The organism is Zwartia panacis, from assembly GCF_030410395.1.
GTDB lineage: Bacteria > Pseudomonadota > Gammaproteobacteria > Burkholderiales > Burkholderiaceae_B > Zwartia > Zwartia panacis.
Genome location: NZ_JAUHHF010000008.1, coordinates 1 through 111,627, shown reverse-complemented (window position 1 = coordinate 111,627; position 111,627 = coordinate 1). Strand labels below are relative to the sequence as shown.

Genomic DNA, 111,627 nt, shown 5'->3' with positions numbered 1-111,627 from the left:
GTGTTTGCAACTGCATCATGGCCTGTTCAACGATTGCAGGATGATGCCAGCGCAACCAGCTGCGCCAGATTGAAACCGCTTCCCGCCGAGCCAAGCAGCCAATCAACACATTGTCCAGGGCGCTTAGGCGCCCAACCAGATGCAGAGATTGCATAACTTGGCCTGTACGCGCTCGCAGTGCCCGCCATTGTCTCGCACGAAGGCAGTGCTTGTTGTTAAAGAAGTAGCCAAGCACGCAACCGCTGCCCTGCGTGGGCTGAACGAATCCTGTCAGTAGTTTTAGCAAGGTGCTTTTGCCTGCACCATTTGCTCCGACAATGACCACACGTTGTCCGCGTTGGATCGCCAAGTGCTCGATGTCAAGGGTCAGTTTGCCAGCCTGCTCAACTTTTACCCCTGTCAACTCGATGTCATTCGGAGTTGTCATCATAGTTCTGGTCCTTACAGCAAATGTTGACGAATTCGTCGTGACGCGGCATCGAATGCAGTCACAAGCACGACAACTACCAAGAGAATCGTTGCAAGTCGATCCCATTGAAACAGACTCGTCGCTTCGGATATCAAAAGCCCCAAGCCACCCGCGCCAATCAGTCCCAAAATGGTGGAGTCTCGGATGTTGAACTCCCAAATATATAGGTGGCTGCTGATAAACTGCGGCAGCACTGCCGGCAAAACCGCGTTGAAGAATACTTGCGAGGGTGTGGCGCCTGTTGCTCTCACTGAGTCTACGGCACCCATGTCGAGCGTCTCGATACTCTCAGCGTAAAACTTGCCATAAGTGCCCATGCTATGCAGCGCTATGGCGAGGATGCCAGCAGTAGGGCCCAACCCTACAATTCCCACAAGTATCAAGCCAAAGATTAAAGTGTGTACAGCACGGCTTGTGTCTAAAATGGCTCGAGCCAATAAAGCCAGCGGCTTTGGCGCGTTGAGATTTTTTGCAGCGACCAGCCCAAGCGGCAACCCTAGCAGTGCTGCCAGCATAGTGCCTAGCGTAGCGATCTGAAATGTAGTCCATGCACCTCGAGCCAAACCGGCCAGGAATTCAATCTCTCGCGCTTGTGCATTATCGGTTCGAAGTACCCGGCCATCGACGGCACGGTATTGCAAGTCCGTTGGCCCAAACCAAACATCCAAAAAACTCGGGTAAGAAAACTCGCCAAAGGTTTTGATGAGGTTGTCCCAAGGCTGACGTCCCATCGAAAGGTCACCTGACTGTGCCAAGGTGTATAGACAAACTGCACTAATGGCCAAGTAGGCAAGCACCATTAAACCTAGACGCCCACGATTGTCAGGCGTTTGGCTGGTTAAACTCAGCGGTGTTGATTCGATCGCTGGAGTGTGTTTCATAGCGTGAGTCAGTAAAGGTTTGAGCAGATGAAGGTCAGCCGCTCTGTTATGGATTCGGTTTAAGGGCACCGCTAACGAGACCGGCTTCGCGAATTGGCTCGTATCGTTGACGTTGTGAATCGATAAAGCCGGTGTAGTCAGGTGGCAACAGCCGTGGGTTGTCTGGTAGCTGCGACCCGATGTCAGCCAGCGCTGCTCGCAGTTGCATCACGAATGCGCTGTCTTCGTAGAGCTTTGCACTAACTGCAAACGCGTCATTGGGTAGAGGTGGCGATTGCCAAATGACCTTGCTGTCTTTAGCTGTGATTAGTCCTTGTGCAATCATGGCGTTGCGATTGCGATCATAGTCGGCACCTGCTGTAATCCGGCCGCTTGTGACTTGCATTTCGATAGCCTGGTGCTTGGTGTGCAGCACCCGCGCAAAATGTTTCTGTGGATCGACATTGTTTTGTAGAAAAAATGTCAGGGGAATCAGGTAGCCTGAGGTTGAACCTTTGTCCCCGAATGCAAACGTGGCTTGCCTTCCTGCTGGCCCAAGCAGGTCGTCAATGGTTTGAATGCCAGAGTCTGGGTGCGTGATGATGAGCCCATGGTATTCGGGCTTGCCCCGGTAGAGAATAGTTGAAACAACTTGGGCTCCCGCATATTGGTCGGCCAGTACATAGCCCCAAGGGCCCATGAGTGCCATGTCTGTCTCGCCATTGGCCAGGCTTTTGGCCAAGCCTTCCCAACTATCGACGGTTCGCAGCCTAACAGGTCGACCTAAGCGCTCGGCCAGATAATCGGCCAATGGACGGTATGTGGCATCGTTTGTCTGGCGATCGGGCTGGTACATGCCAACCCCAAATTCAAGGGATACCTGATTGATTGCTTCATTGGCTGCGGCACTGCTGTGTGACCAGCTTAATGCCATCACGCTTACGACTCCCATCGCTACGATGGTTGCCGTATGTTTGAGCGTTTTGACTGTTAGTCTCGTGATCATGAATTTTTCCAAGTTGCTTTGCGCTTCAGCACACAAATCTGTGAATAAAGCGTCGGTCAATACGGTCTTTCCATCCCATCGCCCACTGTGCTTGCCAGCCCAACGGGCCCCAGGACGCGATTGCCTTACCGTTGGCCGTATTGAGCAAGGCCAGTGCTGGCCCTGTATGCTTGAATACAGACAGTGGTTGATTGCTAGCGGCTGACCTTAGATTGGCCGCAAGGGTCGTGCCCATGCGTACGGCGTAGACTCCGGCCTTGGGAATAGGGTGGGGCAAAGAGGCGCAATCACCCACAGCAAAAACATTTTTGTGGGAAATGGACTGTAGGCATGCATTGACCGTAATGAACCCCGTTTGATCAACCTTCAGGTTGCCTCGGGTGGCACGATCGATTTGCCAAGCGTGTGGCTCAGCGCCAGTTGCCCAGATGATGAGGTCACTGCTTTGGGCAATTGTTTCACACCAAGCAGTGCCTAACTGTAGTGTGACATCAGCTTGCTTCAAAACGTCGAAGGCCAGGCGTCGGGCTCGCGAGCTAAAGCCTGGCAGGATGCTCATGCCTCGACTAACGAGTTGGGCGTGCACAGGTGTATCTGGTCGCATCTGTTGCAAACGGTGCTTGATGCACAACAGGCTTTCTACGCTGGCAGCGCCACCGCCAACCGATGTTAATCGTAGTGGGGTCGTAGCTCTGGACTCTTGCCACTGCTTAAGCCACCGTTCGTATCGTTGTTTCAGACTCGACAATGGACGCATTGCCAGCATCGGCGTTTGGCTTGGCGGTGGTCGCAGTGTCGAGCCGACATTGATTGATAGCCAGTCATAGGACAGCATTTGCCCATCAGATAGCGCTAACTGCTGGCTATCGGGGTTCAAGCTAACAAGCTCGGCCCGTAAAAGCTTGGCGCCAGCCCGTTCGCATAGACCGATGAAGTCGACCAGTGTCTGTTCAAAGGAATATTGCCCCGCGAGCCAGCCGGGAACCATGCCAGAGTAGGGTGCTTGAGATTCTGGTGAGACGAGCGTCAGCTCCACACCAGACAGAGGCTGTTTATGCAAGGCGTCTAGCACAAGAGCATGGGCATGGCCTGCGCCGATGAGAACTAACCGTTTCATTTGGTAAACGTCTCCGGCAATAAGGCGAGGTCAGCTGGCTCGTCGATGTCAGCCATGTGAGCGTATTCGTGCCAGGTTTTTCCTAATCGCTTTAGCTGTCTGCGCGTCTCATCCATCAAACGCTTTGTGCTCCAGGGCATGTTTTCAAACAAGCTGGGTATGCATTGATTTAAGCCAATCAGGGTGTAACCTCCATCGCGTGCTGGCACAAGCACCGCATCGTGTGCCTCGAGGTCTCGTGCTGCTTGCTCAAGGTGGTTGGCCGTCAGGCTAGGAGCATCTGTGCCAATCATGATGGCCAAATCGACATTCTCGAACACGCGGCCAAATGCACGTTGCATGCGCGCGCCCAAGTCGCCTTCGCCTTGGGACGTCACATAAAACCCGATTCCATGGCCGCTGACTGTTTTGTTAGTTATTTTGATTTTCGGGTGTTTTGTAAAAACGGGGTCATTAACATCAGGCGTGACGCAAAGCTCGTGGTGACTAAATCCCTTGGCTTGGCTGGCGACTTCAATGGTGTGTTCAAGCAGTTGCTCGGCCAGCCTTGCTGCGCCATCGGCACCAAGAGCGGGAATCAGGCGCGTTTTTGCCAAACCAGGCTGAGGTGATTTGGCCATGATGATGAGTCCAATGCGACGGCTAGCAGTCATCATCGATACGCCTTGGCGAGTTGCTCAGCGCTTGTCCCGCGCCAGTAGTGCCAGCGCAGTTGCCACATCAATATGATGGTCTTGAATGCGCCGTTCTTATCCCAGCGGCGTCCTGAGGTGATCACTGGCCCCTGCAGGCAGGTGGGGCCTGCAAGCTTTCGAAGCGATTTGGACAGTTCAATGTCTTCCATGAGCGGCTGATCAGAAAATCCACCAATGGACTCAAACACATCGTGCCGAACAAATATGGCTTGGTCGCCTGTGGCAATGCCGGTTACGCGTGAGCGCCAATTCATCGTGCACGCTACCATACCAAGCATGAACGACTGGCCTGTGATCTGCACATTAAACCGACCCCAGACAACATGTTTGGCCATCGCTGAACTCAGTTCTTTAGCGGCTTGACTCGAGAGCTCGGTGTCTGCGTGCAAAAATAGTAAATAGTCACCGTTCGCGATAGCCGCACCAGTGTTCATCTGCCTTGCGCGACCGCGCTGATCTTGTGGCATTTGAATCACGCGGTCAGCTAGTGGTGCAGCCAAAGTAACCGTCTCATCTGTGCTGGCGCCGTCAACCACCACCAGCTCTTTGGCTAGGTCAAGCGCGCCCGCCGACCGCAGGGTGCGTTCGATCGTCTCTGCTTCGTTAAGCGTGGGTATGATGATCGATAGCGTGTTAGCCATGGCAGGTTTTCTGGGTGTTTGCTAGGTGTTGTTCTTAAGCTGACTTCTCGGCCAGAGGTGGTGAGGTCTCACCACCGCGGTTATACCGATGAAACTTCTCCAGTAGCGCCAGTATCTTTTGTGGGGCATGAGCCCGTTTCCATTGGCCAGCGGCGTATTTGTTGGCCTCAGCGAGCGTCGGGTAAGTGTGTACCGTGCCTAGGATTTTGTTTAAACCCAAGCCATGGCGCATGGCCAACACATACTCGGCAAGTAGATCGCCGGCATGCTCGCCAACAATTGTTACGCCCAAAATCTTGTCTTTGCCTGGCACCGTCAAGACTTTGACAAACCCTTTGGTGCTGCCGTCGGCAATCGCACGGTCAAGCTCTTCAAGATCGAAGCGTGTGACTTCATAGGCGATTCCCTGATCTTTGGCCTCAGCCTCGGACAGCCCGACGCGGGCAACCTCGGGGTCGGTAAATGTGGTCCATGGAATCACCGAGTAGTCAGCTTTAAAGGTCTTGAACTGACCAAAGAGCGCATTGACTGCCGCATACCAAGCCTGATGAGCTGCGGTGTGGGTCAGCTGGAATGGACCAGCCACATCACCGACTGCAAAAATGTTGGGATAAAGGGTTTGCAAGTAGGCGTTGGTTTGAACGGTCTTGCGCGCGGTCAGCGGTATCCCGAGTTCTTCCAGACCATAGCCCGTCACGCGAGGGCTGCGGCCAACGGCCACCAGAATCTCGTCAAAGGCAATGCTGCGTTCGGTCGCATCGTCGCCTTTGCCTTCTTTGACAATCAGCGTCTTTTGGCCATCTTGAATCTCAATGCGCAGGGCCTCGTGACCCACCAGCACATGAACGCCATCGTCAGTCAAAGACGCTTGTACGAGTGCGCTGGCATCAGGGTCCTCGCGACTCATCAAGCGTGGTGCCATTTCCACTTGCGTTACTGTGCTGCCAACTCTGGCAAAGCTCTGCGCCAGTTCGCACCCAATCGGCCCACCACCAAGCACCACCAAGCGTGGTGGCAATTCGTTCAGGTTCCAGACCGTATCGCTTGTGAGGTAGCCTGCTTGTTCAAGACCAGCAATGGGCGGCACAAACGGTCGTGCGCCTGCGGCAATCACGATATTGCGCGTTGAAAGTGTTTGTGTGCTGCCATCAGCTAGCGTAATTTGAACATGCCAGGGCGAGGTGATCACTGCGTGCCCTTGCAGGACTTCGACACCCAAGCCGGTATATCGTTCGACCGAGTCGTGGGGTTCAACACCGGCAATCACCTGGTGCACGCGTTGCATGACTTTGGCGAAGTTGGCTTTGCCCGAGACAGCTTCGAAACCGAATTGATCGGCCTCTTTGAGCTGCTTGGCCAGTTTGGCTGACCGAATCAGCGCTTTGCTTGGAACACAGCCATAATTTAGGCAGTCACCGCCCATTTTGTGGCCTTCAATGAGCGTGACTTTGGCTTTGACCGCAGCTGCGATGTAGGCTGTGACAAGGCCACCGGCGCCGGCACCAATTACCACAAGGTTGCGGTCAAACCGTTTGGGCTTGGGCCAGTTGGCATAGAGTTTTTTACGCTTTAAAAAGCCGACCACGAATTTGGCGATCAGTGGAAAAACGCCAAACAGAACCAGGCTTGCTAACATGCCCGGCGAGACTACATCACCAAGCGACTGAATCAATGCCAACTGAGTGCCCGCCAGCACGAAGACAGCAGTGCCTGGTAGCATCCCGACTTGGCTGGTGAGGTAGTACCGAGCAGCCGTCATGGGCGTTAATCCCATCACCAGGTTGACCAGCCAGAAGGGAAACACGGGCACGAGCCTGAGTGTTAACAGATAAAACACGCCATCACGCTTGACACCCTCGTTAATCGGCGCCAGTGTTCGAGTAAATCTGGCTTGCATTGTGTCGTGCAATAGATAACGTGCCACCAGGAAAGCCAATAACGCGCCGATGCTTGAGGCAAATGACACCACGAGCAATCCTAGCCAAAAGCCAAATAGGGCGCCAGCGGCTAGTGTTAGTATTGCCGCGCCTGGAATTGAGACGGCAGCCGCCAGCACATACCCCACAAAAAATACGCCTAAGGTCAGGCCAGGCTGACTGGCATAAAGACCAAGCAATTGGTCACGACTACTCTTGAGCGTCTCGAGCGTTAAAAGGTTGCCAACGTCAAACGCTTGGTATGCCCAGACCACCGCAATGGCAGCAACTATAACTAGAAGCCAACGCTGCCAGGATGTTTTTTTAAGCATGAGTTGCTCCATTTGCATGAAACTCGATCACGGATTCAGTCGCCACAGGCTTGGCTTGCTCGTCTAGAGCACCGCCGCAGCTGCTGCCTTGGCCAGCCGTGCAGCCGTAGCAGTGATCGCCAACTCGGATTGAGTTGTTGAAGTGCTCACGGGCCAGTAGATCGCGTAAATGAGGGCGTGCGCTCAATTCACTCGCTGCTGGTAGTTGCAACATCTGATTGAAGTCACAGTCATATAGGTATCCCTGATAGTCCACACTGACAAGCGTGCGACACATGACCGTATCAAGGTTGTCTGGCCGATAAGCGTCTTTGAGCAGTTGCATGTAGTCTTCGAATAAGCCTTGGCCTAACAACACAGCACCAAACCGCTGGATTGGCATGTTGGTGATCGTAAAAAGCCTGGTGAACTCGATGTCAAAGTGGGCCCTGAGCTCGCGTTTGTAGTCAGCTTCTAGTGCTACTTGCGGCGGTGGCAGGCTGGCGCCAAGCGGGTTGTAGACTAGGTTTAGCTCAAGCCCGGTGCCCTTGATGCCATAACCCAAGCGGTTAAGTGCTTGCAGGCCAGCGATGCTGCGGTCAAACACGCCTTGGCCACGTTGCTTGTCGACATTGGCAGGTGAGTAGCAGGGCATGGATGCTGTGATCTGCACTTGATTGTCAGCCAGAAACTCGGCCAGTCCTTCATATCCAGGCTCAGAGAGGAGGGTGAGATTGCAACGGTCCATGACCGTTGTCCCAAGCGCACGGGCTGCAGCAACCAGTGATTTAAAGTGCGGGTTCATTTCGGGCGCCCCACCGGTTAGGTCGAGCAACTGCACCTGATGTTTTTTAACAGCCTGCAGCACAAGCTCGATGGTTTCACCATCCATGAGCTCGGTTCGTTTCGGCCCGGCATTCACATGGCAATGCTGGCAGGACTGATTGCACAGATACCCCAGATTAACTTGGAGCGTCTGCAGGCTCTGACGGGATAGTGCTGGAAAATCTGTTTTAAGCAGCAACGGCAGGGTGGATTTCATGGGCTTCCTTTGCGGATGTCTGTATCACTATTCGTCGGATTTGCTTAGATGGTTACAAGCGCTGAGTCGGGTCCTGAGTCGAGTCCTGGATCCGGTCCTTTGCATTTCAAAAAACCGGAACGCTTCGTCTTGCCCGTTTATTGGCATTGTGCCGAGCTCGCAGCAAACGCGACATCAGAGAATTCGGTAACGACAGCCTCACCTGTATTGTCGGTGTCGGCTGCTAATGCGATCTGTACGGGTGTGGCCGCTGAGGTAAATAGTCGTTGAATGTCTTGCGCCACATCGCGGCTTTGTTGGACCCATTGACCTGCCTTGGCATTGCCCGACTGCGTGACCACCATGGTGACTCGATCGGTGTAGGCATTGGGCATCTCGGTGCCCAAGGGCTGTCGGTTATCCCAAACGTAGTTAATGGCACCGTCAGGGATTTGGTCTCCCCAGATGGAACGCGCCAAGCCAAGCTGCAGGCGCAGACCAAGGCTTTGCTCGGCCTTAGGAATAGCCACGCTTAAGTAAAGTCTTGCCGAGTAGTCATCGCCAAATCGTTCGGTCATGTTGGCTTTATCCAGTGTTCGGTTAACACGCCAGCGCCAGCACAGTACCGGTGTTTGAGTGAGATCAACCGCAACGGCCGTGGCCATCATTGACATGCTCGCATTGGATTCGATGCGCAGCAGCTGCTTACCACCCGCGGATTGAAATTCAAAGGTATTGGGGCGAATGTCTTTGCCCAGCGTTACTTCTTGCCAGTGATTGGGTGACAAAGGTATAGGTTGGATCACGCTGCCTTGTGCCAAAGCAGCGTGATTGGCGATTGGCAGGCTGCTGACCAAGGCAAGGCACACCACCAAGTGTCTCTGTCGTAAGCTTCCCATTTAAACAATTCCCATGTTAGGTTTCATCTTGTCCTATTCGAGCGCAAGCGGAAATGGGTTACAGTGCAGGACTGTAAAAATTTCTGAAACCGCTGTAACCAATCATCATCAAACGACGAATAGCACCATGCAACCCTCTGACTGGGCCGAAAAATTCGAGCGCCAGCTAAAGCCAGTGTGGCGGTCGGCCTTGGCCGGTGATCACGCGGCTTACGAGCAGGCACTCCAGATGATGTCGCGCAGATTGCGCGGGTTTTTTGCCCGTCGCCTGCAGGCCATGCCCTCAGAGGTAGAAGACTTGGTGCAGGAGACCTTGATGGCGATTCACTTAAAGCGAGCCAGCTATGACGAGCAGTACGCCGTGACATCATGGGTGCTGGCGATTGGGAAATACAAACTGGTCGACTTCTGGCGCAGACACGAGCGCACCGACGCTTTGCATGATGATATCGACGAGGCTGGATCAGATGACTTGATCACCGCTCAAGCGTCCGAGGGTACAAGCCATGACCTCGCCGCTTTATTGCAGCGGTTGCCCGACGCTCAGCGCACTGCCATTGAGCTCACCAAGCTCGATGGGTTGACAGTCGCTGAGGCTGCCCAAAGGACAGGCGCATCAGTCTCTGCGGTAAAAGTTGCCGTCCATCGAGGGATGAAACGCCTGTCTGAATTTATTAAGAGTTCGCCTGGATTATGAAAACCTCTACGCTAATTCATCTACTTGCGACACAAGCCGAAACGGTTGATAGACGGGCCGTGACGAAGTCATTGACGTGGCCGGCAGCCGTTGGGCTTGCCGCCAGCGCTGTTTTGAGCGTCACGATCATTGGTTTATTGCCTGGTGAGACCTTTTTGCTTCCGGTTATTTGGGCAAAGTTTGTTTATGGGGCTGCTTTAGTGGTTGCCTTTGCTGCGTTGCTCGCCCGCCTTTACCGACCGGGCGCCGACACGTCTTCTTTGATTAAGTGGCCTTTGTTGGTGATGCTATTGATGTTTGGTGCCGGCGCAGCCTATTTGGCGTTCACACCACGGACCTTATGGGCTGACGCCATCTTTGGGCAAACTTGGTTGTGGTGTCCATGGTTTGTGCTCGCGCTCTCGGTGCCAGCGCTCGTGGCGTTGTTGTTCGCTGCCAGAGCAGGGGCGCCTACGCGTCTGAGAGCCACTGGTTTTACAGCAGGCGTGTTGGCAGGCTCGATTGGTGCTCTTGGCTATTCGCTGGCCTGCCCAGAGATGTCCCTGGCCTTTGTGGCAGCTTGGTACACAGCCGGTATTTTGTTGTCAAGCTTGTTGGGCGCTGTGCTTGGTCCCAGGCTATTGCGCTGGTGAGTGCTTCAATCCGCTTGGTTTGTCTTGTCCTCGGACGCCACGCCTTGCTCGATATGTTGTCGATTTTTAATGTGCCAAGCCAGAACGTCGATGCGGTCTTGCCCAAAAAATGTCTCGCTGCCGTACACCATGGTCGGCACACCCCAATGTCCGGCCTGTGCCAAAGTGTCTGCGTTCGCCTGTAACTGTTGTTCGTAATACTGGGGATTGCCCGCCACTTTAGCCTGCAGGCTATCCCAGTCTAGATTGCACCGTTGGCACGCGTCTCGTAGATGATTGCCTTTATGCCATTGGTCTACTGAGCCATTCCACAGAAGCTGGGATACCTCCCAGCAAAATGCAAATCCACGTCCAACTTCCGTTGCAGCGATACCGAGGTGGCCAAGCCAGCGAGCCAAGGGTTGATTGCTATCAACCTCCAAGGTCTGCGGGTTCTGTACGATTGGATCAGGCACTGGTCGCCGAAAAGGCATGCCCAAATAGGCCGCCATGCGCTGCGTGTCGTGCATGAAATAGGGGCGGGCAAGCGGATTCATGGTTTTGAAGTAGTTTGTGTTGCGCAGGATGTTGGGGTGCACCACCCGCATCTGGATGGGTACGCCAGTAGATTCGCTCAGAGCCTTTAGTCTAGGCAGGGCTAGGTACGAGTAGGGGCTGCGAAATGACCAGAAAAGCGCTATTGGATTGTCTGAACTATTTGTTGTTGTGGGCGTCATTGTGATGGAATCCGAGTTTGTATGCGAAGGAACTGCTCTTAGATTTTGAACTCAACAGAAAGTCAAATTGGCAGTGATCCTACGACATAGCGCTTTGGCCCATGCGCTGCTCGCTGTTGGGTTGTTTCGCATTGGCTGCACTATCGTTTTCGAGCATCCACTGCCGAGGACCTAGACCAATTCGCTGTGTGAATAACCGGGTTAATACCGCACTTGATGAGTAGCCTGCTTCACGGGCCGCTGATTTGATGGGCACTCCGCGAGAGATGAGCGATTTAACCACTGTCAGCCGCCAGTCGGTCAGGTAGTCTAAAGGGGTCTTGCCCATCAACTCACGAAACCGCCTCGCAAAATTGGCTCGAGACATAGCTGCCGCTTCGGCCATGCGTTCGATGGTCCATGGCAAGCCAGGATCACGATGCATCGAGGTAATGGCACGCAAGATTTTTTCATCACCTAATGCCTTTAACGGACCGACAGGCACCGCGTTTGTTTTGATTAAGTGACGAAACAAAATCAAAAGGAAATATTGCAGCAGTTGACTGGCAGCCACTGATTTTCCACATCGATCAGAAAACGCCTCGCCCATGAGCAAGTCGTGCACCACGGTGATCTCCGGCACGTCTGCAACAGCCACGACAAGCACTTCCGGATTGAGTACTGTCAGTGGATTTTGGTAGCGTTGGCCAAACTCAAATTGAGCGCAGACGATTTCGCACTCATCTGTGGCTTCCAACCGATGAGGGGTTGGGCCAGGCACAAAGATAACACTTGGTTGGGTAACTGAGAGTGACTTTTGGTCACGACTGTAGACATTGATCGAACCTGACTTTAACCAATGGATGTGTCCCACCGGGTCATCAGCGCCGATATCAAGAACACCACAGAGACTGTCAGCGAATTGAATTTTCGCGCTCGGTGCAAACCGTTCAAATATTGGCGTTAAGCGATCCAAGCGGCTGTCGTTGCTCATAAGAAACCCAAGTTTTTGATACGAATAGCAAAAACATTAATACCTTATGTTATTGATCGTATCATAACCTATCAACTCGACTGACTTTATGTTTGGAGCTTAAAAATGCTAATTCCTCGCCAGTCGGTGCCCAGTCTGGAGTTACCGACGCTTGATCACGGTGCTTTTAGCCTAGCCACTGACAATCCCGAACACTTTTCATTGGTGGTGTTCTTCAGGGGCTTGCATTGCCCGTTGTGTGTGAAATACCTCAAAGAGCTCGGTGCATTGTTGCCAGAGCTCCAAAAGCGAGGGGTCAATGTGATTGCAGTCTCCACCGATGACGAGGCGAGAGCCAGACAAATGGCAGACAAAGTCGCTGTGCCGGCATTGCGTTTCGGCTATGCCTTGCCACTGGTAACCGCGCGTGCTTGGGGTCTTTATATCTCTACCGGCAAGGGCCCGACCTCTGCTGGTATCGATGAGCCCGCTTTGTTTGCTGAACCTGGCGTGTTTCTGGTGCGGCCTGATCGCACGCTGTATTACGGCGCAGTTCAGACCATGCCGTTTGCCCGCCCATCGTTTACGGACTTGATGATGGCTATCGATTTTGCGATTGGCAAAAACTATCCGGCGCGAGGCGAATATACCGGGGCTGTGTGAGTGAAAGAGTGGCCATTGGAGGCACGATCTTCAATGGCCATGAGAATAATGCGTGACAGGTGTAACCAAGTGCGTGTCTCAATCGAATGAGAAGGTGCGTCATCAGAAACACCCGAATCGCCAAAGGAGAACCTATGAAGAACCTAGCCAAATTATCGGCGCTTGCATTGACCTCGGCAATCGCGATGTCACCCGCCCTTGCCCAGTGTGGATCAAAATGTGCCTCACGCTGTCAAGGGCGCTGTGCTGCTAGCGCAACGAAGTGCGGTGCCAAGTGTGGGGCAAAGTGTGGGGCAAAGTGTGGGGCAAAGTGTGGGGCAAAGGCAGACGCTAGTCTGATTAAGCGTCCAGCCGGTTATCAGCCTAACTACAGTGCTTCTAATGCAGCGCAGGTTGCCGCCGGTGAGACCCTTTTCAGAAGCACCAAGCTCTCATCTAACGGCTTGTCATGCGCGACGTGCCACACAGGTGGTGCTAGTTTTACGCCAGGATTCGCCAAGCCGTACCCACACGTGATGCAGATGGCGTCGATGAATTACGGTGTGGGCGACATACATGCAGATGAAGCCGTGCAGGTTTGCATGGTGGGCCCAATGGCTACCAAGCCGTTAGCGTGGGATTCAGCTGATCTTCAAAACCTGTCAGCCTATGTTTTGTCAGAGCAGGCCAAGTTTGCCAAGAAATAGAACCAAAGCGGGTAGTCGCTCATCCGTGGCAACTGCACGTTCGCTGGCAATCGAGTTCGTCGAGCTCGAGCGCGAGCGACGTGCCAGCGGGCGTAGTCTGGTAGAGCATCTTTGTGGATCGCAGCCAGCGGTAGATGAGACTTTGCACTACCCGGATAACGATTGTCAGGACACCGGTACTGGTGCACAGTACTTCTTGCATCGGCATGACAGCGATGGTGTGGGTGTCACCACCCATCTGCATGTATTCAAACGGTGGAGCACACCAGAAATTAAGAATGCTGGACTCGACAATACGATTACGCACTTGGTGGCATTTGAGATCGACGCGACTGGTGCAGCTTCTCATTGTTTCAGTGTTAACCAGTGGGTCGTGGGTGATTACTGGTTAGGCGCGGCACCGACCGTGGCGCTGTTTGAGGGTTGGCAGTTCGATTTGCAAAGTAACCGGGTTCAGGGTACGTGGGCTTTCTGGCACCGATGGGTTGCGGGATTGGTGGCGTATTACCTGCATGGCCCAGTTATCAAGTCCTTGCAAGCGCGTGATGAGGCTTTGGATGGCTTGATTGAGCAATACCCTGATCGCAATGTGTTGCAGGATCGTTCATTCGAAGTGTTTGGTCGGCTGGCGTTACCCGTGCCCAAACTCGTTGTCTAGGCAGTCACCAAAATAAAGGTTAATCGTCAAGCATGAAAAGAATCAATCTAGCCTTACAAGGTGGTGGTGCTCATGGTGCGTTTACCTGGGGCGTTTTGGACTATTTGCTAGGGGACGGTAGGCTGGAAATTGCAGCCATTTCAGGAACCTCTGCCGGTGCGATGAATGCGGTTGCGCTTGCAGACGGCTTCACGGCGGGGGGTCCCGATGGAGCGCGTCAAAAGCTTGAGAGTTTTTGGCGAGCGATCAGTGAGTCAGCAAAATACTCGCCACTGCGCCGCACGCCAATTGATGTCATGATGGGTCAGTGGAGCCTTGATCAGTCTCCGGGCTATGTTTGGCTAGATCTGATGACTAGAGTTTTGTCACCACACGAACTCAATCCGTTGGATATCAATCCACTGCGTGATTTGGTCCAGGAAACGATTGATTTCGATTGTGTGCGGCACTGTGACTCAATTCAGTTGTTCATCTCGGCAACGAATGTCGAGACAGGACGCGTCAAAGTTTTTGATAGCAAGAAACTCACCGCTGACATGGTGATGGCCTCGGCATGCTTGCCCTATCTTTACAAAGCAGTTGTCATCGATGGCGTGCCCTACTGGGATGGCGGATTCATGGGAAACCCGGCGCTGTTTCCCTTTCATACCCATAGCGATGCCAGTGACACACTAATTGTGCAAATCAATCCAGTCGAGCGCAAAGGGGTTCCTAAAACCTCGCAAGAAATTCAAAATCGCATGAACGAAATTACGTTTAATGCATCGCTGCTCAAAGAGCTGCGTTCAATTGACTTTGTGTCGCGACTGATTGAGCAGGGCAGGCTCGATCCTGATACATATAGGCACCCACGAATTCACATTATTCACAATCAAGAAGCCTTGCTGCCTCTGGGTGCATCATCAAAGTTAAATGCAGAGTGGGAATTCTTAACCCATCTTCGCGACCTTGGCCGAGACACGGCACGTGCCTGGCTCGCAAGGCACTACCGGCACATCGGATCAAAGAGCACGGTTGATATCCGCGCTATGTTTCAGGGCATTGGTCCTGAGCATCAGGGTTGATTGTTAAGCGAAAGACCATTGCGATGCCTACATGCTCGATTCATTAGAGGAGTTTAGCTAGATGTACGATTTGATTGTTATAGGTGGTGGTTCGGGTGGTGTTCGTGCGGCCAGGATTGCGTCACAGTACGGTGCCAAGGTGGCGCTTATCGAGTCTTATCGGATGGGTGGCACTTGTGTCATTCGGGGTTGTGTCCCTAAAAAACTGATGGTTTATGCCAGTCGGTTCCCCATTGAATTTGAGGAAGCCGTTGGATTTGGTTGGCGAGTGAGCGGGGCTAGCTTTGATTGGTCTGACCTTAAAAGTCGTCGTGACCAAGAGGTGTCGCGCCTTGAGGCAATCTACCGCCAAAACCTCGAGACTGCGGGTGTGGACATTTATGAAGGCAGTGCACGACTGATTAGCGCAACCGAAGTTGCGGTTGGCCAAGGCCAGACTATTTCGGGCAACACCATCCTGATTGCCACGGGCGCCACACCGGTCACTGACACCCAGATCAAGGGCCACGAGCTGTGCATCGATTCCAATGATTTCTTTCTGCTGGAGAAACAACCCAAGCGAGTGCTGGTGCAGGGTGCTGGTTATATCGCCTTGGAATTGGCGTGTGTATTGCAAAACCTAGGCTCAGCAGTGCACGTGGCCTACAGGGGTAATAAGTTATTGCGCGGGTTCGATACTGATTTGCAGAACCATCTCGAGCAGGAGCTCGCGCAATCTGGACTTGTGCTGCACCCGAGCACCAAAATTTCGGAGGTTCGATCTAGTCCACAGGGGCTTATGGTTAGCTTTGATGATGGCAATGTCATGGAAGTGGACGCCGTGCTTAAAGCCATCGGACGCAAGCCTCGCGTCGATGGGCTTGGGCTAGAGGTGGTTGGCATCGACCTCGATTCAGCAGGTGCAATCCCGGTTGACGAGCATTCGCGCACCCGCGTCCCCAATATCTATGCCGTGGGTGATGTCACCAATCGTGTCAATCTCACGCCAATGGCAATACGGGAAGGCCATGCGTTTGCAGATACCGTATTTGGTGGCCGAACAGTTACTGTTGACCACTCGCTGGTACCAACCGCCGTCTTTACCACCCCTGAGATGGGCACAGTTGGGCTGACAGAGGATCAGGCGCTTGCTAGGTTTCCGGAGCTTGATGTCTACACGGCGCATTTCCGGCCAATGAAAGCGACACTGTCTGGCCATCACGCCAAAATGTTTATGAAACTTCTAGTAGATCGAAAAACCGACCTAGTCGTCGGATTTCATGCCATTGGTCCTGACACCGGCGAGATGGCGCAGTTAATCGGTGTTGCGCTACAAGCAAAGGCTACCAAATCAATGCTCGATGCCACGCTAGCAGTGCACCCAACCGCTGCCGAGGAGCTCGTCACCATGAGAAAACCGTCCCGACAATACGGCTTAGAGCCAACGTCATAGTGTAATGCCTCATGTGGTCCTATAGCCGGCTGGAGTCAAACCAGTGCACTCACATTTGATGAGTTTTGTTCTGCAGTGCCTTACCAAATTCTGACGTAACTAAACCGCTTAAAAAAACCGAATAGTAATTAAGCGTTGATCGAGTTCCAGAGCGATAGCTTCGCGATTGCTTGATCAGACGGCCGTAGATCGTTATGCCAGGGCAATTGATTAGGAACGATGTATGCAACTAGCAAAACAACTCTTTCGGTCGATCACAGGGGTCAGATCACCTGATCCAAGGTCAAGTGTTCTAGTCGCGTACGCCAAACAAATGTTAGCGAGCTTGCTGACCATGGCATGGTTTGTGCAAGCCCGTGACCCTTACGCCGGAGGCCACCTGTGGCGTGTCTCGAGATATGCGTATTTGCTTGCCCGACAAGCGGGCTTTGATGCGGCATTCGCAGCGAAGGGGGGATTGGGTGCTCTTTTGCATGATGTCGGAAAAATTGGTGTGCCAGATGATGTTTTGCGTAAACCGAGTCGACTCACTGAGGCTGAGTTCAGCGTCATAAAAACCCATCCCGATTTGGGCGGCGCATGATTTCCGGACATCCTCTGTCTGGCCTCATTCAAGATGCTGTGTATTCACACCACGAGCGTCCTGACGGGCATGGCTACCCGCTGGGGTTGAAGGGCGATGAAATCCCACTAATGGCACGCATTGTTGGTATTTGCGACGCCTTTGACGCCATGACCAGTCATCGGCCCTACCGCCCTGGTATGCCCAAAGACGACGCGCTTGCGATCCTGCAGTCAGCGCGTGGCTCTCAATTTGACGATTTATTGGTGGGGCATTTTTTGGTGCTTGGGCAAAAGGGTGAGCTAGAACATGTGATGGGTCACAGTGATGATGGCATACCACTGCAGACCTGCCCAATGTGCGGTCCAACCCTGGTGGTTCAGCGAGAGTATCGCGTCAACAAAGTCATCTTTTGTAGAAGCTGTAGCGGGCAATTCACGCTGTTGCCCTCTGGTGGGGGCCTGAAGGCTGAGCCTACCGGTTTAACGGGAACTGCGACGGATTTGCTGCCAACTTTAGATGACGAATTGATTCGACGAACAGTTGCGCAGGCGGCTGAAGTTCTTTCGGCTCACGATTTATTAAATGAATTCAGTCTCGATGAGAGTGAAAGCGAATCTGGCCAGTGAGACAGTCAGTGAGACTACCGAGCGCACCCCTAATTGGCAGATGCTTGGTGGCTGATCAAGTGGCTGGTCACATGGCTTACCACTAAGCGCAACATTGGCATGCTTAGATAGTTTATCTGGGGTTAGTTAATTGGATAGGTGATGTTTTTTCAGATATGGGTAGGAATGGGCGCGCCGATAGGCAAATCTAATAAGGAACTTAATAATGACTAATATTCGTGGTGTGGTGTTCGACGCCTACGGTACTCTATTTGATGTTTATTCGATCGGCCAAAAGGCTGAACAAATCTTTCCCGGCTTTGGCGGGGCGATATCGATATTGTGGCGTGATAAGCAGATTGAATACTCGCGGCTCGTGTCATTGTCTGATCCATCAGCAAAGGGCAGTCGCTTTTACGAGTCGTTTTGGTCCCTGACTCGCTATGCCTTGGAATACAGCCTGATTCGACTGGACTTGCAGCACACTCAGGCCCAAGTTGACGAGCTAATGGACAGTTACTCCAGGTTGGATGCCTATCCTGAAAGCGCAGGTGTTCTGCGTCAGGTTAAGGCCATTGGTTTGTCGACAGCAATCCTTTCCAATGGCTCACCTGAAATGCTGTCCTGCGCAGCGAAAACCTCAGGACTTCAGGCCAGTCTCGATCACATCATTTCAGTTGACAGTGTCAGACAATTTAAAACGAGTCCGGTTTGTTATGAGTTGGCGCCGAGCCTATTGCAGTTGCCCGTCTCATCACTGCTATTCGTTTCCTCTAACGCTTGGGATGTGTTAGGTGCCACCTGGTTTGGGTTTCGGACGTGCTGGGTAAACCGGCAACAGCTGCCGCCCGAGAGACTGGGTTCACCGCCGAGCCATACGGTAAAAGATCTCACTGGCGTCCTTGAAATTCTTCGTGCTTCAGTGGACTGAGGGTCGAGCGATCGATGAGTGAGTGATTGGAGAAAAGTGTAGGCAAGCCAGTGTTATCCGTCGATTCAAACGCCAACCAGCAGCAGCGAGCGCCAGAGTGAGAGGGTGTTGGCACCCACCACTAAAAGTGCAATACCCCGAGTTTGTATGCCATCAGCGTTAGACATTGAAGGTTACCGATCAGCAAGTGAGAGTTGATTTTGAGCCTGTCCAAAGCAAGTTTTTTGGTTTGTTCGAGCCACTTGTACGGTCATAAAAAAAACGCCGGGTGATTCGCTATAAAGAAATTACGAGAATATCGTTTTGGTTTGCATGGGGTTTTATTATGCTGATTAAACGGTTAGGTGTGCCGTTCCGGACTGCCATTGTGTAGCCGGCCTCGTGAAGATGGAATATGTCGAAAATTTATGTGATTCATGAGAACTCTGCCTGGGTGGAGCCATTGCAAGTAGCCTTTGGGGAGCTGGATCTGCCTTTCGAGGAGTGGTTTCTGGACGAAGGCAAGCTCGATCTGTCCGTGCCTCCGCCCGAGGGAGTTTTCTACAACCGGATGAGTGCCTCATCGCACACTCGCGATCACCGCTACGCGCCCGAATACACGGCAGCAGTGCTGTCCTGGCTCGAGGCTCACGGCCGTCGTGTTGTGAACAACAGTCGCGCCCTGCAGCTAGAAATTAGCAAGGTCGCACAGTATGTTGCCTTGCAGAATTACGGGGTCAAGACTCCCATCACCATTGCTGCAGTCGGCAAGCAACACATCATCGAAGCCGCCCGCCAGATGACGGGCTCATTCATCACCAAACATAATCGCGCAGGCAAAGGGCTGGGTGTTCAACTTTTCCACAATATCGATGCCCTGCAGGACTATGTGAACAGTGAGCAGTTCGAACCTTCCGTCGACGGCATCACGCTGATCCAGCAATACATTCGCGCACCACAGCCTAACATTACGCGCGTCGAATTCGTGGGCGGCAAGTTCCTTTATGCTGTGCGTGTTGATACTTCGCTCGGGTTTGAGCTTTGTCCAGCGGATGTTTGCCAGATCGGTGATGCTTTTTGTCCAGTGGGCGAAACGGCACCTGAAACGCCAGCCCCGCGCTTTCAGATCATCGAGGGTTTTAATCATCCTGTCATAGAACGTTATCAGCGCTTCATCGCCGAAAACGGAATAGAGATTGCCGGAATTGAGTTCATTGCTGACGAGACTGGGGAGATCTACACCTACGATGTCAACACCAACACCAATTACAACAGCGATGCTGAAGCCGAAGCTGGGCTGTACGGTATGCGTTCGATTGCCCGATACCTTGGGCAGCAGTTATCCGATCTGAATACTGGTCGGACAAGTGCTAACCGGTATGCAGCCATAACCTGACCGCAGGTCGTCTTTTGGGTTCTTACTTTTCTTTTAATTTTTTGCTCGAGCGATTGAACGTTTTGTCCTGTTTCAACAGCAGTGGCGCTAGCGACGGCACGTCTCATGGCGGCAATGCTTAGCTTCCTATGAGCTGAAACGGTTTTTTCTAATTTCATGAGTGCGACTGTATCGAATATTTTCGTCTACCAACGGTGTCAACAGGGTGCAACAGTGACAATTTTTAAAAGTAGATTGGATACCATCCGGTTGCTCTGCAACCAACCTCAGCATTGCTTGGGCCAGCGTTGGGGTCTAGTCGTCATTTAGAGTCAATTCTCGTTGCCCATCCGACCGTAAAGCACTAGGGTCATAACCGTCTGCGAGTTTGATGGGACGTACTGAGCATACGCCAGCGAGTCGCAGACGATCACAATATTTAAAAAGAGTCGACGCATCTTCTGTCAGAATCAACGGAATGGACTCGTGAGCGGCCTGACCTAGCAGTTTCACGTCATCTCGCACCACAACTCTGCTATCACCTTTATCACGCGACCCAAGCGCATTCCATAGCCTCGCTGACTCGGTTGAATGAGCGAGATTGAATGGGATGCAGTGGAAATTCCTCAGCGGTAGGTCAGTAATCGGCTGCTTGATAGAGAACTCCGCAGCAGCGATCACAGAGAAATACATCGGGATCTGCTCTTCGAGCATTAGCCGGTAAAACTTGGCGGCCGTGTCGTGGTGCGGGCGGTTCAGATCGATTAATGTGATTAGATAGCTGGTATCGAGCAGAACTGACACCGTCATGCTCGCCCTCCACGCAAGTCCTCTAACCATTGTGTTGCATTCGGGGTGTCTGCCCATGCCACTGTGCCGCGTTTAACCATTTCTTGAAACTCAGCCTCGTCATAGCTTGGTTGGTTTGTTTCAAATGCCAGTAATGTCGGATTGCGCAGGGCGCCCGTAAAAAGGTTCTCCTGAGCTGTGATGTGAAGCAGTGTGGGTCTGTACAGCAGGTTTTGCTTTTCTTGCTTGAGTAGTGTTTGGCTAGCCGCGACTTTCAAGACCGTACCGTCATCCAATTCTAAATGGACATTAGGTTTGGTTTTGCCACCCCAATCGAGCACCCTGCCATGGATGTACTTTTCGACAGTTACCCAGACCTCTTCATCTCTACGGAAATTTGTTTCTGAATCAATCGACACTCCGGTATTTGCAGCCCTCGGGACGGCAATCCGATACTTGCGATGTGGGTTCTGATGCGATGCTGCTTGCCAGCGTTCGATCACTGCAGCACGCTTGGGGTCAATTTGATTAAGACTGCCAGACGACTTCAGGCGGTCAAGATCGGCCCAGAGTGTGGCTGTTGCCAACAAACCAGAAGCCACTAGAGCTAGTGAGCCTTCCTCAATAGCGACGATTACTTCACTGGCATCGATGTCTCTAACTGAGCCACGCAGAAATTCGGTAACATCTTTTTGGAAGTCACCCAACAGACTCAAAGGCACGTGCTTAGGCCCGACCTCTCCATCGTTCAGACGGTCGCTGATTGCAAAGCGCAGCTCGTTCAATGTCTCCATGACTTGAATTGTAGGTTGAATATGTTTCGGTGTCAGCCATCCCAGTCTTCTGGTGTCCGACTGGCTCGCGTGAACGTAAGTTCGAGTTACAACAGCGCGCTCTGAATTCGGACGTGGCTAGTAAGGGAGGTGCTTGAGCTCGTCAATGACACGCTGAGGCTAATGTAGATCGAACTGCAGCGCGTTCAATTCATCAACAGAGTGTAATTACTGCTTGCTCCCATTTGACGGGAAACGCCAAAAATATTTTTTAAAATCAATAGATTACAAACCGTGGTGCCCGGGGCCGGAATCGAACCGGCACGCCTTGCGGCGGGGGATTTTGAGTCCCCTGCGTCTACCAATTTCACCACCCGGGCAACGCATTGAGCCTATAAGTATAGCCGAGCTTTTGAATTTCTGCCCGCGGCAAAAACCCGAATCCTTATTTGAACGTCCACTTGCCCCACATGAATAAAACATTACCATTGCCCTGGCCGCCAGGGATGTATGCGGCCTGTGCCGATAAGTTTTTGTAGCCGATCGAGGCAATGGGCAGCACGCCCGGGAATGGAATGCCCCCAAAGTAATCCTTGCGAGACATTAAGAATCCCGTCAAGCCCACGCCAGCCTTCACTTCGCTGCTACCGATATTCCATGTCGGAATCCAGCCATAACCCACCATAAAGGACGGGTCTCCATGGGAATCGCGAAAGCCCATCGCATACATCCCTTCCCAATTGCCGCTTTTGTTGTAGCGTCCTTTACCAAGTCCGAAGCCTGCAGGATATTCGACGTACTCGGCCCTCTGGGACGGCGTGTAGGCAAAGGGGAGGTGATAGCTCCAAAAAGGAACATAAGCCTCGATATCACCATCGCGCCAGGTGTCTTTGGCATGCGTCCAGGCGCTCGTGTACCAAGGCACGGAGGGTTCGCTGGTCGCTTGAGCGGACGAAATCGTTAAAGCACTTGCAAGGATCACTGCAGTGCGCAGAAGTGAAAAGTCGGACATGGAAGTGGGCAATAAGGTTGTGACCAGAGCATGCCCGGGCAAACCATCTAGTGCCAGAGCGCGACCTGAAGTAGCATCGACGCTACAACAAAAAACCTTCAATCAGGTTATAGGAGACTAATAATGAGAAATTATATCTTGCGCAACCTTCGTCGCAGCCTGTTGGGATTATCCGCAGTAGGTTTATTGGCGTTGGCGATTCAGCCTGTAGCGGCACAAAGTGCGGCAGATAAATATCCCGACAAGCCCATCAAGATTATCGTGCCCTATCCGCCTGGCGGATCCACGGACACCCTGGGTCGGGCGATTGCCCAGAAATTACAGGAAAAATGGGGGCAGCCTGTCCTGGTGGAAAACAAGCCTGGGGCTAGTACTTTGATTGGTTCGACACTCGTCGCGAAGTCTCCGCCCGATGGCTATACGCTCTTGGTGGGGGTGAGTAGCCACACGACGAACCCTGCGATGCAGGCTAGCATGCCCTTTGACACGTTAAAGGATTTCACCGCGGTAAGCTTGCTGGCACAAGCGCCTGTGCTTGCAGTCGCCAATCCCAATTACCCTGCGAGCAATATCAAAGAGTTGATTGCTCTGGGCAAGGCTAACAAGATCAAGCTTGATTATGGTTCAGCAGGCGCGGGTTCGATGACACATTTGACGGCTGAGTTGATCAAAAAACAGACAGGTCTCGATATGACTCACATCTTGTACAAGGGTGGAACGCCCGCCATGTTGGATGTGATGTCGGGTCATCTTGCGATGACGTTTGCAACCCTGGGTCAGGTGCAGCCTCAATTGAAAGCCGGCAAGCTCAAGGCCTTGGGCATTTCCTCTGACAAGCGTTACGCTTCGATGCCTGATATTCCAACTTTCAAAGAACAGGGTTTGGATGTCGTGACAACGGAATGGTTTGGTTTGTTGGCGCCTGCCGGAACGCCGCCTGCTGTCATCGCGAAACTCAATGCTGAGGTCAAGCAAATCATGGCAAATCCTGAACTGGGTGACCGACTCGCATCAATCGAACTGGTCAGTTCGACATCTGAGTTTTTGAATGACTTTATCAAAGCTGAACTGACACGCTGGAGTCCAGTCATTCAAGAGCTCAAAATTAAGATGAATTAATCCCGATGCTGGATATTGATGCGACATAAAAAAAGAGACGCGATGAGCGTCTCTTTCTGCGCCGATGAGATGATCAGCTAGTCGACCTTGGCGCCAGAGACCTTGACAATTTCGCGCCACTGTTCGATGTCCTTGGCGAGCCTTGCTTTGAACTGCGCGGGCGTATCAAAGTACAGCTCTACGCCCAAATCAGACAAGCGTTTTTGCACAGCGGGCTTTTGCATGATGCGCGACACGGTTGCGTAAAGCTTGTCAGTGATGTCCTGTGGTGTACCTGCGATGGAAAACAGACCAATCCAGAGATCACCCGAGAAGCCAGGGATTTTCTCGTTGATGGCGGGGACGTCAGGCAGTGCAGGTGAACGCTTGTCCGTACTCACGCCGATCGCGCGCAATTTACCCTGACGGATGTTGTTCAGCGCTGAGGGGAGACTGGCAAACGCGATGGGTACCTGACCGCCCAGCACATCAATCATGGCGGGGGCGACACCCTTGTAGGGGATGTGCTCCATTTTCAGGCCAGCTTTCTGGTCAAGCATGGCGCCCAGGAGGTGGTTGAGCGTACCGTTGCCAGCCGATGCGTATTGGTATTTGCCAGGATTGGCTTTGATCAGCGCGATGAACTCATCCAGTGTCTTGGCCGGAAAGCTTGGATGCACAACGAGTACGTTCGGCACAGCGCCCACCACGGTGATCGGACTGAAATCCTTGATGGGATCGAAGCCCACGTTTTTGTAGAGAGAGGGGTTGATCGCTTGTGCGCTGTTGACAGTCATCAACAGGGTATACCCATCAGGAGCCGCGGACTTGGTCTGTGCCGTACCGATGTTACCGCCCGCGCCAGGTCTGTTGGTGACGACCACGGACTGCTTGAGCTCTTCGGCCAGTTCGTTGGCGATCAGACGACCCACGATATCATTGGTGCCCCCAGGTGCCTGAGGGATCACCATCGTAATGGGTTGCGATGGATATTTGTCGGCATGTTGAGCCTGTGCAGAAAAGTGGGCGGCGCTCAGCAGCGTTGCACTCAGCAAGCTCAGTATGCCAGCGCGGCGCAGGCGTGATTGGACGGTCATGGACGATCTCCGAAAAGAGGGGGCTTTTGCTTTTTGTGCACCAATTCTAGACCAAGTCCGTGTTCTATACTCAATCTCCGGTTGCGACTGGCAGCTTATTGACGACGCCAGTGTTTCTCCTTGGATCGAACAGCATGTTTCAGCAGACACTCAACGAATTACTGAAGTCTTATTTCGGTGTGACCATTCCCGAATGGGCGACTCCGATGCTCTCGATGGTCAACGTCGTGATTATTCTGTGCTTGGCCTGGCTCTTTCGCAGTCTGGTGATGCGTTCAATCAGGATGCTGCAAAGCAGATTGAGTCATGCGAGTCATGATGACGAGGAGAAAAAGCGTGTCCAGACTCTGGGCCGCGTATTTAGATACATCACTTCTGTCACGATCACTGTGCTGGCTATCATGCTGGCACTTTCGGAGATGGGCGTGTCCATCGCTCCGCTTCTTGCCACGGCGGGTGTGGCCGGTATCGCCATTGGTTTCGGCGCGCAAAGCGTGGTCAAAGACTACTTCACCGGCATCGTGATGCTGCTGGAAAATCAGATCCGTCAGGGCGATATTGTCGAGGTGGCTGGCAAGGCCGGTTTCGTCGAGGAAGTCACCCTTCGGTATGTGCGTTTGCGCGATTATCAGGGTTCTGTTCATTTCGTTCCGAATGGTGTCATTACGACAGTGACCAATCTGAGTCGCAACTTTGCTTTTGCAGTGATTGATGTGGGTGTGTCCTATCGGACTGACATCGATCAGGTCTTCGACATCATGAGAGACGTCTCTGCCGCGCTGCGTCATGATCCGGATTTTGGCGACAAAATTCTGGATGACATCGAAATAGCAGGTGTCGAGCAATGGGCGGAGTCAGCCGTGATGATTAAAGCGCGTATTAAAGTGGTTGCTTTGTGGCATGGACCGATTCGCCGTGAGTTTTTGCGCCATCTGAAAATCGCCTTTGATACGAATAACATCGAGATCCCTTACCCCCAGCGTGTGGTCCATACAAAAGAGAACTGAAATCATGTTGAGTCTAGATGCGAAACTCGCGCAGCACGCAGCGAGTGTGCGTGCTGAACAGCTGTCGCCAGAGGCGATTGAGAACGCTAAAATTTTCCTGCTTGACTCAATCGGTGTGGGTATTGCCGGGGGAAGCACACCTGAAATCACCCCATTGCTCGCCGCGGTCAGTCAATGGGGCACAGGTCACGAAATCACGCTGTGGGGTCGAAAAACTCGACTCTCCGCCACCCAGGCGGTGCTGGTCAATGCCTATCAAGTCCACTGCCAGGAGTTTGATTGCCTGCACGAGGGCGCGGTCCTTCACGCCATGGCAACTTTGTTGCCAGTGTTGCTCGCCGAGGCGCAGCTGCGCGGACCTGTTTCTGGTTGTGCCTTGTTGGCAGCCATTGCCGCGGGTGTTGATGTGTCTTGCACGATCGGTATGGCGTCCAAGCTTGGTTTACGATTTTTTCGTCCAGCGGCCTCTGGTGGTTTTGGGGCCGTGGCGGGTTTGGCGAATCTGCGGGGTTTTGACGCAGAAACGACTCTGGCAGCGTTCGGTCACCAACTCGCTCAAGTCAGTGGCACGATGCAGGCCCACACCGAAGGCAGTGTGGTCTTGCCCTTGCAGATTGGTGTCAATGCACGCGCAGCATTTCAGTCCTGCGACTTGGCGCAAGCTGGATTTCCCAGCTTGCAGACCCCCTTAACCGGGCGGTTTGGCTATTTGCCGATGTTCGAGACCGAGTGGGATCTCGAGTCCGCAATGCAGGGGCTTGGCGAGCGTTGGCGTTTGACTGAACTCAGTCATAAGCCATATCCCAGCGGTCGCGCCACGCACGGCGGGATTGAGGGCTTGAGCATTTTGCGTCAACGGTCGGGTTTTGTCGCAACGGATGTGGCCGAAATCATTGTGCGAGGGCCGTCTTTGCTGAATCATCTGGTGAACCGCCCCGGCCTCGAAACCCCCACACCTAATTACGCGCGCCTATGCATGCCTTTTGTTCTGGCCAAGGTGTTGCAACATGGCGAACTGGATCCTATGCACTTTCGCGGGCAAGCACTGAGCGATCCCGCCACGTACGCACTCTCGCTCAAGGTTCGGATGGAAAAGGATGACAATCCTAATCCAAACGCGTTGGTTCCTCAGCAGGTAACGGTCAAGCTCACCGATGGAACGGTCTTGCAACATTCTATCGACGCGATGCTGGCAAGTCCGAGGCGCCCCTTGAGCCGAGAGGCGCAGCTGCGCAAGTTCAATCGCTGCTGGGCGCTCTCTGCCGAGCCGATGGGATCGCCTGAGCCGCTGATTGATCTGATCGACGACCTTGAAAACTGTTCGGATGTCGGACAACTGATTACACGGTTGGCAGCTACGAACTGATTTCGCCGGCAAAATCACCGGACAAGGGATTCCCGGACTCTTGAAATCGGCGTTTTACCCCCCAAATGTCTTCCATCAGCTTGACTGAGGCGTCCCATCGCCCTTAAGTCAAGCCATTGTCAAGCCATTCTGTGGATAACTTACGGTGAGCACTATGAATCAGACTACTGCGTCGCCAGACGCTTCTCAAACACTGGGATTTCAGGCAGAGGTCAAGCAACTGCTGCATCTGATGATCCATTCGCTTTACAGCAACAAGGAAATCTTCTTGCGCGAGCTGGTCTCCAACGCCTCCGACGCGTGCGACAAGTTACGTTTTGAAGCAATCGACCATCCCGAGCTGTTTGAGGGGGATGGTGAGCTGCATGTCCGTGTGGATTACGACAAAACGGCACGCACGATCACGATTTCCGATAATGGTGTCGGACTCTCCAAAGAAGAAGCGATCGCCAACCTCGGGACAATTGCCCGTTCTGGCACCCGTGAGTTCTTCTCAAAACTGACTGGCGACAAACAAAAGGATGCGCAGCTGATCGGCCAGTTTGGCGTCGGCTTCTATTCCTCCTTTATCGTTGCAGACAAGGTCACGGTTCGCAGCCGTCGCGCGGGTCTGCCTTCCGATCAGGCTGTGGTCTGGGAGTCCGATGGCCAGGGCGAGTTTTCAATTGGAACGACTGAAAAAGCGGGCCGTGGCACGGATGTCGTCTTGCATCTTCGCGCCGACGAAGACGAGTTCCTCAGTGGCTGGAAATTACGCGAAGTCTTGCGTCGCTACTCGGACCATATTTCCTTGCCTGTTCAGATGCGCAAAGAAGAGTGGGATCAGGAAAAGTCTGAGCAAGTGAAAAAAGATGAGTGGGAGTCTGTGAATCAGGCGAACGCCCTCTGGACTCGTAGCAAGTCCGACGTGACCGATGAGCAGTACCGCGAGTTTTACAAGCACGTTTCACACGACTACGATGATCCGCTGGCCTGGACCCACAACCGCGTGGAAGGACGCAGCGAATACACGCAGCTCCTATATATCCCTAAGCATGCGCCTTTTGATATGTGGGATCGCGATGCGCGTCGTGGCGTCAAGCTTTATGTCAAGCGCGTATTCATCATGGACGATGCGGAGCAGATGCTGCCGTCCTATTTACGTTTTGTGCGCGGCGTGATTGACTCTGCTGATTTGCCGCTGAATGTTTCGCGTGAATTGTTGCAGGAAAGTCGTGACGTCAAGGCGATCCGTGAAGGTTCAACAAAACGCATCTTGAGTCTGCTCGAGGATCTAGCCGAAAACAAAAAAGAGGATTACGCGACTTTCTGGGCGGAGTTTGGTCAGGTCCTTAAAGAGGGCACTGGCGAGGATGCGGCCAACCTCGAACGTATCGCCAAGCTGTTGCGTTTTGCGTCGACCAAAGAAGACTCCGACGCGCAGACCGTGACCCTCGAGGATTACGTTGCCCGTATGAAAGAAGGGCAGGACAAAATTTATTATGTGACAGCCGACAGTTACACCGCGGGTCGCAACAGCCCCCACCTTGAAATCTTCCGTAAAAAAGGTATCGAAGTACTGGTGATGTGGGATCGCGTCGACGAGTGGATGTTGTCTCACCTGCGTGAGTTTGATGGCAAAAAGCTCGTCTCCGTTGCAAAGGGCGGGCTGGATCTGGAGGCCTTGGCCGACGAAGAGGAAAAGAAGCACCAGATCGAAGTGGCGGAGCAGTTCAAGCCGCTGGTTGAGCGTTTGCAAGAGTCACTCAAAGATCGTGTCAAAGAAGTGCGTGTGACCTTGCGTCTCGTGGATTCGCCCTCATGCGTGGTGGTCGGACAAAATGACTTGAGTCCACATTTGCAGCGCATGCTCAAAGCTGCCGGACAACAGGCGCCGAATATTCTGCCTGTGCTGGAAATCAATCCAGAGCACGCTTTGGTCAAACGTGTGCAGTCTGCTTCGGACGAGTTTTTCAACGACTGGGCGAGTTTGCTGTTCGAGCAAGCCTTACTCGCGGACGGTTCTACCCTGCCTGATCCGACCGCTTTTGTGAAGCGTGTCAACCAGCTCTTGCTGGGTTAAGCCGTCGACGTTGCGTGTGCGTCTGAGTCTGGTCGCGGTGCGGGAAGCGCCGCGACGGACCAGCCGGCAAGTGCGGCATAGCGCGCCCAGTCAAAAGCGGGGCCCGGGTCTGTTTTGCGCCCGGGAGCGATGTCGCAGTGCCCTCTTACTGCGGTGAGTGGGTAGCGTGCGCGCAAACAGCGCGTGAGATCCGTGAGCGCCTGATATTGTTGTGCCGTATAGGCAAGCGTGTCAGTGCCCTCGAGCTCAATCCCCAACGAAAAGTCATTGCACTGTTCGCGTCCTTCATGGAGCGACACGCCTGCGTGCCAGGCTCGCGCATTGCCGGCAACAAATTGCGTGATATGACCCGTGCGATCAATAAAAAAATGCGCCGATACAGTCAGGCCCTTCAGATTTTCTTCAAACCAGGGATCCGCACTTAGTTCAAGTTGATTGAGAAAAAGATCTGCCACAAAGGGTGTCCCGAATTGGCCCGGTGGCAAACTAATGTTGTGAATCACAAGCAGTGATATGTCGATGTTTTTAGGTCGCTCGTTAAAATTCGGGGACGGACGCAGGGAGATATTGTCAGCCGGTTCGAGCCAGCCCTGAGTGTCAAGCTTCATGACGAACCTTTAGCGTGACTGGCGCGGTCCAAGTTGGGCATGGGCTTCACCGCACCAAGTCTCTCCTTGGCTGAGCAAAGCTTCCGAGCGAGGCAGATATACATTGCAGTGGGCACAACGTACCATGGCCTCAGAACCTGGCAGAGGGTTCTTTTGAAACGCTTGTGCATCCTGTTCGCCGCGGAATCGTTTCTTTGCCGCTTGATGCGACAGGTAGCGGCTGACCAGCAGCACGCCAAAGAAAACAGCAATCCAGAAAAGCGTTTTTCCCATCTCAAGACCTTTGAAGGATGACTTCCATGACGAAGCGTGAGCCTGTGTAAGCCAGCACCACAAAGGCAAAACCCACCAAGGTGTAGCGCAGTGCGGTTCGTCCACGCCAGCCGCGTAGATGTCGGCCAACAATCAATATGCCAAAGGTGAGCCAGGACAACAGAGTAAAAATAGATTTGTGATCAAGCGGCAACCATTTGCCGCTCAAAGACAGGGAAATCAAGGCGCCTGAGACCAGCGTCAGGGTCAGTGCGGCAAAGGCGAACCAGATCAGACGAAAAAGGACTTGCTCTTGCGCAAGCAGGGGAGGCTGGGCATCCAGCAGTCGCCCGACCGCGCGTCTAAACGCCCCGGAGTGAGCGCCTTCTTCGCGCGGAAAGTGCAATCTGCGATCCAGGCCCGACATCAGCATGGCCTGGAGCGCGGCAATCGTGACCAACGCATAGGCGGATAAAGCGATCAGTAAATGAATGCGCAAGCCTGTGTCGTTCGCATGGGCAATTAATTGGGACTGTGGAAACAAGGCCGCCAAGAGGCAGACCGTCGTACCGACTGGTAAAAGTAAAAGTTGAAGACCATCAATTCGGATGACCAGACTTTCGAGCCAGAATACCAGCATTCCGATCCACACCGCCGCTGAAAGCGCGGCTGACCAACCTAATCGGAGGTTTCCGTCGAGCAAGACGGTTTCCCTGAGGGCAATACCGTGCAAAATGATGGCTAAAAGTAGTCCGAGCCGTGCAACATTCCCCGCCTTGACGATCGGTGGATCCGATGACAGGGAGCGACAAAGCCCAAGACCGAGGCCGGCATAAGCCAACGCAGCGAGTGAGTGAAATACAATACTGTCAGACATATGTCTAGTGTAAAGCGAAACCGTCACCATGCTTGAAAATCTCACCCAACGTCTTTCCCGTGTCGTCAAGACCATGCGGGGCGAAGCTCGACTGACTGAAACCAATACGCAGGACATGCTGCGCGAAGTGCGTCTTGCCCTACTGGAGGCGGACGTCTCTCTGCCTGTCGTTCGCGATTTCGTCGCGCGCGTCAAGGAAAAAGCTCTTGGCGAAGAGGTGGTTGGCAGCCTTTCCCCTGGTCAGGCGCTCGTGGGCGTGGTGCATCGGGAGTTGACGGCCCTGATGGGTGGTGACTTGGGGGCGGAGGCCAGCGAGTTGTCGCTCGCGATGCAGCCACCCGCGATTATTTTGATGGCTGGTTTGCAGGGGGCGGGTAAAACCACCACGACGGGCAAGCTCGCGCGCTGGTTGTCTGAGGGCAATCATGTTCAAAACGGGCGAAAGACAGGCAAAAAGAAGGTCGCTGTCGTCAGTGCCGACGTGTATCGTCCGGCCGCAATCGAGCAGCTTAAGACCGTCGCCGAGCAAGTGGGTGTCGAGTGGATTCCTTCCGATGTGACGCAAAAGCCCGAAGACATCGCACGCAATGCGGTGGACTATGCGCGCCGTCACCATTTTGATGTGCTGATCGTCGATACGGCTGGACGCCTGGGGATCGACGAAGCCATGATGCGCGAAATTCGCGCGTTACATGATTTTCTCAAGCCCATCGAGACGTTGTTCGTCGTCGATGCCATGCAGGGTCAGGACGCGGTCAATACCGCGCGGGCGTTTGGCGAGGCCTTGCCTTTGACAGGTGTGGTGTTAACCAAGCTCGACGGTGACGCCCGCGGCGGCGCCGCATTGTCCGTACGTCATGTCACGGGTAAGCCCCTCAAGTTTGTCGGTGTCTCCGAAAAACTAGATGGTCTTGAGCCTTTCCACCCAGAGCGGATGGCCCAGCGTGTTTTGGGCATGGGCGATATTGTCTCGCTGGTTGAACAAGCTCAGAAAAACATCGATGTCGCCGAGGCGCAAAAACTTGCCGCCAAGATGAAGTCCGGCGATAAGTTCGATCTCAACGACTTTCGCGACCAGCTCGCGCAGGTCAAAAAGATGGGTGATATGGGCGCTTTGCTTGAAAAGCTTCCTGCCCAATTTTCGCAAGCTGCCGGCCAGCTACAGGGCGGTCAGGCAGAAAAACAATTGCGACGCACTGAAGGTATTTTGAACTCGATGACTCCGCTTGAGCGCGCCAAACCCGAGTTGCTCAAAGCTTCGCGCAAGCGCCGTATCGCGGCGGGTGCCGGCGTGCCTGTTCAGGAAGTCAATCGCATGCTCAACCAGTTCGAGCAGATGCAGGGCATGATGAAGCAAATGAAAAAAGGCGGCATGGCCAAGATGATGCGTGCCATGGGCGGCATGAAAAATCTTGGCAAATTAGGTGGTTTCGGACGTTAGTGCCTGATCGCGGCAATTGTGTTTAGGCCGTTTTTTTGAAAATCAGGTCCCATACACCGTGACCGAGTCGCAAGCCCCTATTTTCAAACTTTGTGAGCGGACGGTAATCCGGCCGCGGAGAGAAACCCTCGCAAGTGTTTGAAAGTGTTTTTTCACCCGAAAGCACTTCGAGCATCTGGTGCGCATAGTGCTCCCAGTCAGTGGCGCAGTGAATGTAGGCGCCTGGCGCCATTCTGCTGGCCAGTAACTCGATCAATGGTGGCTGAATCAAGCGACGTTTGTGATGACGTTTTTTGGGCCATGGATCCGGAAAATAGATGTGAACACCCGCGAGCGTGTTGGGGGCGATCATGTCACGCAACACCTCGACCGCATCGTGCTGAATCAGGCGAACGTTCGTGAGTCCCGAGGCTTCGATGCGTTTGAGCATGGCACCCACACCCGCGTTGAATACTTCAACACCCAGAAAATGATCCTGCGGTCTGGCAAGTGCAATTTGTTCAGTTGTCTCGCCCATCCCAAATCCAATTTCCAGAATCGTTGGAGCAGGTCCGCCAAACGCCTCGGTCAAATCCAGCAGGTTGGGCCGGTATGGGATCGACCATTTGCTCAAGAAGGCGTCGAGCGCTTCTTGCTGACCCTTGGTCATGTGGCTGCGTCTGTTGACGAAACTACGAATGTGCGAAGGATGCATCATCAACCTCCTCCAACGGCCACGACAATTTCCAGACGATCACCCGCTTCGAGCTGAACGTTTGGATAAGTGCTTTTGGGTACGATTTCGCCATTGCGCTCGACCGCGATACGCTTGCCCGTGTAACCGAGCTGGTCAATGAGCGCCGAGACGGACAGGGCGCCCGGCAGGGTTTTAGGTTGGCCATTGAGAACGATATTCATGCCGATATTGTAGTAGGTATAATTTCCTTGCGTTGTGCATGCGCGGGTGTAGTTCAATGGTAGAACGGCGGCTTCCCAAGCCTCAAGCGTGGGTTCGATTCCCATCACCCGCTCCAGCGCCCAGTTCGTTGAGTTTTGCACCCCCAGTTCCGCCATCCCTCTATCAGACAATGACCCAAATTATCAATATTGCCGCCTACAAGTTCGTGTCCCTCGACAATCTCGAAGAGCGCCGACTTGAACTGCTTGAGCGCACACAGACTTACGCGCTCAAAGGCACGATATTGCTGACGCCTGAGGGGATCAATATGTTTTTGGCGGGCACACAGGAAAACATCGATCATTTCCTCACGTGGTTGCGTCAAGATCCCGCCTTTGCGAACCTTGAGGCCAAGTACAGCGTCTCCCCCGATGTACCTTTCAAAAAAATGCTTGTCAAAATCAAGCGTGAAATCATTCGCATGAATCATCCGACGATTCGTCCCGAAGCGGGGCGCGCGCCTGCCGTCGATGCGCAGACCGCCGCGCGCTGGATTACAGAGGGTTGCGATGATGAGGGGCGCCCCGTTGTTTTACTGGATACACGCAATGATTTTGAGGTCGAGGCTGGCACCTTTGATGGTGCGATTAATTGGCACCTAACCAAGTTCACCGAGTTTCCCCAGGCAGTTCTTGAGCATAAAGACGAATTGGCTGGGAAAACGGTCATCAGCTTCTGCACGGGTGGAATTCGCTGTGAAAAAGCGGCGATTTACATGCGCGAGGTGGGCATTGACAATGTCTACCAGCTCGAGGGCGGCATTCTCAAGTACTTCGAGGAAACAGGTGGTATCGGCTACAGCGGAAACTGTTTCGTGTTTGATGAGCGCCGGACACTTGATCCAGCGCTCAAACCCCAGCCGCTGGCCTAGCGGATCCGCATACCGGGTTGCGCGCCTGAGTCGGGATCCAAAACATAAATACCGGGCTGCGCTTTCTGGTCGAAATGGCTTGCCGAAAGCACCATTCCCTCTGAAACGCCAAATTTCATCTTCCTAGGCGCTAGGTTGGCGACTACAACCGTCAGGCGGCCCTTGAGCTGTTCGGGCTCGTATGCCGACTGAATGCCAGAAAAAATATTGCGATGACGACCCTCGCCCAAATCCAGGGTGAGTTGCAGCAATTTGGTAGAGCCTTCGACGCGCGCGCAATCCACGATACGTGCGACGCGCATGTCGACTTTCATGAAGTCATCGATCGTAATGGTGGACGCGATCGGCTCGCCGCCCGGGATGAGTTCGCCGGCGGCATCGGCCGTTTCCGAGCTTGAGGCAGCGCCTGCGACGGCATGAGAGGATGCCGGTGCGCTTGCTTTGGCAGCTTTTGGTTTGTCCTTGCCTGAAGGCTCTGCGGGCAGGTCAAACAAGGCATCCAGCATAGCCGGTTCGACACGCTGCATCAGATGTTTGAATGGGCTGATATGGGTGGGTAACTCTGCGGCATCTGCCCATACGAACGTGCGCGACAAACCGAACAGCTCTTGCGCCACACGCTGCGCCAGCACGGGCAAAATCGCTGTGAGCATGACTGTCAGCGCCTTAAAGCCTGCGAGTGCTGTTGAACAGATGTGCTGGAGTGCGGCGCGTTTTGCGGGATCGGCATCAGTCAGACCTTTGGCGATCAGCCAGGGCTGGGCGGCGTCAAACGCTTGGTTGATCTGATCCGCATGGGCCATGATTTCACGAATTGCACGACCGTATTCGCGCGACTCGAGATCATTGCGGATGGTTTCGGCGGCTTGCAACCAATGGGCGGATAATTGACCGGTATCCCCAGGGTAAGCCAGCTGACCCTCAAAGTACTTGCTGATGAAATTGGCGGCGCGGCTGGCGATGTTGATGTATTTACCCACCAGATCGCTGTTGACGCGCGCGACAAAATCATCGGGATTAAAGTCAATATCTTCGACACGTGCGTTGAGCTTGGCTGCGATGTAATAGCGCATCCACTCGGCATTCATGCCCAATTGCAAGTAGCGCAGGGGTGAAATGCCTGTGCCCCGGCTCTTGGACATTTTTTCGCCGCTGACTGTGATGAAGCCATGGACATTGAGTTGATCAGGTGTTTTGCGTCCCGCAAACTTCAGCATGGCGGGCCAGAACAGCGCATGAAAATACACGATGTCTTTGCCGATAAAGTGGACTTGCTCAGTCGCGTTGCCCGGTGTGAGCAGGGCGTCGAAATCAATGCCAAGCTTGGAACAGTATGCTTTGAGCGAAGCGAGGTAGCCCACCGGCGCATCGAGCCATACGTAGAAATATTTGCCGGGGGCGTCCGGAATTTCGATACCGAAATAAGGGGCGTCGCGTGATATGTCCCAGTCGCCCAGATTCACTTGATCGTCACCCTCGCCATGCCCGAGCCATTCGCGGGTTTTGGCGAGCACTTCGGACTGCAGGCGTTTGTGCCCTTGGGCATTGGTGCCTGTTGTCCAGTCTTGCAGGAATTGCACACAGCGTGGATCAGACAGTTTGAAAAAGAAGTGCTCCGAGGTTTTGAGGATCGGACGCGCTTGTGTCAGGGTGGAATAAGGATCAATTAAATCAGTGGGGGCGTAGACGGCGCCGCAGGCTTCACAGGAGTCGCCATACTGGTCCTTGGCGTGGCATTTTGGGCATTCGCCTTTGATGTAACGGTCTGGCAAAAACATGCCTTTGACCGGATCAAAAAATTGTTCGATTTCGCGGGTTTCGATGAGTCCGGCTTCGCGCAGCTTGCGATAAATGCCTTGGGATAATTCAACGTTTTCAGGCGAGTCGGTAGAGTGCCAGTGATCGAACTCGATATGAAAGCCTTGAAGATACTGTGGGCGTTCGGCTGCGATGCGCGCGACGAGCTGCTGGGGTGTGATGCCCTCGGCCTCGGCTTTGAGCATGATGGGCGCGCCGTGGGTATCGTCGGCACCGACGAAATGTACGGTATGTCCCGCCATACGCATTGAGCGCACCCAGATATCCGCCTGGATGTATTCCATGATGTGCCCGATATGGAACGAGCCATTGGCATAGGGCAGTGCTGTTGTGACGAAAATTGTGCGGGACATGAGATGAATCAAGAGGCTGAGGTGGACATTAAGATCGAGTGGATCATTTTAAAGCAGTGCGCAGAAATCGATTGAGAGTCTGCAAGCTTGCGCGGCTTAACGAATATCTCGTGACTCGACGTCCGTGACGTCTTTCGAGCTTAAAGAACCCTGAGTTGGCATGGACTTGCGACCTGACCGTCGTGCCATCCAGTATTCTTTGGCTTCGAACGGTTTGCCACGTAGTCGGGAGATGACGAGCAGGAACGCGATCGCGATGATGGTGGAAAATGTCAGAATGAGCGCCATCACCAGTCCGATGAAGCCCACCACGATGACCACGGCAAAGCGGATAATGCGGCGAAGGAATTCAATCATAATGGCACCGTGGTTCGAAAAAAACAAAGATAGCAAAGGAATTTCAATGAGTGTAGCGCTAGTAGACGTCCGGACAGTACTTGAGCAGGTGCTCGATCCCGTGACAGGTGTGTCACTGAGTCGCGCCGTCAAGGACTCGCAGATCCAGATTGCCGACGGTCGCGTGAGCATTCAGGTGATTCTGGGTTATCCGGCTGCGAGCCGGCTCGAGTCTCTGCGTGGGTCGTTGATCCGTGCACTCAACGCTGCAGGCATGGCGCAGGTTGAAGTTGCAATTTCGACGAAGGTTGTCGCCCATGCGGTCCAGCCTGGTGTCGCGCTTGTTCCGGGCGTGCGCAATATTATCGCCGTCGCCTCCGGCAAGGGCGGGGTCGGTAAAAGTACAACCGCTGTCAATCTTGCCTTGGCGCTTCAAGCCGAGGGTGCGCGCGTCGGTCTGCTGGACGCGGATATTTATGGGCCAAGTGTCCCAACCTTGCTGGGGGTCTCTCAACGCCCTGACAGCACGGATGGCAAGACGATGAGTCCGGTGGTCGGTCATGGCATTCAGGCCAACTCGATCGGTTTCATGATCAGCGAGGACAATCCCGCGATCTGGCGTGGTCCGATGGTGACTCAGGCCCTAGAGCAGTTGCTGAGATCCACGAACTGGGACAACTTGGACTACCTGATCATTGATATGCCGCCCGGTACGGGAGATATCGCGCTGACCTTGTCTCAAAAGGTGCCCGTAGTGGGTGCCGTGATCGTGACAACGCCTCAAGATCTCGCGCTGCTGGACGCCCGCAAGGGTTTACGTATGTTTGAAAAGGTCAATGTGCCAGTCCTGGGCGTGATTGAAAACATGGCGATCCACATTTGTAGCCAGTGCGGCCACGCTGAACACATCTTCGGCGAAGGGGGCGGTCAGCGCATGGCGGCGCAATACAACGTCTCCTGGCTTGGCGCGCTCCCGCTTTCGATGGCGATTCGAGTCGGGGCAGACGCCGGTCAGCCAACGGTCCTGTCTGCGCCTGAGAGCGAAGCCGCCAAGCTTTATTCCGAAATCGCCTCGAGGATCGCCGCGAAAGTTGCCGAGCTGCCTAAAGATTTGAGCGACAAGTTCGGTGTGATTTCGGTCAAACGTACCTGAAATCCAGTATCTGCCTCTCTGACTGCGCCCAAGGGTGCGGACAGGGGGTAAAATCCGCCCTCTCGACTTTTAATTTAGAGGCGCTTGGGCAATGAGCATCAAAAGCGACAACTGGATCCGCCGCATGGCACAAACCGACGGGATGATCGAACCCTTCGAGCCCGGTCAGGTGCGTTCAAACGAATCAGGACGGATTGTGAGCTATGGCACCAGCAGCTACGGCTACGATGTGCGCTGCGCCAACGAATTCAAAATCTTTACGAATATCAATTCGACGATTGTCGATCCCAAAAATTTCGATGAAAAATCCTTCGTCGACTTCAAGGGCGATATCTGCATCATTCCACCTAACTCCTTCGCACTCGCGCGCACGGTTGAGTATTTCCGGATTCCCCGCAGCGTCTTGACTGTCTGTCTGGGTAAAAGCACCTATGCGCGTTGCGGCATTATTGTTAATGTGACGCCGCTCGAGCCCGAGTGGGAGGGTCATGTGACGCTCGAGTTTTCAAACACGACTCCGCTCCCCGCAAAAATCTACGCCGGAGAGGGATGCGCTCAAATGCTGTTTTTCGAAAGTGACGAAATCTGCTCAACCTCTTACAAGGATCGGGGTGGTAAGTACCAGGGGCAGCGTGGTGTCACCTTGCCGCGTACTTGACATCTCTCTGTCGCACGGTTGAGTTAACTTTTTTAATATTTGCAATGTGCCGGGCAATGCGCCCGGTTTCATCCATTTATCTATTCTTTGCGGAGTCCTCCGGATGAAATTTCGCTTTCCCATCTTTATCATCGACGAGGATTACCGCTCGGAAAACGCCTCGGGTCTCGGTGTTCGCGCGCTGGCGACTGCGATCGAGGCGGAAGGCATGGAGGTCATTGGTGTCACCAGTTACGGTGATCTGAGCTCTTTTGCCCAGCAGCAAAGCCGCGCCAGCGCCTTTATCCTGTCTATTGACGACGAGGAGTTCGACGTCGATTCCCCCGAAGACGTCGCCGGTGCGATTAAAAACTTGCGCGTCTTCATCGGTGAGCTGCGCTTTCGCAATGCGGATATTCCGATTTATCTCTACGGTGAAACACGCACGGCAGAACATATCCCGAACGATATTCTGCGCGAGTTGCATGGTTTCATCCATATGTTCGAAGACACCCCCGAGTTCGTGGCGCGTCACATCATCCGCGAAGCCCGCAGCTATGTCGACAGCCTCGCACCGCCGTTTTTCCGCGAGTTGGTCAACTACGCTCAGGACGGCTCTTATTCCTGGCACTGTCCGGGTCATTCGGGAGGCGTCGCCTTTCTCAAGAGCCCGGTCGGACAAATGTTCCACCAGTTTTTTGGTGAAAACATGCTGCGGGCCGACGTTTGCAACGCGGTGGACGAGCTCGGTCAGCTTCTCGATCACACAGGTCCGATCGCCGAGTCTGAGTTAAACGCAGCGCGGATTTTCAATGCCGATCATTGTTATTTTGTGACCAATGGAACATCGACATCGAACAAGGTTGTCTGGCATGCCAACGTGGCCGCCGACGATATCGTGGTGGTGGACCGCAACTGTCACAAGTCGATCCTGCACGCGATCACGATGACGGGTGCGATCCCCGTGTTTTTGCGCCCGACACGCAATCACATGGGCATCATCGGACCGATTCCCCTCGAGGAATTCGAGCCTGAAAACATCCAGAAAAAAATCGATGCCAATCCCTTTGCCCGGAATGTCAAAAACAAGAGTCCGCGCATTCTGACTTTGACCCAGAGTACGTACGATGGTGTGATCTACAACGTCGAGACGATCAAAGCCAAGCTGGGCAATTTGGTGGATACGCTCCATTTCGATGAGGCTTGGCTGCCGCACGCTGCATTCCATAGTTTTTATCAAGATATGCATGCGATTGGTGCCGGGCGTCCGCGCAGCCCCAAATCCATGGTGTTCGCCACACACTCGACACACAAACTGCTGGCGGGCATTTCTCAGGCTTCTCAGATCATTGTTCAGGAGTCCGAGAGCCGCAAGCTCGATCGCAATATTTTCAACGAAGCCTATCTGATGCACATGTCGACCTCGCCTCAGTACGCGATCATTGCGTCCTGTGACGTGGCGGCTGCCATGATGGAGGCACCGGGCGGTACGGCGCTGGTTGAGGAAAGCATCCGCGAAGCCCTCGATTTCCGTCGGGCCATGCGCAAAGTCGATCTCGAGTATGGCGATGATGACTGGTGGTTCACTGTCTGGGGACCGGATTATCTCGCCGCGCATGGCGTGGGTGAGCAGTCGGACTGGATCCTCAAGGCCAATGACCACTGGCACGGCTTTGGCGATCTGGCCGAAGGCTTCAACATGCTTGATCCGATCAAGGCGACGATTGTCACGCCCGGTCTGGATATGTCGGGCAGTTTTGGCGAGACAGGCGTCCCCGCCGCGCTGGTTTCGAAGTATCTGACCGAACATGGCGTGGTGGTGGAAAAGACAGGTCTCTATTCCTTTTTCATCATGTTCACGATCGGTATTACCAAGGGACGCTGGAACACCTTGCTGACTGCTTTGCAACAGTTCAAGGACGATTACGATCGCAACCAGCCGATGTGGCGGATCTTGCCCGATTTCTGCAAAGGCAATCGCCGCTATGAGCGCATGGGCCTGCGTGACTTGTGTCAGGAAATTCACTCCGAATACCGTAAACACGACGTGGCGCGTCTGACAACCGAAATGTATCTCAGCGATATGGTGCCAGCGCTCAAGCCCTCTGACGCTTTTGCCAAGATGGCGCATCGCGAGGTCGAGCGTGTGTCGATTGATCAACTCGAAGGACGCGTGACGGGCGTGTTGTTGACGCCTTACCCTCCTGGAATTCCTTTGCTGATCCCCGGAGAGCGCTTTAACAAAACCATTGTTCAGTATCTCCAGTTTGCCCGTGAGTTCAACCAGAAATTCCCCGCATTCGAGACCTATATCCATGGTTTGGGCGAGGATGTGCTGCCCAATGGTGAAAAGCGCTATTACGTCGATTGCCTGATCGAAGAGCAATGCTGATCCATGCAGGCTCAGGTATGTGCCACGCTGGAGGGGCGCATGCAGCAGTTTGATGTCGCGGTGATCGGTGCGGGTGCTGCGGGCATGATGTGTGCTGCGGTCGCCGCTCAGCGCGGGCGAAGCGTGGTGCTGATCGACCACGCAAGCAAACTGGCTGAAAAAATCCGGATCTCTGGCGGTGGTCGCTGTAACTTCACCAATAAACAAGTCGGTCCCGAGAATTTTATTTCTGCCAACCCACACTTTTGCAAGTCGGCGTTGGCCGGTTATACGCCGCAGGATTTTCTTGATTTGATCCGGCGCCACAGCATCGCCTGGCATGAAAAGCATAAGGGACAACTGTTTTGCGATCAGAGTAGCGAAGACATCATCGAGATGTTGCGCGCCGAGTGCGATCAAGGCGGTGTCCACTGGCGAATGCCTTGTGAGGTCAAAGAAGTCTCGCGCGCTGAACATGCGGGGGCTTCACTTTTCACCGTGCATACCTCCGTAGGCAGCATTCACGCCACTCATTTAGTGGTCGCGACAGGCGGTCTGGCGATTCCTCAGCTTGGCGCGACGGATTTTGGCTTAAAACTTGCCCGGCAATTTGGCCTGAAGGTCATCGAGCCACGTCCAGCACTCGTGCCGCTGACTTTTGACCAGGAAACCTGGGCACCATTTGGGGCCTTGGCAGGTGTGGCCTTGCAGGCGACGGTGAGCACAGGTCCTGGTAAACGTGCTCAGCAGTTTTTCGAAGACGTCTTGTTTACCCATAGAGGCTTGTCCGGTCCCGGTATTTTGCAAATATCGAGTTATTGGCAGCCTGGCGAGACGATCGCCCTCGATTTGGCGCCAGGCCAGGATCTCTCGGCCCAACTCTTACAAGCTAAGGCGGGAGGCAAACAACAGCTCGGTACCTTCCTTTCTTCCCTCTGGCCCAAACGGTTGGCAGAACAGTGGCTGGGCGATCAGTCCACGTTGCGTCTGGCGGATGCCCCGGATCGCGTGCTCAAGGATCTGGCGCAGCGCATCCAGGCCTGGTCCCTCGTGCCAAGCGGGACTGCGGGTTACAAAAAGGCCGAGGTGATGCGTGGCGGAGTCGATACCAAGGGTCTGGATCAACGTAGTATGCAGGCCCGTAGCGTCCCGGGGTTGCACTTTATCGGTGAAACTGTCGATGTGACAGGCTGGCTTGGGGGCTATAACTTCCAGTGGGCCTGGGCATCCGGTGTTGCCTGCGGGCGAAGCCTCTGAATTCCTGAGTGTTCGGCCAGCGTTCTGGCAGAGACTTGGTGGGTGGGGGCATACTTGTGGTGGGCTTGTATTTCGCGTTATGCTCTCATTGCTGTGAATGCACGTTGCGGGAGAGCGCACGGGAGCTTTTGATCGAGCTCTGCTTGCCGCCGAAGGCGCAATTCGCCCAGAATCGCTCAGGCTCCCTATACCGCAACATGAATTGAAAGTTTTCCACAGAATACTTTCAGCACAACACTCTGGAGAGACCCGCGACCCATTCAATGAGGTCACCACGGGCGCCGAAGGTGCACACCCGCCCAATCCGCGGGGCAACTCTCAGGCAAAAGGACAGAGGGGCGGATCGCCAGTCGAATTGCATGTGGACTACGCATGCAATGATTGGCCCGCACCTTTCTACCGTCTCATCCCTCTGCCGGAGTTTGCTATGTCTGCTGAATTAAAGCGTACCCCCCTTGCCGACGTTCATGTTGCCGCGGGCGCGCGCATGGTCGATTTCGGCGGCTGGGATATGCCTGTGAATTACGGATCCCAGATCGAAGAGCACCATGCTGTGCGTCGTGATGCCGGTATGTTTGATGTCTCGCACATGCTGAATGTGGATGTCGCTGGCGCGGATGCGACCGTATTTTTACGTAAATTGATCGCGAATGATGTGGCTAAGCTCACCCAGCCCGGCAAAGCCCTGTATTCCTGTATGTTGAATCCACAGGGTGGTGTGATTGATGATCTAATCGTTTATTTTTTCACGCCTACGCAATGGCGCTTGGTCGTGAATGCCGGCACTGCCGACAAAGACATCGCATGGATGCAACGGGTAGCTGCTTCTGGCGGGCTTAAGGTCACCGTCACGCCTAGACGCGATCTTGCGATGATCGCCGTCCAGGGACCGAACGCAAGAGCCAAAGTCTGGACAACGCGTCCTGACTGGCGAGCAACAACTGAAAACCTTGGTGTGTTTGCCGGGGTTCAGTTTCCCGGTGACACGATGGTGGCTCGAACAGGCTACACCGGCGAAGACGGTTTTGAAATTGTTGTGCCAGCCACGGAAGTTGAAAAACTTTGGAAAGATCTGACTGCCCAGGGCGTAGCACCCTGCGGTTTGGGCGCACGCGACACGTTGCGCCTCGAAGCAGGTATGAATTTATATGGTCAGGACATGGATGAACTGATTCATCCAAATCAGGCAGGCCTGACCTGGACCGTTTCGCTCAAAGACCCGGAGCGCCGTTTTATCGGCCGCGATGCCATCGAGCAGTTTGCGGATCCCCGCGCATTCATCGGTCTCAAACTTCTGGATCGTGGTGTCATGCGCGCGCATATGGCTGTTCGCACTTCCAAAGGGATGGGCGAAGTCACAAGCGGCACGATGTCACCGACCATGGGTGTGTCAATTGGTTTTGCGCGCCTTCCGCAGGGCGTGGTCGCAGGCGATCGGGTCGAGATCGATATCCGCGGCAAATGGGTTCCCGCTGAAGTATGCAAACTGCCTTTTGTGCGTCACGGACAAGTAGTCACGCACGTTTAAAAACTCAACATTCATCCGCACTACATTTTTTGACAAATTTCTGGAGACTTTCATGAGCATCCCTAGCGATCGTAAATACGCAAAAACACACGAATGGATCAAAGCAGATGGCGATGTCATGATCGTCGGCATCACAGGTCCCGCCCAGGAACAGCTTGGTGATCTGGTGTTCGTCGGTGACGTCAAAGTCGGCTCCAAACTTGCTGCCGGCGCGACCGCTGGTGTTGTGGAGTCGGTTAAGGCTGCCTCGGATATCTACGCGCCTGTCGCGGGCGAGGTCGTCGGCTTCAACGAGGCCCTGAATGATGCGCCCGAGAGTATCAACGCCAATCCTTATGGCACCTGGATCTTCAAGATCAAGGCCAACAACCCCGCAGATGTTGATGGTTTGCTCGACGCAGCAGGCTATCAGGCTGTCGCTGACGCAAGCTAAGGCAAATATCATGTCCCAAGTTCTGGATACTTCGAACGAATTTATCCCTCGCCACATTGGTCCGAGCGAGGATGATCAGAAAAAAATGCTCGCGGCGATTGGCGCGGCGGATCTCGCTACGCTGATGCGTGAAGTGGTCCCCGCCAATATTCATATGTCGCGCGAGCTTGATCTCCCCGGCGCGCGCTCCGAGGCCGACGTGTTGGCTGAGATGCGCAAAATCGCAGCGGATAACCAAGTGTTTCGCAATTACATTGGTCAGGGCTACTATGGTACCCATACTCCCAATGTCGTATTGCGCAACATCCTCGAAAATCCAGCCTGGTATACCGCTTACACGCCTTATCAGCCCGAGATTTCGCAGGGACGTCTTGAAGCCATCCTGAATTACCAAACGATGGTCGCGGACTTGACCGGTCTTGATATCGCCAATGCTTCTCTGCTGGATGAGGGAACAGCCGCTGCCGAAGCGATGACGCTCGCGCGTCGCGCCTCACAGTCCCCAAGCAAGGTGTTTTTTGTTTCACAGCATTGCCACCCGCAAACGATCGAAGTGATTCGCACACGCGCGGATGGTCTGGATATTGATGTGGTGGTGGGAGACGAGTCCAAAGGCGTACCTGCATGCTTTGGTTTGCTGGTGCAATACCCGCACTCTCTTGGCGCTGTGGCAGATTATCGCGCGCTGACCGAGCAGGTACATGCGCAGGGCGGTGTGGTGGCTTGTGCGACTGATCTGTTGGCGCTTGCCTTGATTGAGCCTCCCGGACATTGGGGTGCTGACATCGCAATCGGTTCAGCACAACGTTTTGGCGTTCCATTTGGATTTGGTGGGCCGCATGCTGGTTTTATGGCTTGCAAGGATGCGTTCAAGCGCAACATGCCCGGCCGTCTTGTCGGAATTTCCAAAGATGCTCAGGGTAACCAGGCTTTGCGTCTGGCGCTTCAGACACGCGAGCAACATATCCGTCGCGAGAAAGCGACCTCAAATATTTGTACCGCGCAGGTTCTGCTGGCGGTCATGTCTAGCATGTACGCCTTGTGGCATGGTCCCAAAGGGATCAAGGCGATCGCGACTCGCGTGCATCAGTCGACGGTGGTACTCAAGCAAGCCTTGGCCGCGCTTGGCATCAAGGTGGTGAACGAGACTTTCTTTGACACCCTCCTGCTTGAGACCGGTGCCCAGACAGACGCTATTCTGAAAGCCGCACGCGCGGCGCGCATCAATCTGCGCAGCGTGAGCGCTACGCAGCTCGGTATATCCTTGGATGAAACTGTCACGATCGAAGACCTTGGCCAACTGCTCGGCGTGTTTGCCAGTGCGACGGCTCAGGCGGCACCCGCCTTGACTCAGGAGGTCAATGGTTTGCCAGGCATTCCATCCAGCGTCCAGCGCAAGCAAGCCATCCTCAGTCATCCCGTGTTTTCAAGTATCCAGTCCGAGACAGACATGCTGCGCTATCTGCGCAAGCTGGCCGACAAGGATCTGGCGCTTGATCGCACGATGATTCCGTTGGGCTCATGCACGATGAAACTCAACGCAACCGTTGAGATGATTCCAGTGACATGGCCAGAATTTGCAGCCATCCATCCTTTTGCTCCGGCTGAGCAGACACGCGGCTATCAGACCATGATCGAGCGTCTGTCCAAGGATCTGTGCGAAATCACGGGTTACGACGCCATCAGTTTGCAGCCCAACTCTGGCGCGCAAGGCGAGTACGCGGGCTTGCTCGCGATTCGCGCGTATCACCGCGCCAATGGCCAGCATCAGCGCGATATCTGTCTGATTCCATCGTCGGCACATGGTACGAACCCCGCCTCTGCCAACATGGTGGGGATGGAGGTGGTGGTGGTGGGTTCCGATGCGCACGGCAACGTGGATCTCGAGGATCTCAAGGCCAAAATCGCGAAAGTTGGCGATCGTCTCGCTGCTTTGATGGTGACGTATCCTTCAACGCATGGTGTGTTCGAAGAGTCAATCACGACGATTTGCGATCTGATTCATGAAGCGGGTGGTCAGGTGTATATGGACGGCGCCAACATGAATGCGATGGTCGGCGTGGCGCAGCCAGGAAAGTTTGGTTCGGATGTGTCACACCTGAACCTGCACAAGACATTCTGCATCCCGCATGGTGGTGGTGGGCCCGGTGTCGGGCCGGTAGGCGTGCGCGCGCATCTGGCGCCCTTCTTGCCCGGTGTCGTCAATGAGAAAGGTGTCATGGCAAATGGCATGCCTGTGGGGCCTGTTTCGGCTGCGCCTTTTGGTTCAGCCAGTATTTTGCCGATTCCATTCGTCTATATCTCGTTGATGGGCGCAGAAGGTTTGCGCCGAGCCACCGAGGTTGCGATTTTGAGCGCGAACTACGTGGCGCGTCGTCTGGCTGATTATTATCCTGTGTTGTACACAGGACGAAACGGTCGCGTGGCGCACGAGTGCATCCTGGATATCAATCCCATCAAGGAAGCTTCAGGCATCTCAGCCGAAGACATTGCCAAACGCCTGATGGACTACGGTTTCCATGCGCCGACGATGAGCTTTCCCGTTGCGGGCACGTTGATGGTTGAGCCGACCGAGTCAGAAGGCTTGGCTGAACTGGATCGTTTTGTCGATGCCATGATCGCGATTCGGCACGAAATCGCTCAGGTCGAAAGCGGCGAACGCGACAAGAGCGACAATGTTCTGAAAAACGCACCGCACACTGCCAAGATGTTGTTGGCAGAAGAGTGGCACCATGACTACCCCCGCCAGCAGGCGGCCTATCCGGTCGAGAGTTTGCGCGATAGCAAGTACTGGCCACCGGTCGGACGTGTGGACAATGCCTGGGGTGATCGCAATCTGGTTTGTTCTTGTTTGCCCGTGGAGGCTTACGCAGAACAGGAATAATAACCAAGAGACATCGGCTCGCGCATCCGGGTGTTCGCCCGGAGCACGAGCCGTTTTCATTTTTGAGCGGCTTCTTTGGCTGCTTCTTCTGCTGTTTGCGTGGCTTGTGATGCTTGTGCGGCCTGCGCAGCGGCGGCTGCCTCAGCCTCGGCTTTTTGGGCTGCTTTTTCTGCCGCTTTGAGTTCAGCTGAAAAATCCCTTACGAGTTTAAAGAAGGTGCCGACCATCCCTTCGATCGCATCCTGACCAATCCCGCCATAAGCACTGATGTCCATTTCCAAAACCGGCGCACCCGACTCCTTGATGAATACCCGCGCCCAACGGCTGCGAAGATTCCAGTCGTTGACGAACTTGAGCGGCGCGAATTGGTTGGCTGGGTAGGTGGCTCGCAATAAAACGTCTTCGCAAGTAGGATCTTTACGGCAACCACTGAAAATGATCTCAATGCTTTCTGCACCCGAATCACCCGGCGATACTTTGAGAACGAGATCACCTTCCGCATCTCTTGATTCTTGATAACTAAAATCCGCATCAGTCAAAATCGCGGCGAGCACTTCAGGATCCAGGTGTTGGAGTGAAGCGGCTTCGTCGGGGCCCACCTGACTAGCCGCCGAAGATTTGGCCGCCAGATAGGCGGGCGGTACAAATGAACTGAGCAGGTTCAAAATCGGCTCCGATGCCGTACGCTGACCATTGATACGCAGTTCGCCATTTTGCACGTTGAAATGCGTCACAAGTTTGCCGTTTTGGACGCGACCAAACTTGAGCTGGAGCGCCATGTCGGTCAGTCTTCTGGTCTCTCGATCGGCAAGTCCCTTAACCTTTGCAGGGTTTGCGCCTGGAGTTTGAAATTTCTGGAGCACCAGTTCGTTCACCATGGATTGCGAAATCGTCAGGGTGGCATCCAGCGTGTCAATCGGACTTTCGCGAAATCCAACTCCACCGCTGGCAAGTTCCGCAGGATTGAGCGCTGCACTGAGTGAAAGCTGACTTTTCCCTGCAGAGGTCTCCCAGATCAGGGGGTCAATTCGCACAGAAGGCCGTGTTTTAATCAAGTTTTGCAGCTGCAGCCAGAACTTTTTGATCTCAGTCGCACTGAGTGGCTCAGGCGCGAGAATGTTGCTGCCGATGCGAGCAATTGTGCGGTGATAAAACTCCAAAAACGGACCGAGGGCGCGGTCGTCGACCTTGTCGACGGTCAGGAAAAGCTTGAAGGCACCAAGCTTTTGCTGGGCGATGCCAAGCGATCCAATATCGAGACTGGTGCTGCCATTGACCTCTGAATCGTCAAGTTTGAGTTCGGTGCGCAACTTGAATTTCTCAAGCTCAATCGTCGGTGCATTCACGGAGGCCCAGGTGAGACTGCCGATCTCACGTCGGGTGATACCCAAGGGCAGATTCAGGTCACCAGAACGGCCACTCGCGCGCGTATCCACTCCCATCTTGACCGCCTTAAGATCAAGTGTCGTTTGACCATCTGTGACATTCAACGCTTCCAGACTGAATTCACCTTTTCTGCTGCGAAAGCGTGGACCGACTTCTGCTTTGAGCTGTGCGCCACCGAACTGAACTCGAAAAGCATCCTGACGAAAACTAAAGGGCGCGGCCGACCAGTTGAGTTTTGCCACGCCATGGGTACTCACGCGTGTGTGTCCCGTCACGAGCGGTCGTCGTTCATTGGCATTGAAAAGATCCTCCGTCCAAGGTGACGGTGCGTGGACGGTGTCGATCAAAGCGCCGACAGGTGAAAAGTCACCTGATAGGATATTTTTAAGAGGGAGAGGACCATGGGTAATCGTGTTGACAAACAGGAACTCGCGTTTTTGCGCAGACGCGGACTCCTGTTTCGCGGGCAAGGTCAGCACATAGGTGGCTTGGCTGGAAAATACGCCGCGCTGATACTCTTTCGCTGTCAGACGGATTTGATCCGACCATGTGCGCGCAAGGTGTAGATTGATTGAATCGACTGCTGCAAAAGACTGCGATTCGATACGCATCCCCGACCAGAGGCTGGCGCCGCTGTAGGCAGCAACCACTGCGCCCAGGACTGCGATCGTGACGGTCAGTTTTTTGATCATTTCTGTTTCATCCGTCAGCCATTCACACGGTAATAGTGCACGACATCAAACCTTAAACCGTTCTCTTCTGGGTAATGTGTCCTGGATGTTTCAGACCACTGTTTCGGATCGAGTGGTGCAAAGAAAGCATCCCCTTCAATATTTGCCAACACCTCTGTCGCAATGACCTGATGGGCAAAGGGGAGGGCTTCTTGATAGAGTTGTGCGCCGCCAATGACAAAAGCCTGCGCGAAGTCTTGTACTGAAGAGATTGCCTGAGTCAGACTTGTCACACATTCAGCACCTGTCGCGGTGTAATGGGGGTTTCTCGTGACGACGATGTTGCGTCTGCCCGGCAGGGGGCGACCGAGTGACTCCCATGTTTTACGCCCCATAATCACGGGATGGCCGAGTGTCGTGCGCTTGAAGTGCGCTAGGTCACTTGGCAGTTTCCAGGGAAGTGTATTGTCGCGCCCAATCACACGGTTCTGCGCGTAGGCGACGATCAAAGTGAGCTGCATGTGATTCGGGCCTTTTGAACTTAGGTTCACTGCGATGTTCAAACCGCCACCGGTGCTTTGATATGCGGATGGTGGCTATAGTTTTCGATGACAAAATCGTCGTAACGATAATCAAAAATAGTCTCGGGTTTGCGTTGAATCAGGAGTCGAGGGTAGGGGTAGGGCTCTCGAGAAAGCTGGAGTTCGACTTGCTCAAAATGATTACTGTAGATGTGACAATCCCCGCCCGTCCAGACAAAGTCACCGACTTCGAGGTCGCATTGTTGCGCGACCATATGTGTCAGCAAAGCATAGCTCGCGATATTGAACGGGACGCCGAGAAAAATATCCGCGCTGCGCTGATAGAGCTGACAGGAGAGTTTTCCGTCTGCGACATAAAACTGAAAGAAAGCATGGCATGGCGGCAGCGCCATATTTTTGATTTCGCCAACATTCCATGCTGAGACGATCAGTCTGCGCGAGTCGGGTGTGCTGCGAATCTGATGGAGTACTTGCGAGATCTGGTCGATATGCCCGCCGTCAGGTGTCGGCCAGGAGCGCCATTGCACGCCGTAAACAGGGCCCAGGTCACCGTCCTCTCGCGCCCACTCGTCCCAGATCGTGCAGCCGTTTTCTTGCAACCAGCGCACATTGGAGTCTCCGCGTAAAAACCAGAGGAGCTCGACGAAAATGCTTCGGGTATGAAGTTTTTTAGTCGTGACCAGAGGAAAGCCTTTAGACAGATCAAAACGCATTTGATAACCAAAGACCGAGCGGGTCCCGGTACCGGTTCGATCGGTTTTGTTGACGCCTGTGTGGTAGACGTGGCGCATGAAGGTTTCGTACTGGTTCATAGAGTTCCGGGATTTATGGGCTTGTTGTGGAGGGAAGAGCCGTGTCCACAATTTCTGCCGACCAGGTGATTTTGGCGCTGTGCGCGAGCATGGCAGAGGCGGAGCAATACTTTTCGTGCGATAAAGCGATCGCCCGCTCAACAGCCGCACGGGGCAGGTTGCTGCCAGTGACTGTGAAAACAAAATGGATTTTCGTGAACACTTTGGGGTCTGTCTCGGCGCGCTCAGCTTGCAATTTGACTGAGCAGCCTGTGATGGCGTGGCGTCCGCGCTTGAGAATCAGCACGACGTCATAGGCGGTGCAACCACCCGTTCCAACGAGCAACAGCTCCATGGGGCGTGGCGCAAGGTTGTGTCCCCCGCCTTCGGGTGCGCCATCCATGGCGGCGATGTGACCTGTACCTGTTTGGCCCACAAAGAGCATGCCGTCCGGGCCACCCCAATCAATTTTGACTTCCATGTGCAATCCCCTGCGTTGAAGCAGGAATCATAAACGGGTTGAGGGATTTTGTGGCGCAGCAAGCGCTAACATGGAGGCTACAGCTGTTTTGGAAGGTTTTCCTCATGAATCAACCCATTTTCAATCGCCGATACGGATTATTGGACCCTTTTATTGCTGAGCTCGATACTGCCTTGCAGGTGCTTGGCGCAGGTGTCACGGCTTCCCGTCCCAATCCCGCCGGTCCGATGCAGGCGAGTGACGACCTCGAGCTAGACCAACAGGCTAAACGCCATGCTGCCGGCCTGATGCGTGTGAATCACGTCGGTGAAATTTGTGCGCAAGCACTTTACAGAGGGCAAGCTGCGGCCGTCAAAAACCCACAGAGTGCTGCGTTTTTTTTAGATGCCGCGGCCGAAGAAGTGGATCACCTGGGTTGGTGTGCCCAGCGGTTACGAGAGCTCGATAGTCGTCCGAGCTTGCTGAACCCGCTTTGGTATGCAGGTTCTTTTGCTTTGGGTGCCCTGGCGAGTCGGGCAGGGCCAGCGAAAAGTTTAGGTTTTATGGCGGAAACTGAGCGCCAGGTAGAGGCCCATCTCGAGAGTCACCTGACGGAACTTCCCGCCGCAGACACTCGATCACGGGCGATTGTCGAGGAAATGAAACGTGATGAGATCAAGCATCGCCTGAGTGCGGAGCACCGGGGGGCCGAGTCTCTGCCCAAGCCCGTGCAAACGATGATGCGTCTGATGGCCAAGGTGATGACCGGGACAGCCTATAAGATTTAAGCGGTAGAGCGACAGAAGGCAGTGCGACAGAGTGTGGTGAGATCAGTGTTGTTGCAATGCATCAAAATTGATGATTTGCCTACTTTTTGTACGGAAAAGAAAATATTCTTGCGCCGCACCAGATTTTCAGCTAATATTTGTTTATGGAAGTTCAGTCATGAGTGTGTTGAATTAAAGTGCTAGTGTTTACCAGAAGTAGCCAAGCACATGATTAATTCCCGCACTGAGATCAAAGTGGTCTCCTGTACTTGCCAAGGTTGTCTCCTCCACCCTCCTCCTTTGGTGGATTTAGCCCAAGACTGCAAAGTCTTGGGCTTTTTTTTATCTTCTCACTACCTGCTCGCGAGCTTACGGACCCAATACGCTGTGGAGGGATCGTAGGGGCTGACAGCCGGATCACTGCCAAGCGCGTCGAGTCTTCGCTCGATATCGCCAGCCAGGCGTTTACCGAACTCAACCCCCCACTGATCAAAGGGATTGATGCCCCAGAGTACGCCCTCGGTAAAGACCTTGTGTTCGTAAAGCGCCAGCAACGCACCGAGCTGTCTGGCTTCGAGTCGCGGCAGCACGATGAGCGTGGAGGGGCGGCCACCCGGATGCACATGGTGGCGTGCGAGCACGGCGGCTTTTTCAGGATCTTTCTCTGTTTTGGTGACCTCTTTGAGCGACTGCTCGAAAGATTTTCCTTCGAGCAACGCGGCGCGTTGCGCCAGACAGTTTGCGATCAGCAATCGGTGATGCCGCGTGTGACGGTGATCGGGCACCGCGCAGAGAATGAAATCAACGGGCGCACCCTTGCCATCCTGATGCAACCATTGAAAAAAAGTGTGCTGGCCATCTGTCCCGGGCATGCCCCACACAACTGGGCTGCTGGGTACATCCAGGGTGGAGCCATCACGCAGCGTGGCCTTACCAAGCGACTCCATTTCGAGTTGCTGTAGCCAGGGGACCAGGCTGCCCAAGCGCGCATCGTAAGGGCACAGCGCAAAAGAGCCATAACCCAGCACGCTGCGATTGGCGACAGCGCTCAAGGCCATCTGCACAGGGGCATTCTGTTCGATCGGGGCATTTAGAAAGTGCTCATCCATCTCAGCCGCACCGGCCCGCATCTCGTTGAGTGCTTCGATACCCAAACCAAGTGCGATAGGCAGACCGATCGAGGACCATAATGAGTAACGTCCACCGACCCAGTCCCAAAATTGAAAAATGCGTTCCTCATTGATGCCGAAGTTGCGAGCAGCCTGAGGATTCGCCGTGACGGCGGCAAAATGATCGAGCGGGTAGGCGACGCCATTGGCACGCAACCAGTCGATCGCACAGGCTGCATTGGCCAGGGACTCCGTCGTGGTGAAGGATTTGGAGGAAATAATCACGAGTGTGTCGTGCGCATCCAGCCCCTCGAGCGCCGCAGTGATGGCGTGCGCATCGACGTTTGAGGCAAATCTCAAGGTGCGACGTGTGCCTGCTCCAGCGAGCGAGTCAAAAGCCAAACGCGGTCCCCAGTCGCTGCCACCAATGCCCAGATGCACGACATTGCGGTACTGATTGCAGGCATTGACCTCTTCGACGAATTTAGCCAGTCGCGCGCGTTCGGTCAGTACAGCTTCGGCAACAGCTACGGGAGGGGTGGCCGCACGCAAAGCAGTGTGCCAGGCCGCGCGATTTTCGGTCCAGTTAATCTTGGCGCCTTCGAATAAATCATGCCGATATTGTTCAAATCCTTGCTGCTCCAGCAACGCGTGAGCCGCTCGAGCGAGTTCTTTTGAGCTTCTCTGCGTGGTCAGATCAACCTCAAGCTGCGCCGCGGTAATGATACGCAGGGCGTCAGGCTTGGAGGGACTGCTCAGTACGGCTTGAGAAAACTGTTTCCAGGCGGGACTGTTCGACAGTGAAGGCATAGGGCTCAGCAAAGAAAAAGGGAGGTGTTGAACAATTAAAACGGCAGCTTGGCATTCGGAGCGAGCGCCAGCAGTTGCTCCCGAAATACGCCTTTGATGCGCTCAAGAGCTTCGGGGGTATCACCCTCGAAGCGCAACACGACGACAGGCGTGGTGTTGGAGGCGCGCGCCAGTCCAAAGCCGTCAGCGTAGTCCGCACGCAGGCCGTCTATTTTGAAAATTTCCGTAGCGCCCGCAAAGACTCCTTCGGTTTGTAACCGCTTGATGAGTGCGTGTGGCTCGCCTTCGCGCATTTCAAGCTTGAGCTCGGGTGTGGAGACTCCCTGGGGAAGTGCTTCCAGGACCGCCGAGGGATTGGCGTCCCGGGAGAGGATTTCGAGCAGGCGTGCCCCTGTGTAGAGACCATCATCAAAACCAAACCAGCGTTCTTTGAAAAACACATGTCCGCTCATTTCGCCGGCCAGTGGTGCACTAGTTTCGGCCAGTTTCGCTTTGATCAGCGAGTGGCCAGTCTGCCACATCAGTGGCTTACCGCCCGCAGCGCGGACTTGCTCGGCGACATGGCGACTGCACTTGACGTCATAGATGATCGTTTCGCCGGGGCAGCGCTGCAGTACGTCACGGGCGTACAGAATCAGCTGACGGTCGGGCCAGATGATCTGACCGGACTTGGTGACGACACCCAGTCTGTCACCGTCGCCATCAAAGGCCAGGCCGATCTCGCAGTCAGTCGTCTGAACGCAACGGATGAGGTCCTCGAGGTTATGGGGATCGGCCGGATCGGGGTGGTGATTGGGAAATGTCCCGTCGACTGTACAGAATAATTCAGTGACTTCGCAGCCTAGACCCCGAAACAATGCGGGGGCCACTGCACCCGCGACACCATTGCCACAATCGATCGCGATTTTCATGGGGCGACTGAGTTTGATGTCTCCAATCACGCGCGCCAGATAGGGCGTCATGATATCCACCACGGAGGCTGTGCCAGCTTTGGCTGCTGTCGCGGGGCCGGCGGCTACCTCGTCGCGCAATCCCAGGATCGCATCGCCGTGGAGAGTCTGACCGCCCATCATCATTTTGAAACCGTTGTACTCCGGAGGGTTGTGGCTACCGGTGACGGCGACACCCGAGCCCGTTTTGAGCGTGTAGGCTGCAAAATACACAAGCGGGGTGGGGACTTCACCGACATCGATCGTATGGATCCCACCCTCTCGCATGCCTTGCTGAAGCGCGCCGGCCAGCTCAGGACTGCTGAGCCTGCCGTCTCGTCCGACCACCATCGTGGTGACGCCGCAAGCGTGTGCCCGCGCAGCCAGTCCCAAACCGAGTTGTCTTGCAAAATCAGCATTGAGCGCAGTGGGGACGACGCCACGAATGTCGTAGGCTTTGAATGCGGCGTGGGGAAAGTTCGACGAGGCAGGCACGGAAGAGGCTCCAGAATCAAAAATCACTTCACTCATATTATCGCCGATCTGACAGGAATGTTTCCTGTGCGTCCTAGGTGTGATTGGCGTTGAAATCGGGGGAACTCACCTACAATTTGATGTATGGCAATATGCCGAGTCGACGATTGAGTCAAAAAAGCCCAAGAACATCGCAACAAAACAGTAAAAATCCGCCAGAAACCGAAAGAGAACTGAATGAGCGCACTGAAACAGCTACAGCAAATCGTGGGAGAGACCCAGGTATTGACCGGCGAGGCGATGACGCCTTACTTGATCGACTGGCGCGGACGTTACCGTGGCGAAGCCCTTGCAGTCGTGCGTCCAGGCTCGACTGAAGAAGTCGCCGCCGTGGTGCGGTTGTGCGCCGAGCACAAGATTCCGATCGTGCCCTCAGGTGGCAATACGGGGATGTGCGGGGGGGCGACACCCGATGAGTCGGGTCGCGCGTTGGTTGTTTGTCTGGCGCGGCTCAATCGAGTGCGCGAAATCGATACGGACAACGATACGATCACCGTTGAGGCTGGTTGTATTCTTCAGGCTGTTCAGGAGGCGGCGCGTGCGTCGAACCGTCTGTTTCCTCTGAGCCTGGCTGCGGAGGGAAGTTGCACAATCGGTGGCAATCTTTCGACCAATGCTGGCGGCACACAGGTATTACGCTATGGCAACACGCGTGAATTGGCGCTTGGCCTGGAAGTCGTGACGCCACAAGGAGAAATCTGGCATGGTTTGCGTGGCTTGCGCAAGGACAACACCGGGTACGATTTGCGCGATCTGTACATCGGGAGCGAAGGAACCTTGGGCATCATCACTGCCGCAACGATGAAGCTCTATCCGTTACCTGTCGCGCAGCGTATTGCGATGCTGGCCCTGAATTCCCTGGAGGATGCGATCGCAATGCTGTCGCGCGCACGCGCAGGTTTCGGTGCTTCGCTGACGGGTTTCGAGGTCATGATGGGACCGGTACTCAAGGCCGTGGTGCGACTGTATCCTCAGCAACGTTTACCGTTCGAGGGACCCTCCGCGGACGCACCTTGGTTCGCGATTCTTGAGTTGTCCGACAGCGAAAGTGCTGAGCATGCCCAAGCACGTTTTGAGTCCGTTTTGGGCGCCGCGATCGAAGATGGCTTGGTCGTGGATGCGGCGATTGCTGAAAATATCGCGCAAAGCAAGGCGATCTGGCACCTGCGCGAAAGCATCCCGCTCGCCGAGGCAGAGCTGGGTAAGAGTATCAAGCACGATGTTTCGATTCCGATTTCCCTAATCGGTCAATTCGTCAAAACAACCAATGCGGCGCTTCAGGCCAAGTTCCCAGGTATTCAGAATATCGTGTTCGGCCATCTGGGCGACGGTAATTTGCACTACAACGTCGCGCGCGCGCCCAACCAGACTGAGCAAGAACTGCTTGCGACCCAATACGAGGTCTATCAGCTGGTGCATGACAGTGTTCATGCCCATGGCGGCTCCATCAGTGCCGAACATGGCGTCGGACAGCTCAAGCGCGACGAACTGACCCGCTACAAGACCGAACTCGAGCTCAGACTCATGAAGCAAATCAAGCAAGCGCTCGATCCGCACGGCTTGATGAACCCCGGTAAAGTACTTCAGACCTAAGGAAAGCAGATGCTTCGTTTGACATGGCGGTTTTGGTGGACAGCGCTGTTGATGCTGACCTTGTTCCGCCTGTGTTTAGTGGTGTGGCAATGGCCACGTGTCGAAGCGGTCGATGGCTTTTGGCCAGTGATGATTGGTGGTTTGCGCATCGATCTGGTCATGATCGGGATGATGATCGCCATTCCGGCAGGAGCGGGGCCTTTTTTCGGGCACTTTGCGATTGCGGAAAAAATAACGGCCTGGTGGTTCAGGATTTGCTGGTTTCTACTGCTGTTGCTGGAGGTCTCGACCCCTCAGTTCATCGCCGAATACGACACGCGCCCCAATCGCTTGTACTTCGAGTATCTTGGTTATCCCCGCGAAGTCTTCTCCATGCTTTGGGAGGGCTATCGTCTTGTCTTGCTCGCTGCGTTCGTGGGGCTGGGCATCGGGATGTGGGGCGCTTTCAAGCTCTTCAAGGCAGGCAAGCCTGACAAAGAGCTTCGCTGGTGGTTGCGTCCGGTCGTCAGTGTGGTCCTGATCCTGTTTTGTGTCGGCTCGATCCGTGGGACATTGCAGCATCGCCCGATCAATGCTTCGTCCGTGGCCTTTGGCAACGATGCGATGGTCAATGCGCTGCCCTTGAATGGTTTCTGGAGCGTGACCAATGCGGCCTATCTGATGAAGAATGAAAAGTCTTCGTTTGATATGTATGGCAAGTTACCGATCGAGGAAATCAACGACATCGTCCGTCGCGCGGCTGGGATTCCTGACCCGGTGCTGGATCCGCATCTGCCAACACTTCACGCTCAGACTGCGAGTATGAGACGTGATAAGCCTCTCAATCTTGTCATCATTTTGCAGGAGAGCCTGGGGGCGCAGTACTCTAAAAAACTGGGTGGTGCGCAAGACTTGACCCCTGAGCTGGATAAGTTGGCCGAAGAGGGGTGGTGGTTTGAGCGGGCTTACGCAACAGGCACGCGCTCAGTGCGAGGCTTGGAAGCCGTGAGTTCCGGCTTTTTGCCAACGCCCGCCCAAGCCGTGTTAACACTGCCACGCTCGCAAACGGGCTTTTTCACTATTGCTGAGTTGCTTGGGCGGCATGGTTATTACTCGCGCTTCATTTATGGCGGTGAGGGCCATTTCGACAATATGCGCAGCTTTTTCCTGGGTAATGGCTTTAACGAAATGGTCGATTTGCCCAAGTTTGTCGCGCCTAAGTTTGTGGGTTCCTGGGGGGCTTCCGATGAGGATATGTTCACCGAGCTTGATCGTGTTTTGCGCGAAGACAATGCCCGTCCGACCGTGACGATGGCCTTCTCTGTTTCAAACCATTCCCCATGGGAATATCCAAAGGGTCGCATCGAGCCGATCGGTGAACCTGCTTCGGTCGTCAACACCGTTCGCTATGCAGACTGGGCCATTGGTGATTTTTTCAAAAAAGCCCGTCAGTCGCCCTACTGGGATCACACTATTTTTCTGATTGTGGCGGATCACGATGCCAGAGTCTATGGAGGATTAGTGCCCGTACGTCACTTCCATATTCCCGCGTTGATCATCGGTCCGGGTGTCAAGCCCAAGTCCGATCCTCAGGTCATGAGTCAGATTGACCTTCTGCCCACACTCCTGTCTCTGATGGGAATGGATACGGTGCATCCCATGCTGGGTCGAGACCTGACGCGTGCCGCCGCTCATCGGGCCATGATGCAGTTCGGCGATAACTATGGTTTTTTGAAAGCGGGACCCGAGGGAGAAAAGCTGGTGGTGCTCGAGCCTGGCAAACCTGCGCGCACCATGCGCTACGAGATGCCGGATCGCTACACGCCTGTCGAGTCTGATGAACAACAGTCACGAGAAGCCCTCGCGCATGTTCTTTGGCCGAGCTGGGCGTATCGCGAGCAACGTTACGCTTTACCACCACGCGCGCCCCGCTAGTTCAAACTGGCAAGCCTAGATTTTCTGGCAGCTTGGACAAAAATATGTGGCGCGCTGTCCTTGCACGATCCGTTTGATCGGCGTGCCGCAGACTCTGCATGGCTCGCTCTCACGTTCGTAGACGGCTGCATGTAGCGTGAAATACGCCCCAGCTTCCCCTGTGGCATTGACGTAGTCGCGCAACGTACTGCCCCCTGACTGGAGAGCATCGGTGAGCGTGCTTTTTAACGCTTCGACTAAGCGCTCACAGCGGGCAAGGGATACCCGGGAAGCTTGGGTTTTAGGGTGAATGCGCGCCCGGAACAAGCTTTCAGAAGCATAAATATTTCCTGCCCCGACGACGACGTCTCCAGCTAGCAGGGCTTGTTTGATCGAGACTTTTCTGCCTGCCAGGCCTTGCTTGAGCCATTGGGCATCAAATTTGGCATCAAATGGCTCAATCCCCAGCTTACTCAGCAAGGGGTGGTCTTCAACAGGGCCGTCTGTTTTGGGGTGCCACAATACAGACCCGAATCTTCGGGGGTCATGCAGCCTCAGGGTGACCTCGTCAAATTGCCATTCCACATGGTCGTGCTTTCTCAGAAGCTCGCCGTTCTGGACGCTGCGCAAAGATCCGGACATCCCCAAGTGGATGAGCTGTGTGCCCGTATCGAATTCAATCAGAAGGTATTTGCCCCGACGACGACAGGCGCGTACGACCAGCCCGGAGACGTGTTCAGGCAAGTCTTTTGGGATCGGCCAACGCATGCGGGATTCGTGCACGATCATGTTGCGGAGGGTGCGACCTGTTGCAACGGCGTCAATTCCCCGGCGAGTTGTCTCGACTTCTGGTAGTTCTGGCATGGCTGAGTGCTAACATCCGTCCACTGAGTCTGTTGATTGTGCCACCAACCAGGCGGGTCGAGTGAAGTCGTTGTTTAAATCCATTGTTTCTCAAATTTCCGCTTTCGCCCTGCTTGGGGGTGTTGCCTTGTCCTGTGCCACGGTCGCGTGGGCGCAAACAGGGCCTCTCAAAGGTTTTGGGCAAAACGCCCAACTCCAGATTAAGCCCCGGCAACCCGAGTCGGAGGTTATTCGACTGCGTGCGGGTGAGCTGCCTGAGGTGACGCTGACCTCGACGATTTTGTTCCGGATCTTGGCCTCCGAGATTTCCGCACAGCGCGGTGCCTATGTGCCCGCCGGCAAGACGATGTTGGATTTGAGCCGTGAGCTGGGTGACTATCGACTTGCGCGCCGCTCGCTGGAGTTTTACCTGGCGGGGGGCAATCTTCCCGGTGCGCTCGAAGCCTCGCGCGCCTGGTTGCGCCTGACTCCCGACGATCCAGAGGCTTCATCGACGGAGATGGCACTCGCTGCGGCTTCGGGGCAGACCAGCGGATTGGCGACCGCCTTACGTAAACAAATCGATGCCGCCACAGATAAATCTGCAGCGATTGGACAGGCTTTCGCTGTTCTGAGCAGAATGCCCGACAAGCGTGCGGCCTTGAGGATTTTGAGCACAGCCATTGGTGACAGCAACGCGCGTCACCTCGCCTCAGGCCATATGGCTTTGGCCGATATGGCGCGTGCCGCGGGTGACAATGAGCGAGCGCTCGAAGAGTCTCGCTTGGCGCTTGCTGCCGCCCCGCGTTCTGAGGATGCGGCTTTGCGTGTGTTCGAGTATGGACTGAGCGTCGACCCCGAGCGCGCTTTGCGTGACGCCACCGAATTTGCCGCTTTGCAACCAAACGCACGACGTCTGCGTGTGATTTTGGCGAGTCATCTGGCTGATCGTGGACAGTTCGACGCGGCGATGGCCGAGCTGACTGCGATGGCTAAACGCTCCCCTGAAGATTTCGATTTATTGTTCATGCAGGCCCAGGTTGCCTACCGGGCAAAAAAGCTTGAGCAAGCTCGCGGCTTTCTGGATCAATATGTCAATGTCCAATCGCAACGTCTACGCGCATCCGCAGCGGCAGGCGCCACGGATGCACCGATCGCTCTTGCCGAGGCCTATCAGCTCTTGTCCAAAATCGCTGAGGAGCAAGGACAGCTCGATGAGGCAGTGAATCTTCTCGCGAAGATTGATGATCCATCGATGCGTTACACCTCCCGCATCAGACAAGCCCTGATTCGCGCCAAACAAAAGAAAGTCGATGAGGCGCTTGCCCTGATCGACTCGGCGAATGCGCAAACCGATGAAGAAATCATGATGGGGGCTTCGGCGGGGGCGCAAATCTTGCGTGATGCAAATCGATTGCCCGAAGCGATCAGGCGCATGCAGGCGCTCGATCAGCGTATGCCTGATACGGTTGATGTGAAGTACGAGCTCGCGATGCTGCACGAGCGTGCGGATCAAATGCGTGAGGCGGAGCGATTGTTGCGGCAGGTCATCGCCCTGGACCCAGGGCACGCGCATGCGCACAATGCCTTGGGCTACTCACTGGCGGATCGAAACCAAAGGTTGCCTGAAGCTTTGGCGCTGATTACCCGTGCCCTGGAAATTTCACCCAGAGATCCTTTCATTCTCGATAGCATGGGCTGGGTTAAATACCGGATGGGTCAGTACAAAGAGGCTGTAGACTATTTGCAGCGTGCTTACGACAGGCGACCCGAAGCGGAGATTGCCGCCCATCTTGGCGAAGCGCTTTGGAAGTCTGGTCAACAGGATGCGGCGCGCAAGGTTTGGCAAGAGGGGGTCGCCAAGGACGCATCGAATCCTACCCTGCAGGAAACTCTGAAGCGGTTTGGGGTTCGACCTTGATTTTCCGTATGTTTTTCAGGATTGCTCTTGGCGCATTCCTATTTGCGCTGGCAGGTTGTGCCACTCAAATTCCCGGCTCATCCGAAACGACAGGGTTGGATGAACTGGTCCGTCATGGCCGTTTTGCCTTACGTGCCGAGGAGCCCAATCAACCGCCTGAAGCCGTTCAGGGTGGTTTTGTGTGGCGTGATGTGAAGGGTCGACTGACACTTGATTTGACGAATCCTTTTGGAAACATTCTTGCGCGGGTTTCTGTGGATCCCGGCCAGGCAACGCTGACACAAGCCAATGGCGAAATCTTGCGCGCGCCCGACCCTGATGGGCTCGTGCAGCAGGCAATTGGCCAACGCGTTCCTGTGCGAGATCTGCGCCAGTGGCTGAGACTGCCTTTGCGAGCGTTACCCTCGATGCGGGAAATCAAAAGAGACGACCAAGGCAGGATTTCTTCTTTCGCCCAAAGTGGTTGGGAGGTGGAATTGTCGCGCTTTGATCAGCAAGGCCCACGTCTATTGGTCCTCTCACGTAACGAGGCGAACAAGCATATTGTGATCCGCCTCATTGTCGACGTGCCTTGAACGACAAATCCTGACCTTCCATCAACATGCTGTACGACCTCTCCGCGCCTGCCAAGCTGAATCTTTTTTTGCATGTCGTCGGTCGGCGCGCAGATGGTTACCATCTCTTGCAAACCGTTTTTCAGCTCATCAGCCTAGCGGATAGTCTGAACATCGATACGCGCGCAGATGGTTTGATTGTTCGTGAAACGGACATGCATGGTGTGGCGCACGATGACGATCTCGTGGTGCGCGCCGCACGTCTCCTTCAGGAGAAGACAGGGACCAGGCTTGGGGCGCATATTCAGCTGACCAAGCGGATCCCCTCAGGGGCCGGATTAGGAGGGGGGTCAAGTGATGCGGCAACGGTATTGATCGCGTTGAATCGTCTCTGGGGACTGGGTTTAACCCGTTCGGAGCTGATGCGGCTCGGTCTCCAGCTCGGGGCAGATGTGCCGGTTTTCATTTTGGGTCAAAATGCGTTCGCAGAAGGGGTCGGAGAGTTGCTCACCCCGATCGAACTCCCTGGGCAAGCATTTTTAGTGATCCAGCCCGCTCAAGGCGTGCCGACACATGGTGTTTTTCAGGCCCCTGATTTGACAAGAGACACCGAACCGGTCAAAATAATGGACTTTTCTGGACGTCAAGCGATCACTCGCTTGGGGTTTGGTCACAATGATCTGCAACCAGTGGTTTTAAACCGCTACCCAGTTGTTCGTCAGACGCTTGATTGGCTAGAACAGGCCGGTTTTAAAGCGCGGATGACCGGGTCTGGATCCTGTTTTTTTATCGGATTCCAGAGCGTTCAGCAGGCCGAGGTGGCACGACAGGAAATGCTCGCTAAAATACGTGTTGATTTTTCTGATTCTGCGAGTGCGGGTGTTATGAGTGATGGGTGTTTCGGCTCAGTGAGTCCGATACGAAACATCTTGGTCTGCCAAGGCCTTTCAGAGCATCCGTTGCACGATTGGATTGAAAGCTAGTTGGGGAGTCGCCAAGCTGGTTAAGGCACCGGATTTTGATTCCGGCATGCGAAGGTTCGAATCCTTCCTCCCCAGCCCCTAATTCTGTAGAGCTGTCCCACATTTAATCTGACGGTCTGTGACTGCCCACATCATGCCTAATGATAGTTTCATGATTTTTACCGGGACTGCGAATACGCGTCTTGCGGTTGATGTGGTTAACCATCTTGATATGTCCCTCGGTCGTATGACTGTTGGACGTTTTTCGGATGGTGAGGTCATGGCTGAAATTAATGAAAACGTCCGTGGTAAGGACGTTTTTGTACTTCAGCCAACCTGTGCGCCCACCAATGATAATTTGATGGAAGTCATGGTGATGGTGGACGCCCTGCGTCGCGCCTCCGCTGGACGCATCACTGCCGCTATCCCCTATTTTGGATATGCACGACAGGATCGTCGTCCTCGTTCCGCCCGGGTGGCCATCACGGCGAAGGTCGTGGCAAACATGCTTCAGGTAGCGGGTGTTGATCGCGTCCTGACCATGGACTTGCACGCAGACCAGATCCAAGGATTTTTTGATATACCCGTCGACAATATCTATGCAGGGCCGATTTTGTTAGGGGATATTTGGCGTCGCAATCTAAGTAATCTCGTCGTGGTTTCACCGGATATCGGTGGTGTGGTGCGGGCCCGTGCGTTGGCTAAACAGCTTGAAGCCGATCTGGCCATCATAGATAAGCGTCGTCCTCGCGCCAACGTCTCCGAGGTGATGAACATTATTGGCGAGGTCGATGGTCGCACCTGTCTGATCATGGATGATATGGTCGACACGGCAGGCACGCTCTGCAAGGCTGCCCAGGCGTTGAAAGAGCGCGGCGCGGGTGCCGTGTATGCGTATTGCACACATGCCGTGCTGTCTGGGGGCGCCATTGAGCGCATTGCAAGTTCTGAATTGAATGAGCTGGTGGTCACTGACACGATTCCTCTTTCGGACGAGGGTCGTGCTTGCAGCAAAATCCGCCAGCTTTCTTGTGCGGCTTTGCTGGGCGAAACAATTTTACGTATTTCGAACGCCGAGTCCGTCAGCTCGTTGTTTGTAGATTAAAGAATCAAAAGCGTATCCGGAAAGAGGATGCGCGAAGTGATTTGCGGTTCACTGGTCGCGGTGAGCTGCGAAGCCACGATTCGATACCCGGATCGTGTTTTAACAGGATGCTAGTCATCCCTTTTGGAGTTTTTCATGCAATTTAATGCAACCCCACGTAGCGTACAGGGAACGAGTGCGAGCCGCCGCCTGCGCCGTGCGAGCCGCGTCCCCGCCATTGTTTATGGTGGCAAAGAGCAGCCCGTCAATATCGAACTCGATCACAACGAGATTTATCACGCTCTGCGTAAAGAGCAGTTTCACGCATCCATTCTGGAGATGCAACTCGAAGGCAAGAGCCATCAGGTTCTGTTGCGTTCGGTTCAGTGGCACCCTTACAAGCAGATCGTCATGCACGTCGACTTTCAGCGCGTGTCCGCCGATCAGGCGCTCCATACCAAAGTGCCTTTGCACTTCACGAACACTGAAATTTCCCCAGCGGTCAAGCTCAGCGCTGCGATCATTTCGCATGTGATGACTGAAATTGAAGTCGCTTGCTTGCCATCCAATCTGCCACAGTTCATCGAAGTGGACTTGTCCAAATTGGTGGGCGGCGCGTCGATTCACTTGGCTGACATTACGTTGCCTAAAGGCGTGACTTACGTTGCGCACCGTGGCGATGCAAACCCAGTCTTGGTGACAGCCATCGTCAAGGGCGGTTCTGCTGAAGCTGCTGACGGCGCAGCACCTGCCGCTTAATTCACCTTCTTAGAAGTGCTCTCCAAGCCCTGTCCGTTTTGTGCGGATGGGGCTTTTGTCTTCATAATGGCGTGATGAATCATCCGATCAAACTCATTGTTGGGCTAGGCAATCCAGGTCCCGACTACACTCGCACGCGACATAATGCGGGCTTTTGGCTGGCCGATGCTATTGCAGATGACCTGCGCTGTGCCTTCAACATCGAAAAATCATTTTTTGGTTCGGTTGCCAAGGCGCGCTTCGAGGGCGAGCAAATCTATTTGGCCAAGCCTCAAACCTTTATGAATCGTTCTGGCCAGTGCGTCGGAGCGCTTGCCCGTTTTTACAAACTCGTCCCGGAGGAAATACTCGTGCTCCATGACGAGCTCGATCTCATGCCAGGTCAGGTCAAGGTCAAGCAAGGGGGCGGTCATGCGGGTCATAACGGATTACGGGATATCCAGGCAGCGCTTGGAAGTGCTAATTTTTGGAGACTGCGTTTGGGAATCGGACATCCTCGCACTTTGAAACTTGCTCAAGAGGTCGCTGATTTCGTACTTCATCCTCCCCGGCGTGAAGATCAACAGGCAATCGATGATTGTCTGACGCGCTGCCGCGCGGTGACGCCATTATTTTTGAAGGGTGAGTTTGTGCGCGCGACCGAGCAGTTGCACCGTGACAATCCGCCATGACAGTGATGCGCTTTCGAGACGAATTCAGACTATTTTTTAGTTTTGTCCGACGCCCAAGTCTCAAGCGTGAGGTTAAGCATGCAACTCCGGTCAGTGGTTGGATGGCGGACTGGTGGCCTTCCTGCAAGATATCGCGGCTGCTCGCTTGGGCGGCCGCGCTTTGGCTGATTAATATCGTTGCGCTTGGACCGCTTGTGTTGACCGTTTTTGAAATGAGTGGTGCGACGCATCGCATCAGTGTGCACAATTTGCCTTGGTTTCAGGCGCTCCTGTGGGCCCCCATTATTGAAGAGATGCTTTTCCGTTTTGGTTTGCGCCGACCCCTGTTGGCATTGCTAGTCGTGCCTGTGTTGATTTATGTCTTTCTGAACGGTTTTGCCTGGTGGGCCAGCAGTCTGATTGTGTGTGTGATGCTCATGCTGATCTGGTCGATGCGTCACGCACGCATGCCCTCTGGATCTGGCTGGAATTGGCTTAGAACATATCGTTGGTCGTTTCCTGTCGTGATGCACCTTTCTGTCTTGGGCTTCGCGGGGCTCCATATCCACAACTATGAGTTTGTGGATTTGCCCGCGTGGATGATGGTGGTACTCGTGTTGCCGCAATGGGTGACCGGACTGGCGCTTTGCTGGATCCGTGTGCAACGTGGCATCGGCGCGGCCATACTGGTCCATGCATTTTTCAATGCGGGACCTTTAGCTGTGGCATGGCTGGCCTTGCAGGTCGCGGGTGATGCTATTTAGCATGGGCGCCGTAGCGCTCGCGCAATTCTCTCTTCAGGACCTTGCCAATTTCGCTTCTGGGTAATGTGTCCGTCAAAACAAGATCGGCCAGGCGCTGCGTTTTTCCGAGCCGGGCATTAACCCAGGCAAGCAGGTCAGTGCGATCAATCGTTGCATCAGGTTTGAGAACAACATAGGCCACTGGTGTTTCTCCCCACTGACGCGAGGGCACACCGACGACTGCGGATTCCCGCACCTCAGGATGTTGGTCGATTTCAGCCTCGAGATCGCTTGGATAGATATTGAAACCGCCTGAGATGACCATGTCTTTTTTGCGATCCGCGAGAATCAGAAAACCATCTTCGTCGTAGCGTGCGATATCGCCTGTCCGGATAAAGCGTTTGCCTGAAGGGTCGAACCATTCGACCTCGCGGGTCTTCTCCGGCATTCCGTAGTAGCCCTCCATCATTGCCGAGGAGCTCCCCACTATTTCACCCGTCTGACCTTGAGGGACCTCTTGTCCTGCCTCATCGATGAGTCGAATATCGTGACCGCTGGCTGGACGACCGATGGTGTGAAGCTTGTGCGGATAATTGTGCGCCTCGAGCTCGCAGCGACCACCGCCTTCGGTCATCCCGTAGATTTCGGTTAAACGACCAGGCCACCGCTTGAGGACTTCAGCTTTGAGGGCCGCACCAAAAGGGGCGCTTGTTGAAAATTTTGCCTGAAAAGCTGAGAGATCAAAGCGGTCAAACTCGGGATCGTCAAGAATACGCTGATACTGCACGGGCACCAGCATGGTGTGCGTCACTCGATGCTTTTGAGCAAGCTCAAGGTAGCGACGCGCGTCAAACTTGCTCATCAGTACACCTGTGCCACCGAGCGCGAGCGTGGGCAACAAGGCAACAAGTGTGGTGTTCGAGTAGAGAGGTGTAGAGGCGAGCGTCACCGAATCAGGCCCATAGCCGTTGGTGGCCGCGCGTTGGACGTGCGACCAGCGCATGGAGCAGGGCTGAACAATGCCTTTAGGTGTGCCTGTGGTGCCGGAGGAGTAGATCAGGTTAAAGGCCCAGTGGGGTTGTGTGTCCACGGGACGGGGCTGTTTGTCGCCAGATAGCCATTCGCCCCAGCTGTCTGTTCCCTGCTGCTCGTCGATCCATATTCTGTGCAAGCCATTTTCGACCAAGCTGTCAGTCGGCCAAGTGGTCGCGCAGGCACGATCTTGGAAAAGGATTTTGGCACCTGAATTGGCGAGCATGCCGTCCAGATTCAGAGGTGTCGCGGTGGGTGGTAGCGGTGTCATGACCGCACCTGCGCGTAAAGCCCCCAGAAATAGCGCCACATACTCGAACGAGGTGCCTGCGCACGCGGCGATTTTGTCGCCCGGCACATATCCGTCGCGCTGCAGCGAGGCCGCGACACGGGCGATCAATGTGTCGAGCTCTGCGTAGGAAAGTGACTTGTCGTTGAGAATCAAAGCCGGGTGCTCAGGTCGCTGCGAGGCAGCAAAACTGACCATTTCCGGGATGGTGCCAAAAGGGCGGGCGAGAAGCTCAGCTAGAGTCATGATCTGGGAGAGAAATTAAGGGCGGAGCGGTTAAACTCATATTCTATACAGCTGTTTCACTTCTTAAGAACTTCGGGATTCTCATGGCTCTGCAATGTGGCATCGTTGGTTTGCCCAACGTCGGTAAATCAACCCTTTTTAATGCCCTCACCAAGGCAGGTATCGCTGCCGAAAATTACCCCTTTTGTACGATCGAGCCCAATGTCGGCGTGGTCGAGGTCCCGGATCCACGGCTCGATGCACTCGCCGCGATCGTCAAACCTGAGCGCATTCTGCATGCGACCGTGGAATTTGTGGACATCGCAGGTCTGGTGGCCGGTGCGAGCCAGGGCGAAGGCCTCGGCAACCAGTTTCTCTCTCATATCCGTGAAACCAACGCCATTATTAACGTTGTGCGTTGTTTCGAGGACGATAACGTGATCCACGTCGCGGGACGTGTCGATCCGATCGCGGATATCGAGGTGATTGAAACAGAGTTGGCGCTCGCTGATATGCAGACAGCTGAAAAGGCGATGCACCGTTATCAAAAGACTGCACGTTCCGGTGACAAAGAGGCCCAGAAGGTCGTCGCCATACTCGAGCAAGTCATCGCCCAGCTGAACGAAACCAAACCGATTCGCGCGCTAGATCTTTCGCCCGAAGATCGCGCCTTGATCGCGCCGCTGTGCTTCATCACAGCCAAACCTGCGATGTATGTGGGTAACGTCAGCGATCAGGGGTTTACCAACAATCCTTTGCTCGATCGCTTGAATGAGTATGCCGCCGCGCGCAATGCGCCAGTCGTCGCGATTTGTGCAGCCATCGAGTCTGAGATCGCCGAGCTCTCCGATGAGGACAAAGCTGTCTTTCTGGCGGACATGGGTATGCAAGAGCCCGGCCTGGATCGCCTCATTCGCGGTGCTTTTAAATTACTGGGTCTGCAAACTTATTTCACCGCAGGCGTGAAAGAAGTCCGCGCCTGGACTGTACCGATCGGCGCAACGGCCCCTCAGGCGGCGGGCGTGATCCATACCGACTTTGAGCGTGGTTTCATCCGTGCGCAAACGATTGCGTATGAGGACTTCATTGCCTACAAGGGTGAGTCGGGCGCTAAAGAAGCGGGCAAGATGCGTGCCGAGGGCAAGGAGTACATCGTCAAGGATGGCGACGTGTTGAATTTCTTGTTTAACGTTTAAATCAACATTCAAATATTCACACGTTACAGACTCATCAAAGGAACTCGTTGAATGGCTCAGATGCATCTTATCCCTGTCGATCGCTTGCGCGATGCAGTGCGTTATCTGGTGAAAGGTTTTGGTAGCGATGATCGTGAAATCGAACTCGTCACCGAAAATCTCGTACAGGCAAACCTGACGGGCCATGATTCACATGGTGTGGGGATTTTGCCGCGTTACGCCGAGGCGTATCTGGAGGGCAGTCTCAAGCCCAACGCACAAATCCAGACAAGGATGGATAACGGCTCGATGATCGGGCTGGATGGCGAGTGTGGCTTTGGTCAGGCGATTGGTCATCAGGCGATGGAGCTTGGCATTGCCCGTGCCAAGGAGCACGGCAGCTGTATTTTGGCGCTCGGAAACTCCCATCACTTGTGCCGGATTGGCGCTTGGGCCGAGATGACGGTTGAGCAGGGTCTGATCTCTATCCATTTTGTGAATGTGATTTCCCGTCCTATCGTCGCTCCTTTCGGTGGCGGGGATGCGCGCTTTGGCACCAACCCCTTTACTGTTGGCATTCCTGTGCCTGGTCAGGATCCCATCCTGCTGGATTTTGCGACGAGCGTCATCGCTCAGGGCAAAGCCCGTGTCGCGCTCAATAAAGGCGAGCAGTTGCCACCTGGTTATCTGATCGATGATCAGGGACGTCCGACCACGGAGCCCGTTTACGCGGTGAAACCACCACTGGGCGCTCTGTGCACCTTTGGCGAGCACAAAGGCTTTGGATTGGCATTGATTTGCGAATTGCTGGGCGGTGCGTTGGCGGGTGGCATGACCACACAATCGCCTCCTGACGGTAAGCGGCGCATCATCAACGGGATGCTCTCCATTATTTTTGATCCTGCCAAGCTCGCAGATGGCTCGATCTTTGAGCATGAAATGAAAGCCTTTATCGACTGGGTCAAGGCCTCGCCACCCCAGCCTGGATATGACTACGTCCGTGTCGCAGGAGAGCCTGAGCGCGAGTCACGCGCCAAGCGATTGGCGCAGGGCGTTCCGGTTGACGAAACGACCTGGAACGAAATGCTGGAGACGGCTAAAAAACTGGGTCTCGATCCAGCACAGCTACAAAAATTAGCAGGTTTATAAAAAATCAGAAATCGATGCTCAGGCATCGCGGGGAGACAAAAATGACTATTCAAAAAATGACGGGACGTCAGGCTTTCATCAAGCTCTTGCTCGACGAGGGTGTGACGCATCTGTTTGGAAACCCAGGTACGACCGAGCTTGCGATCATGGAGGCGGTCCCTCAGTTTCCAGAGCTGACCTATGTGCTGGGTCTGCAAGAGTCGATCGTGGTGGGGATGGCGGATGGTTTTGCCCGCGCCTCCAATCAGCTGGTGGCCTGCAATCTTCATTGCGCACCTGGCCTGGGCCATGCCATGGGAGCGATTTATAACGCCAAGTTTTCGGGTTCGCCATTGTTGATTACGGCGGGTCAATACGAGGTTGGTTATGGTTTGCAAGAGCCTTTGTTGTATGAGCCGCTGGTACCGATTGCCGCGCCCTTGGTGAAATGGGCATTCGAGGTGACGCGGATTGAGGATTTACCTCGTGTCATCCGACGTGCGGCAAAAATTGCCCGCACGCCGCCGATGGGCCCTGTGTTTATTAGCCTGCCAGGGTCTGTGCTCGATGAAGAGGCGGAAATCGAGTTTGGTTTCCCCACGATTGTGGATGCGGGTGTGCGTCCGAGCGATTCCGCATTGAAAGATTTGGCGCAAAAACTGCTGGCTGCGAAAAAGCCGGTTATTGTGGCAGGCCGTGAAATCGCCAATGCCGATTTGTTCAATGAAGCCTGCGAGTTGGCTGAGTTGCTGGGTGCGGCTGTCTATCAAGAGTCCGTGCCTTACAACGCGCGGTATCCTTCCTCGCATCCAACTTGCATGGGTGATCTGACACGTAATCAGAAAAAGGTTCGCCAAACGTTAGAGCAGTATGATTTCTTGCTTTGTCTGGGCGCGGACTTGCTGCGCATGTCCCCGATGAGTACCGTCGATCCGCTTCCTCCGGAAATGCCCGTGATGCATATCACTGAGCGCGACTGGGAGTTGGGCAAAAACTATTCGACCGCTACGGCGGTGCGTGCCGATGTCAAAGAAACATTATTGGCCTTGTTGCCGGTGCTACGCGACTTGCGCACAGCAGAACAGGCCAAGCATGCTCAAGCAAGACTGGCAGACCTGGCGACTCGCAACTGGACCGCCAATCGTGCGAAGACCCGTGCCGAGGTTCAGTCGAGTGCTTCGAGCACACCCATCGATCAACGCTATCTCGTGAGCCAACTCGTGGATGTCTTACCCAAAGACGTTATCGTGGTCGACGAAACCTTGACGGCTGCACCGGCGATCGCCGCGATGCTGCCGATGGACGACCCTCAGGCTTATTACGGCCTGGCGAGTGGCGGCCTTGGGTTTGGTATGGCAGGTGCGGTAGGGGTCGCGCTCGCGCAACCTGAGCGTCCTGTGGTGGCAGTGATTGGCGATGGTAGCGCCATGTACAGCATTCAGTCGCTCTGGACGGCTGCACATTTAAAGCTGAACATTACCTATGTGATTATTAATAATCGCAGTTATCGCATCATCAAAGAGCGTTTGTTGGCCATGCGCGGTACAGATGATTTTGTCGCCATGGATATGAATGATCCCGCGATTGATTTTGCGGGAGTTGCCAAGAGTATGGGCATGTCTTCGCAAGTTGTGACAGATCCGACTCAAATCGCCGGCGTGCTCCAGGCTGCGATGGCCAGTCCCGGTCCTCAGCTCGTGGAAGTCATCGTCTCCAGAGGTTTTGGCGAGTAAAGCCGACTAGCGCATGAGGGTGCCGCCATTCACATCCATGATGGCGCCCGACACAAATCCTGCCGCAGGTGAACACAGATATGCCAGCATGCTAGCGATTTCCTCTGGCTGACCCATGCGTTTCATCGGATAGGCATTCGCATCATAGCCATGGCCGGCAGTCATGCCTGTTTCAATCGGACCCGGAGCCACTGCATTGACCGTGACGTGATGGGGTGCGGCGCGTTGCGCAAACCATCTTACCAATGCGTGAACGCCACCCTTGGACGCGGAGTAGTGCGGACCGGCGCGCAGACCTCCCGTCCATCCTGCAATAGAGCCACACAGCGCGATGCGACCGTGTTTGCGCTCCATCATTCCCGGCAAAATAGCACGTACGAGATTGATCGGCCCAAGCACATTGACTTGCATGACGCGCATGAACTCGACATCATTCCATGTCGGTGACAGCCAGTCATCATCGTACGGGCAAATGCCTGCGGTGTCGGCAAGCGCGGTGAGAGGATCGTGCCGAGTCACAAGCGCCTCAACTTGTGCGCGTTGTGTGAGATCGCAGCATTCGACGGCGACCTGTCCCTTGAGCGAGTGGGCAAGCTGCTCGAGGGCGGATTGATTTTGCTCGATATCCGTCAAAACAAGACGGGCACCAAGCTGGCTGCACAGTCTGGCCGTTGCAGAGCCAATCCCGCCCGCAGCACCTGTGATAAGCAGGTGTGTGTGGGAGAGGTCAAAAGCTTGCGAAGCGTTTTCTCTTGAAATGTGCATGACCGCTCCGGTGCTTGATGTAAAACAGTATTAAACAGACAGGTAGCGTTGCTTGATATCCGCGTTGTCATTGAGCTCGGTGATCGTGCCGACAAAGACATCGGTGCCTTTGTCGATGACGACCGCACGGTCAGCGAGCCCGAGGCAGAAATGCAGATTTTGTTCTGCGAGCACGATCGTTTTACCCATTTCTCGCAGAGACTGAATCAGATCGCCAATTTTTTGCACCATGATAGGGGCAAGGCCTTCGCTCGGTTCATCCAGCAACAAGACATCCGGATTGCCCATCAGGGACCGTCCGACAGTCAACATCTGTTGTTCGCCGCCTGAAAGCTGTCCCCCCAGTCGCTCACGCAATGGTTTGAGCAAGGGCAGCATCTCGTAGACGCGCTCGATACTCCAGTCATCCTCGCCATTGGCGCCACGCTTGATGGCGATATCGAGATTTTCTTCGACTGTGAGGTCTGGAAAAATTTGACGATCCTCGGGCACATACCCAATACCGGCACGCGCGATCAAGTGGGCGGGACGCCCTGTGATTGCCTGGTTGTGAAGCGTGATATGTCCGCTCTTGGCGGCGATCACGCCGGCGACAGATTTCATGGTCGTGCTTTTGCCCGCACCGTTACGACCCAGCAAGGCGAGCGTTTCGCCTTTGTGCACATCAAAGGATAAATTGAAAAGTGCCTGACTCGTACCGTAGAACACGTTGACTTGATCAACTTTCAACACCTGCGGACTCATGCGTGTGCCTCCCGAGGCGTACCCAGATATGCCTCAATCACGGCCGGGTTATTGCGGATTTGTTCAGCATTCCCTTCGGCGAGAACCTTACCGTATGACAGAACATGGATATGTTGTGAAATACGGAAGACGATTTCCATATCGTGCTCGATGAGCACAACGGTTAGTCCACCTTTTTTCCAGAGCCCATAGACCGTTTCGATCATTTGCTCTCGCTCCTCAGGTCCCATGCCAGCGACCGGTTCATCCAGCAGCAAGACTTTTGGACGTAAAACAAGCGCCAGCGCCATATCCAGGAGCTTTTGATCACCATGAGACAAATTACCGCTCACAACATGGGCTTTGGTATGCAGACCAAGCTGTTCCATCACTTCGTAAGCGCGGTCACGCGTTTGCTCAAGAGGAAAGCGCCCGAGCATTTGTGCGGATTTTCCCAGAGGCGACATCAATGCGCCACGCAGCGATTCTTCGACGGTCAGTGTTTTGAATAACTTGGCAACCTGAAAGGCGCGACCAATCCCTTTGCGTACGATTTCGCTGCTAGGTTGTCCTGTGATGTCTTCGCCATCCAGAATAATCCGACCGGAATCGGGCGCTAATGCACCTGAAATCAGGTTAAAAAAAGTCGTCTTGCCCGCACCATTGGGTCCAATGACTGCACTCAGGGATTCAGTTTTGAAATGAATCGAGACATCAGAGGTCGCGACGACGCCGCCAAAGGATTTGTGGAGATGTTCAATCTTGAGCATCAGCGCGCTCCATCAGACTTCTTGCCACGCGCTTTGGGGACGCCACCATACGTTTGCCACGTGGAGCCCGCCAGCCAGCCAGCGTCCACGGGCAAATTGATACCTGTAATCGCTTTAGCCGCAGGGGACAATAAAAAGCCGACAGAGTCCGCAATTTCATCCGGTGTCACCATGCGTCCCATCGCTGCCTGAGAGGTGAGGTCCTCTGGATTGCGATCGTTACGATCAATCGCAGCTTGCAAAGCCTCGGTCAGAACATAACCGGGTGAAATAGCGTTGACGCGTACGCCGGAGCGGCCCCATTCGGCTGCCAGACATGCTGTCATCGCGGCGACTGCGGCTTTGGCCGGACCGTATGCGTGTAGGGGGGAGGAGCGCAAGGATGTGATCGATGCGATATTGACAATTGAACCGCCACCCAATTCGACCATACGTGAGCCGTAGATCGCACAAGCCAGATAGGTGCCGCGTTGGTCGATGTCGACCACCCGATCCCACTCCGTCATAGTCAGCAGATCGGGGGATAAGCGGTTTTGCAAAATACCCGCACTGTTGACCAACGCTGTGACAGGCCCATGTTTGGCCTCGATCATGGCGGCAGTGTCTCGCATGCCGTCGTCGTCCGTCACGTTGCATGGGTAAGCCACGACACCCATGGCGCGCATTTTTTCTTCCGACCACGTACCGGGCAAATCCAACGAGATGACATGATCGCCGCGCTTGGCCAGGTGACGTACGCAGGCCGCACCGATTCCGCTTGAACCGCCGGTGACCACAGTAATATTTGGCTTGCTCATGAACGTGCACCTCGTTTGAAAATCATTTGAAAAATCTGCACTACAAAGTCTGTGATTCCGCGTTTAAAGCCCAGCGCAAAAAGAAGCACGATGACGCCGAGCGCAAGACCGTGATACTCGGTCGTGCGTGTGATGATGTCGTTAAACACCAGGAGCAGGCCTGCACCTACGACCGGTCCGATAAATGTGTGGAGGCCACCCATCATGATCATGAATACGGCTTCGCCAGACATCGTCCAGTAACTGAACTCGGGATAAGCGCCTGAGACGAACAACGCCATGATGACGCCGCCAACGCTAGCGAAACAGCTCGCCAGAACGAAGGCATACAGACGGACGCGCCAGACATCGATCCCCAGAAACTTGGCGCGGTCAGCATTGTCACGCACCATTCTGAGGGTATAGCCAAAGGGTGATTGCAAGATATAGCGCATTAAGAACAAGCAAAGCACGCCAACGATGCAAGAGAACCAATAGAGTGTTTGCGTGTCGGCAAGATTGATGCTTCCCCAGACCCGCGGGATCCCGCCCATAAGACCTTGGTCGCCTCCCGTCAAAGATGTCCAGGTGATGATAATGCTGTGAATCAGCATCTGAAATGCGAGCGTCAAAAAGGAGAAATAAATTTCTTTGAGACGTACACAGATCGCCCCGACCACTAAGCCTAACAATGCGCAAAAGACAATTGCACCGAGGATCGCAACAGGAATTGAGGCGCCGCCTTTTTGCATGAGCAAGCCAAAGGCATATGCGCCACCACCGAAAAACATCGCATGCCCAAATGACACCATCCCGCCATAGCCCACCAAAATATTGAGGGAGGTGGCAAAGAGTCCAAAAGCTGCCAGACGGATCACAAAATCAAGTGCGACCCGCCCCGGCGAGAAAAAAGGGATGGCGATCAGAATCACCAAGCCGGCAAGCGCGAGTAAAAGTTCTTTATTAAAAGTCAGTTTCGAGTTCATCAGCGTGGCTCCTTACCCAGCAAGCCACTTGGCTTGAGGACGAGGATCAGCGCCATCGCCAAGAACATGATGCCTTCGACAAAAAGCGGAAAGCCGATCGAACCAAACGAGCGCACGAGACCGATTAGGAGGGCGCCGACGAGCGCGCCACTGACCGAGCCCATGCCGCCAATCACGGTGACAATGAAGGATTCGATCAGAATCGAAAAGCCCATGCCTGGCGACATGGAGCGAACCGGCGCCGCCAGTGCGCCCGCGAGGCCAGCGAGCGCGCCACCAAAGGCAAATACGCCTGCGTAAATCCAGGTCGTGTTCAAGCCCAGCACAGAAGTCATGGTTGGATTATGCGCCGCGGCTCGGACGATTTTTCCGATGCGCGTGCGTGTCATGACGTACCACATCACCAGACCAATCAGCGCGGCCGCACTGATCATGAAAAGATAAAAGACGGGCACAATTCCGCCTGCGATAAACACGGGTGGCGCCTGAAAGGCCGCGGGCATGCCCATCGACTGAAACTCATGTCCCCAGATGATCTTGACGGCATCATCGAGAATCAAAATAAACGCATAACAAACTAGCAGTTGCAGTAACACGTCAGCGTTGTAAACCTTGCGCATGAAAAAGCGTTCAAAGAATACGCTGAATAGCCCAACCCCCGCGCCCGCGATCACCGCGGCCAAAACATAGCTGTCGGTGATCCGATAGGCGGAAAGCGCGATGTAGGCGCCGAGCATGTAGAGCGAACCATGCGCGAAATTGATGACCTTAAGCACCCCAAAGATCAGCGTCAGGCCAGCGGCCACGAGAAAGAGGAGCGAACCCACAATCAGGCCAGTGCTGGTTTGGGTCACGATGCAAGACAAAGAAGTCAGGCACTCATACAGGGCGTTGGGATCCAAAGATATCTCCGGGAGATGCAGACGTATTGGGGTGCGGGTGACTGAGTCTCAGCCAGGATCTGGATGAGACTCAGTGCCCACAAACGTTCAGGGGATGGCTTTACGCCCAGCCTTTACGTTTTTTCCACTCGGCTTCCAGCGCGTAGATCTGGTCCCACTTGCCGTTGACTTGATTCGTCATGAAAGGCTCTTTGTTAGTCAGTGAGCCATAGCCGATCGCGTAATTGACCACGGTGTTGTCCTCTGGACGCATCGTGAGTGTGCCGTCAGCGCCAAAGGGGGAATCGATCTTCAGGCCACGCATCGCTTCGGCGATTTTTTTGCCATCCGCGCTATTCGCTTTTTTCATTGCGGTGGTCAAAAATCCAATACCTGCGGCGTTTTGCCAAGACCAGTTCAGAGCGAGTTCTTTAAACTTGGCGCGATACGCGTCAGCCCAAGCTGCATTCGCCGGCGTATTGGGGAAGCTGCGCAAGTAACGGTTGCCGGAGTGCATGTTGGGCGGAACATTCTTGACGGCAGTCAGTACCGCATACTCCGCCAGGTTGGGCGAGAAGAATTGCTTGTCTTTGAACAATGCATAGATGTTGGACTGGTCGATGAACGAGGTCATATCGCCACCCCACAGGCATGAGTAAACAGCCTGTGGTTTGCCTTGCACCATACGCGTGATGTTTTCGCTGTAGTCGGCCTGGAAGAGTTTTGGCCAGACTTGACCGACGATTTCGATATTGTTGTTGAAATGCTTGAGGTACTCGAAATACTCGGCTGTGGTGTCGCGACCATAAGCATAGTCAGGAGAAATACTCATCCATCGCGTGAGCTTAAGCTTTTTTGCGATTTCCGCGCCGTAGGAACCTCCGGCAATCGCATCATGGATCCCTTGGCGCGCGCAACGGAACGCGGTCGGTACACGCAGTTTGGGATCCGCTGTGAGCGAGGAGGTCTCTGAGCAAGTGTGAACCACGAGTACGCCAAGGTCTTTCGCGACTTCGTGGACGGCGAAGGCACCCGAGGAAGCTTCGGCATCCCAAATAATTTCGCAGCCATCGCCTGTGACCAGTTCACGCGCCACGCGAGCAGCCTCTTGAGGCTGGCCTTTGGAGTCGCGCACCACCATTTCGATCATGCGACCGTTCAAACCACCCGCGGCGTTGAATTTTTCGACTTCCATCGCCACGGCGTTACGCGACGCAATCCCGAGCATCGCCACACGCCCTGACAGAATCGTCGGCATGCCGATTCGGATGGGCTTGTTCTGAGCCAGTGAAATCGCGGGCAGACCGAGTGTTGCGATACCGGCGGTTGCGATCGCGCCTTTTAATAATTTACGACGCGACGCTGCAGCCGAACTTTGGGTGTGGTTTTTGCTCATGTTGTCTCCAAAATTGATATTTCATTTTTTTTATGATTAATGTTGTCACTAGAACGACATCTACTTTTTGTTCATATCGCAATATGACGATCAGCCTGTCCAACTGTCAAGAAAGAGTTGGGTGGGAGAAACCCCTAGGTACCGATGTAGTTAGAAATCTCAATGAGGTTTTGATCCGGGTCACGAATATAAACAGACAGTATTTTCCCTTTAGCTCCAGTGCGCTCAACGGGACCGATTTCGACGGGAACACCTGCTGCCGAGAGCTCATCCATCACGACGCTGATGGGTGTTGTGGAGATAAAACACAGATCTCCAGAGCCTGCAGTGGGACGTTGTGCTTTGGGATCGTAAGTATTGTCGATTTGATGCAGATTGATTTTTTGTTGACCAAATCCAAGTGCCTTGCGATCCCCCAGAAACGTGATGACCTCAAAGCCCAGGATTTTCGAGTAAAAATCACAGGTTTTTTCAAGGCTTGCGACAGTCAGAACGAGATGATCAAGTCGGTCAATTTGCATTCTTGTGGCTCCTGTTTAAGATAGACTCGAGTTTAAACAGGTTTAACCCTTCAACGGATCGCTTGGAATATGACTTCTTCTACCGCATCGAATGCAATGTTTTTCCCCGTTGTCGGATGTGTCGGGCTCGACCGTCGGCAAGCGGCTGATTACCACCAACGGTGGTTTGTCATCGATGCAAATAATCAGTGGCTGAGTGCTGAGCGTTGCGCGGCACTTTCAAATGTGGCGATCGAGCTCAAGCTCGGTTCGTTGGTGTTACGTGCGCCCGGGATGTTGCGGATCGACATCCCGCTCGATGTGATCGAGGATGACGACAGTGTCAAGCGGACTGTCCAGGTTGGACAGCAATCCGTGGTGGTGGTGGACGAGGGGGATGTGACGGCGACTTGGTTGACTCACGTAGCGGGCCAGCCTTGTCGTCTGGTCAAAGTTCACCCTGAAGCCGGACCGGTTGAGTGGCCACAAGTCATGACCTAGATGGCTTTGCTGACTTTGGCTTCGGTAAGTTTGTGATATTTGGCCATGAGGGCTTCTTGGCCTTCTTTCCATTCGGGATGCAACTCAATGCAGTCGACCGGGCAGACGACTTTGCATTGAGGCTCGTCGTGGTGCCCGACACACTCCGTGCACGCATCGGGGTTGATGATGTAAATGGACTCTCCCATTGAAATAGCATCATTGGGACATTGTGGTTCGCACACGTCACAATTGATGCATTCTTCGGTGATTCGCAGGGCCATTTGGGGAGCGTGTCTGAGAGTGTGAGTGAAATCTGGATTAGGCCTTGGGCGCTGCAGCGTTTTGTTCCCGACGCTCTTTAGCTTTGGCTTGTAACCAGCGTTCCACAGATGGAAACACAAACTTGCTGACATCGCCGCCAAGCTCGGCAATCTCCCGCACGATCGTGCCCGAGATGAACTGATACTGATCCGAAGGCGTCATAAACAGGGTTTCGACTTCTGGCAACAGGTGACGGTTCATGCCTGCCATCTGGAACTCATACTCAAAATCAGAAACCGCCCGCAAACCGCGCACAATCACGCGCCCTTCTTGCTCTCGCACAAAGTCTTTGAGCAAACCTGCAAAGCTCGCAACTTTGACGTTGGGGTAATGGCTCAGGACTTCACGTGCGATTTCGACGCGTTCATCCACGGAGAAGAACGGTCTTTTGTTGCGACTGTGGGCGACACCGATTACGACACGGTCAAAGAGGCTGGCGGCTCTGCGCACCAAGTCTTCGTGGCCGCGTGTCATGGGATCGAATGTTCCGGGGTAAATAGCAGTGATCATTTTTGCAATGCAGCAATTTGGAGGAGATGATAGTGTACGGCTCCTGCGCGATCTTGGCGCAATAACCTGTACCCGTCCGGGACTAAAACCGGTTTTTCAGCCTCAATGTAGACCAGTCCGTTGGGTTCCAACAAATCTGGCAAGAGTGGCCAGAGGGATTCTAGCCAGTTTTTGCCAAACGGGGGGTCAATAAAGATCAAGTCGAAACGGGCGGCTTCGAGACGTCCCAGGACGTGCATGGCATCTCCCGCGTGAATACGCACGGCTTTGGCGTCGAGTTTGTCCCTAAGCGCGCGCAGGGCTGCGACTGCCCGAGGGTGCTGTTCCACCATCTGGACGTGCGAAACCCCACGTGAGGCCGCTTCAAAGCCTAGGGCACCGCTGCCCGCGAATAAATCCAGAACGCGTTTATTCGCAAAATCACTATCCCAAAAATAATTTAGCCAATTGAACAGTGTTTCACGTACCCGATCAGGTGTCGGCCGTAATCCCTCAGCGTCAATCACCTCAATAGGCGTTCGACGAAACTGACCGGCCACGATGCGAATATACTTCTTCACTATGTTTCGCTTCTTCAAGAAAAAACCAATTCCATCTGAGTCTTCAGTCGAAGACCAGTCTCCTGCACTCGCCTCTCAGGAGGCAGAGCAGCAGCCGGATCAAACCGCTGCAAAGGTGATCGTACCCGAGACGCAAAGTCCTGTGCCTCAGGCCCCATTTCGGCGCAGCTCTTTCGGTGCGGCGCTTGGAGGTGCTGGCAGCATCGGCATCGCTGGCGTCGGTGCGATGCGCGACGCTCCGCCCGCCGTTTCACCCACCGCTTCACCCACCGCTCCGCCCGGGCAAGATACTCCAAGAGAGGTTGCCGAGCCTATTCCACCGATCGCAGAAGTGGAAATCGTTGAGCAGCCCGAACAACTTGAACCAATTGTTCCAGAGCGCAGCGAGGAAAAAAAGGCTTCCTGGCTGGCGAGGTTACGAGGTGGCCTGGCTAAAACAGGTCAAAGTATTGGCAGTCTGTTTATTGGCGTGCGCGTCGACGAGGCGCTTTTCGAGGAGCTTGAAACGGCGCTCATCATGGCTGATGCGGGTGTCGAAGCGACTGAACAGTTGCTCAAGGCGCTGCGTTTGCGCGTCAAACGCGACCGTATCGAAGATGCCGAGGGTGTGCGCCAAGCTTTGCGCGAGGTGTTGACAGAGCATCTGAAAGTCCTGGAAAAGCCTTTCGATGTGGGGCGTGTCAAACCTCTTGTCGTGATGATCACAGGAGTCAATGGTGCGGGAAAAACGACGTCAATCGGCAAGCTGGCCTTCGCGCTGCAGCACTCCGGTGCTCGCGTGCTGTTGGCCGCGGGCGATACTTTTCGTGCAGCCGCTCGCCAACAGCTGATCGAATGGGGAGATCGCAACAATGTGAATGTGATCGCCCAGGAGGGCGCTGATCCCGCAGCCGTGGCTTTTGACTCGGTGCATGCAGGGCGCGCCCGCGGCATGGATGTTGTGATGGTCGACACTGCCGGGCGCCTGCCGACGCAATTGCATCTCATGGACGAACTCAAGAAAATCAGGCGTGTCATCGCCAAGGCCGATCCCACCGCCCCGCACGAAGTGTTGCTTGTGGTCGATGGCAACTCAGGACAAAACGTGTTGGCGCAAATCCGCGCCTTTGATGCGGCTGTGGGTTTGACGGGTCTGATCGTCACCAAGCTCGACGGCACAGCGAAAGGCGGCACGCTGGCCGCAGTCGCCGCTGGGAGTCAGGGTGTGCGTCCGGTACCTGTGTATTGGATCGGTGTCGGTGAAAAAATCGAAGACTTGCAACCTTTTGTCGCGTCCGAGTTTGCGGCAGCAGTCGTAGGCTGAGCGCTCTTGACTCAGCTCCAGGGCGGAGTTGAGTCTGCCAGGCATTTGAATGCCTCGGCCGCATCATTCGTGAGCGCCGCAAGACGCGCCTGAATCCAACCACAGGCAAACCATGCTTGGGGCTGACGCTCGACAAGTGCCTTGAAAAGCGGTTGTGCGACATACAGGTCGTTCATTTCGCCCAAAATATCTTGCACCGTCGCTAATTGCTTGCGATAGCGCTGAAGGTTTGAGTCAGGCAGCATGGATTCACAAAATTGCAACGCATAGCGCAAACGTTTGGATTTTTTTCTCAGCGCATGCTGTTCTTCGATCGTGAGCGAGCCAAATTTCAAGCCGCTACGTACAATCTGACGATGCCATTTTTTGAGCTTTTCAATCAACAGAGGTTTGAGTGGCGGTTCCCGACACTCTCTTGGTGAGCGGGGAAAAGCGAACGCTGTGTCGCTGCTTTCAGGTGAGATCACTGGGACGTCTTGCTGCGCAGGGTTTGCAGCGGCTGTGGACGCAGCTGAGACTGGAATCGTACAAAGCTTGAGCATGTCGAGCAGCCAGGTTTGAAAGGCTGGACTAGAGACAAACTCGAGACCTGAACCCTGGATCGCCCGGGCGGGCAGTTCGATGGGAGGCAGTCCCGCAGCGTAGAGTGTCGGCAAAACCGACTCTTGCAAGACATCCTCATCCCGCGTGCCGCCGAGCTGGGAAAAATAACCGCTGATTTGCTCCCGATGCTCAAGGGGAGGGAGCTCAGTGATTCCGTTGAAAAATGACCAGGCCGATCGCAACCTTCGTATCCCCACGCGCAACTGGTGGACGTGCTCTGGCGTCGAGGCCCGGCAAATGTCTGCTGTGTCGACCTCGCACAGGATCGCCGCGTTACGTGCGATATGTTCCAGACACTCGCTTGTGACCACAGATAAAACCTGGGCGGCATCCCGCTCTTTGACAACCTCTTGCAGGGCAATCGGTTCGGCACCGCGAGGTTTCCAGAAATTTGCGATGGCCTCTGGTGCGTCAGCCTTCTCGAGCGTTTGAGCCAGCATAGCAAGCTGATCTCCACGCTCCGCTTTACTGCGAAAATCCAGGATCAGTCCAAATTTCTGTTGCCATTTACGACCGATCTCAAAGACCGCCTCGAGTTTTCCGGTTTTGAGTTCAAACTCCACTTCTGAGATCGGTAGTTGCAATGCACCGGCACGCAGCCAGCCTCGGTCATAAGCAAGCTCAACGACGCCAGATCGAGCGCGAATGTTTCGCAGCAACCGAAGCACATCCGTTTCATAGCATACCTGCAGGGGCTCAGTCAGATTCGAGAGAATATCCCCGGCCGGGGTGCCTGCATAGATACTGAGGTCTAACGTTGCCTCAGGTCGATTTTGATTGATTTCAACGCGGGAAAGGCTATGAGCGCCTGGCATTTTCAGCGTTTGCACCCATTGCGTTCCTTCGAGTCGAAGTCTGAGAGCAATACGTGAACGTACCAAGGCACGCGAAGGTGTATCGAAATACAGCGCACGTAATTGAACCTGTGCAAACTGAGCCCGTTTTACCTCGCGCTCAACGCGGGCTTGAGCCTTGACGGGCACATTGAGCTTGAGCTCTTGTTCTGACATCGCCATCCTCCCCCCTTGCCTGGAGCAAGTACTCCACCATTTCTACAAAACCCTCGCCACCTCGTGATGGCGTCACGAATTTGGGAGGGTGCTTCAAACGATGAAGCTGGCCTTGGATATTGGCCACGCCAACCGAAAAGTTAAAAAACTCGAACATCGGTTCGTCATTGGGTGAGTCGCCGATAAATAAGGCTGTTTCCAGCTGGTCCTGCAGGTTGAGCCCACACTCGCGTGCGAATAAAGTCTTGGTCATTGACAGTTTGTCGTAATCGCCAAACCAGCCATTGACATGAATCGAGCTCACTTTGGCTTGCGCGCCAACTTGCTTGAACATGTTCACGATCCTTTGTACCTCGGATTCGTTTAATGGTGGGACATCCTCGCAAAAATCGATCGCCAAATCGGCTTCTCGATAGTTTTGATCGCTGGCCAGTCCGCATCCGGGTACTGCCCGTAGTATTTGCGCGGAGAGTTCGTTTAACTTTTGGCGATTAATCTGGCGTTGTGCCGAGTCAGCAAAATGATGCGTGATCATTTTTTTGGCGGTATGGTCGTACCGCATGTAAAAAGCACCGTTTTCCCCCACCACAGCAAATACGGGCCACATCCGGGCAATGTGGTCACACCAGCCTGCAGGCCGTCCTGTGATCGGAATCACCACGATTCCTGCTGCAGATAATTGTTCCAAAGCGTAATAAGCGCGACTCGTCATGCGACCCTCCGTCGTGATGGTGTCGTCAATGTCGCTCAAAACAAAGCGAATCTTGGCGGCTTGCTGCTGAGAAAGGCTGCTGAGAGCTTGCATGGGAGGATTCTGTGTGTGCTTTGTTAAGGGGATTCTATAATAGGTGTTTACACGTGCCCCTGCATAACGCCATCATGTCTGTCAAACCTTCTCCCGTCGCGTCTCTGGACGCCGAACTTGCGGCCGCGATATCTCCGGTTTCCGAGATCATCTCCGAGCTGAAAATGGGCCGTATGGTCATATTGGTGGACGAGGAAGACCGTGAAAACGAGGGCGACCTTGTGATGGCCGCCGAGTTTGTCACACCCGAAGCTATCAATTTCATGGTGACCCACGGCCGCGGGCTGGTCTGTCTGACGCTGACAGAAGAACGATGCCGACAGCTCGAGTTGCCGTTGATGTCTAATCGTAACGGCACACCGTATGGCACAAACTTTACTGTGTCGATCGAGGCCGCCGAGGGCGTTGAAACAGGTATTTCGGTCGCAGACCGCGCCAGAACCGTGCGTGTGGCTGTGGCGCGTGATGCCAAGCCTTCCGATCTCGTGCAGCCAGGCCATATTTTCCCCCTGCGCGCTGTGCCAGGCGGTGTTCTGGTGCGAGCGGGTCACACTGAGGCGGGTTGCGATCTGACAGCGATGGCTGGACTGACGCCTGCTGCTGTGATCTGTGAGATTTTGAAGCCAGACGGCACGATGGCGCGTTTGCCTGATTTGATCGAGTATGGACGTACTCACAATTTAAAAATCGGCACGATTGCCGATTTGATTCAGTATCGTAATGAGCATGAGTCTGTCATTGAGCGTGTCAGCGAGCGACAGATTCAGACGCCCTGGGGCGAATTTAAAATGATCGCATACCGGGATACCGTAGCGGGTCATCCCCATTTGGCGTTGGTGCACGGTGTGGTCGATCCCGCGCGCGAGACGTTGGTGCGCGTGCACGAACCCACCTCCATTCTTGATTTGATCGATGTGCACAGTCCCGGACACAGTTGGGGCGTTGCCACTGCCTTGCAGGCGATCCGGGAAACCGAGGCTGGCGTGATGGTATTTTTAAACTGCCAGGGCTCTTCGAGTCAGTTGTTCGATCAGATTATTGCCTCGCAAAGCGAAGCACCCGTGCCAGTTAAGCGTGAATCGGGCCGGATGGATTTGCGCACCTACGGCATGGGGGCGCAAATACTGCGTGACCTCAACGTCGGGCAGATGCGTTTATTGGCACGTCCCCGAAAAATGCCCAGCATCATGCCGGGCTTTGGTCTGGATGTCACCGGCTACGATCATCAACCTCCCACCCGTAACACATAGGAAGCACATCATGAGCCCATATACCCTGACCCCCGACATGAATGGAGAGGGCCTGCATATCGGAATCGTTCGTGCCCGATTCAACGAAGATATCGGTTTGATCGAACTCGATGCCTGCCTCCAGGAGCTTGAAAGCCTCGGTGTCGACGAGCGAGACATCATGGTCGTGACTGTGCCAGGCGCCTTGGAATTAGGTGTCACATTGGCCCGCATGGCTGAAACCTTCGAGTTCGATGCACTGATCGCCTTGGGCGCCGTGATTCGTGGTGAAACGTATCATTTTGAAATTGTCAGCAACGAAAGCGCCTCGGCAATCGCCCGCGTCGCACTCGAAACAGGCATTCCTGTCGCCAATGGTGTGTTGACGACTGAGACAGACGAACAAGCCGAAGCACGCGCCGCGGATAAAGGTCGCGACTGCGCCCAGTGCGCCGTTGAAATGGCGAACCTGGTAGCGGCACTCGAGCCCGAAGCCGATGATGAAGACGAAGAGGATGACGATCTTGAACAAGCCCCAGCAAGACGTTAATCCGGAGGCGATGCCCCCGCGCAGCGCGCGTCGTCGTGCGCGCGAACTGGCTTTGCAAGGTTTATACGCTTGGCTGGTGCGGGACACGGACAGTTTGCAGGATGCCGGTGAGATCGAAGCACACCTGCGAGATGAGGATGAGTTCGATCAAGCCGATGCTGTATGGTTTCAAACCTTGCTGCATGGCGCGATGAGAGAAGCGCCAGCCTTGCGCGAAAAATTCGTGCCCTTTGTGGATCGCCCGCTCGCTGAGCTTTCTCCTATCGAGCATGGAATCCTGCTGATCGGCAGTTTTGAATTGGTGCATCAGATTGATGTGCCTTATCGTGTCGCGATCAATGAAGCGGTTGAGCTTGCCAAGTCTTTTGGCGGCACGGACGGCTTCAAGTTCGTCAACGGCGTACTCGACAAGCTGGCCGCCGAAGTGCGTTCCACAGAGCTACGGGCCGCGACCCGTCGCTGATCGCGAACACAATCGTGGCGTCCGAATTCGATCTGATCTCCCGCTTTTTCAAGCGCCCCGTTCCTGCGGGGATGCTGGGCGGGGGGGACGATTGCGCACTATTTCGGGTGACACCTGGACTGGAGTTGGCCACAAGCAAGGATTTGTTGCTCGAAGGGCGACATTTTTTCTCCAATGTAGATCCCTACACGTTGGGTCACAAATCATTGGCAGTCAATCTTTCCGACTTGGCGGCAATGGGTGCGAAACCTGTGGCTTGTTTGTTGGGGTTGGCGCTGCCGTCTTTTGACGAGGACTGGATCGCGCGCTTTGCGGATGGTTTTTATGCGCTTGCGGATTTGCATGGCTGTGTCCTGATTGGTGGCGATACGACGCGCAGCCAGACTGGGGTGGCCATCAGCGTGACGGTTTTCGGTGAAGTCGATCCCGCGCACGCCATGCGACGAAATGCTGCAAAAGCAGGGGATGACATTTGGGTCTCTGGCGTGCTTGGCGCTGCCGATGTCGCATATCGACTGTTGGCGGGCTCGTTGACGACCGAATCTGGCTCCGGACAACCATCGCGAGGTTTGTTTGCGCTGAGCGAAACCTTGCTCGAGCAAACGCGTGCCGCGCTCGAAACCCCTGTGCCCAGAGTATTTTTAGGACGTCGACTCAGTGCCCATGCGCATGCGGCGATTGATATTTCAGATGGTTTGGTACAAGACTTAGGACATATCCTTCATGCAAGCGGGGTGGGCGCCCGAATTGATGAAGGTCTATTACCCGTTCATCCTGCGCTGCAGAATCTCAGTCTCGAAGACAGGCGGCGAGCCGTTTTAGCCGGGGGCGATGTGTACGAGTTATGTCTGACGGCATCGGTGGACCAGCGCGATCATTTTGAGCGGATCGGACTGGAGGCAGGTGTGCCGCTGACTCGCATCGGTCAAGTCGTCGCGGGTGCCGGGCTAGAGGTTTATGATCAGGCTGGACAATTGATTGAGCCGCTCCCCAAGGGCTTTGACCATTTTCGGGATTGATATGACGGGCGTTTCAACGAGGCACCGCACGACATGGCCAACATTGCGCTGGGTGTTTTCAGATCCGGGTCGCATCCTGATGTTTGGATTTGGTTCTGGGTTGATTCGACCAGGTTCTGGCACGTGGGGAACCCTGCTGGCCTGGTTCTTGTGGGTATTTGTTTCTCCGGACGCAAGCGATCTGGCCATTGGTATTTTTTTATTACTTTGCTTGATCTATGGTTGTTGGGCGGCTCAGCGCGTGAGCAATGCGATGGGCGTACAAGACCATGTTGGCATCGTCTGGGATGAGTTCGTGGCCTTCTGGCTTGTATTGTGGCTGGTACCGAGTTCATTTTTAATGCAAGTCATCGCTTTTATCCTTTTCCGTTTTTTCGATACGGTCAAGCCGCCACCAATCCGTCAGGTCGATGCGCGCTTTAAAGGTGGAACTGGCGTCATGCTCGATGACCTGCTCGCCGCGTTTTATACACTTTTGGTCATGGCGTTCGTGGTGCGTTTCTGGCCCGCGTAATCCATCTGAAGTGCTGATACCAGAAGTGCTGATCTCAGATCTGCTCATGTATGTCTTGTCAATTTCGATGAAGGCTCTTTATGCAAAACGATTCTCGCGCCTTGGCGGCCCAACTCGGTCAGTTACTGCTCAGCCGGCAAGGCTGGTTAGCGACTGCTGAATCCTGTACGGGCGGTCTATTGTCTGGAGCGGTCACCGCGATTCCGGGTTCGAGCGGCTGGTTTGATCAAGGCTGGGTGACCTACAGCAATATGGCAAAACACGCCCAACTCGGCGTGGCACGCGAAACACTTGCGGAGTTTGGTGCTGTGAGCGAAGAAGTTGCGCGTCAGATGGCGGCAGGTGTGCTCGCAATGGCGCCGCGCGCCACCCTCGCTCTCACAACGACGGGCGTTGCAGGCCCCGGGGGTGGGACCGCCACGAAGCCAGTTGGTCTGGTGTGGTTCGGTTTTGCACAGCGCACGCCCTCTGGTGTGATCGTACATGCTGCCTCGCAGATTTTTCAGGGAGATCGTGATGCGGTCAGAAACGCATCAGTGGCTTACTCTTTGCGATCAGCCTGCGCACTGCTTACCTGAAAAATTCATACGTGGACGATCTGTGGTGGACTATCTGTGCGCGTTGATGTCGTCACGCGTTTGTTTGGCGACTGACGCAGCAGCCTCTGTCCAGTGACCCGCACCCTGCGCATACAAAATCGCGCGGGAAGAGTTGATCATCATGCCTGTTTTCTGTGCGTTGCATCCTGCCGCGCATGTGGCAGCGATATCTCCACCCTGCGCACCAATACCAGGAACCAGTAGTGGCAGACTATCGCCGACAGCCTGGCGAACCGCGGCTAGCTCGTTTGGGAAGGTCGCGCCGACTACTAGCCCGCATTGACCGGTTTTGTTCCACTTATTTGCGACCAGGTCCGCGACGCGCAGATAGAGCGGTACACCGTCAGTCATCAAAAATTGCAAATCAGATCCCCCGGGGTTTGACGTGCGGCAAAGCACGATCACACCACGGTCTTCCCATTCAAGATAGGGTTCGACTGAGTCGGCACCCAAATACGGACTCACTGTGACTGCATCCGCGCCATAACGCCCGAAGACCTCTTGCGCATACTGTGTGGCGGTCGCACCAATGTCGCCGCGCTTGGCGTCGAGCACAATAGGAAGATGTGGGTATTGTTCCCTGAGATAGGCGCACAGATCTTCGAGCTGACCCTCGGCGCCTGCGGCGGCAAAATACGCGATTTGTGGTTTGAAGCCGCACACAAAAGGCGCAGTGGCATCGATGACTTGCTTACAAAACTGAAAAATTGCGTCGGGTTTGCCTTTGAGTTCGTCTGGCATCCGGGTGAGGTCCGGATCAAGTCCCACCATCAAGAGGGAGTCGGAGCTGGCCCATGCGGCATTCAGTTTTTGTATAAAGGACATGAGAGATATAGGATGTTCGTGTTTAAAGACAAGCTCTATTAGAGCCTAAAAGCCCAAACAATAATGCGCGATCAGATAAAGGCGAACCATTTATTGAGGAGCAGGGTGGCCCAGAGCGCCCCTGTTAAAAGCAGGCTTAACAGCACAGCCGCACTACCCAGATCTTTGGCGCGCCCGATCAGCTCGTTATTTTCAAGCGTCACCGCATCGGCAACCGCCTCGAGCGCGGAGTTCAGGAGTTCGACAATCAGGACAAAAACCAGCGAGCTCAGCAAAAGCATGATTTGCACCGCGCTGTTACCCACCCAGAAGGCGGCGGGCGCCAAAATCAGAACCAGTAAAAGCTCCTGTCTGAATGCAGCCTCGTAACGCAGCGCAGCACGCAGGCCATTGAGTGAGTATCCGGCCGCCTTCAGGACTCTGCCAAAGCCACCTTTGCTCTTGTGCTGCGAGGGATGTGAGGACATGATTGCGAACTTGGTTTATAAATGACTGCCGCCTGACGGATTCAGGCCTCTCAATTCATTTCGGAAGATAGCACACCATGCCAATGCTCAACGTTCAAATTCTTCAGGGTCATAGCGCCGCGAAAAAAACGGAACTACTGAAAAAACTGACTCAATCCGTGGTGGACAGCATTGGCGCACCACTGGCTTCTGTCCGGGTTGTCTTGCAGGAGATTCCCGCCGAGCACGTGATCGTTGCGGGTGAAATTGGCAAGGAAATGGTCATGATCACGGTGGGTTTGATTCGCGGGCGAACCGAGGACCAAAAGGCGGCTGTGATCGCCGCAATCTTTGAGGCGACCGAACAGGCGATCGGTGTTTCCAAGCAGAATATCCGTGTGATTCTGTTCGATCGTCCCGCGACTGATTTTGGCGTCGCAGGCGGGATCACGGCCAAGGCCGCGGGCCGTTAATTCGACATTCACCGATTTTTTAAGGTTCTCCATACTATGAGTAGTGTTCTTTTATACGATCAAGATGATCTGGGTGTCGTGACTCTGACCCTGAACCATCTCGAAACGCGCAATGCCTTGACGGGCACTGGAATTGTGGAGGCGATGCTCGAGGCGTGCCATCGCATCGAGCACGATCCCAGCGTGCGCGCGGTGATTATTACGGCGAACGGCCCGATTTTTTCTTCTGGCGGAAAAATCGATGAGATGGAGCGTCAGATCGGTTCCGGTTTTGGCTCTGAGGTTTTACGTCAGGAGTATCGTCAGGGAATTCAGCGCCTGCCTTTGGCGATTCATCAGATCGAGGTGCCGACGATCGCGGCGGTCAATGGTCCTGCGATTGGTGCAGGCTGTGATTTGGCATGTATGTGCGACTTGCGCATTGCTTCTGAGCAAGCCACTTTTGCAGAAAGTTTTGTCAAGGTCGGCATTGTGGCGGGGGACGGCGGTGCCTGGTTTTTACCGCGCGTGATTGGCATGGCCCGCGCGGCTGAAATGTCGTTTACGGGCGAGGCGATCGATGCCAAAACAGCTTTAGACTGGGGTATGGTCTCGCGCGTGGTGCCGGCTGAGGAGTTGTTATCGACGGCGCAGACGCTGGCTCGAAAAATGGCGGTCAATTCACCACATGCGGTTCGAATGACGAAGCGTTTGTTGCGGGAGGGACAGACTTCTTCGCTGTCCAATCTTTTGGAGTTGTCGGCAGCCTATCAGGCGATTGTGCACAAGACGGCCGAGCACGCCAAAATTGTGGGCGATTTCATGGCGGCCAAGGCAGCCCGGCGCGCTGCTCGTAAGTAAGCAGCCTGGTTACAGGCAAACGCGGCGTTTGATGTTTTGCTCAGCAAAACTCAACGCTCCGGGTTGCTGCTGAGTGAACTTTTCATGAGCTTTTGCTGGTTTCATTTTGTTCCGCAAACTCCCCAACTTCCTGCAGACTGAGGCAATCTCCTGATTTCTTTGCATTGAGGCAATCTCCAGACTCCTTCATGTCGAGGTGATTTCCCGCGTTGATAGCAGCCTGCTTACAGGCAAACGGGGCGCTTTATGTTTTGCTCAGCAAAACTAAACGCTCCGGCTTGCCGCTGAGACGACTTCTCATGAGCTGAGACGACTTCTCATGAGCTGAGACGACTTCTCATGAGCTGAGACGACTTCCCATGAGCTGAGACGACTTCTCATGAGCTGTAACTAGCTTCATCTTGCTTCGGAAGCTTGGGGAGTTTGATTTTGCTGAGCAAAATCAAAGCACCCCAACTTCCTGCGGATTCAGGGAATCTTGCGAATTAATCGTCCTTGGACTTGAAATCCTCAAAACAACCCCTATAATTAGCACTCAACTGAGGTGAGTGCTAACAATCCTCCCGCAGTCTTTCCAACAACCCATATATTTTTTAAACAGGAGTTCTACATGGCCCTGCGTCCCCTGCACGATCGCGTGATCGTCAAACGCCTGGACAACGAGCGCAAAACTGCCTCGGGCATCGTTATCCCTGAGAGCGCCGCTGAAAAGCCCGATCAGGGTGAGGTGCTGGCTGTTGGTCCCGGCAAGCAAACCGAAGATGGCAAAGTCCTGAAGATGGACGTCAAAGTTGGCGACAAGGTTCTGTTCGGCAAGTATGCCGGCCAGACAGTTAAAGTCGACGGCGAAGAAGTCCTCGTCATCCGTGAGGAAGAAATCCTCGCGGTTGTCCAGTAAACAGAACACGAGAAGGAAAGATAAATGGCTGCCAAGCAAGTTCTATTCGGCGATGACGCACGCGTGCGCATCGTCCGTGGCGTAAATATTCTCGCCAATGCAGTGAAAACAACTCTCGGCCCAAAGGGTCGTAACGTTGTGCTCGAGCGCTCTTTCGGTGCCCCAACCGTCACTAAAGACGGCGTGTCGGTCGCGAAAGAAATCGAACTCAAAGACAAATTTGAAAACATCGGCGCCCAGCTGGTTAAGGAAGTTGCTTCCAAGACCTCTGATAACGCTGGTGACGGTACAACTACCGCAACCGTGTTGGCTCAGTCCATCGTGGTCGAAGGCCTCAAGTACGTGGCTGCCGGCATCAACCCAATGGACCTCAAGCGCGGTATCGACAAGGCCGTGATCGCTGCAGTGGCTGAGCTCAAAAAGCTCTCCAAGCCTTGCACCACGACCAAAGAAATCGCTCAAGTGGGTTCGATTTCGGCAAACAGCGACCTCTCGATCGGTCAGATCATTGCTGACGCAATGGACAAGGTCGGCAAAGAAGGCGTGATCACTGTCGAAGACGGCAAGTCACTCGAAAACGAGCTCGACGTCGTCGAAGGTATGCAGTTTGACCGCGGCTATCTGTCCCCTTACTTTATCAACAATCCTGACAAGCAAGTGTCGGCATTGGATGATCCTTTTGTTCTGATTTACGACAAGAAAATCAGCAACATCCGTGATTTGCTGCCCGTTCTGGAGCAAGTCGCCAAGTCAAGCCGTCCCTTGTTGATCGTGGCTGAAGACGTCGAAGGCGAGGCTTTGGCCACGCTGGTCGTCAACAATATCCGCGGCATCCTCAAGACTACGGCTGTCAAGGCTCCTGGTTTCGGCGATCGCCGCAAAGCGATGCTCGAAGACATCGCCATCCTCACCGGTGGTACTGTCATTTCCGAAGAAACAGGCATGTCGCTTGAGAAGGCAACATTGGCTGAGCTCGGACAAGCCAAGCGTATCGAAGTCGGTAAAGAAAACACCACAATCATCGACGGTCATGGCGATGCCAAGTCGATCGAAGCACGCGTCAAGCAGATTCGTGTCCAGATCGAAGAAGCAACCTCAGACTACGATCGTGAAAAACTGCAAGAGCGCGTGGCCAAGCTGGCCGGCGGTGTTGCTGTGATTCGCGTGGGTGCTTCGACCGAAGTCGAAATGAAAGAAAAGAAGGCACGTGTCGAAGACGCATTGCACGCAACACGCGCTGCAGTCGAAGAAGGCATCGTTCCTGGCGGTGGCGTTGCTCTGATCCGTACACGCGCAGTCGTGGCCAAGGTCAAGGGTGACAACGCTGATCAAGACGCTGGTATCAAGCTCGTCTTGCGTGCCATCGAAGAGCCACTGCGCACAATCGTGGCCAATGCTGGCGATGAGCCAAGCGTTGTGGTCAACAACGTGGCCAACGGCACAGGTAACTACGGCTTTAACGCCGCCACCGGCGAGTACGGTGATCTGGTCGAGCAGGGCGTTCTGGATCCAACCAAAGTCACTCGTACAGCGTTGCAAAATGCAGCATCTGTTGCCAGCCTGTTGCTGACAACGGAAGCCGCAGTGTGCGAACTCGCCGAAGACAAGCCTGCCGGCGGCGGCATGCCTGGTGGCGATATGGGCGGTATGGGTGGTATGGGCGGCATGGGCGGTATGGGCTTCTAAGTCCAAACCGCAATCCCCAGACTTTGCTCTGGGGTATGCCAAATAAAAACCCTCGGAGTGATCCGAGGGTTTTTTTATAAAATGACGAAAAAAAGGAGTCTTTGAGATGAGTGAAAGTGGGCAAGTGCGGACAGTCTGGACCGAGGCGGAACTTACCGCGTTGGCGATTCGTGCATTCCAAGGTCTTGGGTTGACTCAAAAAGACGCAGCGGATGTTGTGCGTGTCTTGGTACTTGCCGACCTGTTTGGTTTGAGTACCCACGGCTTGTCTCGCGTGGAGTCCTATGGCGATCGCTTAATGGTTAAGGGCATCCGCGCACAACCAAGCATCAAAGTCGAGTCTCCGGCACCTGCGTTGCGATTGATAGATGGTGACAATGGTGTGGGCCCGCTTGTGGGGATGCATGCACTTCGCGCGGCGATGGATGCAGCAGGTCAGTACGGCATTGGTATGGCTTTTGCTCGGGGTAGCAATCACTTTGGACCGATCTCACCCTACTCGTTGATCGCGGCTCAAGAAGGTTTCGCCAGCATCATTGGAAGTAATGCCACAACCACGATCGCGCCATGGGGTGGAAGTGATGCACGGTTGGGCAATAGCCCACTGGGCTTCGGCGTGCCGAATCCCGGGGGTCAGCCGTTTTTACTGGATATGGCGATGAGCGTGGTCGCACGCGCCAAAATACGCAATGCTCTCAAACGTGGCGAGACGATTCCCGATACTTGGGCGACGGATGAAAAGGGTCGTGCGACAACGGATCCCAAAGCCGCTTTAGATGGATTTTTACAGCCAATTGGTGGGCACAAGGGCTATGGACTTGCATTGATGGTGGACCTGTTCGCCGGTCTCTTGTCCAACGCGGCATATCTGACACACGTGAAATCCTGGGTAGATGCGCCCGATGAGCCTCAAAATCTCGGACACTTTTTTATTTTGATTGATACCAAAGTGTTAGGTTCGCCTCAATGGCTGACCGCGCGCATGATGGACTTCGCTTCGATTTTGCATGATAGCCCTCCTGCCGTAGAAGGCCGGTTTGTGATTATGCCGGGTGAAATCGAATTGAAAAAAATGGCTCAGCAGCAAGCTGATGGAATCACACTCGATCCAGCTGTTGTCAAACTGTTGCAAGAACACGCAGCCAAGTTTGCCTAGCAAAAAAATAATCACTCAAGGAGACTGTTGTGCATGAATGGACTTGGCTATGGATCCCCGCCACGATTTTTGCGGCAGCTGCTCAAGCAGGACGCAATGCGATTCAGCGTAGTTTGACGGAGCAGCTCGGCACGCTTGGCGCCACCCAAGTTCGTTTCTTGTACGGCTTCCCCTTCGCAGTGTTATTTACTGCGCTTGCGCTTTTCATCACGGGCTCGGTCATGCCCAAGATGGATTTGAGCTTTGTCTTATTTGTTGTTGCCGGCGCCTTGTCTCAAATTGCGGCAACGGCCTTGATGCTTGCGGCGATGCGTCAACGGGCGTTTGTCGTGGTGACGGCATGGACCAAGACCGAGCCCGTGCAGGTCGCACTGTTTGGTCTGGTTGTGTTGGGCGATCATATTTCTGTGCTCGGAGTCGTGGCGATCATCATCGCGACTGTCGGTGTGACAATCATGGCACGCAAGCCTGGCGCGACTGAGCCCGGGGAGTCTTCATGGCAACCCGCCGCACTCGGATTGCTGGCAGGTGCTTTCTTCGCGATCGCAGCCGTGACGTTTCGGGGAGGCATTCTTGCTTTGGGCGAGGCGCACTTTTTGGTGCGCGCTTCATGGACACTGACCTGTGGCCTGGGTTTGCAGACGATCTTACTCGCGGCGTGGATGATGAGTTTTCATCGTGAAGCTTGGGTGAAATGCCTCAAGGCTTGGCGTATTTCTATATGGGGCGGTTTGCTTGGCGCCTCGGCATCGCAGGGCTGGTTTCTTGGCTTTGCGTTGACTGCTGCGGCCAATGTTCGTACCTTGGGTTTAGTAGAAGTCCTGTTCGCTCAATTGCTCTCGTGGCGAGTTTTTCTCAGCAAGAGCACCAAGCAAGAGACGTTTGGCATTATCCTGATTGTTTTTGGCGTTGCGTGTCTGTTGCTTGCCACGAGTTAAAAAAATAGCTCCATCATCATGTTGGAGCTATTTTTATGCGTATCAATGCGACGATGAGTGTCGCGTTGATGGATCAATTACTGCAATAGAGGCAGGCGTTTAGCCGCAGTGTCAGCCGCTGGCGTGCCCTTGTAGTCTTTGACGATGCGTTGCAAAGTTGCTTTGGCGCCTGGTCTGTTGTTGAGTTCGATCTGGCAGCTTGCGACCATCAGCAAAGCATCTGCCGCACGAGGCTCGGTAGGATATTTTTGGACCATCGCTTGCAGGGTCGTGATGGCGCCTTTGAAGTCTTTCATTGCATAGCGACTGCTACCGAGATAAAACTGCGCAGTGGGGGCGAGTGCGCTATCAGGATAGAGCGTCAAGAAAGCGGTCAGATTTTGAACCGTTTCTTTGTATTGAGCTTTGCGGAAAGACTCCATGGATTGATCGAAGGCAGCTTGTTCGCGCGGGTCCAGAGAGCGAGGATCCGCACCGCGCGCGCCACCTGCAGCACCGGCTGGACGTCCCAGTTGCTCGAGGTCACCGCGCAAGCGAACAACCTCTTGGCCGAGTGCTTCGATTTGATCAGAAAGCTGAATGCGTGCTCGCTGATTCGCTTCGTTCATCGTCCTGATTTGCTGGCGAAGCTCGAGAATGGCTTTGCGTGCCTCGTCGTCTGTGAACGCCAGGGCAGACTGGCTGAGCAATGCTCCTCCAATCAAGACGAGACATGAGCTGGTCGCACGCCAGGAAAGAGTCTTGTTACGCATAAAAACCTCCTTTAAACAACAAGGCGGCCTATGGCCGCCTTGATACAGACCAATCTAGCAGGTCAGTTTAACGCTTGTAGTTGAAGTCCGCACGACGGTTTTCTGCGTAGTCGGCCTCAGTGTCGCCCAAGGCTTTTGGCTTTTCTTTACCAAAGCTGATGGTTTCAACTTGTGTGTCAGAAACGCCTGACAAAGTCAGCATGCGGCGAACAGCTTCAGCGCGACGCTGGCCGAGTGCGAGGTTGTACTCAGAACCGCCACGCGCATCGGTGTTGCCTTCGATGACAACGCGCTGCTGTGGGGCACTCACAAGGTACTTGGCGTGTGTGTCAACGAGTGTGCGGTACTGGTCGCCAACGGTGTAGCTGTTGAAATCGAAATAAACAGAACGCTGCTTAGCCAGAATGCTTTGTGGGTTGAACGGATCCAGAATGCCAGAGCCGTCTGCACCACCTTTGCCAGCCTGGTCATCCAGCGAAACGGAGCTACAAGCAGCCAGACCGGCGGAAAGTGCTGCAATTGTTACAACTTTAGCGATACGCGATCTCATGATGTCTACCTTAAAAAAATTTCAAATAACTGCATGCTTAAACCAAAAACTGAATCTATTTGTTCGTGAACGGACCCCAGGTCGGTTCGCGAATTTCACCGTTAAGAACAGAAAGCGTCTGACGGACACGTCCGTCGCTGGACACACCGGCCAACACGCTACGACCACCTTGAACGGCTGCGTAAAGAACCTGCATGCCATTTGGTGCAAAGCTGGGTGACTGGTCATCCCGGCCTTGCGTCAATAAAGTTTCAGTGCCGTTAGCCAGATTCAGCGAAGCTACTCGGAACGATCCATCGCGACGCGTCACTGTCAGCAAGGTTTTTCCATCAGGAGAAACCCTTGGTGAGATATTGTAACTGCCATTGAATGTAATGCGTCGAGGCTCTCCACCATCCAGACCGACTTGGTAAATCTGCGGGCTGCCACTCCTGTCACTCGTGAAGTAAATCGAGCGACCATCGGGACTGAACGTAGGTTCTGTATCGATCAGAGGCGAACGTGTCAGTCGGCGCAAATTACTTCCATCATTGGCACCTACCAAGTATATCTGAGATAAGCCATCTCGTGTTAACACGACAGCCAGAGTGTTGCCGTCAGGCGACCAAGCGGGTGCCGAGTTGTTACCTTTGTAGTTCGCCACGGGGAAACGCTTGCTCGTGGCGAGCTGGTGGACATACACGACGGGCTTGCCAGACTCAAAACTCACGTAAGCTAGGCGGGATCCATCGGGGGACCAGGCGGGCGAAATGATGGGTTCGCCAGAGCGTAAGGCGACTTGAGGATTCTGACCGTCTGCATCGGCGATTTGCAGCTCGTAAGTCTTGCCGCGCTTCAGTACATAGGCGATACGTGTAGAAAATACACCTCTGATTCCGGTGATTTTTTCGTAGATGCGGTCTGCGACTTGATGCGCCATACGACGCAATTCTTTGTCATTGCCGACAATAGTGATTTCATCCAGTGTGCCGCGTTTGACCGTATCGGCCAGACGGTATTTGATTTCGAGGCGCCCATCGCCGCTGCGTGTCACGGTGCCGTAGGCGAGAAAGTCCGCGCCGCGCGTGCGCCACTCGTCATAGGCAATGGGGGTGGTGTAAGTCAGCGTACTTGCGGCAGTGCTGATCAGCCGAAACTGTCCCGTGCGTGTGAGGTCAGCGCGGATGATTTCCGAAATCTGGGAGCCTGCGGAATCTCCGCTAAAGTCAGCGATCGCGACAGGGTACTGTTGCGCACCCGTTCCGGAGATATCCACTCTAAGTTGGGCATAGGCAGTTAAACCCAGGCTCATGAGCGTGGACAGCACCAAGACCTTGAGCCAGGATCTCATCGATTTGAAAACCGAAAAAGAAGTTGAAGTGTAGGTCGCACTGTTCATATGCTGATGATCACTTTTCATGGTTGCATGACTCCTGTCAATCGTACATATTGTAATTGACGTCGATATAGCCGGGATATTTACCAGATGGGGGCGCTGGGAAGGGCGTGCAGCGCCGAATGCCAGTTTCAACCGCACGGTCAAAGTTTGGATTACCTGAGCTGCGGGTCAACTTCACGCCTGCGATGGTGCCATCGGGTCTGAGGTCGACACGATATTGCGCTGCCGGATTCGCATTGGTGCGTGGAGGCGTCGGGAAAGACACGCCCGGTTGCACGCAGGCACGAATCTTGGCGCCGTAGCCATCGTTACTGCCCCCGCCCGCTTGATTGCGATCGGCCGTGCCGCCTGGGATACCCGCGGCACCCATCGCGTCATTTCTGAACGCATCCTTGAGTGCTTTGTCAGCAGCAGCTTTCTTGGCGGCATCGGCTTTGGCTTTCTTGTCGGCTTCTTCTTTAGCCTTCTTGTCGGCAGCCTCTTTAGCTTTTTTAGCCTCTTCCTCTTTCTTTTTCTTTTCAGCAGCCGCCTTCTTTTCAGCTTCAAGCTTCTCTTGTTTCTCGCGCTCAATACGCTCAGCTTTCTTGCGCTCTTGTTCCAGGCGGTCGCGCTCTCTCTTTTCGGCTTGTTCGCGTTCGTGTTTGATGCGCTGCTGCTCTTTTGCAGCCTCTTCTTTAGCTTTTTTCTCCGCCGCTTCTTTTTCGAGCTGTGCCCGCTCGAGCTCAGCGCGTTTCTTGCGCTCCTCTTCGAGGGCGATCTCTGGATCAATCACGGGCTTGGGCTCCGGAGCCGCTTTGGCTTGCGGAGGTGGAGGCGGCGGAGGAGGTGGCGGTGGGGGTTCGGGCGCAGGTTCGGGCTCGGGTTTTGGTTCAGGTTTTGGTTCGGGCTTGGGTTCGCTTCGGCTGGGTGGTGGATTCACAGGTGTATTGCCATCCATCCACAGTTCAACCTGAAGTGGGCCTTCAGCTTCAGTTTTCCAATTCAGACCCACGACGAGGAACAGAACGAGTACGCCATGGGCGAGCAGAGCCAAGCCAAACGCGCGCCAGTCGGTCGCTTGTTTGGGTGGCATGCTAGGGCCGTTTGGGGTTGAATCGTAATGTGGCGTCATGGATGATGCAGCAAGCGCTGTGCGAGTGTGCGTGTGACCTCTTTATTTTTTGGTTGCGTTATTTCTGTTCGGAGCGCCTTTTGGAGAGGCGTTTGGCGCAGGAGTATCGCCTTTTTGATCGACGAGCAGACCTAGTTTAGTGACGCCATTTTTGCGCAGATCATCCATCACTTTCATGACAGTCTCGTAGGGAACCTTACCGTCGGCCGCAATCACGACTGGCTGATCTGGCTGAAGCTCAGACAGGATAGTCTGGGCCAGCGCGCTGCGCTCGACCGGAATGTTGGTCGCGCCGGGTTCGCGTTTACGCCAAGATACTTTGCCGTCCTCTGTAATCTGGACTTCAATGGGCGTCGCCGGGATGTTGGCAGCCTGACCGACAGAGGGCAGTTCCACCACGCCGGGTGTGATCAGCGGGGCGGTCACCATGAAAATGATCAGCAAAACAAGCATCACGTCGATATAGGGCACGACGTTGATCTCATTTTTCAGGCGTCGACCCGAACGCCCGGAACTTGAGCGGACCGAGGACATTAGCGCACCTGCCGCTGCAGAATATTCAGAAATTCGTCGACAAATGTTTCAAAGCGAATCGACAAGCGATCAATATCGTGTGTGTAGCGGTTGTATGCCACCACCGCCGGAATCGCCGCGAACAGACCGATTGCCGTCGCGATCAGAGCCTCAGCAATACCTGGGGCGACCGAGGCGAGTGTGGCTTGTTGGACATTGGCCAGACCCACAAAAGCGTGCATGATGCCCCAGACCGTACCGAGCAATCCGATGTAGGGGCTGACCGAGCCCGCAGAAGCCAGAAAGTTCAGGTGAGATTCGAGTTCGTCGAGCTCGCGCTGAAATGCAGCGCGCATCGCGCGGCGCGCACCATCCATGGTGGCATTGACGTCGGTCGCGGTGCCGCTGCGACGCGCTTTTAAAAACTCGGTCATGCCTGAATCAAAAATACGTGCCAAAGCGCCTTGCTCGGCTCTGCGCGTTGAAATGGATTGATGCAACAGGGCGAGATCGCCACCCGACCAGAAATCATCCTCAAAGCGCCGAGTTTGGATCAGAGACTTTTTAATCGTGGAACGCTTGGCAAAGATAAACGTCCACGAGACAACTGAAATGCCAACGAGTAACAGCATGATGAACTGTACTGGCAGGCTGGCATTGAGCACCAGCGAGAGCATCGACATATCGGATGTGGTTTGCATCACTTATTCCTGAGTAATTGCGGCTAATTTAATGCGTACGGATTCTGGAATTGCAGCGACCCGCATATTAACGGTTTCTACGCAACAGACTTGGATGTTACTTTGTGTCAACAGTTCCCCGTTGCGAAAAATCGACTGTGTGAAGTGTAACGAAGCTCGGCCCATTCGTGTGACTTCACTCTCGATGAGCAACAAATCATCGAGACGGGCGGGCGAAATATAGCGTACATCCACACGTACCACCATGAAACCGCGTTGTTCTGAAGCAGCAAGGTCGGATTGATTGACGCCTAGCGCGCGCAACCACTCTGTGCGACCGCGTTCCATGTATTTGAGATAGTTCGCGTAAAACACGACACCGCCCATGTCCGTGTCTTCGTAATAGACACGGACATCCATGTGGTGTTTGAAAGAAGGGCGTTCGACCGGCATGTTGTCTGTTGTCCGGGTCAGGCGGACTCGAGCAATGCAAGAGTCTGGGTGACGCAGTCTGCGAGGGAAACTCGCGCGGCCTCTGTTTGCTTGCGACCCAGTACCTCAACAACACCTTCGTTGAGTCCGCGTTCGCCAACGGTGATGCGTACGGGTGGTCCGATCAATTCCCACTCGGCAAACATAATGCCAGGCCGTTGATCGCGATCATCCAGAATCACATCAATGCCGCGACCTTTAAGTTCAGCATAGAGTTTCTCGCTGGCCTCACGCACCGCTTCACTTTTGCCCCAGCCCACAGCGCAAATTGCAACCTCGAAAGGCGCGATGGCGCGGGGCCAAACGATGCCTTTTGCATCATGGTTCTGCTCGATCGCAGCACCCACGATGCGCGTCACGCCGATGCCGTAGCAACCCATTTCCATCAGTGCCGGTTTACCGTTTTCGTCGAGGAAGGTGGCCTTGAGGGCTTCGGAGTATTTCGTGCCCAGATAAAACACGTGGCCGACTTCGATGCCGCGTTGGATGGCGAGCGTGCCTGTTCCGTTGGGCGCACGGTCACCTTCGACGACATTGCGCAAATCCGTGACCAAACTCGCCTCCGGCAAGTCTCTCACCCAGTTCACGCCTGTCAGGTGCGCGCCTTCCTGATTCGCGCCGCAGACAAAGTCATGCATGTTTGCGACAGTGAGGTCTGCGATTACGCGTACCGGGAGTCGTGTGCCCACTGGGCCGAGGTAGCCTGGTTTGCAGCCAAAGTGCTCGACAATCTCTGCTTCAGTCGCAAAACGAAAGCCTTTGTTCAGTCCAGGAACTTTACCAACTTTGATTTCGTTGAGTTCGTGGTCACCGCGAAGCAGTAAGAGCCAGATTGTTGCGGGCTGACCTTCTTGTTCTGTGGCCAGCACAATGGACTTGACGGTCTGACTAAGAGGGAGTTTCAGTAATTCGGCGACAAGTTCGCATTTGGTGGCATCGGGAGTTGCAACTGTTTGCATCGACACGCCAGGTGCCGCACGCTCAGGAATCAGGCAGGGGGCAGGAGCCAGTTCGATATTGGCTGCGTAGTCAGAGTTTGGGTCGTAGACGATTAAATCTTCGCCGATGTCGGCGATGACTTGAAATTCGTGGCTTTGCGAACCACCGATTGAGCCAGTGTCAGCAGCAACAGCCCGGAAAGTTAGTCCAAGACGCTCGAAAATCCGCATGTAGGCATCAAACATGATCTGATAACTTTTTTGCGCACCTTCGACATCGCGGTCAAACGAATAGGCATCCTTCATCGTGAATTCGCGACCGCGCATCACGCCAAAGCGGGGGCGACGTTCGTCGCGGAACTTTGTCTGGATATGATAAAAATTGACTGGCAAATGACGCCAGCTCTGAATTTCATTGCGGGCGATATCGGTAATCACCTCTTCCGAGGTGGGTTGCAAAACAAAATCGCGTCCATGGCGATCTTTCATACGAAGAAGCTCGGGTCCGTATTGCTCCCAGCGACCCGACTCCATCCAGAGTTCGGCAGGTTGTACAACGGGCATCAGAAGCTCGAGGGCTCCGGCCGCGTCCATCTCCTCGCGGATGATTTTTTCGATTTTGCGAATCACTCGCAGGCCAAGTGGCATGTAGTTATAGATGCCTCCCGCCAGTTTGCGAATCATGCCGGCGCGCATCATCAACTGATGGCTCGCGATCTCGGCGTCGTTGGGGGCTTCTTTGAGAGTGCTGATGTGATAGGCAGATGCGCGCATTGTTTGCTAAAAAATTTATTAGGGCAAATTGCCCGACAGGTACGTATAATTAAATGCAATTGTATTGAATTCGCTGGGAGTGGCCATGCTTGATCGCGAAGGCTACCGTCCCAATGTCGGAATCATCCTCGTGAATCAAAAAAACGAGGTCTTTTGGGGTAAGCGTATCAGGGAACATGCTTGGCAGTTCCCTCAGGGTGGTATTAAACACGGTGAAAGCCCTGTTCAAGCCATGTTCCGCGAGCTTCACGAAGAGGTTGGCTTAAAACCCGATCATGTCCGCATTCTGGGACGCACAAGAGAGTGGTTGCGCTACGACGTGCCGGACACCTTCATCCGGCGCGAATCGCGCGGGCATTACAGAGGGCAAAAACAGATTTGGTTTTTGCTGCGCATGCTTGGGCGCGACACAGATGTGAAACTCAGGGCAACGCAACACCCGGAGTTTGATGCTTGGCGCTGGAGTCACTACTGGGTATCACTGGATGCTGTCATTGATTTTAAACGCGGGGTGTATACCCAAGCGCTCAATGAATTGTCGCCCTTGATTTTCAAGCGTGGCCAAGAATCGAGGCACGTCCAGGTGCCTGAATCTTCTGTCACGCAAAGCCTTGTTTGAATAAAAAAACGACGCTTGATTGCGTCAGGCGTCGTTTCAGGTCAGTATAAGTATTAAGAAATACTTACTTCAAGCGTTTATCTTAATCGTTTGATCAGGCTCGAGGTATCCCACCGGGATCCCCCCATTTTTTGAACATCCGCGTAAAACTGATCGACCAAAGCCGTGACAGGAACACGCGCACCATTACGACGCGCTTCATCCAAAACCAGACTTAAATCTTTGCGCATCCAGTCCACAGCAAAGCCAAAGTCGAATTTGTCGTCCACCATGGTCGAGCCGCGGTTTTCCATCTGCCAGCTTTGCGCAGCACCTTTGTTAATGACATCGAGCACTTGCTTCATGTCCAGCCCCGCGGCCTGACCAAAGGCGATCCCTTCGGAAAGCCCTTGAACCAAACCTGCGATACAAATCTGGTTCACCATTTTTGCAAGTTGACCGGCGCCAACTGGACCGACCAAGGTGACAGCCCGCGCCATCGTGGCAATCACATCGCGGACTTTGGCAAAGTCTTCTGCATCTCCACCGCACATGACGGTGAGCATGCCATTGACCGCGCCGGCTTGACCACCAGAAACAGGCGCATCGATAAACTTGATCGATTTGTTTTGTGCAATGGCGTGCAATTCCCGCGCAACAGAAGCTGATGCCGTTGTGTGATCGACGTAAGTCGCGCCAGCATGCATCCCGGCAAACGCACCGTTGTCACCCAGCACAACACTGCGCAAGTCATCGTCGTTTCCCACGCAGGAAAAAACGATTTCCGCACCCGTAGCGGCTTCACGTGGCGTCGCGCAAGCACGACCGCCAAACTCTTTTACCCAGGCTTGCGCCTTTTGAGCATTCCGGTTGTATACCGTGACGTGGTGGCCTGCAGTCGCTAAATGACCTGCCATGGGCAGACCCATCACCCCAAGGCCCAGAAATGCGACTTTGCGGGGTGAGGAGGGTTCGTACGTTTTGCTATTGATGGATGCCACAGATTAATTTTCCTCGAAAATTTCGCGCTTCTTCTTGAGGGAAGGCAGAGAAATGATCACGATCAACAGCGCAGCCACACCCAGCAGCGATGCCGATAAGGGACGCTCAATGAAAGTCATAAAATTACCGCGTGAGAGGAGTAGAGCGCGACGGAAATTTTCCTCCATCAGCGGTCCAAGCACCAAGCCCAGCAACAGTGGCGCGCCTTCGCACTTCAGTTTAGACCACACATATCCGATGATGCCAAACAAGGCGGTAATTAAAATATCGAAGATGTTGTAGTTTAGAGAGTACACACCGATCGTGCAGAACAGCAGAATCGCTGGGTACAGTACGCGGTAAGGCACGGTCAGAAGTTTGATCCAGATCCCAATCAATGGCAGGTTCAACACCACCAGCATCAGGTTACCAATCCACATCGACGCAATCAGACCCCAGAACAGTTCTGGGTGGCTTGTCATCACCTGAGGACCAGGCTGGATGTTGTGAATGGTCATCGCACCGACCATCAGAGCCATCACAGCATTGCCTGGAATACCCAGTGTCAGCAGAGGAATAAACGAGGTTTGCGCACCTGCGTTATTGGCGGACTCAGGGCCTGCCAAACCTGCTGGGTGGCCTTTGCCGAAGCGCTCAGGGTTTTTGGAGAGTTTCTTTTCGATGGTGTAGGAGGCGAATGATGACAACACCGCACCGCCGCCAGGCAAAATACCGAGAACCGAACCCACAGCTGTGCCGCGAATCACTGCAGGCCATGATTCCTGAAACTCTTGTTTGTTTGGGTAGAGTGAACCGATTTTGGCATCGACCTCAACGCGGTTTTCTTTTTGCTCAAGGTTGGTCATGATTTCGGTAAAGCCGAACACGCCCATTGCCACAATCGCAAAACCCACGCCGTCTTGAAGTTCGGGAATGCCGAAATCAAATCGTGCCACTCCGGAGTTGACGTCTGTACCGACCATACCCAGCAACAGACCGAGCAGAATCATCGCAATCGCTTTGATCAGCGAGCCGGAAGCCAGCACGACAGCGCCAACCAGACCCAGAACCATCAGCGAGAAATACTCAGCTGGTCCGAACTTGAAGGCCAGTTCAGCAAGCGGAGGCGCAAAAGCTGCAATCAGCAGAGTTGCCACGCTACCTGCAAAGAAAGAGCCCATTGCGGCGATTGCGAGCGCAGCACCCGCCCGGCCATTTTTGGCCATGGCGTGTCCATCGAGCACAGTCACCACCGCAGAGGTTTCTCCCGGGAGATTCACCAAAATGGCGGTCGTCGAGCCTCCATACTGTGTGCCGTAATAGATACCAGCCAACATGATCAGACCTGCAATCGGTGGCAGCACATAGGTGATTGGCAGCAACATTGCGATGGTCGGAACAGGACCCAGACCTGGCAACACGCCAACCAGTGTTCCTAGCAAACAGCCCAAAAAGGCATACGCGAGGTTTTCGGGTGTAAATGCAACCCCGAAACCAGTCATTAAGTTGTTGAGTAATTCCATGAATCAGTGCTCCTTAGTTCATGCCGAGAAAGGCGGGCCAAATCGGGAACACCAACTTGAGACCAACAACGAAAGCCAGATAACAGAGAATGGTCAGGAAAATCGCGTTTGCGATCGTCACTTTCCAGCTGTGATCATGGGCTGCGAGAGCACTGATGATGACTAGCACCAACATAGAAATGATCAGACCCGCTGGTTGGAGCAGGAATGCAAACACCACGACCGATGCAGTAATGATTGCAACGCTTTTGAAGTCAAACTTTGTGATTTCAGTAATCTCGGCTTTTTTACGCAGAGATGTCAGAAAAATGATTGCGCCGAGAATCGCCATGATGATTCCAAGCCAGAATGGGAAGTATCCGGGACCCATTCGCGCGGCTGTGCCCATCGAATATTCGGTGGATTTCCAGGCGAACGCCAGGCCGATGACGATGAACATCACCCCCGACCAGAAGTTCTGTTTGTTTCTAACCTGCATGGTGACAAGCTCCTTGACTGCGCTGCTGATAATGATTTTGTTAAATTGAGTGACGCACTGATTACACTCATGAATAAGCTCGTGCGCCGCATAAACTAAATGACCTCTTGGAACTTTTTTGGCAAGAGGTCATCACGGACTGCATGGTAAAGGAGAGTACGGCCAAAGCAAACTCAAAAGCATGCGATTATTGATGGGGTTTTCCCTAAAAAAAGGGTTATACCTAGGGCTCTGCGGCTTAAATTTTCCGGGCGTTCTCCGAATTGGTGAGCGTTCCTAAGTTTTTATGTGGTTTTTTAACCGGCTATCATGCGAACCTGAACGCTAGCTGACAAATTGCATCTTTAATGAAAAGAATTAATCGTTGTTTGTGGCAAGCTAGCAAACCAAGCCCCTTTTGCTTTTCTATTTTTGCTTTACGATATCGGTATGCTTGAAGATCTCGATCACCTCTCCACACGATTGGCGAAGTTACTCGCCTACACACAGCAATTATTTGCTGAACAAAACTCCTTGCAGGCGCGCCTTGCGCAGGCAGAGGCCGAGCGCGACGCGCTCAAAGCGCAGCTCGCCAAGGAAGGCACGCAGGCTCAAGCGCTGAGCCGCAAGGCTGAGACTGCAGTTTCTGAGCGGGATGTGCTCCAGGGGTCTCTGGATTTGTTCAAGCAGGAGCATCATGCCCTCCAGGCTCAGCTCGCAACGCGTGAAAAAGAAGTCTCAGCTTTGCGTGATGTCACTGCTCAAGCCCGCCAGCGTATTGATGCCGTACTGGAGCGCTTGCCCGGTGCCACACAGACCGAGGAGCAGCAATGATGGAGCGCGTCGATATTTCAATTCTGGGACGTGATTATTCTTTAGCATGTCCTGCCGAGGAAAAGCAGGCTCTTGCAGCGGCTGCCCAGCATGTGAGTCAACTTGCGGGTCGAATCCAGGGAACTGGCAAGGTGTCAGGCAATGAGCGCATCGCCGTCATGGCAGCGATTCAGATCGCCGTTGAGTTGCTTTCTGTTCGCGCACCTGACGGCCCGCTGGGTGGCTTGGCGGTTGGTGACTTCAAGCGTAGAATAGACAGCATGAATGCAATGCTTGATGAAGCGCTTGCGACTGTGGCACCTAACCGTACTGGTAAGCCTCGTTAAAAAGTTAAAAGCCTTTCATCTTGTATAAAGTTTGTCCCTGCTGTGTTCGTGACTAGGTCATATATTCTCTGAACCAATGCTTTTGGCATATTCAGGTCGCAGGATAGCTCGATGGGAATGCACGTCTCTAGTCAGATGCGCTCAAAATCAAGCAGAACGTGGCCAACTTGAACCTCAGGTTCGAGATGCCGGCCTGAACGGCACGAGCGGGGCATTTGTTGATAAAAACCTGCCAAAGTTTTTTGGCAGGTTTTTTTTCGGCCATGTTTTTCAGGAGGCTTATCGGATGGGAGGTAAAGACTGCTTTGCGGACCAGGCAAATAGTGTTGCACCCAGAATAATCATTGGCAAGGACAGCCACTGTCCCATTGAGAGTCCTGCGGTCAGTAGTCCGAGAAAGTTGTCTGGTTCTCGGGCGAATTCAGCGGCGAAGCGGAATACGCCGTAGCCCATCAGGAAAACCGCGCTCACCTGCCCTAACGCACGGGGTTTGTTCGCGAACCACCACACCAGCACAAACAGGGCGAGTCCCTCGAGACCAAGCTGATAGAGCTGAGAGGGGTGCCTTGGAATCCCGTCGCCACTTTGCGGGAATACCATCGCCCAAGGCAAGGTGCTGGCCCGTCCCCAGAGTTCACCGTTGATGAAATTACCCAGGCGTCCGGCTGCCAGCCCTAGAGGAATCAGCGGGCAAACAAAATCCGCCACGGCCAGGAAGCGGTATCCTCGACTGCGTGCCAGCCAGACCATCATCAAAATGACGCCCAGCAGTCCACCATGAAAGGACATGCCGCCCTCCCATAGATAGAAAATTTCAAGTGGATGTTGCAGGTAATAGGCCGGTTTGTAAAACAAGACATAACCGAGTCGCCCGCCTGCCACGACCGCCAGGACGCCATAGAAAATAATGTCTTCCAGATCGCGCATGGTCAGGGTGGTTTTTTGATGCTTGATGCGCCAGCGTCCCAGCAGCCAGGCCGAACCAAAGGCAGTCAAGTACATTAACCCATACCAATGGATCGCAATGGGCCCCAGTTTTATCGCAATTGGGTCAAAATTAGGAAATTGCAGCATCACAAGCCACCAAGCAAAAGATGTTCGATAATAACCGCTGAAAATTTCAACGACAGGTGTTCATTCATGGCAAACAACGACCGTTCTAAAAACATAACCGAAGGCGTGACTCGCGCTCCCAACCGTTCAATGTATTACGGCATGGGATACAAGGAATCGGACTTCGCCAATCCAATGATTGGTGTGGCTAACGGCCACTCGACGATTACTCCTTGCAACAGCGGTCTCCAGCCTCTGGTCGATGCTGCAATTATCGCGATTCGCGAGTCCAAAGCGAATCCTCAAGTATTCGGGGTGCCAACGATTTCTGACGGGATGTCGATGGGAACGGAGGGAATGAAATATTCCCTGGTCTCGCGCGAGGTGATTGCTGACTGTATCGAGACCGCAGTGCAGGGTCAGTGGATGGACGGCGTCGTCGTGGTTGGAGGGTGTGACAAGAACATGCCTGGCGGCATGATTGGCATGGCCCGCATCAACGTTCCCGGGATCTATGTTTACGGCGGCACAATCAAACCCGGCACTCATAAAGGTCGTGACCTGAACATCGTCTCTGTTTTCGAGGCGGTGGGCGAGTTCACCATGGGTCGCATGAGCACAGAGGACTTCAAGGCCATCGAGCAAAAGGCAATTCCTGGCTCGGGCTCCTGCGGTGGGATGTATACCGCGAATACGATGAGCTCTGCCTTTGAAGCAATGGGTATGGCGTTGCCTTATTCAAGTACGTTGGCGAACGAAGATGGTGAGGCTGTGGCGAATGCAGCCGAGGCAGCGCGTGTCTTGGTGGATGCTGTCCGCCATGGCCGCAAGCCGCGTGACATCATCACACGCAAGTCGATTGAGAACGCGGTGTCGGTCATCATGGCGATTGGCGGCTCGACAAATGCCGTTCTTCACTTTCTGGCGATCGCGCATGCGGCCGAAGTGCCTTGGACAATCGATGATTTTGAAATGGTGCGCAAGCGTGTGCCTGTCCTGTGCGATCTAAAGCCGTCAGGTCAGTTTTTGACTGTCGATTTGCATCGGGCAGGCGGCATACCTCAAGTGATGAAGATTTTGCTCAACGCGGGTCTCTTGCATGGCGATTGCATGACAATCAGCGGCAAGACCATCGCGGAGGTATTGAAGGATGTGCCTGATCAGCCGCCAGCCGGCCAGACTGTGATTCGCACGATTCCCAATGCCATGTATGCGCAGGGGCATTTAGCAATCTTGAAGGGCAATCTCTCGCCGGAGGGTTGCGTCGCGAAAATTACGGGCTTGAAGAATCCTGTCATTACAGGGCCTGCTCGCGTATTCGATTCAGAGGATGATGCGATGGCCGCCATTATGGCGCGCAAGATTCAGCATGGTGATGTTGTCGTGATTCGTTACGAAGGACCTAAAGGCGGACCAGGCATGCGTGAAATGCTGGCACCAACTTCCGCTTTGGTGGGACAGGGCTTGGGAGAGACGGTCGGTTTGATTACCGACGGTCGTTTTTCAGGTGGCACCTGGGGCATGGTCGTGGGTCACGTTGCACCCGAGGCGTATGTGGGTGGTTTGATCGGTCTGGTACAAGAAGGCGACTCCATTACGATTGACGCGCACAAACAGTTGTTGCAGCTGAATGTTGCGGATGCTGAAATCGAAAAGCGTCGCAAGCTTTGGAAGCAGCCCGCACCTCGTTACAGTCGTGGCGTACTCGCTAAGTTCGGCAAGCTGGCAAGCACTGCAAGTCGTGGAGCAGTGACCGATGCTTTTGACGAGTAAGCCGTTATCGGCCCAGCCATTTCTGCGGCTCGTGCAAACGGGCTTGATGGTTTGGGCCATGACGATGGCGGGTCCGGTTGTGGCTCAAGGTGTATCAGGTGGAGTCGAGCCGTCTCCACCGGTTGCACTGACGCACGAGGAGGGGCTGGCATTGGCCAAGTCCCGAGCTTGCCTGGGTTGTCACCAGGTCGATCATAAGCGCGTCGGTCCATCCTTTACAGCCATCGCACAACGATATTCCGGTCAAGACAACGCCATTGGTTACATGGTGCAGGTCATCAGAAAAGGTGGACGAGGTCAGTGGGGAGCCGTTCCGATGCCAGGTCAGGCGGTGACTGAGCAAGATGCTCAAAAGCTGGCGCAATGGATCATTTCAATCAGGAAATAAGCGTGAACCAAAGTTCTTTACCCATTTCCGAGGCGCAGTCCTCGTCGAAGCAAGACATGCAGGTCGGTCAGTTGTCCTCTGCGGTTTTTGGCGGGGGATGCTTCTGGTGCACAGAAGCCGTGTTTAAAGCTTTGAGGGGTGTGCATGCCGTGCAGTCCGGATATTGCGGCGGAACGGTCGATCACCCAACCTATGAGCAGGTCTGTTCAAAACAAACGGGTCATATAGAAGTCGTGAAAATCGACTTTGATCCTGCGACGATTCGTTATGCGGAACTATTGGAGGTATTTTTTGCGACGCATGATCCTACGACCCCCGGAAGGCAGGGTCATGATGTGGGGCCGCAGTATCAGTCGGCAATTTTTTTTCAAACTCCAGAGCAGCAGGAGATCGCAGCTCAATTTGTGGCTGATTTAGAGGCAAAACATAGATTTGAAAATCCAATTTGCACCGAAATAAGACCCTCAGCGACATTTTGGCCTGCAGAGCAATACCATTCGAACTATTTTTCCTTGCATCCAGAGCAGGGCTATTGCCAAATGGTGATTGCACCTAAAATTTCCAAGTTCAAAAAGCAGTTTTCATCGAAATTAAGTAATTAGGCGATCGAAAAAAATAATATTTAGGTGTTTTTACGTTGGCTTAATTTGACACACCCAAAAAACACGTGCATAATCTCGTTTCTCTGCTGAACAAACAGCAGAAAACAGATTAAAAGCAGTAAGTAGAAAACGTGTAAATAAAGCCTTTTAAGGCCTAGTTAAACAAAGTTAGCTATATATTGCACGCAGTTAGTGATTTGCGAAAACAAATAACTTACTGTAAAATTATTACCTTGTTCTTTAAAAATTTGACAACCGATAAGTGTGGGCGCTTGGAATGAGTGTCGCAGGTTGCTGGGCTGTAACAGGTTCAGTGATTGCAAACGAAATCAAGTGCTCACAAAGAAGTTTGGAAATGAATGTTAAGTGTAAAAGCTTGATGTAAATAACCTCACTTCCTTTGAGCAGCGACGTATCACCGGCCTGGGTTTACTCAGGTCATG

The 111,627-nt window shown here is 54.2% G+C and carries 111 protein-coding genes, 3 tRNA genes, 1 other RNA gene, 2 pseudogenes and 2 riboswitches (1 of these 119 only partly in view); of the genes and pseudogenes, 59 read left to right on the top strand and 58 right to left on the bottom strand.

Annotated elements, in window-relative coordinates; genetic code table 11:
• The 9 genes from QWY30_RS11640 to QWY30_RS11600 all read right to left on the bottom strand — a co-directional run.
• A protein-coding gene (locus QWY30_RS11640) for a phosphonate ABC transporter ATP-binding protein (RefSeq protein WP_290241196.1) crosses the window boundary here: on the bottom strand, nt 1–430 show its 5' portion. 401 nt of this gene lie to the left of the window's left edge; 430 of the gene's 831 nt are visible here — the first part of the coding sequence; it begins with the start codon at nt 428–430; the stop codon falls past the left edge of the window.
• A gap of 11 nt (nt 431–441) precedes the next feature.
• On the bottom strand, nt 442–1,350 hold the full coding sequence (gene phnE, locus QWY30_RS11635) for a phosphonate ABC transporter, permease protein PhnE (protein ID WP_290241193.1): 909 nt from the start codon (nt 1,348–1,350) through the stop codon (nt 442–444).
• A gap of 46 nt (nt 1,351–1,396) precedes the next feature.
• Nucleotides 1,397–2,335 carry a phosphate/phosphite/phosphonate ABC transporter substrate-binding protein gene (locus QWY30_RS11630; RefSeq protein WP_290241192.1) on the bottom strand — a complete coding sequence of 313 codons (939 nt, stop codon included), beginning with the start codon at nt 2,333–2,335 and terminating at the stop codon, nt 1,397–1,399.
• Nucleotides 2,336–2,360: 25 nt separating this feature from the next.
• Nucleotides 2,361–3,452: an FAD-dependent oxidoreductase gene (locus QWY30_RS11625; RefSeq protein WP_290241189.1), complete on the bottom strand. Its 1,092-nt coding sequence runs from the start codon at nt 3,450–3,452 to the stop codon at nt 2,361–2,363.
• A complete protein-coding gene (locus QWY30_RS11620) occupies nt 3,449–4,108 on the bottom strand; it encodes a TIGR04282 family arsenosugar biosynthesis glycosyltransferase (RefSeq protein ID WP_290241187.1) in 660 nt (219 codons plus the stop codon). The genes QWY30_RS11625 and QWY30_RS11620 overlap by 4 nt, the downstream gene beginning before the upstream one ends.
• The gene (locus QWY30_RS11615) at nt 4,105–4,788 is read right to left on the bottom strand and encodes a TIGR04283 family arsenosugar biosynthesis glycosyltransferase (RefSeq protein WP_290241186.1); all 684 of its coding nucleotides are present in this window, start codon (nt 4,786–4,788) and stop codon (nt 4,105–4,107) included. Before QWY30_RS11615 ends, QWY30_RS11620 begins: the two co-directional genes overlap by 4 nt.
• Before the next feature lie 34 nt (nt 4,789–4,822).
• A complete protein-coding gene (locus QWY30_RS11610) occupies nt 4,823–7,036 on the bottom strand; it encodes a dihydrolipoyl dehydrogenase family protein (protein WP_290241183.1) in 2,214 nt (737 codons plus the stop codon).
• Nucleotides 7,029–8,057, bottom strand: coding sequence for an arsenosugar biosynthesis radical SAM (seleno)protein ArsS (gene arsS, locus QWY30_RS11605; protein WP_290241182.1), 1,029 nt, complete (start codon nt 8,055–8,057; stop codon nt 7,029–7,031). Before arsS ends, QWY30_RS11610 begins: the two co-directional genes overlap by 8 nt.
• 137 nt (nt 8,058–8,194) lie before the next feature.
• Nucleotides 8,195–8,935: a DUF3047 domain-containing protein gene (locus QWY30_RS11600; protein WP_290241180.1), complete on the bottom strand. Its 741-nt coding sequence runs from the start codon at nt 8,933–8,935 to the stop codon at nt 8,195–8,197.
• Nucleotides 8,936–9,062: 127 nt separating this feature from the next.
• Between QWY30_RS11600 and QWY30_RS11595 the strand changes: the two genes are divergently transcribed.
• Together QWY30_RS11595 and QWY30_RS11590 are read left to right on the top strand one after the other, a co-directional pair.
• Entirely contained in the window at nt 9,063–9,632 is a 570-nt protein-coding gene (locus QWY30_RS11595) for a sigma-70 family RNA polymerase sigma factor (RefSeq protein ID WP_290241178.1), read from the top strand.
• Nucleotides 9,629–10,264, top strand: coding sequence for a DUF1109 domain-containing protein (locus QWY30_RS11590; protein ID WP_290241176.1), 636 nt, complete (start codon nt 9,629–9,631; stop codon nt 10,262–10,264). Before QWY30_RS11595 ends, QWY30_RS11590 begins: the two co-directional genes overlap by 4 nt.
• A 5-nt stretch (nt 10,265–10,269) precedes the next feature.
• Here QWY30_RS11590 and QWY30_RS11585 read toward each other — a convergent pair whose 3' ends face one another.
• Nucleotides 10,270–10,980, bottom strand: coding sequence for a 2-hydroxychromene-2-carboxylate isomerase (locus tag QWY30_RS11585; RefSeq protein WP_290241174.1), 711 nt, complete (start codon nt 10,978–10,980; stop codon nt 10,270–10,272).
• A gap of 79 nt (nt 10,981–11,059) precedes the next feature.
• A complete protein-coding gene (locus tag QWY30_RS11580; protein ID WP_290241172.1) occupies nt 11,060–11,953 on the bottom strand; it encodes an AraC family transcriptional regulator in 894 nt (297 codons plus the stop codon).
• A 105-nt stretch (nt 11,954–12,058) separates the two neighbouring features.
• Here QWY30_RS11580 and QWY30_RS11575 point away from each other — a divergent pair, with 105 nt between their 5' ends.
• The 8 genes and pseudogenes from QWY30_RS11575 (at nt 12,059) to QWY30_RS11535 (ending at nt 19,911) form a co-directional block, all read left to right on the top strand.
• On the top strand, nt 12,059–12,595 hold the full coding sequence (locus QWY30_RS11575; RefSeq protein WP_290241171.1) for a peroxiredoxin-like family protein: 537 nt from the start codon (nt 12,059–12,061) through the stop codon (nt 12,593–12,595).
• Between the two features lie 134 nt (nt 12,596–12,729).
• Nucleotides 12,730–13,281 (top strand): hypothetical protein, encoded by a 552-nt coding sequence (locus tag QWY30_RS11570; protein ID WP_290241169.1) that lies wholly within the window; start codon nt 12,730–12,732, stop codon nt 13,279–13,281.
• Nucleotides 13,268–13,939 (top strand): DUF6969 family protein, encoded by a 672-nt coding sequence (locus QWY30_RS11565; RefSeq protein WP_290241167.1) that lies wholly within the window; start codon nt 13,268–13,270, stop codon nt 13,937–13,939. Before QWY30_RS11570 ends, QWY30_RS11565 begins: the two co-directional genes overlap by 14 nt.
• 32 nt (nt 13,940–13,971) lie before the next feature.
• The gene (locus QWY30_RS11560; protein ID WP_290241165.1) at nt 13,972–15,003 is read left to right on the top strand and encodes a patatin-like phospholipase family protein; all 1,032 of its coding nucleotides are present in this window, start codon (nt 13,972–13,974) and stop codon (nt 15,001–15,003) included.
• A gap of 61 nt (nt 15,004–15,064) precedes the next feature.
• On the top strand, nt 15,065–16,435 hold the full coding sequence (gene gorA, locus QWY30_RS11555; RefSeq protein WP_290241163.1) for a glutathione-disulfide reductase: 1,371 nt from the start codon (nt 15,065–15,067) through the stop codon (nt 16,433–16,435).
• A 223-nt stretch (nt 16,436–16,658) separates the two neighbouring features.
• A pseudogene (locus QWY30_RS15925) lies at nt 16,659–17,626 on the top strand (HD-GYP domain-containing protein).
• A gap of 205 nt (nt 17,627–17,831) precedes the next feature.
• Nucleotides 17,832–18,536 carry a haloacid dehalogenase type II gene (locus QWY30_RS11540; RefSeq protein ID WP_290241157.1) on the top strand — a complete coding sequence of 235 codons (705 nt, stop codon included), beginning with the start codon at nt 17,832–17,834 and terminating at the stop codon, nt 18,534–18,536.
• A 394-nt stretch (nt 18,537–18,930) separates the two neighbouring features.
• Nucleotides 18,931–19,911 (top strand): ATP-grasp domain-containing protein, encoded by a 981-nt coding sequence (locus tag QWY30_RS11535; protein ID WP_290241155.1) that lies wholly within the window; start codon nt 18,931–18,933, stop codon nt 19,909–19,911.
• A gap of 294 nt (nt 19,912–20,205) precedes the next feature.
• Here the strand turns inward: QWY30_RS11535 and QWY30_RS11530 are convergent, their stop codons facing one another.
• The 4 genes from QWY30_RS11530 to pagP form a co-directional block, all read right to left on the bottom strand.
• The gene (locus tag QWY30_RS11530) at nt 20,206–20,700 is read right to left on the bottom strand and encodes a hypothetical protein (protein WP_290241153.1); all 495 of its coding nucleotides are present in this window, start codon (nt 20,698–20,700) and stop codon (nt 20,206–20,208) included.
• Nucleotides 20,697–21,473: a hypothetical protein gene (locus tag QWY30_RS11525; protein ID WP_290241151.1), complete on the bottom strand. Its 777-nt coding sequence runs from the start codon at nt 21,471–21,473 to the stop codon at nt 20,697–20,699. Before QWY30_RS11525 ends, QWY30_RS11530 begins: the two co-directional genes overlap by 4 nt.
• Nucleotides 21,474–21,747: 274 nt before the next feature.
• Nucleotides 21,748–21,832: transfer RNA gene (locus QWY30_RS11520), tRNA-Leu, on the bottom strand.
• Between the two features lie 65 nt (nt 21,833–21,897).
• Nucleotides 21,898–22,464 (bottom strand): lipid IV(A) palmitoyltransferase PagP, encoded by a 567-nt coding sequence (pagP, locus tag QWY30_RS11515; RefSeq protein ID WP_290241149.1) that lies wholly within the window; start codon nt 22,462–22,464, stop codon nt 21,898–21,900.
• 123 nt (nt 22,465–22,587) lie between these two features.
• Here pagP and QWY30_RS11510 point away from each other — a divergent pair, with 123 nt between their 5' ends.
• Entirely contained in the window at nt 22,588–23,583 is a 996-nt protein-coding gene (locus QWY30_RS11510; protein WP_290241147.1) for a Bug family tripartite tricarboxylate transporter substrate binding protein, read from the top strand.
• Between the two features lie 77 nt (nt 23,584–23,660).
• On the opposite strand, the gene QWY30_RS11505 is transcribed toward QWY30_RS11510, so the two are convergent.
• Nucleotides 23,661–24,659, bottom strand: a complete 999-nt coding sequence (locus QWY30_RS11505; protein ID WP_290241146.1) for a Bug family tripartite tricarboxylate transporter substrate binding protein — start codon at nt 24,657–24,659, stop codon at nt 23,661–23,663.
• Nucleotides 24,660–24,793: 134 nt separating this feature from the next.
• Here QWY30_RS11505 and QWY30_RS11500 point away from each other — a divergent pair, with 134 nt between their 5' ends.
• From QWY30_RS11500 to htpG, 3 genes are all read left to right on the top strand, one after another.
• Entirely contained in the window at nt 24,794–25,666 is an 873-nt protein-coding gene (locus tag QWY30_RS11500; protein ID WP_290241144.1) for a mechanosensitive ion channel family protein, read from the top strand.
• 4 nt (nt 25,667–25,670) lie between these two features.
• On the top strand, nt 25,671–27,032 hold the full coding sequence (locus QWY30_RS11495) for an MmgE/PrpD family protein (RefSeq protein WP_290241142.1): 1,362 nt from the start codon (nt 25,671–25,673) through the stop codon (nt 27,030–27,032).
• A gap of 154 nt (nt 27,033–27,186) precedes the next feature.
• Nucleotides 27,187–29,094: a molecular chaperone HtpG gene (gene htpG / locus QWY30_RS11490; RefSeq protein ID WP_290241140.1), complete on the top strand. Its 1,908-nt coding sequence runs from the start codon at nt 27,187–27,189 to the stop codon at nt 29,092–29,094.
• On the opposite strand, the gene ampD is transcribed toward htpG, so the two are convergent.
• Genes ampD through QWY30_RS11475 form a run of 3 tightly spaced genes read right to left on the bottom strand, consistent with a single transcriptional unit; the run spans nt 29,091 to nt 30,831 of the window.
• A complete protein-coding gene (gene ampD, locus QWY30_RS11485) occupies nt 29,091–29,702 on the bottom strand; it encodes a 1,6-anhydro-N-acetylmuramyl-L-alanine amidase AmpD (RefSeq protein WP_290241138.1) in 612 nt (203 codons plus the stop codon). The genes htpG and ampD overlap by 4 nt on opposite strands.
• Nucleotides 29,703–29,711: 9 nt before the next feature.
• On the bottom strand, nt 29,712–29,975 hold the full coding sequence (locus tag QWY30_RS11480; protein ID WP_290241137.1) for a PP0621 family protein: 264 nt from the start codon (nt 29,973–29,975) through the stop codon (nt 29,712–29,714).
• A gap of 1 nt (nt 29,976) precedes the next feature.
• A complete protein-coding gene (locus tag QWY30_RS11475; RefSeq protein ID WP_290241135.1) occupies nt 29,977–30,831 on the bottom strand; it encodes a cytochrome C assembly family protein in 855 nt (284 codons plus the stop codon).
• Nucleotides 30,832–30,859: 28 nt separating this feature from the next.
• On the opposite strand from QWY30_RS11475, the gene ffh reads away from it, so the two are divergent.
• A complete protein-coding gene (gene ffh / locus QWY30_RS11470; protein WP_290241133.1) occupies nt 30,860–32,272 on the top strand; it encodes a signal recognition particle protein in 1,413 nt (470 codons plus the stop codon).
• Between the two features lie 22 nt (nt 32,273–32,294).
• Here ffh and trmB read toward each other — a convergent pair.
• Both trmB and thiS read right to left on the bottom strand, forming a co-directional pair.
• Nucleotides 32,295–32,957: pseudogene (gene trmB / locus QWY30_RS11465) on the bottom strand (tRNA (guanosine(46)-N7)-methyltransferase TrmB); the annotation flags it as partial.
• A gap of 11 nt (nt 32,958–32,968) precedes the next feature.
• Complete coding sequence (gene thiS / locus QWY30_RS11460) at nt 32,969–33,169, bottom strand: sulfur carrier protein ThiS (RefSeq protein WP_290241129.1); 201 nt, start codon at nt 33,167–33,169, stop codon at nt 32,969–32,971.
• Between the two features lie 42 nt (nt 33,170–33,211).
• Between thiS and QWY30_RS11455 the strand changes: the two genes are divergently transcribed.
• Nucleotides 33,212–33,285: transfer RNA gene (locus QWY30_RS11455), tRNA-Gly, on the top strand.
• 54 nt (nt 33,286–33,339) lie between these two features.
• Entirely contained in the window at nt 33,340–34,080 is a 741-nt protein-coding gene (locus QWY30_RS11450) for a sulfurtransferase (protein WP_290241127.1), read from the top strand.
• On the opposite strand, the gene metG is transcribed toward QWY30_RS11450, so the two are convergent.
• Nucleotides 34,077–36,251 carry a methionine--tRNA ligase gene (gene metG / locus QWY30_RS11445; RefSeq protein WP_290241125.1) on the bottom strand — a complete coding sequence of 725 codons (2,175 nt, stop codon included), beginning with the start codon at nt 36,249–36,251 and terminating at the stop codon, nt 34,077–34,079. The genes QWY30_RS11450 and metG overlap by 4 nt on opposite strands.
• A 96-nt stretch (nt 36,252–36,347) precedes the next feature.
• Nucleotides 36,348–36,608, bottom strand: a complete 261-nt coding sequence (locus QWY30_RS11440; RefSeq protein WP_290241124.1) for a hypothetical protein — start codon at nt 36,606–36,608, stop codon at nt 36,348–36,350.
• Nucleotides 36,609–36,654: 46 nt separating this feature from the next.
• On the opposite strand from QWY30_RS11440, the gene apbC reads away from it, so the two are divergent.
• The 7 genes from apbC to gcvP all read left to right on the top strand — a co-directional run bounded on the left by apbC (nt 36,655) and on the right by gcvP (nt 46,850).
• The gene (gene apbC, locus QWY30_RS11435; protein ID WP_290241122.1) at nt 36,655–37,740 is read left to right on the top strand and encodes an iron-sulfur cluster carrier protein ApbC; all 1,086 of its coding nucleotides are present in this window, start codon (nt 36,655–36,657) and stop codon (nt 37,738–37,740) included.
• A 91-nt stretch (nt 37,741–37,831) separates the two neighbouring features.
• Nucleotides 37,832–38,398, top strand: coding sequence for a dCTP deaminase (gene dcd, locus QWY30_RS11430; RefSeq protein WP_290241120.1), 567 nt, complete (start codon nt 37,832–37,834; stop codon nt 38,396–38,398).
• Between the two features lie 103 nt (nt 38,399–38,501).
• A complete protein-coding gene (locus tag QWY30_RS11425; protein WP_290241117.1) occupies nt 38,502–40,769 on the top strand; it encodes an arginine/lysine/ornithine decarboxylase in 2,268 nt (755 codons plus the stop codon).
• 39 nt (nt 40,770–40,808) lie between these two features.
• Nucleotides 40,809–42,005, top strand: coding sequence for a BaiN/RdsA family NAD(P)/FAD-dependent oxidoreductase (locus QWY30_RS11420; protein ID WP_290241116.1), 1,197 nt, complete (start codon nt 40,809–40,811; stop codon nt 42,003–42,005).
• A 97-nt stretch (nt 42,006–42,102) separates the two neighbouring features.
• A riboswitch (glycine riboswitch) is annotated at nt 42,103–42,208 on the top strand.
• A 26-nt stretch (nt 42,209–42,234) separates the two neighbouring features.
• Nucleotides 42,235–42,349: riboswitch (glycine riboswitch) on the top strand.
• Nucleotides 42,350–42,432: 83 nt separating this feature from the next.
• Nucleotides 42,433–43,533: a glycine cleavage system aminomethyltransferase GcvT gene (gcvT, locus tag QWY30_RS11415; RefSeq protein WP_290241114.1), complete on the top strand. Its 1,101-nt coding sequence runs from the start codon at nt 42,433–42,435 to the stop codon at nt 43,531–43,533.
• Nucleotides 43,534–43,585: 52 nt separating this feature from the next.
• On the top strand, nt 43,586–43,966 hold the full coding sequence (gene gcvH / locus QWY30_RS11410) for a glycine cleavage system protein GcvH (protein ID WP_290241112.1): 381 nt from the start codon (nt 43,586–43,588) through the stop codon (nt 43,964–43,966).
• Nucleotides 43,967–43,976: 10 nt separating this feature from the next.
• A complete protein-coding gene (gene gcvP / locus QWY30_RS11405) occupies nt 43,977–46,850 on the top strand; it encodes an aminomethyl-transferring glycine dehydrogenase (protein ID WP_290241111.1) in 2,874 nt (957 codons plus the stop codon).
• Between the two features lie 56 nt (nt 46,851–46,906).
• On the opposite strand, the gene QWY30_RS11400 is transcribed toward gcvP, so the two are convergent.
• From QWY30_RS11400 to QWY30_RS11385, 4 genes are read right to left on the bottom strand one after another with little or no spacing between them, the layout of a single operon-like run.
• Complete coding sequence (locus tag QWY30_RS11400) at nt 46,907–48,928, bottom strand: DUF945 family protein (protein WP_290241110.1); 2,022 nt, start codon at nt 48,926–48,928, stop codon at nt 46,907–46,909.
• A gap of 14 nt (nt 48,929–48,942) precedes the next feature.
• A complete protein-coding gene (locus tag QWY30_RS11395; RefSeq protein WP_290241109.1) occupies nt 48,943–49,428 on the bottom strand; it encodes a dihydrofolate reductase in 486 nt (161 codons plus the stop codon).
• Between the two features lie 38 nt (nt 49,429–49,466).
• Nucleotides 49,467–50,261, bottom strand: a complete 795-nt coding sequence (locus tag QWY30_RS11390; RefSeq protein WP_290241108.1) for a thymidylate synthase — start codon at nt 50,259–50,261, stop codon at nt 49,467–49,469.
• 13 nt (nt 50,262–50,274) lie between these two features.
• Nucleotides 50,275–50,721, bottom strand: a complete 447-nt coding sequence (locus QWY30_RS11385; RefSeq protein ID WP_290241105.1) for an OsmC family protein — start codon at nt 50,719–50,721, stop codon at nt 50,275–50,277.
• Between the two features lie 104 nt (nt 50,722–50,825).
• Here QWY30_RS11385 and coq7 point away from each other — a divergent pair, with 104 nt between their 5' ends.
• Nucleotides 50,826–51,488, top strand: coding sequence for a 2-polyprenyl-3-methyl-6-methoxy-1,4-benzoquinone monooxygenase (coq7, locus tag QWY30_RS11380; protein ID WP_290241103.1), 663 nt, complete (start codon nt 50,826–50,828; stop codon nt 51,486–51,488).
• Nucleotides 51,489–51,820: 332 nt separating this feature from the next.
• Here the strand turns inward: coq7 and pgi are convergent, their stop codons facing one another.
• Both pgi and QWY30_RS11370 read right to left on the bottom strand, forming a co-directional pair.
• The gene (gene pgi, locus QWY30_RS11375) at nt 51,821–53,386 is read right to left on the bottom strand and encodes a glucose-6-phosphate isomerase (protein WP_290241102.1); all 1,566 of its coding nucleotides are present in this window, start codon (nt 53,384–53,386) and stop codon (nt 51,821–51,823) included.
• A 35-nt stretch (nt 53,387–53,421) separates the two neighbouring features.
• Nucleotides 53,422–54,846: a phosphomannomutase/phosphoglucomutase gene (locus QWY30_RS11370; protein ID WP_290241100.1), complete on the bottom strand. Its 1,425-nt coding sequence runs from the start codon at nt 54,844–54,846 to the stop codon at nt 53,422–53,424.
• Between the two features lie 180 nt (nt 54,847–55,026).
• Here QWY30_RS11370 and QWY30_RS11365 point away from each other — a divergent pair, with 180 nt between their 5' ends.
• Together QWY30_RS11365 and QWY30_RS11360 are read left to right on the top strand one after the other, a co-directional pair.
• Nucleotides 55,027–56,442 carry an FAD-binding oxidoreductase gene (locus QWY30_RS11365; protein WP_290241098.1) on the top strand — a complete coding sequence of 472 codons (1,416 nt, stop codon included), beginning with the start codon at nt 55,027–55,029 and terminating at the stop codon, nt 56,440–56,442.
• Between the two features lie 9 nt (nt 56,443–56,451).
• The gene (locus QWY30_RS11360; protein ID WP_290241096.1) at nt 56,452–58,356 is read left to right on the top strand and encodes an LTA synthase family protein; all 1,905 of its coding nucleotides are present in this window, start codon (nt 56,452–56,454) and stop codon (nt 58,354–58,356) included.
• Between the two features lie 15 nt (nt 58,357–58,371).
• Here QWY30_RS11360 and mutM read toward each other — a convergent pair whose 3' ends face one another.
• On the bottom strand, nt 58,372–59,199 hold the full coding sequence (gene mutM, locus QWY30_RS11355; protein WP_290241094.1) for a bifunctional DNA-formamidopyrimidine glycosylase/DNA-(apurinic or apyrimidinic site) lyase: 828 nt from the start codon (nt 59,197–59,199) through the stop codon (nt 58,372–58,374).
• A gap of 61 nt (nt 59,200–59,260) precedes the next feature.
• On the opposite strand from mutM, the gene QWY30_RS11350 reads away from it, so the two are divergent.
• The 8 genes from QWY30_RS11350 (at nt 59,261) to QWY30_RS11315 (ending at nt 65,872) form a co-directional block, all read left to right on the top strand.
• Nucleotides 59,261–61,099 carry a tetratricopeptide repeat protein gene (locus QWY30_RS11350; RefSeq protein ID WP_290241092.1) on the top strand — a complete coding sequence of 613 codons (1,839 nt, stop codon included), beginning with the start codon at nt 59,261–59,263 and terminating at the stop codon, nt 61,097–61,099.
• A gap of 8 nt (nt 61,100–61,107) precedes the next feature.
• Nucleotides 61,108–61,674, top strand: a complete 567-nt coding sequence (locus QWY30_RS11345) for an outer membrane lipoprotein LolB (RefSeq protein ID WP_290241090.1) — start codon at nt 61,108–61,110, stop codon at nt 61,672–61,674.
• Between the two features lie 26 nt (nt 61,675–61,700).
• On the top strand, nt 61,701–62,636 hold the full coding sequence (gene ispE / locus QWY30_RS11340) for a 4-(cytidine 5'-diphospho)-2-C-methyl-D-erythritol kinase (RefSeq protein WP_290241088.1): 936 nt from the start codon (nt 61,701–61,703) through the stop codon (nt 62,634–62,636).
• Between the two features lies 1 nt (nt 62,637).
• Nucleotides 62,638–62,711 (top strand) — tRNA-Gln (locus QWY30_RS11335).
• 58 nt (nt 62,712–62,769) lie between these two features.
• The gene (locus QWY30_RS11330) at nt 62,770–63,720 is read left to right on the top strand and encodes a ribose-phosphate pyrophosphokinase (protein ID WP_290241085.1); all 951 of its coding nucleotides are present in this window, start codon (nt 62,770–62,772) and stop codon (nt 63,718–63,720) included.
• A 135-nt stretch (nt 63,721–63,855) separates the two neighbouring features.
• Nucleotides 63,856–64,458 carry a 50S ribosomal protein L25/general stress protein Ctc gene (locus QWY30_RS11325; protein WP_290241083.1) on the top strand — a complete coding sequence of 201 codons (603 nt, stop codon included), beginning with the start codon at nt 63,856–63,858 and terminating at the stop codon, nt 64,456–64,458.
• A gap of 74 nt (nt 64,459–64,532) precedes the next feature.
• Complete coding sequence (gene pth, locus QWY30_RS11320; protein ID WP_290241081.1) at nt 64,533–65,129, top strand: aminoacyl-tRNA hydrolase; 597 nt, start codon at nt 64,533–64,535, stop codon at nt 65,127–65,129.
• Complete coding sequence (locus QWY30_RS11315; protein ID WP_290241079.1) at nt 65,126–65,872, top strand: CPBP family glutamic-type intramembrane protease; 747 nt, start codon at nt 65,126–65,128, stop codon at nt 65,870–65,872. The genes pth and QWY30_RS11315 overlap by 4 nt, the downstream gene beginning before the upstream one ends.
• Here QWY30_RS11315 and QWY30_RS11310 read toward each other — a convergent pair.
• Complete coding sequence (locus QWY30_RS11310) at nt 65,865–67,418, bottom strand: class I adenylate-forming enzyme family protein (RefSeq protein ID WP_290241076.1); 1,554 nt, start codon at nt 67,416–67,418, stop codon at nt 65,865–65,867. The two genes, QWY30_RS11315 and QWY30_RS11310, sit on opposite strands and share 8 nt — an antisense overlap.
• 83 nt (nt 67,419–67,501) lie before the next feature.
• On the opposite strand from QWY30_RS11310, the gene ychF reads away from it, so the two are divergent.
• The 3 genes from ychF to QWY30_RS11295 are packed head-to-tail and all read left to right on the top strand — an operon-like array spanning nt 67,502 to nt 71,433.
• Complete coding sequence (gene ychF, locus QWY30_RS11305; protein ID WP_290241074.1) at nt 67,502–68,593, top strand: redox-regulated ATPase YchF; 1,092 nt, start codon at nt 67,502–67,504, stop codon at nt 68,591–68,593.
• A 51-nt stretch (nt 68,594–68,644) separates the two neighbouring features.
• A complete protein-coding gene (locus QWY30_RS11300; protein ID WP_290241072.1) occupies nt 68,645–69,721 on the top strand; it encodes a malate/lactate/ureidoglycolate dehydrogenase in 1,077 nt (358 codons plus the stop codon).
• Nucleotides 69,722–69,762: 41 nt separating this feature from the next.
• Nucleotides 69,763–71,433 carry a thiamine pyrophosphate-binding protein gene (locus QWY30_RS11295; RefSeq protein ID WP_290241070.1) on the top strand — a complete coding sequence of 557 codons (1,671 nt, stop codon included), beginning with the start codon at nt 69,763–69,765 and terminating at the stop codon, nt 71,431–71,433.
• Nucleotides 71,434–71,439: 6 nt separating this feature from the next.
• Here QWY30_RS11295 and QWY30_RS11290 read toward each other — a convergent pair whose 3' ends face one another.
• From QWY30_RS11290 to QWY30_RS11255, 8 genes are all read right to left on the bottom strand, one after another.
• Complete coding sequence (locus QWY30_RS11290; protein ID WP_290241068.1) at nt 71,440–72,198, bottom strand: SDR family NAD(P)-dependent oxidoreductase; 759 nt, start codon at nt 72,196–72,198, stop codon at nt 71,440–71,442.
• Nucleotides 72,199–72,228: 30 nt separating this feature from the next.
• Nucleotides 72,229–72,942, bottom strand: coding sequence for an ABC transporter ATP-binding protein (locus QWY30_RS11285; protein ID WP_290241067.1), 714 nt, complete (start codon nt 72,940–72,942; stop codon nt 72,229–72,231).
• Complete coding sequence (locus tag QWY30_RS11280) at nt 72,939–73,691, bottom strand: ABC transporter ATP-binding protein (RefSeq protein ID WP_290241065.1); 753 nt, start codon at nt 73,689–73,691, stop codon at nt 72,939–72,941. The genes QWY30_RS11285 and QWY30_RS11280 overlap by 4 nt, the downstream gene beginning before the upstream one ends.
• Nucleotides 73,691–74,488, bottom strand: a complete 798-nt coding sequence (locus QWY30_RS11275; RefSeq protein ID WP_290241063.1) for an SDR family NAD(P)-dependent oxidoreductase — start codon at nt 74,486–74,488, stop codon at nt 73,691–73,693. Before QWY30_RS11275 ends, QWY30_RS11280 begins: the two co-directional genes overlap by 1 nt.
• Nucleotides 74,485–75,453: a branched-chain amino acid ABC transporter permease gene (locus QWY30_RS11270; protein ID WP_290241061.1), complete on the bottom strand. Its 969-nt coding sequence runs from the start codon at nt 75,451–75,453 to the stop codon at nt 74,485–74,487. Before QWY30_RS11270 ends, QWY30_RS11275 begins: the two co-directional genes overlap by 4 nt.
• Nucleotides 75,453–76,355, bottom strand: a complete 903-nt coding sequence (locus QWY30_RS11265) for a branched-chain amino acid ABC transporter permease (protein ID WP_290241059.1) — start codon at nt 76,353–76,355, stop codon at nt 75,453–75,455. Before QWY30_RS11265 ends, QWY30_RS11270 begins: the two co-directional genes overlap by 1 nt.
• 100 nt (nt 76,356–76,455) lie before the next feature.
• On the bottom strand, nt 76,456–77,730 hold the full coding sequence (locus QWY30_RS11260) for an ABC transporter substrate-binding protein (protein WP_290241058.1): 1,275 nt from the start codon (nt 77,728–77,730) through the stop codon (nt 76,456–76,458).
• A 134-nt stretch (nt 77,731–77,864) separates the two neighbouring features.
• The gene (locus tag QWY30_RS11255; protein ID WP_290241056.1) at nt 77,865–78,251 is read right to left on the bottom strand and encodes a VOC family protein; all 387 of its coding nucleotides are present in this window, start codon (nt 78,249–78,251) and stop codon (nt 77,865–77,867) included.
• A gap of 69 nt (nt 78,252–78,320) precedes the next feature.
• Between QWY30_RS11255 and QWY30_RS11250 the strand changes: the two genes are divergently transcribed.
• Nucleotides 78,321–78,731: an MOSC N-terminal beta barrel domain-containing protein gene (locus tag QWY30_RS11250; RefSeq protein WP_435433402.1), complete on the top strand. Its 411-nt coding sequence runs from the start codon at nt 78,321–78,323 to the stop codon at nt 78,729–78,731.
• Here QWY30_RS11250 and QWY30_RS11245 read toward each other — a convergent pair.
• From QWY30_RS11245 to rsmD, 3 genes are read right to left on the bottom strand one after another with little or no spacing between them, the layout of a single operon-like run.
• Nucleotides 78,728–78,994 (bottom strand): YfhL family 4Fe-4S dicluster ferredoxin, encoded by a 267-nt coding sequence (locus QWY30_RS11245; RefSeq protein WP_290241054.1) that lies wholly within the window; start codon nt 78,992–78,994, stop codon nt 78,728–78,730. The genes QWY30_RS11250 and QWY30_RS11245 overlap by 4 nt on opposite strands.
• A 37-nt stretch (nt 78,995–79,031) precedes the next feature.
• On the bottom strand, nt 79,032–79,544 hold the full coding sequence (gene coaD / locus QWY30_RS11240) for a pantetheine-phosphate adenylyltransferase (protein WP_290241052.1): 513 nt from the start codon (nt 79,542–79,544) through the stop codon (nt 79,032–79,034).
• Nucleotides 79,541–80,107 (bottom strand): 16S rRNA (guanine(966)-N(2))-methyltransferase RsmD, encoded by a 567-nt coding sequence (gene rsmD / locus QWY30_RS11235; protein ID WP_290241267.1) that lies wholly within the window; start codon nt 80,105–80,107, stop codon nt 79,541–79,543. The genes coaD and rsmD overlap by 4 nt, the downstream gene beginning before the upstream one ends.
• Between rsmD and ftsY the strand changes: the two genes are divergently transcribed.
• Nucleotides 80,106–81,407, top strand: a complete 1,302-nt coding sequence (gene ftsY, locus QWY30_RS11230) for a signal recognition particle-docking protein FtsY (protein WP_435433401.1) — start codon at nt 80,106–80,108, stop codon at nt 81,405–81,407. The genes rsmD and ftsY overlap by 2 nt on opposite strands.
• An 11-nt stretch (nt 81,408–81,418) precedes the next feature.
• Here ftsY and QWY30_RS11225 read toward each other — a convergent pair whose 3' ends face one another.
• Entirely contained in the window at nt 81,419–83,020 is a 1,602-nt protein-coding gene (locus tag QWY30_RS11225; RefSeq protein WP_290241050.1) for a CYTH and CHAD domain-containing protein, read from the bottom strand.
• Complete coding sequence (locus QWY30_RS11220; protein WP_290241048.1) at nt 82,965–83,825, bottom strand: HAD-IIB family hydrolase; 861 nt, start codon at nt 83,823–83,825, stop codon at nt 82,965–82,967. Before QWY30_RS11220 ends, QWY30_RS11225 begins: the two co-directional genes overlap by 56 nt.
• Nucleotides 83,826–83,899: 74 nt before the next feature.
• Between QWY30_RS11220 and ribBA the strand changes: the two genes are divergently transcribed.
• The 6 genes from ribBA (at nt 83,900) to QWY30_RS11190 (ending at nt 88,178) form a co-directional block, all read left to right on the top strand.
• Nucleotides 83,900–85,075, top strand: coding sequence for a bifunctional 3,4-dihydroxy-2-butanone-4-phosphate synthase/GTP cyclohydrolase II (ribBA, locus tag QWY30_RS11215; RefSeq protein WP_290241263.1), 1,176 nt, complete (start codon nt 83,900–83,902; stop codon nt 85,073–85,075).
• Nucleotides 85,076–85,085: 10 nt separating this feature from the next.
• A complete protein-coding gene (gene ribH, locus QWY30_RS11210; RefSeq protein WP_290241046.1) occupies nt 85,086–85,604 on the top strand; it encodes a 6,7-dimethyl-8-ribityllumazine synthase in 519 nt (172 codons plus the stop codon).
• Nucleotides 85,570–86,067 carry a transcription antitermination factor NusB gene (gene nusB / locus QWY30_RS11205; RefSeq protein WP_435433400.1) on the top strand — a complete coding sequence of 166 codons (498 nt, stop codon included), beginning with the start codon at nt 85,570–85,572 and terminating at the stop codon, nt 86,065–86,067. Before ribH ends, nusB begins: the two co-directional genes overlap by 35 nt.
• A complete protein-coding gene (gene thiL, locus QWY30_RS11200) occupies nt 86,064–87,086 on the top strand; it encodes a thiamine-phosphate kinase (RefSeq protein WP_290241259.1) in 1,023 nt (340 codons plus the stop codon). The genes nusB and thiL overlap by 4 nt, the downstream gene beginning before the upstream one ends.
• A 1-nt stretch (nt 87,087) precedes the next feature.
• On the top strand, nt 87,088–87,600 hold the full coding sequence (locus QWY30_RS11195; protein WP_290241044.1) for a phosphatidylglycerophosphatase A family protein: 513 nt from the start codon (nt 87,088–87,090) through the stop codon (nt 87,598–87,600).
• Between the two features lie 80 nt (nt 87,601–87,680).
• Nucleotides 87,681–88,178, top strand: coding sequence for a CinA family protein (locus QWY30_RS11190; protein WP_290241042.1), 498 nt, complete (start codon nt 87,681–87,683; stop codon nt 88,176–88,178).
• A gap of 30 nt (nt 88,179–88,208) precedes the next feature.
• On the opposite strand, the gene pyrF is transcribed toward QWY30_RS11190, so the two are convergent.
• Nucleotides 88,209–89,024 carry an orotidine-5'-phosphate decarboxylase gene (pyrF, locus tag QWY30_RS11185; protein WP_290241040.1) on the bottom strand — a complete coding sequence of 272 codons (816 nt, stop codon included), beginning with the start codon at nt 89,022–89,024 and terminating at the stop codon, nt 88,209–88,211.
• Nucleotides 89,025–89,095: 71 nt separating this feature from the next.
• Nucleotides 89,096–89,491 (bottom strand): diacylglycerol kinase, encoded by a 396-nt coding sequence (locus QWY30_RS11180; RefSeq protein WP_290241038.1) that lies wholly within the window; start codon nt 89,489–89,491, stop codon nt 89,096–89,098.
• 77 nt (nt 89,492–89,568) lie between these two features.
• Between QWY30_RS11180 and QWY30_RS11175 the strand changes: the two genes are divergently transcribed.
• From QWY30_RS11175 to QWY30_RS11150, 6 genes are all read left to right on the top strand, one after another.
• Nucleotides 89,569–89,943: a tautomerase family protein gene (locus QWY30_RS11175; RefSeq protein ID WP_290241036.1), complete on the top strand. Its 375-nt coding sequence runs from the start codon at nt 89,569–89,571 to the stop codon at nt 89,941–89,943.
• A 36-nt stretch (nt 89,944–89,979) separates the two neighbouring features.
• Nucleotides 89,980–90,783: a crotonase/enoyl-CoA hydratase family protein gene (locus tag QWY30_RS11170; protein WP_290241034.1), complete on the top strand. Its 804-nt coding sequence runs from the start codon at nt 89,980–89,982 to the stop codon at nt 90,781–90,783.
• Nucleotides 90,784–91,393: 610 nt separating this feature from the next.
• Nucleotides 91,394–91,681, top strand: a complete 288-nt coding sequence (gene groES / locus QWY30_RS11165; protein WP_028817000.1) for a co-chaperone GroES — start codon at nt 91,394–91,396, stop codon at nt 91,679–91,681.
• A 24-nt stretch (nt 91,682–91,705) separates the two neighbouring features.
• The gene (gene groL, locus QWY30_RS11160; protein ID WP_290241031.1) at nt 91,706–93,367 is read left to right on the top strand and encodes a chaperonin GroEL; all 1,662 of its coding nucleotides are present in this window, start codon (nt 91,706–91,708) and stop codon (nt 93,365–93,367) included.
• A gap of 106 nt (nt 93,368–93,473) precedes the next feature.
• Nucleotides 93,474–94,523, top strand: coding sequence for an Ldh family oxidoreductase (locus QWY30_RS11155; protein ID WP_290241029.1), 1,050 nt, complete (start codon nt 93,474–93,476; stop codon nt 94,521–94,523).
• A 29-nt stretch (nt 94,524–94,552) separates the two neighbouring features.
• Nucleotides 94,553–95,461, top strand: coding sequence for a DMT family transporter (locus QWY30_RS11150; protein WP_290241027.1), 909 nt, complete (start codon nt 94,553–94,555; stop codon nt 95,459–95,461).
• Between the two features lie 77 nt (nt 95,462–95,538).
• Here the strand turns inward: QWY30_RS11150 and ybgF are convergent, their stop codons facing one another.
• The 8 genes from ybgF to QWY30_RS11110 all read right to left on the bottom strand — a co-directional run bounded on the left by ybgF (nt 95,539) and on the right by QWY30_RS11110 (nt 102,649).
• Entirely contained in the window at nt 95,539–96,213 is a 675-nt protein-coding gene (ybgF, locus tag QWY30_RS11145; protein ID WP_290241025.1) for a tol-pal system protein YbgF, read from the bottom strand.
• Between the two features lie 67 nt (nt 96,214–96,280).
• Nucleotides 96,281–96,763, bottom strand: a complete 483-nt coding sequence (gene pal, locus QWY30_RS11140) for a peptidoglycan-associated lipoprotein Pal (protein ID WP_290241023.1) — start codon at nt 96,761–96,763, stop codon at nt 96,281–96,283.
• A 55-nt stretch (nt 96,764–96,818) separates the two neighbouring features.
• Complete coding sequence (gene tolB / locus QWY30_RS11135) at nt 96,819–98,093, bottom strand: Tol-Pal system beta propeller repeat protein TolB (protein WP_290241257.1); 1,275 nt, start codon at nt 98,091–98,093, stop codon at nt 96,819–96,821.
• Between the two features lie 85 nt (nt 98,094–98,178).
• Entirely contained in the window at nt 98,179–99,252 is a 1,074-nt protein-coding gene (tolA, locus tag QWY30_RS11130; protein ID WP_435433399.1) for a cell envelope integrity protein TolA, read from the bottom strand.
• A gap of 42 nt (nt 99,253–99,294) precedes the next feature.
• Nucleotides 99,295–99,786, bottom strand: coding sequence for a protein TolR (gene tolR / locus QWY30_RS11125; RefSeq protein ID WP_290241019.1), 492 nt, complete (start codon nt 99,784–99,786; stop codon nt 99,295–99,297).
• Nucleotides 99,786–100,466 (bottom strand): protein TolQ, encoded by a 681-nt coding sequence (gene tolQ / locus QWY30_RS11120; protein ID WP_290241018.1) that lies wholly within the window; start codon nt 100,464–100,466, stop codon nt 99,786–99,788. The genes tolR and tolQ overlap by 1 nt, the downstream gene beginning before the upstream one ends.
• Nucleotides 100,467–100,469: 3 nt before the next feature.
• The gene (gene ybgC / locus QWY30_RS11115) at nt 100,470–100,898 is read right to left on the bottom strand and encodes a tol-pal system-associated acyl-CoA thioesterase (protein WP_290241016.1); all 429 of its coding nucleotides are present in this window, start codon (nt 100,896–100,898) and stop codon (nt 100,470–100,472) included.
• Between the two features lie 17 nt (nt 100,899–100,915).
• A complete protein-coding gene (locus tag QWY30_RS11110) occupies nt 100,916–102,649 on the bottom strand; it encodes a proline--tRNA ligase (protein ID WP_290241014.1) in 1,734 nt (577 codons plus the stop codon).
• Between the two features lie 85 nt (nt 102,650–102,734).
• Between QWY30_RS11110 and QWY30_RS11105 the strand changes: the two genes are divergently transcribed.
• Complete coding sequence (locus tag QWY30_RS11105; protein WP_290241012.1) at nt 102,735–103,268, top strand: RNA pyrophosphohydrolase; 534 nt, start codon at nt 102,735–102,737, stop codon at nt 103,266–103,268.
• A gap of 77 nt (nt 103,269–103,345) precedes the next feature.
• Here the strand turns inward: QWY30_RS11105 and QWY30_RS11100 are convergent, their stop codons facing one another.
• From QWY30_RS11100 to QWY30_RS11090, 3 genes are read right to left on the bottom strand one after another with little or no spacing between them, the layout of a single operon-like run.
• Complete coding sequence (locus QWY30_RS11100) at nt 103,346–104,248, bottom strand: NAD(P)-dependent oxidoreductase (RefSeq protein WP_290241009.1); 903 nt, start codon at nt 104,246–104,248, stop codon at nt 103,346–103,348.
• 3 nt (nt 104,249–104,251) lie between these two features.
• Nucleotides 104,252–105,751, bottom strand: a complete 1,500-nt coding sequence (locus QWY30_RS11095; RefSeq protein ID WP_290241008.1) for a tripartite tricarboxylate transporter permease — start codon at nt 105,749–105,751, stop codon at nt 104,252–104,254.
• Nucleotides 105,752–105,764: 13 nt separating this feature from the next.
• Nucleotides 105,765–106,229, bottom strand: coding sequence for a tripartite tricarboxylate transporter TctB family protein (locus QWY30_RS11090; protein WP_290241006.1), 465 nt, complete (start codon nt 106,227–106,229; stop codon nt 105,765–105,767).
• 429 nt (nt 106,230–106,658) lie between these two features.
• Here QWY30_RS11090 and QWY30_RS11085 point away from each other — a divergent pair, with 429 nt between their 5' ends.
• From QWY30_RS11085 to ssrS, 3 genes are all read left to right on the top strand, one after another.
• Nucleotides 106,659–107,042 carry a hypothetical protein gene (locus QWY30_RS11085; RefSeq protein ID WP_290241004.1) on the top strand — a complete coding sequence of 128 codons (384 nt, stop codon included), beginning with the start codon at nt 106,659–106,661 and terminating at the stop codon, nt 107,040–107,042.
• A complete protein-coding gene (locus tag QWY30_RS11080; RefSeq protein ID WP_290241256.1) occupies nt 107,042–107,368 on the top strand; it encodes a cell division protein ZapA in 327 nt (108 codons plus the stop codon). The genes QWY30_RS11085 and QWY30_RS11080 overlap by 1 nt, the downstream gene beginning before the upstream one ends.
• A 31-nt stretch (nt 107,369–107,399) precedes the next feature.
• A non-coding RNA gene (gene ssrS, locus QWY30_RS11075) (6S RNA) lies at nt 107,400–107,585 on the top strand.
• 62 nt (nt 107,586–107,647) lie between these two features.
• Here ssrS and lgt read toward each other — a convergent pair.
• Nucleotides 107,648–108,442: a prolipoprotein diacylglyceryl transferase gene (gene lgt / locus QWY30_RS11070; RefSeq protein WP_290241002.1), complete on the bottom strand. Its 795-nt coding sequence runs from the start codon at nt 108,440–108,442 to the stop codon at nt 107,648–107,650.
• A 66-nt stretch (nt 108,443–108,508) separates the two neighbouring features.
• On the opposite strand from lgt, the gene ilvD reads away from it, so the two are divergent.
• The 3 genes from ilvD to msrA are packed head-to-tail and all read left to right on the top strand — an operon-like array spanning nt 108,509 to nt 111,184.
• Nucleotides 108,509–110,194, top strand: a complete 1,686-nt coding sequence (ilvD, locus tag QWY30_RS11065; RefSeq protein WP_290241000.1) for a dihydroxy-acid dehydratase — start codon at nt 108,509–108,511, stop codon at nt 110,192–110,194.
• Nucleotides 110,178–110,582, top strand: coding sequence for a c-type cytochrome (locus QWY30_RS11060; protein ID WP_290240998.1), 405 nt, complete (start codon nt 110,178–110,180; stop codon nt 110,580–110,582). The genes ilvD and QWY30_RS11060 overlap by 17 nt, the downstream gene beginning before the upstream one ends.
• A gap of 56 nt (nt 110,583–110,638) precedes the next feature.
• Nucleotides 110,639–111,184 carry a peptide-methionine (S)-S-oxide reductase MsrA gene (gene msrA / locus QWY30_RS11055; protein WP_290241254.1) on the top strand — a complete coding sequence of 182 codons (546 nt, stop codon included), beginning with the start codon at nt 110,639–110,641 and terminating at the stop codon, nt 111,182–111,184.
• Nucleotides 111,185–111,627: the final 443 nt, after the last annotated feature.

What these genes read in the sequence shown, in the direction of transcription:
- QWY30_RS11450 (WP_290241127.1), top strand. Translation starts at nt 33,340, where the DNA reads ATGACCCAAATTATCAATATTGCCGCCTACAAGTTCGTGTCCCTCGAC.
- QWY30_RS11630 (WP_290241192.1), bottom strand. Translation starts at nt 2,335, where the DNA reads ATGATCACGAGACTAACAGTCAAAACGCTCAAACATACGGCAACCATC.
- QWY30_RS11250 (WP_435433402.1), top strand. Translation starts at nt 78,321, where the DNA reads ATGACTTCTTCTACCGCATCGAATGCAATGTTTTTCCCCGTTGTCGGA.
- QWY30_RS11090 (WP_290241006.1), bottom strand. Translation starts at nt 106,229, where the DNA reads ATGCAGGTTAGAAACAAACAGAACTTCTGGTCGGGGGTGATGTTCATC.
- ychF (WP_290241074.1), top strand. Translation starts at nt 67,502, where the DNA reads ATGGCTCTGCAATGTGGCATCGTTGGTTTGCCCAACGTCGGTAAATCA.
- ispE (WP_290241088.1), top strand. Translation starts at nt 61,701, where the DNA reads ATGCTGTACGACCTCTCCGCGCCTGCCAAGCTGAATCTTTTTTTGCAT.
- QWY30_RS11260 (WP_290241058.1), bottom strand. Translation starts at nt 77,730, where the DNA reads ATGAGCAAAAACCACACCCAAAGTTCGGCTGCAGCGTCGCGTCGTAAA.
- QWY30_RS11370 (WP_290241100.1), bottom strand. Translation starts at nt 54,846, where the DNA reads ATGAGTGAAGTGATTTTTGATTCTGGAGCCTCTTCCGTGCCTGCCTCG.
- QWY30_RS11610 (WP_290241183.1), bottom strand. Translation starts at nt 7,036, where the DNA reads ATGCTTAAAAAAACATCCTGGCAGCGTTGGCTTCTAGTTATAGTTGCT.
- coq7 (WP_290241103.1), top strand. Translation starts at nt 50,826, where the DNA reads ATGAATCAACCCATTTTCAATCGCCGATACGGATTATTGGACCCTTTT.
- QWY30_RS11060 (WP_290240998.1), top strand. Translation starts at nt 110,178, where the DNA reads ATGCTTTTGACGAGTAAGCCGTTATCGGCCCAGCCATTTCTGCGGCTC.
- QWY30_RS11480 (WP_290241137.1), bottom strand. Translation starts at nt 29,975, where the DNA reads ATGGGAAAAACGCTTTTCTGGATTGCTGTTTTCTTTGGCGTGCTGCTG.
- gcvP (WP_290241111.1), top strand. Translation starts at nt 43,977, where the DNA reads ATGTCCCAAGTTCTGGATACTTCGAACGAATTTATCCCTCGCCACATT.
- ybgF (WP_290241025.1), bottom strand. Translation starts at nt 96,213, where the DNA reads ATGCGTAACAAGACTCTTTCCTGGCGTGCGACCAGCTCATGTCTCGTC.
- gorA (WP_290241163.1), top strand. Translation starts at nt 15,065, where the DNA reads ATGTACGATTTGATTGTTATAGGTGGTGGTTCGGGTGGTGTTCGTGCG.
- QWY30_RS11315 (WP_290241079.1), top strand. Translation starts at nt 65,126, where the DNA reads ATGACAGTGATGCGCTTTCGAGACGAATTCAGACTATTTTTTAGTTTT.
- QWY30_RS11475 (WP_290241135.1), bottom strand. Translation starts at nt 30,831, where the DNA reads ATGTCTGACAGTATTGTATTTCACTCACTCGCTGCGTTGGCTTATGCC.
- tolR (WP_290241019.1), bottom strand. Translation starts at nt 99,786, where the DNA reads ATGTCCTCGGTCCGCTCAAGTTCCGGGCGTTCGGGTCGACGCCTGAAA.
- QWY30_RS11220 (WP_290241048.1), bottom strand. Translation starts at nt 83,825, where the DNA reads ATGCAAGCTCTCAGCAGCCTTTCTCAGCAGCAAGCCGCCAAGATTCGC.
- ribH (WP_290241046.1), top strand. Translation starts at nt 85,086, where the DNA reads ATGAGCCCATATACCCTGACCCCCGACATGAATGGAGAGGGCCTGCAT.
- QWY30_RS11155 (WP_290241029.1), top strand. Translation starts at nt 93,474, where the DNA reads ATGAGTGAAAGTGGGCAAGTGCGGACAGTCTGGACCGAGGCGGAACTT.
- QWY30_RS11190 (WP_290241042.1), top strand. Translation starts at nt 87,681, where the DNA reads ATGCAAAACGATTCTCGCGCCTTGGCGGCCCAACTCGGTCAGTTACTG.
- QWY30_RS11345 (WP_290241090.1), top strand. Translation starts at nt 61,108, where the DNA reads ATGTTTTTCAGGATTGCTCTTGGCGCATTCCTATTTGCGCTGGCAGGT.
- QWY30_RS11085 (WP_290241004.1), top strand. Translation starts at nt 106,659, where the DNA reads ATGCTTGAAGATCTCGATCACCTCTCCACACGATTGGCGAAGTTACTC.
- ampD (WP_290241138.1), bottom strand. Translation starts at nt 29,702, where the DNA reads ATGAAGCTTGACACTCAGGGCTGGCTCGAACCGGCTGACAATATCTCC.
- QWY30_RS11275 (WP_290241063.1), bottom strand. Translation starts at nt 74,488, where the DNA reads ATGAGCAAGCCAAATATTACTGTGGTCACCGGCGGTTCAAGCGGAATC.
- QWY30_RS11590 (WP_290241176.1), top strand. Translation starts at nt 9,629, where the DNA reads ATGAAAACCTCTACGCTAATTCATCTACTTGCGACACAAGCCGAAACG.
- QWY30_RS11385 (WP_290241105.1), bottom strand. Translation starts at nt 50,721, where the DNA reads ATGGAAGTCAAAATTGATTGGGGTGGCCCGGACGGCATGCTCTTTGTG.
- QWY30_RS11255 (WP_290241056.1), bottom strand. Translation starts at nt 78,251, where the DNA reads ATGCAAATTGACCGACTTGATCATCTCGTTCTGACTGTCGCAAGCCTT.
- metG (WP_290241125.1), bottom strand. Translation starts at nt 36,251, where the DNA reads ATGTCCCGCACAATTTTCGTCACAACAGCACTGCCCTATGCCAATGGC.
- ribBA (WP_290241263.1), top strand. Translation starts at nt 83,900, where the DNA reads ATGTCTGTCAAACCTTCTCCCGTCGCGTCTCTGGACGCCGAACTTGCG.
- QWY30_RS11095 (WP_290241008.1), bottom strand. Translation starts at nt 105,751, where the DNA reads ATGGAATTACTCAACAACTTAATGACTGGTTTCGGGGTTGCATTTACA.
- gcvT (WP_290241114.1), top strand. Translation starts at nt 42,433, where the DNA reads ATGTCTGCTGAATTAAAGCGTACCCCCCTTGCCGACGTTCATGTTGCC.
- QWY30_RS11175 (WP_290241036.1), top strand. Translation starts at nt 89,569, where the DNA reads ATGCCAATGCTCAACGTTCAAATTCTTCAGGGTCATAGCGCCGCGAAA.
- gcvH (WP_290241112.1), top strand. Translation starts at nt 43,586, where the DNA reads ATGAGCATCCCTAGCGATCGTAAATACGCAAAAACACACGAATGGATC.
- QWY30_RS11330 (WP_290241085.1), top strand. Translation starts at nt 62,770, where the DNA reads ATGCCTAATGATAGTTTCATGATTTTTACCGGGACTGCGAATACGCGT.
- htpG (WP_290241140.1), top strand. Translation starts at nt 27,187, where the DNA reads ATGAATCAGACTACTGCGTCGCCAGACGCTTCTCAAACACTGGGATTT.
- QWY30_RS11110 (WP_290241014.1), bottom strand. Translation starts at nt 102,649, where the DNA reads ATGCGCGCATCTGCCTATCACATCAGCACTCTCAAAGAAGCCCCCAAC.
- apbC (WP_290241122.1), top strand. Translation starts at nt 36,655, where the DNA reads ATGAGTGTAGCGCTAGTAGACGTCCGGACAGTACTTGAGCAGGTGCTC.
- QWY30_RS11440 (WP_290241124.1), bottom strand. Translation starts at nt 36,608, where the DNA reads ATGATTGAATTCCTTCGCCGCATTATCCGCTTTGCCGTGGTCATCGTG.
- coaD (WP_290241052.1), bottom strand. Translation starts at nt 79,544, where the DNA reads ATGATCACTGCTATTTACCCCGGAACATTCGATCCCATGACACGCGGC.
- QWY30_RS11585 (WP_290241174.1), bottom strand. Translation starts at nt 10,980, where the DNA reads ATGACGCCCACAACAACAAATAGTTCAGACAATCCAATAGCGCTTTTC.
- QWY30_RS11530 (WP_290241153.1), bottom strand. Translation starts at nt 20,700, where the DNA reads ATGACGGTGTCAGTTCTGCTCGATACCAGCTATCTAATCACATTAATC.
- QWY30_RS11285 (WP_290241067.1), bottom strand. Translation starts at nt 72,942, where the DNA reads ATGAGTCCGCAGGTGTTGAAAGTTGATCAAGTCAACGTGTTCTACGGT.
- QWY30_RS11400 (WP_290241110.1), bottom strand. Translation starts at nt 48,928, where the DNA reads ATGATCAAAAAACTGACCGTCACGATCGCAGTCCTGGGCGCAGTGGTT.
- pyrF (WP_290241040.1), bottom strand. Translation starts at nt 89,024, where the DNA reads ATGTCCTTTATACAAAAACTGAATGCCGCATGGGCCAGCTCCGACTCC.
- tolB (WP_290241257.1), bottom strand. Translation starts at nt 98,093, where the DNA reads ATGAGATCCTGGCTCAAGGTCTTGGTGCTGTCCACGCTCATGAGCCTG.
- QWY30_RS11510 (WP_290241147.1), top strand. Translation starts at nt 22,588, where the DNA reads ATGAGAAATTATATCTTGCGCAACCTTCGTCGCAGCCTGTTGGGATTA.
- msrA (WP_290241254.1), top strand. Translation starts at nt 110,639, where the DNA reads ATGCAGGTCGGTCAGTTGTCCTCTGCGGTTTTTGGCGGGGGATGCTTC.
- tolQ (WP_290241018.1), bottom strand. Translation starts at nt 100,466, where the DNA reads ATGCAAACCACATCCGATATGTCGATGCTCTCGCTGGTGCTCAATGCC.
- QWY30_RS11280 (WP_290241065.1), bottom strand. Translation starts at nt 73,691, where the DNA reads ATGCTCAAGATTGAACATCTCCACAAATCCTTTGGCGGCGTCGTCGCG.
- QWY30_RS11535 (WP_290241155.1), top strand. Translation starts at nt 18,931, where the DNA reads ATGTCGAAAATTTATGTGATTCATGAGAACTCTGCCTGGGTGGAGCCA.
- QWY30_RS11300 (WP_290241072.1), top strand. Translation starts at nt 68,645, where the DNA reads ATGGCTCAGATGCATCTTATCCCTGTCGATCGCTTGCGCGATGCAGTG.
- QWY30_RS11080 (WP_290241256.1), top strand. Translation starts at nt 107,042, where the DNA reads ATGGAGCGCGTCGATATTTCAATTCTGGGACGTGATTATTCTTTAGCA.
- nusB (WP_435433400.1), top strand. Translation starts at nt 85,570, where the DNA reads ATGACGATCTTGAACAAGCCCCAGCAAGACGTTAATCCGGAGGCGATG.
- QWY30_RS11580 (WP_290241172.1), bottom strand. Translation starts at nt 11,953, where the DNA reads ATGAGCAACGACAGCCGCTTGGATCGCTTAACGCCAATATTTGAACGG.
- QWY30_RS11195 (WP_290241044.1), top strand. Translation starts at nt 87,088, where the DNA reads ATGACGGGCGTTTCAACGAGGCACCGCACGACATGGCCAACATTGCGC.
- QWY30_RS11310 (WP_290241076.1), bottom strand. Translation starts at nt 67,418, where the DNA reads ATGACTCTAGCTGAGCTTCTCGCCCGCCCTTTTGGCACCATCCCGGAA.
- QWY30_RS11325 (WP_290241083.1), top strand. Translation starts at nt 63,856, where the DNA reads ATGCAATTTAATGCAACCCCACGTAGCGTACAGGGAACGAGTGCGAGC.
- groES (WP_028817000.1), top strand. Translation starts at nt 91,394, where the DNA reads ATGGCCCTGCGTCCCCTGCACGATCGCGTGATCGTCAAACGCCTGGAC.
- phnE (WP_290241193.1), bottom strand. Translation starts at nt 1,350, where the DNA reads ATGAAACACACTCCAGCGATCGAATCAACACCGCTGAGTTTAACCAGC.
- QWY30_RS11575 (WP_290241171.1), top strand. Translation starts at nt 12,059, where the DNA reads ATGCTAATTCCTCGCCAGTCGGTGCCCAGTCTGGAGTTACCGACGCTT.
- QWY30_RS11570 (WP_290241169.1), top strand. Translation starts at nt 12,730, where the DNA reads ATGAAGAACCTAGCCAAATTATCGGCGCTTGCATTGACCTCGGCAATC.
- QWY30_RS11245 (WP_290241054.1), bottom strand. Translation starts at nt 78,994, where the DNA reads ATGGCCCTGCGAATCACCGAAGAATGCATCAATTGTGACGTGTGCGAA.
- QWY30_RS11600 (WP_290241180.1), bottom strand. Translation starts at nt 8,935, where the DNA reads ATGGGAAGCTTACGACAGAGACACTTGGTGGTGTGCCTTGCCTTGGTC.
- QWY30_RS11425 (WP_290241117.1), top strand. Translation starts at nt 38,502, where the DNA reads ATGAAATTTCGCTTTCCCATCTTTATCATCGACGAGGATTACCGCTCG.
- QWY30_RS11505 (WP_290241146.1), bottom strand. Translation starts at nt 24,659, where the DNA reads ATGACCGTCCAATCACGCCTGCGCCGCGCTGGCATACTGAGCTTGCTG.
- dcd (WP_290241120.1), top strand. Translation starts at nt 37,832, where the DNA reads ATGAGCATCAAAAGCGACAACTGGATCCGCCGCATGGCACAAACCGAC.
- QWY30_RS11365 (WP_290241098.1), top strand. Translation starts at nt 55,027, where the DNA reads ATGAGCGCACTGAAACAGCTACAGCAAATCGTGGGAGAGACCCAGGTA.
- pagP (WP_290241149.1), bottom strand. Translation starts at nt 22,464, where the DNA reads ATGTCCGACTTTTCACTTCTGCGCACTGCAGTGATCCTTGCAAGTGCT.
- QWY30_RS11615 (WP_290241186.1), bottom strand. Translation starts at nt 4,788, where the DNA reads ATGGCTAACACGCTATCGATCATCATACCCACGCTTAACGAAGCAGAG.
- QWY30_RS11180 (WP_290241038.1), bottom strand. Translation starts at nt 89,491, where the DNA reads ATGTCCTCACATCCCTCGCAGCACAAGAGCAAAGGTGGCTTTGGCAGA.
- QWY30_RS11420 (WP_290241116.1), top strand. Translation starts at nt 40,809, where the DNA reads ATGCAGCAGTTTGATGTCGCGGTGATCGGTGCGGGTGCTGCGGGCATG.
- QWY30_RS11225 (WP_290241050.1), bottom strand. Translation starts at nt 83,020, where the DNA reads ATGTCAGAACAAGAGCTCAAGCTCAATGTGCCCGTCAAGGCTCAAGCC.
- QWY30_RS11595 (WP_290241178.1), top strand. Translation starts at nt 9,063, where the DNA reads ATGCAACCCTCTGACTGGGCCGAAAAATTCGAGCGCCAGCTAAAGCCA.
- groL (WP_290241031.1), top strand. Translation starts at nt 91,706, where the DNA reads ATGGCTGCCAAGCAAGTTCTATTCGGCGATGACGCACGCGTGCGCATC.
- QWY30_RS11360 (WP_290241096.1), top strand. Translation starts at nt 56,452, where the DNA reads ATGCTTCGTTTGACATGGCGGTTTTGGTGGACAGCGCTGTTGATGCTG.
- QWY30_RS11270 (WP_290241061.1), bottom strand. Translation starts at nt 75,453, where the DNA reads ATGAACTCGAAACTGACTTTTAATAAAGAACTTTTACTCGCGCTTGCC.
- QWY30_RS11395 (WP_290241109.1), bottom strand. Translation starts at nt 49,428, where the DNA reads ATGCAGCTCACTTTGATCGTCGCCTACGCGCAGAACCGTGTGATTGGG.
- thiS (WP_290241129.1), bottom strand. Translation starts at nt 33,169, where the DNA reads ATGAATATCGTTCTCAATGGCCAACCTAAAACCCTGCCGGGCGCCCTG.
- ilvD (WP_290241000.1), top strand. Translation starts at nt 108,509, where the DNA reads ATGGCAAACAACGACCGTTCTAAAAACATAACCGAAGGCGTGACTCGC.
- QWY30_RS11625 (WP_290241189.1), bottom strand. Translation starts at nt 3,452, where the DNA reads ATGAAACGGTTAGTTCTCATCGGCGCAGGCCATGCCCATGCTCTTGTG.
- ybgC (WP_290241016.1), bottom strand. Translation starts at nt 100,898, where the DNA reads ATGCCGGTCGAACGCCCTTCTTTCAAACACCACATGGATGTCCGTGTC.
- pth (WP_290241081.1), top strand. Translation starts at nt 64,533, where the DNA reads ATGAATCATCCGATCAAACTCATTGTTGGGCTAGGCAATCCAGGTCCC.
- arsS (WP_290241182.1), bottom strand. Translation starts at nt 8,057, where the DNA reads ATGAAATCCACCCTGCCGTTGCTGCTTAAAACAGATTTTCCAGCACTA.
- pal (WP_290241023.1), bottom strand. Translation starts at nt 96,763, where the DNA reads ATGAGATCGCGTATCGCTAAAGTTGTAACAATTGCAGCACTTTCCGCC.
- QWY30_RS11560 (WP_290241165.1), top strand. Translation starts at nt 13,972, where the DNA reads ATGAAAAGAATCAATCTAGCCTTACAAGGTGGTGGTGCTCATGGTGCG.
- mutM (WP_290241094.1), bottom strand. Translation starts at nt 59,199, where the DNA reads ATGCCAGAACTACCAGAAGTCGAGACAACTCGCCGGGGAATTGACGCC.
- lgt (WP_290241002.1), bottom strand. Translation starts at nt 108,442, where the DNA reads ATGCTGCAATTTCCTAATTTTGACCCAATTGCGATAAAACTGGGGCCC.
- QWY30_RS11525 (WP_290241151.1), bottom strand. Translation starts at nt 21,473, where the DNA reads ATGGAGACATTGAACGAGCTGCGCTTTGCAATCAGCGACCGTCTGAAC.
- QWY30_RS11295 (WP_290241070.1), top strand. Translation starts at nt 69,763, where the DNA reads ATGACTATTCAAAAAATGACGGGACGTCAGGCTTTCATCAAGCTCTTG.
- QWY30_RS11500 (WP_290241144.1), top strand. Translation starts at nt 24,794, where the DNA reads ATGTTTCAGCAGACACTCAACGAATTACTGAAGTCTTATTTCGGTGTG.
- tolA (WP_435433399.1), bottom strand. Translation starts at nt 99,252, where the DNA reads ATGACGCCACATTACGATTCAACCCCAAACGGCCCTAGCATGCCACCC.
- QWY30_RS11170 (WP_290241034.1), top strand. Translation starts at nt 89,980, where the DNA reads ATGAGTAGTGTTCTTTTATACGATCAAGATGATCTGGGTGTCGTGACT.
- ftsY (WP_435433401.1), top strand. Translation starts at nt 80,106, where the DNA reads ATGTTTCGCTTCTTCAAGAAAAAACCAATTCCATCTGAGTCTTCAGTC.
- QWY30_RS11540 (WP_290241157.1), top strand. Translation starts at nt 17,832, where the DNA reads ATGACTAATATTCGTGGTGTGGTGTTCGACGCCTACGGTACTCTATTT.
- QWY30_RS11105 (WP_290241012.1), top strand. Translation starts at nt 102,735, where the DNA reads ATGCTTGATCGCGAAGGCTACCGTCCCAATGTCGGAATCATCCTCGTG.
- QWY30_RS11290 (WP_290241068.1), bottom strand. Translation starts at nt 72,198, where the DNA reads ATGCACATTTCAAGAGAAAACGCTTCGCAAGCTTTTGACCTCTCCCAC.
- pgi (WP_290241102.1), bottom strand. Translation starts at nt 53,386, where the DNA reads ATGCCTTCACTGTCGAACAGTCCCGCCTGGAAACAGTTTTCTCAAGCC.
- QWY30_RS11390 (WP_290241108.1), bottom strand. Translation starts at nt 50,261, where the DNA reads ATGAACCAGTACGAAACCTTCATGCGCCACGTCTACCACACAGGCGTC.
- ffh (WP_290241133.1), top strand. Translation starts at nt 30,860, where the DNA reads ATGCTTGAAAATCTCACCCAACGTCTTTCCCGTGTCGTCAAGACCATG.
- QWY30_RS11620 (WP_290241187.1), bottom strand. Translation starts at nt 4,108, where the DNA reads ATGATGACTGCTAGCCGTCGCATTGGACTCATCATCATGGCCAAATCA.
- QWY30_RS11495 (WP_290241142.1), top strand. Translation starts at nt 25,671, where the DNA reads ATGTTGAGTCTAGATGCGAAACTCGCGCAGCACGCAGCGAGTGTGCGT.